Raw genomic sequence first — 115,343 nt, 5'->3', positions numbered from 1 at the left:
CCAATTCAAGATATCCACGTTTTTACGCTGCTGATCCAATGGATGCTACAGAATTTTCAAATTTCGAATACGGAGAAATTACTGAAGAGAATCAGTATACGGAAGAAGAGGACTTTAACATGTTCGTCAATTTTGAAATTCCTGTTGACTTGTTCGGGTACGAAGACGGAATAATCAAGTTTGGTGCAAGGGGTAGGTTTAAAACAAAATTAAGGGATAATGACTTTTTTGAGTTTGACCTAGAAGACACTTATGGAACCTTGGCAAGTGTGCCTTTAAAAGACTATACTGATCCAGATTTTTATGCAGGCAGCCAATATGCGATAGGTTCTTTTGCTAGCGAAGAATGGTTAGGTGCTTTAGATTTGGAGGATGGCGAATCTGTGCCCGATGAATTTTTGAGAGCTAATTTTAACGTAGAAGAGAATGTTTACGCTGGGTATGCAATGACCAACCAAAAATTATCGGATAAATTGGGTCTTTTGGTAGGTTTAAGATTAGAGAATACCAATGTTACCGCTACCGGAAACCAAATAGAAGATGAAGAGAATGTAATAGGTGAAATTACCCAAGAAAGTAATTATACCAATATAATGCCTGGTGTTCATTTAAAATATGACATAAACGATAGAACTATTTTGCGTTTTGCTTGGACCAATACTTTGGCAAGACCAAATTATGAAGATATTGTACCGTCATTGGACATAGTTTCTGGAGATGAGGAGATATTTGTTGGAAATCCGGAGTTGGAAGCTACCACATCTATGAACTTTGATGTTATGGGTGAGCATTATTTTGAAAGTGTAGGTTTATTGTCTGCAGGTGTATTTTATAAGGATATAGATAAGTTTATATATACTTTTCAGCAAGAGGCTGCTGATGATAGTTTTGGCGTAGGCACAGAAGGTTTTGAGGTGTATCAACCATTAAATGGAGACGGAGCCTCTGTAACTGGTTTTGAAATGGCTTTTCAACGTCAGTTAGACTTTTTGCCTGGCTTTGCCAAAAACTTTAGTCTTTATATCAATTACACTTACTTGTCTTCTAGTGCAGATGGTATAAGAAATGAAGATGGTGATGAACGTGAAGATATAGACTTGCCTAATACGGCTCCTAATATGTTCAATGCTTCTTTAGCTTATGCAGATAAGCGATTCTCATCAAGGCTATCGGCTAATTTTTCAGATAGTTATATAGATGAAATTGGAGGCAATGATTTTGAGGATAGATATTATGACACACAATTGTTTGTAGATTTTAATGCATCATATCAAATAAACACAAACCTAAGTCTGTATACTTCAATCAATAATATAACCAATCAGCCATTAAGATATTTTCAAGGGGTTAAGGATAGAACAATGCAAGCGGAGTTTTATGGTCAAAGAATAACTTTTGGCTTAAAATATGATCTATTCAATAAATAGTAGCGCTTTAAAATAAAAGAATATCAAGATGAAAAAAATACCCTTTTTACTAGTGTTACTCATACTATTCGTTTCATGTAATCAAAGTAAATTACCCAAAATAGCGCCAGATGTTATTACAGAATTTACTTTAAACGATACAGATGACCCTGCTATTTGGATAAATCCAAATAATCCAAAAGAGAGTATAGTTTTTGGTACTGATAAGGAAACCAACGGCGCTATTTATGCCTTTGATTTAAATGGTAAAATTATAGAAGATAAAACCATTAGAAATATTAAACGACCAAACAATGTAGATATTGAATATGGTTTTCAACTCAACGATTCTACCAAAACCGATATTTTGGTGTTTACAGAGCGTGAAAAGCAACAGATCAGAATGTTTTCTGTACCAGATATGAAGCCTTTAGATGGTGGGGGTTTTAAGGTTTTTGAAGATGAAGAATTAGAAGAGAATAAATTGCCAATGGGAGTTAGCTTGTATAAGTCTCCTAAAGATGCGAGGGTATATGCTATTGTAGGTAGAAAAACCGGTCCGGCAGATGGTTATCTGTACCAGTATGCTCTAAATGCTGATAGTTTAGGAATAACCTCTAATTATGTTAGAAAATTTGGCAAGTTTAGCGGCGTAAAGGAAATTGAGGCTATTGCTATAGATGATGAAAATGGGTATGTTTATTTCTCTGATGAAGGTGTCTGCATAAAAAAATACTATGCCGAACCAAGTATGGGAAGTGAAGAAATATCTTGTTTTGGAGGAGAATACTTTAGTGAAGATATTGAAGGTATAGCCATTGCAAGTTACACTGATGGGCATGGTTATTTAATAGTGTCCAATCAGCAAAAGGGGGAGTTTAATATTTTTGATAGAGAAACCAATACCTATATTAAAGCTGTGAATCTCTCTACCACCGAAACAGATGGTTGTGAAGCCGTTACAATGCCATTGAACGATACGTTCAAAAAAGGACTTTTCGTAGCCATGAACGACGAAAAGAATTTTTATTTTTTCGATTTGGGTAAATTGGGGTTACAATAACTTCTCCCCAATTTCAAACCAAGTATTTACACGTTCAAAACCGGTGGTGTTTACATTGTGTGGAGATGTAAATTGTAGGCTTCTACCTTCAAAAGTTTCTAGGTTAAAACTTCTGTCGTCTATGAGAACATCTCCTTTGAGAATGTGTTTGTGTCCACAAAGAATGCGATTTTGCCAAGGAATAAAAGGAAAGTGTTCGTCTAACCATTCACTTTTTTCTTCTAATGAATTCGGAAATTGCATAGCTGCAGATGCTATATATACCTCGTGTTTATCGGCTAATCGTGCAAGTATTTCTTGACTGCCGGCTATTGGTTTCAAATTTCTGAAAAATCCTCTTCTAGTGGCATGTTTTCGAACACTGTCCTGGTGTGCTTCTGGTACCATACGCCATACTTCTGATCCTTTACATGTGTCTGAAGTAAGCTCACCTTTAAATTCTGTATTGTAGATTTCTATATGGGCGCCATAGGTATCGGCTATGACCTCGTCCATATCAACAAATATGATCATTATGCTATATTTTAAGCGAAGTACGCGAAAATGCCGATAATAGAAAAGAGTTAACTAAAAAGTATCGGTAAATGGGCATAATCTTTACCAAAATATAAGATTGATTTAAAACTTAATGGATAACTTTAAGAAAACATTTCAATTAAATATCTATATGGAAAGTAAAAAACTACCTAATTCTGCATTCATTTATGTGTTATCCGTTCTTAGCTGTATCATCTGTTGTCTTGGAGGTTTTGGTATTATACCGGCAATTATTTCTTACTATTTAGCTTTAAAATCTGAAGGAGTCTATAAAATGAATCCTGAGGCCTACGACAATTATGCAACCGTAAAAAAAGGTAAGATAATTGCAGTTATAGGTATTGTTTTAAATGTTATAATAATTGGTATTGCTATTTGGACGTTAAGTACAATTGGCTGGGACGCTTGGTCAGATGAATTTGTGCGTAAATGGAATGTAGGTATGGAAAGTGGAATGGCGAATTAAAATACAGGTGTACATGTATAACGAATAATCTTCCTTATAATGGATACCGTTAATAATTATATTTTATCAGTGTAAGTTCTTGAGAGTTAGTAATTATTTTGCAAATCTAATTCTAAACAATTTATATCATGAAAAAATCAATTATCTGTGTTGCAATGGCAAGTACCTTATTATTCTCTAGTTGCTTGGGTTCATTTAGTGCTTTTAATAATTTAAAAGACTGGAACCAAGGTGTTTCTGATAGTAAGTTTGTAAACAACTTGGTATTTTGGGGCTTGAACATAATTCCTGTTTATGGTTTATTCTTTTTAGGAGATGCCATTATCTTCAACGTAATAGAATTTTGGAGCGGTTCTAATCCAATTGCTATGGAAGAAGGAGAGTCAGAGACTCAAATGGTAGAAAGAGACGGTAACACTTTTGAAATGACCGCTACTAAGAACAGAATGCAAGTAACCGTCGTTGATGGTCCTAAAAAAGGAAAGAAAATTGATTTAGTTTATAAGCCAGGTGATAAATCATGGAATGCCGTAAGACCTAATGGTGAAATTATAAAATTGTCATCTTTTGAAGAAGGTTTTTATATTGTTTATATGCCAAACGGAAAAGAGGTTAAGATTAATCCGATAAGCTCTAAAGAAGAAGGTTTGGCTCAAATTAAAGAGCAAACAGATTGTTATTACTTAGAAGGTATGTTGGCAGAAAATAACTAATCTAAAGAAAGTATAAAGCATAAAAAAAGTCCTGATGAAAATCAGGACTTTTTTAGTTTCTAAAACCAATGTTTTAGTATCTGTAGTATTCAGGTTTGAAAGGACCTTCTACCGTTACACCAATGTAATCGGCTTGGTAATCTTTCAACTCTGTAAGCTCAGCTCCTAAACGAGATAAGTGAAGTTTTGCAACCTTCTCATCTAAATGCTTAGGTAGCATGTATACATCATTCTCATAGTTGGCACTGTTTTTCCAAAGCTCTATTTGAGCTAATGTTTGGTTTGTAAAAGAATTACTCATTACAAAACTAGGGTGCCCAGTTGCACAACCTAAGTTAACCAATCTACCTTCTGCCAAAATGATTAAATCTTTACCGTTGATAGTATATTTATCAACCTGTGGCTTAATTTCATCTTTGGTACTACCATGATTTTTGTTCAACCATGCCATGTCGATCTCATTATCAAAATGACCAATGTTACAAACAATGGCTTTATCCTTTAGGGCTTCAAAATGTTCAGCTCTAATAATATCTTTATTTCCGGTTGTAGTGATTACGATATCTGCATTACCAATAACCGTTTCCAGTTTCTTAACTTCAAATCCGTCCATACAAGCCTGTAATGCACAAATTGGGTCAATTTCGGTAACGGTAACGATAGAGCCAGCACCTTTAAAAGAAGCTGCAGTACCTTTACCAACATCACCGTAACCGGCAACAACTACACGCTTTCCTGCAAGCATAGTATCTGTTGCTCTACGTATAGCATCAACAGCACTTTCGCGACATCCGTATTTGTTATCGAATTTAGATTTAGTAACAGAATCGTTAACGTTTATAGCTGGCATAGGTAAAGTTCCTTTCTTTACACGCTCGTATAAACGGTGAACACCTGTTGTTGTTTCTTCAGAAAGACCTTTGATTTCTCCGGCCATTTCTGGGTATTTATCCAAAACCATATTTGTTAGGTCACCACCATCATCCAAAATCATGTTCAATGGTTTTCTGTCCTCACCAAAGAATAAAGTTTGTTCAATACACCAATCAAACTCCTCTTCGTTCATTCCTTTCCAAGCATAAACAGGTACGCCTGCTGCGGCAATAGCTGCTGCTGCTTGATCTTGAGTGGAAAATATGTTACATGAACTCCAAGTAACATCTGCGCCAAGAGCGGTCAATGTTTCTATAAGTACAGCAGTTTGTATTGTCATATGAAGACAACCTGCAATACGGGCACCTTTTAAAGGTTGCTCATCTTTGTACTCTTCTCTTAAAGCCATTAAGCCTGGCATTTCAGCTTCTGCTAATTCAATTTCTTTTCTTCCCCAATCAGCAAGGGAAATATCCTTAACCTTATAAGGCACATACGGAATAGTTTTCGTGCTCATATCTTTATTATTTTATACTTTCGTTTTCTGTGTACAGCAATTTTTAATTCGTGCAAAGGTACGAATAACACTAAGAATCCCATGCCGCTTTACAAAACTATAACAGTAAATGAAGAAACCTCCTTAGCAATTTGGAAGGTTGAAGAGACAGAAGAAAACCTTTGGACGGGTATTGAGCTCACGCCCTATTGTCAAAATCGATTTGACGGAATGAAATCTGAACTTCATCGTAAGGCATTTTTGAGTATTAGGCATTTGCTTGCTACCTATGGTTATACCGATGCCGATTTAATCTATGATGAAAATGGGAAACCCCATTTAAAAGACTGTAATTTTATATCTATTACACACTCACATAATTTTACGGGTATTATCATAAGTAAAACCGAACATGTAGGTATAGATATTGAAATGCAGCGTGATAAAATTTTAAGAATAGCACATAAGTTTACACCTTTTGAAGAGTATAAGACACTTGCGAATACTGCCGCTGTAGTTAGAAAATTGACTATTGTATGGGGTGCCAAAGAATCACTTTATAAAATTTATGGCCACAGGGGAGTAAGTTTTTTGCACCATATAAATGTTCAAGATTTTAAATTTGATGCCAATAATACAACGGCACAAATTATTTTTCAAGGAAATTTATCCAGTTATAAAATACGATTTCTAGAGTTTGAGCAGTTTACTTGTGTATATGCTACAAGAGATAAAGAATAGAATAAATTAAAGACAGCATACTTTATATGGATATATCAGTTGAATTAACCTTTTCGCCTTTGCAAGACGATTTTGAGCAGCACATTATAAATTTTATAAAAAAACTGCGTGACTGTGGTTTAACTGTATTGGAGAACCCGCTAAGTACACAAGTATTTGGTTCGTATGATGAAGTAATGAACGTATTGAATACTGAAATTAAAACAGCATTTGAGCTAATGGATCGCGGACTTTTGTTCATGAAAATAGTTAAATCTGATAGAAGCGACTATGAGCCCCATTTTTGATTATCTCTTTGGTCAATATTCAGATTATGATTCTTTAGATATTATCCTGGAGATCGTAGCGGTCATTTTTGGACTGTTATCGGTATGGTTTTCCAAACAAAACAAAATTTTAGTGTACCCTACAGGGCTGATAAGTACTTCAATATTTGTCTATCTCTTATTAAAATGGGGTTTATTGGGCGATATGATGATCAATGCTTACTATTTTATAATGAGTTTGTATGGTTGGTATATTTGGACAAGAAAAGTAGATGCAGAACATTACACGCCAATTACCAGAGTAACCAAAAAGGAAAATAGTACCTCGGTTATCATTTTTATAAGTACCATCATCTTTGTTTTTACCGTGTATCAAGTTTTTGATAAATGGAATAGTTGGACTGCTTATGTTGATACCATAACAACAGCTATATTTTTTGTGGGTATGTGGTTGATGGCCAAGAGGAAAGTAGAAAATTGGATATATTGGATCATTGGAGATTTAATATCTATTCCATTATATTTTTATAAAGGATTTACGTTTACTAGTTTTCAATATCTCATTTTTACAATATTGGCCTTTTACGGGTATAATGCATGGAAGAAAAATATAAGCAAGAACCTTCAGATGTCTTAAAAGTGGTCCTTTTTGGTCCAGAATCTACAGGTAAGACAACCTTATCAGAACAGTTGGCAAGGCATTACCATACCGTTTGGGTACCAGAGTATGCAAGAGATTATCTTCAAGATAAATGGAACAATGAGCGTAAAACTTGCGAACCTCATGATCTGTTACCTATTGCCGAAGGACAAATGCGCTTAGAAAATAAGTTGTCTAAAAAGGCTACGGATATTCTCATTTGCGATACGGATCTGTTGGAAACCAAAGTATATTCAGAAGCATATTATATTGGGGAATGCGATCCTGTACTAGAAAAATATGCGCTTGAGAATTCTTATGATCTTTATTTACTGACTTATATAGATATTCCTTGGGAAGCTGATGATTTAAGGGATAAGCCTAATGAAAGAGAACAAATGTTCAATTATTTTAAAGATACTTTAGAAAAATACGGCAAAAAATTTATTACCTTGAAGGGGAACAAAAAACAACGTTTAGAAAAAGCCATTAACCATATAGATACCTTATTAGATAAATGATTGAACTTACAAATAAAGATTTAAAACAATTAGAGCAAAAGGGAATTTCTAAAGAGCAAATGTTGAGTCACATCAACACCTTTAAAGAAGGTATACCTTTTGTAAAATTAGAGAATGCCGCCGTAATAGGTAATGGTATTCTTAAATTTTCTGATGCAGAAGAGCAAGAGCTCATTGCATTTTATGATTCAAAATTAAAAGACTTAGATATATTAAAGTTTGTGCCGGCTTCTGGTGCGGCATCAAGAATGTTTAAAGCATTATTTAGTTTTTTAGGTGCTTATAATCCTGCTGAGGAAACTCTAGACGCATATTTGACAAGAACTAATGATAAAGATATTAAGAAGTTCTCTGAAGGATTAGAGCGTTTTCCGTTTTATCAGAAAGTTATGGATAGATTGAATTTAAAATCTGATGCTCAAGGAGAAAAGGTTTTTAGTTTTATCTCTGAACTTTTGGGCGAGAATGCACTGAACTATGGTTTTTATCCGAAGGGATTATTGCCATTTCATAAGTACGAATCTTCTGCAGCAACACCATTTGAAGAACATTTAAAGGAAGGTGCATTATATGCAGGTTCTAACGGAAAAGCAAATTTACATTTTACAATCTCTGAGCAGCATGAAGAAATGTTTGGGGAAGAATTTAAAGCCTCTGGACCAAAAGTTTCTGCTGACACTGGTATAACTTATAATGTAGATTATTCATTTCAAAAACCTTCTACAGATACCTTGGCCGTAGATATGGACAATAATCCATTTAGAAATGAAGATGGCTCTGTGTTATTTAGACCAGGAGGTCATGGTGCATTGATTCAGAATTTAAATGAACAGGACGCCGATGTTATCTTTATTAAGAATATAGATAACGTTGCCGTAATGAAAGATGCCAAGGCAGTTGCGGATAGTAAAAAGGTTTTGGCAGGTGTTCTTTTAAAAGAGCAGGAAATAGCTTTTGAATATGCTGCGTTGCTATATAAGGGGAATATAGATGATACACAGATTGAAGAAATCAGAAACTTTTTGGTTACAAACTTGAATGTTCGTTTCTCAGATGATTTTGATACCAAATCCAACAGTGAAAAAGTAGCTGTACTAAAAGATAAAATCAACAGACCTATTCGTATTTGCGGTATGGTTAAGAATGAAGGTGAGCCAGGTGGTGGTCCGTTTTGGGTAACTAATGGTAAGGGGGAAGTTTCTTTACAAATTATAGAGTCTGCCCAAATAGATATGGATAATTCACAACAAGCGGATCTTCTTAAAAATTCTACACATTTTAATCCGGTAGATTTGGTATGTGCTGTTCGTAATTATAAAGGTGAGAAATATGACCTATTAAAGTTTGTTGATGAAAAGCAAGGTTTTATTACAGGTAAAACTAAAGATGGTAAAGAATTAAAAGCTCTTGAGCTACCTGGCTTGTGGAATGGTGCAATGGCTTTTTGGAATACCATTTTTGTAGAAGTGCCCTTAGTGACCTTTAATCCTGTAAAAAGTGTAGTAGATCTTTTAAAAGATTCACATCAGGCTTAAATCATAATATAGAGTATCGTATAAAAAAGTGTGTAGTTTCTACACACTTTTTTTTATTTACGCACATTTTTACCCAATAGTCTCTGAACGATTATTTAGTTTAAATAACTGATATTCAATTATATGTAATTAAACAAGATGTTGTATTTCGTGTTGGCACAATTATTCTAATATATCTTTCAAGAATGTTTAATTTAAATATAAGAAAGATGAAAAAAATAGTATTTGCCACAGCTTTAGCCATAGGTAGTTTAACGATAGGTACTGCCGCAACTCCAATTATATTTCACGATGGTATAATGGAAGATGTTTTTTTACAAGATTATACAGAAGTAGCTGCCTCTGATTTACCAACGCCAATTGTAAATGCTTTAGCAACAGATTATGAAGGTGCAATGTTGAATAAAGCGTACGTTGATGATGAAAATAATTACAAATTAGAAATTACTTCACAAGATGGTGCTTCTTCAGTGCTTTATGCAGATGCAGAAGGTAACTGGTTAGAAATGTAAGGATTAGAAGTTTGAGTTAGTTGTTTGTAAAAAGCTGCCTAGGCAGCTTTTTTATGTTTAAAATTTTAAAATTTCATTAATGGATAATCCATATGTAAGATTACTCCGTAAGTATTTTAGGATTTAGAGTTATTAACGATTAAAATATTAAGCATGAAAAATTACGCAATACTAGTATTCTTAACTTTTGGAATTATGTTTAACGCAACAGCAAAAACTAGTTCAGATATAGTTAAAACAGAAGTTGTAATCAATGCGGCAGATGAATACGTAAAAATAAAGTCAAGCGAATTAACACCTCCTGTGATCGAAGAGATATTAAAGCAGTACCCAACCTCTAAACTTGGTGGCGCTTTTAAAAATGATAAAGGAGAATTCAAATTAATCATGGTACTTAAAAGCGGTACAAGAAAGACCGTATATATAGATCAGCATGGTAATTGGATCACTAAAAGATAGTCTGTTTTTACAGACAGAAATAAAAAAACTGCTAAAAGCGGTTTTTTTTTTATTTAAAATGTGACCTATCAGAAAATGTTGTGTCTAAATAAGTGAAGCAAGTTATGAAACAATGGTCACATTAGTATTTATTTTAGTCTTAAGCACAGTTTTGATTTTTTCATTAGGGGTCATATCAAAATTATGTTTGGAGAAGTAAATAAGAAAAATATCACTTTCGCGTAAACACTAACCGTTAACTATGAAAGTGCCACCAGATAATTGTATTTGAAATAATCCCCCAGATTAGCATTGCCAATTTTAGTTGTTGTTGAATTGATTGAGGTGTTGATTTTAAAGTTTTAAGACAAAAGTTTGATAGGTGGTTTGAGGGGGGCTGCAATTTGCAGCTCCTTTTTTTGCCTTTAATATAATGCAAAGTTCGCTTTTTGGTGATAAACGAATTGAGTAAAAATTACACAGTAGTTAGTGTTAGGTACAATTTTACCCAGTTGCTTAAATGACATTGAATATTTAAACGACTGATAATCAAGTGTGTTGTTGTCTAATATTTTTATGGCATTCTTTTTTCTTTGTTAGTAGTATTGATATGTATTATTAACTTAAATATAAAAAAGATGAAGACTTTATTTTTATTAGGAGCAATGACAATAGGAGGTTTTGCAATGAATGCACAAGAAGCTTTAATTTCTGAAAATGGAATACAGCATAACCAAATAGATGAAATTTCAATTGTGGCAGAAGATTTTAAAGAAATCTCTGTTGCAGAAGTACCACAAGCAGTAACAGATGCAGTATCAAAAAATTTTCCAACGGCAAATTTAGATAAGGCATACACAAATGAAAAGAAACAATATAAGCTAGTATTATCTCTTGAAGATGGCACACAAGGTACGGTGTATGCAGATGAAGAAGGTAATTGGATAGATATGTAATTATAGAGAAACTTGTTTGTTCAAGTTGGTTTGGTCAGGAAAGGATAGCTAAAGGCTATTCTTTCCTTTTTTTATGCCTTTTTTTAAATGTTTGCATTAAAGCTTTATGATAATTTTAAAATACAAGTAGTCGGCATATGGTATTTTTACGTAGATACTAAGAACACCATACTGACTATGACTAAAATATTAATCATTGAAGATGATACTTCATTTGCTCAAATGCTTCAAAAGTTTTTGGCTAGAAATAGTTATGATGTAGTATTAAGTCATACTGGGTTAGAAGGTGAAAAACAGCTAAAAGAACAAAATTTTAATTTGGTAATAACCGATTTGCGTCTGCCGGATTATGATGGCATTAAATTGATGTCTGAATTAAAAGGAAAGATTCCGGTAATAGTTATGACCGGTTATGCAGAAGTGTCTACGGCTGTAAAGGCTATGAAGATGGGTGCATATGATTATATTTCCAAACCATTTACGCCTGACCAAATGTTGACGGTTATTGATGGGGCATTGAATTCAAAACCTGCAGTTGTAAAAGAGACTTCCAAAGAAGAACCTGAAAACTCTAAGGCTAAAGTAGCTAACAAAGAGAGTGAAGCTAGTTCAAAGGAATTGATTCTTACAAGTGATGCAACTCAAAAATTAGAAGAACATATTGTCTTAGTCGCACCTACGGATATGTCAGTTTTGATCATAGGAGAAAGTGGTACAGGTAAAGAGGTTACTGCAAAAGCCATTCATCAAAAAAGTACAAGAAATAAAAAGCCATTTATAGCGCTTGATTGTGGGGCAATACCTAAAGAATTAGCGGCAAGTGAGTTTTTTGGACATTTAAAAGGAAGTTTTACCGGTGCAGTTGCTGATAAAATAGGGAGTTTTGAAGCTGCTAATGGCGGAACATTGTTTTTAGATGAGGTAGGTAATCTTTCCTATGAGAATCAAATTCAGTTGTTAAGAGCCTTACAAGAGCGAAAAATTAAAAGAATAGGTAGTAATACTGAAATACAGGTTGATGTTAGAATATTATCAGCTACCAATGAAGATTTAAAATCTGCGGTTGAGAACGGTACTTTTCGTGAAGATCTGTATCATAGATTAAATGAATTTTCTTTGCAAATTCCCGCTTTAAAAAACAGACATGGAGATTTGTCGGTATTAGCTTCTCATTTTCTAAAAAAGTTCAATGAAAAGTTGAACAAACAAATAGTTGATTTTTCTGATGAGGTTTGGGATATTTTCAATGCGTATCATTGGCCTGGTAATATTCGCGAATTACAGAATGTAATTCAGCGTGCAGTATTGTTATCAACTACAGATAAAGTAGAAGCAAAGGTTTTACCGTCAGAATTAATGAGTCCGGTTTTAGAAACCGTAGCACTAGGAGGTCTTTCAAAAGCAGAATTTGAAAAAGAACAAATTGTAAACGCTTTAAAACGTACTAATTACAACAAATCCAAGGCAGCTAAATTACTTCAGGTAACTCGAAAAACGCTATACAATAGAATCAACCATTATGATTTGGATCTGTAGCTGTTTGCTGTGAAAGTACATCAACTAAAATTTCAATCTCACGCTGCACTTCTTGAAATTTTTTCTTTAATTTTTGACTGCTAATTTCATTACTCTTTAATACTTCAAAAGTTTCTAAAACGGGAATAGCATTATGCACTTCTAATTGACGAAACATGGGCAGCATTTTATGTGCTGTTTTGTTTAGTAGCTCAAAATTATTATCGGCAACGGAAGTTCGTAATTGAAGGAGGTTTTCGGTGGTGTCTTTTTTAAAAATCAGCAATACCTCAACAATAGCATTTTGGTCATCACCTAAAAACATTTTTATATTAGTTAGGCTAAATGGCTTGTCATTGCTTTCTTTATTTAAAATAACAGTACTACTTGGGGTTTTGGTGTTATTGTTAAATAATGTATTTAGTTTTTGTAATAAGTCGGTCTTTGAAAACGGCTTGCGTAAGAGGCTAGTAAATCTTTTTTCGGTGAAATGTTGTAATGATAGGTCTTGTCTTCCTGTCATTGCCAAGATGGGTTGTTTTTTATAATTTTTGAATGCTCCAGATTTTAATTTGTCTACAATTTCATAGCCTGTAACGGTAGGCATTTCTATATCGGTCAAAACCACATCAAAGTTGAAATCTTCTTCAGATGTAAAAGCATTAAAATCTGAAAATAGTCGGGCTTCAATTCCTGTAGATTTTAGCATTTCGCCAATAAGTTTTAAGAAAGAAGTATCATCATCGAATACAATAATTTTTAAATCTTCTAATGCTATAATTGATTGATTTTCATCTTCCAAATCTTCTCCCAATTCAATAGGTATTTCAAGCGTGAACGTACTGCCTTTATTTATTTCGCTTTCTAACAAGATGGAACCTTCTAGTAATTCAGTGAGTTTTTTGGTAATGGTAAGTCCTAATCCGTATCCACCATATTTCTTATCGGTATCGTTCTCAGCTTGTGTAAATTCTTTGAAAATCAGTTCTTGTTTCTCTTTAGAAATCCCTATTCCCGTATCTTCTATTTGTAGTTTAAGAGTTTTATTGTTTAATATAGTTCCGGTCAATGTGATAGTACCTTTATCTGTGAATTTATAAGCATTTCCTAAAAGATTCGAAATAATTTGTCGTAAACGAAAAGCATCGGAAATAATAGGATGTTTTAAAGAATCATCTAAATTAAAAACCATTTCAATATTCTTGTTTTGATATTGAGAAGCAATATTTTTAGAGCTTTCTTGTATTAATTTATCAATCCTAAAAGTAGAATGCTTAGCAACCATTTTTCCGGCTTCTAACTGGGAGAAATCCAGTAAGTCATTTACAAGGTTATTGACATAGGTAGTAGCAGATTTAATATGGGTTATATGTTCTTTGTGGTTCTTACTGTTATCGCTTTCTTCTATAATATTGGCATAGCCGCTTATGGTGTTTAATGGAGTGCGTAAGTCATGACTTACGGTAGCGATCAATTGTTCTCTACTTTTTAAGAGCGATTCTGAATATGCCTTTTCCTTTTCAAGTTTTTCTCTGTAAATATTCGCTTTCCAAAAATCTCTATTAAGAATAAATGTAAAAATTCCCACTACAAGAAAGCCAAGAATTGCGGCGATAACGGCTAGGCGAATACTTCGTTTAAGCAGCGATTCTTTTTTTATGGAAGTTGCTAGACTGTTCATAATAATCTCTTGCTCAAAAGAAGAAAGTATGTTGCGCAATTGCTGCGATAGCTCAACATCTGTTCTGTTGATGGTTGTTTCTCTAATGGCTAAAGAATTTTCATTTATTGTGTTTTCTTGTTGAACATCTTTTAAAAGGTTTTTAGATACCTGAAGAACACTGTCCATTGTTTGTGCATTTTGCTGTGGATCTCCATCTGCGGGTACATTTGCGTTTAAATAATCGGCAACTTTTTTTATGGCACTTTGTGCTTTAGGTGAAAGCTCGTCCAAGTTTGGGGCTAAACCTTCCGGTTTAATAATACCCAAAGATTCTTCAAGCTTGTCAAATTCTTTAAGTGCAGAGTTTATAGCGGTGCCTGTTTGGTCTTTAAGTCTAATAGAACGTAAGGCATTAATATTGGTCACCTTTTTGGTTAGTAAAGAGCTAAGGCTATCTAGAAGCATGCGTTGATGATTGCTTTCCGTAAGTGTTTTTAATTCTTCAATATTGGTGTAGAGAGAGTCTATTTTATTCTCATAAGCGGTAAAATTGATTTTGCTTTTGGTTTGCAAGGCAAGCTTTGAAAGACTTTCCGCTTCATATAATTGCGCAAGAAAAGAGTTGGTTTTTAGCAGTTTATTGTCTTTTTCCGTTGTTTGTTCAGTTGCTATATACTCTTTTACTTCATTGTAGATATAATAAGAGGCAATGACCCCTAGAATAATTAGGAGTAGATAACTAATAGTAATCTTAAGGGTGAATCTATTTTTTTTTGAATTCATAAAGTTTCGTTGCTGGTAGTATAAATACGTTAAAACTGCAAGAAGAAGTTCTAAAATGATGTTAATTAAACAAGTTGTTATTTTTTTAAATTTCTTTATGACAGTTTAAATAACTGCATTACATTTGCCGCATCTCAAAGGGGTGCCTAGTTCTAGTTTTAGAACAAAGCTGAGATTATACCCAAAGAACCTGGGCAGGTAATGCTGCCAAGGGAAAGTCTAAAAAATTTAAAATAATTTTTTAGAATAAGATGTAGTATGTTTTTTTTGTTCATATGAAGTCTTTTGGAAATCGAGCTTAGTTGCTCAAAAATCAATTTTAACATCAGAATAATAGCCCCTTTTATTCGTAATTATTTTACGAATGAAACTATCTATTTTCACAATTGCGGCGTTTTTTGCGCTGAGTATGGGTGTCTGTGCCCAAGAACAGGAAACCGACTCTTTAGAGGGTCAAAAAGTAGTGTTGGACGAAGTGTTCGTTTCGGCAATTAGGGTAACCAAGCAATCTCCGGTTACATTTTCAAATCTTACAAAAGAGGATATCAAACCAAGAAATTTGGGTCAAGATATTCCGGTTTTAATGAATTTTTTACCATCTGTTGTAACCACTACGGATGCAGGTGCGGGTGTAGGTTATACAGGTATTAGAGTAAGAGGTAGCGATGCTACGCGTGTAAATGTTACCATTAACGGTATACCTTATAACGATGCGGAATCTCAAGGTACATTTTGGGTAAACATGCCAGATTTTGCTTCTTCAACAGAGAGTCTGCAATTACAACGTGGTGTAGGTACATCTACTAACGGTGCAGGTGCTTTTGGAGCGAGTTTAAATGTGTTAACTGACGGATTCTCGCAAGATGCATACGGACAAATATCAACTTCAATTGGTAGTTACAGCACCTTAAGAAATAACTTGAAATTCAGTACAGGACTCTTAAATGACCATGTTGAAATTTCAGGTAGATTGTCTAAAATAAAATCTGACGGATATATTGATAGAGCCCGTTCAGACTTAGAATCTTATTTTTTACAAGCTGCGTATAAAGATGATAATACTTTGATTAAAGCATTAATGTTTGGTGGTCATGAGGTTACGTATCAAGCTTGGTATGGTATAGATCGCCAAACTTTGGAAACGGATAGAACTTTTAATCCTTCAGGTATTTATACAGATCTAGATGGAAATACCCAATTTCATGATAATGAGGTAGATAATTATAAGCAGGATCATGCGCAGCTGTTATGGAATGAGCAAATTTCTGATTTTTGGAGTACCAACATTGCTTTGCATTATACAAGAGGTAGAGGCTATTTTGAGCAATATATAGATGAAAGTGCAGATGTTGAAGGAGGTGATTTTAACAGTGAGAACGATGATTTTGCTACCTATGGTTTTGAGCCTTTAATAGTTGATGGTAACGAAGTAAATACCACAGACCTCATTAGAAGACGTTGGTTGGACAATGATTTCTACGGTACCGTTTTTTCCGCAAACTATAAGAAAGACAAGCTAGACTTAATAATGGGTGGTGGCTTCAATAAGTATGAAGGTGACCATTTTGGCGAAGTAATTTGGGCTAGATATGCTAGCAATAGTAGTTATAAAGACCGCTACTATGATGATAGTTCAACTAAAACAGATTTTAATTTGTATGCAAAAGCAAATTATCAATTAACAGATCAGTGGTCGTTATATGGAGATTTGCAATATAGAACAGTTGGGTACAAGGCTAATGGAGATGAAACAGGTTTGGTTGATGATACATTTAATTTTTTCAACCCAAAAGCAGGGGTGACTTTTGATTTAAATGCCAATAACAATTTCTATTTGTCCTATGCGGTAGCTAATAGAGAGCCAAATAGAAATGACTATGAAAGTGGGAATCCTAAGCCAGAAAAATTAAATGATTTTGAATTAGGGTGGAGATACGTATCTACTAAAGTACAGGTAAAGACCAATCTTTATTACATGAAATATAAGGATCAATTAGTGGTAACAGGGGAATTAAATGATGTTGGTGCACCATTAAGAGAGAATGTTGGTGATAGTTACAGATTTGGTTTAGAGGTTGATGCGAATGTTAGATTGGGAGATAAATTTAGTATAAGACCTAATATTGCTATCAGCGATAATAAGAACAAAGATTTCTTTATTGATAGAGATGGACTATTGCAAGGTTTAGGAGATACTAATATTGCATATTCACCAAATTTGGTAGCAGGTAATATTCTTAGTTATATGCCTTGTAAAGCACTGAGTCTTTCACTGTATTCAAAATTTGTTGGCGAGCAATATTTAAGTAATACAGACACAGAAGCATCAAAATTGGATTCTTATTTTACGAACGATTTTAATATTACTTATGAAATAAAAATGAATAATGTATTAAAGTCTATTGTATTTTCTGGGTTGGTAAATAACATTCTAAACGAGAAATATGTGTCTAACGGGTATACCTATTTAGACAGTTGGTCTACCCCAGGTAATACTTTTGAAGTCCAAGGTTATTATCCGCAAGCGGGTACTAACTTTTTATTGGGAGCAACGATTAATTTTTAAGAATTAAAGCTGAGGTAATCTGTTACAAATTTGTCTTAAATATTTGCTTAAAAAGTACGGTGCGTAAAAGAATAATCTAAATTAGAACCCTAATATACAGGGTTGTGGAGCGTAATATTCCGGTTTTTGGTAGTAGATTAAGAAATAACATTGTAACGGTGCCAGAAGTAATCTCACAATGCTCGGGTATTCGTGTATTTGGGCAATCTATAAAGTCATTTCTGTTTAGTACAGATGTGGCAATTATTAGAAATACAAATGCCAATGCGATTATAGCGGTATACCCGTTTACGCCACAGCCGGTAATTTCTAATGCATTGATTTTGGCTGCCGATAAGCCTATTTTTTGTGGTGTCGGCGGCGGATTAACAACCGGTGTGCGATCGTTAGAATTAGCGATACATGCAGAATTTCAAGGGGCTTTAGGGGTGGTTTTAAACAAACCTACCCCTAATAGCCTTATTACTATGCTTAAAGAAAAGATTGATATACCGGTAACCATTACTGTGGTTTCCGAAAAAGATGATTTCAAGGGTAGATTAGCTGCAGGGGTTGATATCTTCAATGTATCGGGAGCAGGTAAAACAGCTGAAATCATTAAAAGGATTAGAGATTTAGATGAGAAAGTTGCAATTATTGCAACAGGCGGTAAGACCGAAGAAACAATAGTACAGGCAATTGATGCAGGGGCAAATGCAATATCATACACTCCACCAAGTACAGGCGAATTATTTAAAGAGATAATGGATAAATATCGTGCTGAAGAATAATATTTAGTTAGAGATAATAACGCTGCCTCCACTAAAAGTAGCGCGGTACTCTAGCATGTCATAATAGCGGTTTTCATCATCGGGTCTATTTAATAATTGACCTGTAAATAAGCTATACTCATAACCTTCACATGAACAGGTGGCAACTTGTCCACTAAAAGACATGGTAGAGCAATCATTAGGGGCGTGATTTGGGCAACTACCTTCAAAAGCCCTAAATTGATCAAAGCCAGAGTTGATTACAAAAACTCCTCTAGTACCAGCAAGATCACTATTAATATAAACCACACTGCCAGTGTTTGTAAGAGGACTGTAGGTAGGTAAGTTTAAATTTGCTTCAAAGCGAAAACCTATTTCCTGTAAAAACGGATTTCTATTTGTGCCGTCATTGCTACAAGCAGTAATAATCAACAGAATTACAATGCTTAATCTCTTCATCATGCTTTAATTTAGTTTTAAAAAACTTAAGCAAATGTGCGTAAAAATTATGTATATTTGTGTTAAATCCTCTCTTAAAAAGCCGAAATAACAGGCATTTGCAGAGGATTTGTCTATTTATAAAACGAGGAAGTTATGAGTAATATATCATACTATACTGTCGAGGGGTTAAAAAAGCTCAAGGCAGAACTAAATCATTTACGAGATGTTGAGCGCCCAAAAGCGTCTCAAGCAATTGCTGAAGCAAGAGATAAAGGAGATTTGTCAGAAAACGCTGAATATGATGCTGCGAAAGAAGCACAGGGACTCTTGGAAATGAAAATTTCCAAGATGGAAAATACGGTAGCTAACGCACGAATTATTGACGAGTCTCAATTAGATACATCTAAAGTTTTGGTGCTTTCTACTGTAAAGTTGAAAAATCAGAATAATGGCATGGAAATGAGCTATAAATTGGTAGCGGAAAGTGAGGCGGATTTAAAAACTGGAAAAATATCTGTAAGCTCGCCAATTGGCAAAGGTCTTTTGGGTAAGAAAGTGGGAGATACTGCTGAAATTACCGTTCCTAGCGGAGCTATAAAATTTGAAATTCTTGAAATTACAAGAGCTTAAATTTTTTAAATAACTATATTTAATCCTATCCTTTTTAAAAGGGTAGGATTTTTTTATTACCATTAAATACAAATTACTATGCCAACTATTTTTACGAAGATTATCAATGGTGAAATTCCGTGCTTTAAAGTAGCTGAAGATGACAAGTTTTTGGCTTTTTTAGATATTAATCCCAATGCAAAAGGGCATACATTGTGTATACCTAAAAAAGAGGTTGATAAAATTTTAGATTTAGATGAAGAAACCTATTTGGGCCTGATGTCTTTTTCTAGAAAAGTAGGGAAAGCGTTAGAGGAAACAGTTGATTGCAAGCGTGTGGGTATGTCTGTTATTGGTTTGGAAGTACCCCATGTACATGTTCATTTAATTCCGTTGAATGAAATGAAAGATGCTACTTTTCAGCATAAGGTAAAATTGAGTAATGAAGAACTTAGTGATCTAGCTAAAGCAATAGGTTCTAAAGTTGAATAGCTCCAGAAATATATAAATAAACTGCACCGGCCACCAATGCTATAAGAATTAAGATTAAGCTATAGAACAGCAATGTAGGCTTAGATGATTTTTTGGTTGGTATTGCAGTTTTTTGATAGTAATTGAACATGCGTTCAATATCATCTGTCCAAGTAATAGGGTAAATAGTAGAGTGGCAGGTATTGCAAACTAATTTATTGCTTAGTTCTCCTGTAATTTTATGAAAAAAACTACCGTAGGTATGCTTTTGATAAAAAGTTAAATTTAAATCTTGATTAAAACACTCAGGACAGTTATTCGTCAGTTTAGCTTCCTTAATAACTTCTAATTTTTCCTTCGCCATAATTAGTGAACCACTTTTAAAGAAATTTGCATTATAGTACCTTCTTTGCCAGATGATAACACCTTTATTTTGCCATCGTGATATTCTTCCACTATGCGCTTAACCAAAGAAAGTCCTAGGCCCCAACCTCTTTTTTTAGAAGTAAAGCCAGGTGTAAAGATACTATTATAGTTGCTTTTAGAAATACCGTGTCCCGTATCCGCAATTAAAATGTTGACATATTTGTTGTCTTGAACTATCTCAATTGCAATACTGCCTTTGCCTCTCATGGCATCAATTCCGTTTTTAACCAAGTTTTCTATCGTCCAATTGTATAAAGAACTGTTTAACATAACCGGTAGGTAATCTACCTTTGTGCTGAAAGAAAAGTGAATAAGTTTAGAGCTTCTTCGTTTTAAGTAATCGAAGGCATCTCGGGTTTCTTTTACAATATCGCTTTCTTCAAGTTTTGGTAATGAACCAATTTTAGAAAAGCGCTCGGTAATGGTCTCTAATCGATCAATATCCTTTTCAATTTCTTTGGTAATGCTAGGGTTGATAGCTTCAGATTTTAGTAGTTCGTTCCATCCTAAAAGAGAAGAAAGCGGAGTGCCAATCTGGTGCGCAGTTTCTTTGGCCATCCCAGCCCATAATTTATTCTGTTCAGAGGCTTTATTGGTTTTGAACAAGAAATAGATAACTGCAGCGAATAGAAAAATGATAAGAAGTAGGGCAATAGGATAATACTTCAGTTTAGTTAAAACATCAGAATTCCCGTAGTATAAAGTTGCCAAATGTTCTCCTTGTTGATCAATGGATATAGGTATGTTTTCGTTTTTGAATTTCCTAAGTTGATTTTGTATAAAAACGGAGTCTTGAGATTTGTTAGGCGGAAAATTATTTACCCTGATCGATTTATCTTTATTGATAAGAATCATTGGGGTAGAGGTATTGTTTTGAAAAACCTTTAAATGTAAACTGCCAAGGTCTACAGTTTCAGAAGATTGTAGAAACTCTGATTGGGCCGTAGCCCAGATTTCCATTTTAAGGCGTTCTTCTTCTTTAAATTGTTTAAAAAAGCTATTGGTATTCCATAAGATTAGACTCACAACTACGAAGGAGCCTATCAATAGAAAAATGTTGGAAATTTTGTTTTTAGGAATAAAGTTCATCCAATAGTTATCTAATACTAAAGATAACCCTAATTGTGAATAATTGTTGTGTTGTATTCGTTGTACCCTGTTTTATTAGAGCATCATTTTATGTATTTTTGGACTCTATTGTAAAAAGAGTTCAAGATGGAAATAGAAGGTAAAGTAAAATTGATAGGAGAAACCCAAACTTTTGGGTCTAATGGCTTTAGAAAAAGAGAATTGGTTGTTACTACAGATGAGCAGTATCCACAACATATAATGATAGAGTTTGTTCAAGATAAATGTGATTTATTGAACAACTACGGTGTAGGTCAAGATGTAAAAGTAAGCATTAACCTAAGAGGTAGAGAGTGGACAAATCCTCAAGGTCAAGTAAAGTATTTTAACTCTATTCAAGGATGGCGTATAGAAGGAGCATCTCAGGGAGCAGCAGCGGGTATGCCGCCAGTTGCACCAATGGAAGCTTTTGAGCCTGCAGATAATTTAAATGAAGAGGATCATGATGATCTTCCTTTCTAAGGATTGTAAAAGACGTTGTGTCTTTATAATAGTAAACTTGTTTAGCTTTAAAAAGTTAAACAAGTTTTTTTGTTTTAGGAGCTTTATTTATTTTGAACGATAATTTAAAAGCCTTGGCTAGTCATGTATTTTTTGACCGATGAACTTATTTTTCCACCAGTAGATAGTGCCAATGTAGAAGGCTTGTTGGCAGTTGGCGGCGATCTCTCTCCAGAACGATTATTATTGGCATACCAAAGTGGAATTTTCCCATGGTTTGATAATGATGCTATCATTCTATGGTGGAGTCCTGATCCTAGAATGATTTTATATCCCGATCAAATAAGAATCTCAAAAAGTATGCGTAAAGTTATTCGTAACAAACAGTTTCGATTAACAAAAAATATGTGTTTTAGAGAAGTGTTAGAGTATTGTTCGTCTGTACCACGTGAAGGTCAAGATGGTACTTGGATTACTGATGATATGAAAAATGCATATATAGCACTACATGAAAAAGGTATTGCAAAATCATATGAGGTTTGGGAAGATGATGCTTTGGTTGGGGGGTTATATGGGGTTGATATAGGTGATGTATTCTGTGGTGAAAGTATGTTCAGCTTAACTTCTAATGCATCAAAATTTGCATTCATCAAACTAGCCGAAGAATTACAGGCTAAAGATTATAAGGTTATAGATTGCCAATTACATACTGATCATCTAGAAAGTATGGGTGCGCAAGAAATACCAAGAAGAGAGTTCATGAGGTTTTTAAATTGAGATAACCAAACTGTTTAGAAAAAGGAAAACATGTGCTGTACTTTCTGTATAATTTTCTATTCTAAACTGAACCCCTAATTGCGCTTTTAGGTGTTTTGAAATAGACCAACCAATTTCTGAGGTCAGTCGTTGATCGTACATGGGTTTAATGCTTTTACCTATACTTAACAAAGATTCTGTAGTAGCGACCAAATAGGGTTCGCCAATATCCATTTTTAAACCTTTTAATGGAATATCTATGGCAAAACGATATCTAAAACGATGCACAAAGTTAGAAGGTTGAATGCGTTGCTCAATTCTAAATCTATTACCAAAACGAGCACTATTGGTTTTTTTAGTGATGTTAAATTGTTGGGTAAGCCTAAGTTCATTTTCTTTCTCACTTTCAAATGCCTCTCTAAATCGATATTGAACACCAAAACCTATGCTCTTATATGGGTCGATAGTCAAAGAAGAAAAATGAGCAATTTCTATTTGCCGTATGGTTAGCTGAGCCTTATTGTTATGGTACGTATAATTTCTGTTCGACAACGAAAAGTTCTGTTTAAGCAATGGGGTTAATTTATAGTTTAGGGCTACTTCAGGTTCCCAATACGCTATTGTATTATTTTGCGATCGAGCGTAAGAAACACATAATAATAGTAATACTATGATAAACCGAACTCTAATACAGTACGTGATCATAATTTGGAGGAAGAGAAGTTCTTATTTTTTTAAAATTTCCATTGGCATCAAATAAAATTTCATAATCCAAATAACCCTCGTCTTTTTTGCCTACAACCACAATTTCATAGTTGTTAGATGGTAGCATAAGATTTTGAAATGCATTTTTAAAAATGTCTTCTGCATTCTCTTTATTTGAAGGATATTGCTGTTGAAGCCTTTTAATTTTGTATTTAGTAAAATTATTGTTCAAATATTCAACTATCTTGGCATAGGTATCATTGGGTATATCTGTGGGTTTTATAAGTATCTCTATATCTTCTAATGAGCCTTCTTCATTAAATTCTATACTATACCAAAGCTTGTCTTTTTTAAGTTTAGCTTCATAACTTATTTTAGTGCTATCGGTTTCTTTGTAGAATTTTATTCGCTTAAAGTTTGTTACGTTCTCATTAATGTTCGTGATTGCTTGAGCCGGAAATTGAGACTTTAGAATACGATGTTCTCTTTCGTATTTATATTGAGAACGACCTAGCTGAAAACAGAATAGAAAAGCAGCAATAGTTATTTTAATGAGAATATTTTTCATGTTAGTTGTAATTGGTTTATGCTATACTTGATTATATCTAAAACAATCTATTTGATGATCGTTCACCATACCTGTAGCCTGCATGAATGCATAAATAATCGTGCTACCTACAAATTTGAATCCGCGTTTTTTTAGGTCTTTACTAATGTCGTCAGAAATTGAAGTGTTGGCAGGTGCCTCTTTGTAATTGATTACTTTATTGGTAATAGGTTCATAGTTTACAAATTCCCAAATATAGCTGCTAAAGCTGCCAAACTCTTTTTGAATTTCCATGAAAGCAATAGCATTGGTAACCGTAGCACGAACCTTAAGTTTATTTCTAATAATACCTTTGTCTTGCAGTAAAGCTAGAATTTTAGATTCGGGATATTTTGCAATCTTCTTATAATTGAAATGATCAAAAGCTACTCTAAAATGTTCCCGTCTTTTTAAAATGGTAATCCAGCTAAGACCTGCTTGAAATGTTTCCAATACCAAGAACTCAAATAATAGTTCATCATCTTTTACGGGAACTCCCCATTCGTGATCATGATAAGCTTCATATAGCGTATCACCTTTGCACCAGCCACATCTAACAGGTTCCATAATAACTATGTTTAGTGGCAAAAGTATTGAAAATGGAAAGAATTATAGTAGGGTATTAGTTAAATGAAAGCTCGTTTTTTGTCAATTTGATAAAACTAACATGTTAAAATTAAACTAATCATTAAACTTTCTTTATTAAATGTTAAACTATCGAATTATAATAGTATTACTATTATTTTTGCTGATTAGTATAAATTAGTGAGTTATGGATCAGTTGATGCAAAGTGTGCAAATCAAGATTAATGAAAAACTATTTTTAAAGAACCCTGAGTCTTCTGAATTAGGAAAGAAAATTGTAGAGATTAGTATTCAGATGATCAATGAAATGGGTTTTGAAAAATTCACATTTAAAAAATTAGGAGTCCAGATTGGATCCAATGAAAGTTCAATCTATCGGTATTTTGAGAATAAACATAAGCTGTTGGTTTATCTCACATCTTGGTTTTGGGGGTGGATGGAATATCAACTGGTTTTTGCCACATACGGAATCCAAAATCCGAAGGAGAAATTATTGAAATCAATCTTGATCATTACCAGAGAGATAAAAGAAGATTCGGCATTCTCGCATATCAATGAAGTGTCATTAAATAAGATAGTTATTAACGAGTATTCAAAATCTTATTTGACCAAGGAAGTAGATACTGAAAATAAAGAAGGTTTTTATATTATTTACAAGAGATTGGTAGGCAGGTTGGCAGACATGATTTCAGAGGTAGATGAGAGTTATGAATATCCATTAAGTTTGGCAAGTACCATACTTGAAAACGGTTTACACCAACATTATTTAAAAGAACATTTTCCGACACTTACAGATTGTAACAAAAAGGTTACACCTACACAATATTTAACCCATCTTGTGTTCAATACATTAAAACAAAATTTAGATGAATAAAAATATACTAACCGCCTGGCAACGTTTTCTTGGGCTTTTAAAATTAGACAAGAAAGACATATTTCAGGTATTCTACTACGCCATATTTGCGGGTGTTGTTAACCTTTCCTTGCCTTTAGGTATCCAAGCAATCATCAATTTAATGCAAGGTGCGCAAATAAGCTCATCTTGGGTGGTTTTGGTAATTGGGGTAACTGTAGGTGTGGCTTTTGTAGGTATTCTGCAATTAATGCAAATAAGAATTATAGAAAATGTACAGCAAAAGATATTTACACGGGCATCGTTCGAATTTGCATATCGTTTCCCTAAGATAAAAATGAGCGAACTTCATAATTACTACCCGCCAGAATTGGCAAATCGTTTTTTTGATACGTTGACCATTCAGAAATCGTTATCAAAGGTTTTAATAGATTTTCCTGCTGCGTTATTACAGATTATTTTTGGCTTATTGCTGTTATCTTTTTATCATCCATTTTTTATTGTGTATGGTATGCTGTTACTTCTATTAATATATGTGGTTTTTAAGTTTACGGCACAACGAGGCTTAGATACCAGTTTAGATGAGTCAAAGAGCAAGTATAAAGTAGCGCATTGGTTACAAGAGATAGCACGTTCTATTGTTAGTTTTAAATTATCTGGTAAAACTTCTCATGCTTTAGATAAGAATGACACCTTGGTGGTTGAGTATTTGAATGCACGAGAAAGTCATTTTAGGGTTATTGTGTTACAATTCATTCAAATGATAGGTTTTAAGGTTTTGGTAACTGCGGGGCTTCTGCTAATTGGTGGGCTACTGGTATTGAACCAAGAAATGAATATAGGGCAGTTTGTAGCTGCGGAAATCATTATACTTTTAGTAATCAACTCTGTAGAAAAATTGATAACAGGCTTAGAGACCTTTTATGATTTGTTGACTTCATTAGAAAAAATGGGTCAGGTCGTAGATAAAGGGCTAGAAACACAAGAAGGCGAAAAGCCATTTTTAGAAAATCAGTCATTTACTGTAGAGTTAAGCAATATATCTTATAGTGTACCCGATCCAAAAAGAGAGATAATTTCAAATCTAAGTTTAAACATTTCGCCAACATGCACCATTCTTTTAAGAGGAAATAGTGGCTCTGGTAAGAATACGTTATTACGACTTATTGCAGGAATTATTGAACCAGATAGTGGCGGAGTTTATGTAAACGGAGTCTCTTTAAAAGGGATGAATTTAAATTATTATCGTTCGCACCTGGGTCAATCGTTACCAGAAGAATCACCTTTTGAGGGTACTATTCTACATAACATCACTTTCGGGGATACAGAAACTACAAATGAGCAAGTGTACTGGGCGTTGGACAAAGTGGGACTTACGGATTTTGTTAAGAAACAACCAGACGGACTTAATACCGTGTTATACCCAGAAGGAAAGCAGATTCCATATACAGTTTCTAAAAAAATAGTGTTGGCGAGAAGTATAGTTCGTAAACCTAAATTACTAATTCTAAAAGACCCCCTTGATCAATTTAATAGTGAAGAAGCAGATAGGATCTTAAACTTTTTAAGTGATGCATCTAACGGTTGGGCATTACTTGTTGTAAGTGAAAACGATAAGTGGATTAAAAAATGTTCTCGAATTATTACGATGGATAAAGGACAGATTATTAACGAAATCTCAGGAAAAGATGCTTAATATATCTCATAATAAATTAAACCAAAAAGTGTCGATTGAGCGATTTAAATCTGTTCAAAAAGTAAATCACCAAAGGCATTACAAGCATTTTAATCGGTTTTTATTTGCATTTGCTGTAGTAGGTGTAATCGTGTTGTTCTTGCCTTGGACACAAACGATAAACGCCCGAGGGTTTTTAACTACCCTAACACCAGGTCAAAGACCGCAAACTATTCAATCTCAAATACCGGGTAGAATAGAGGAGTGGTATGTACAGGAGGGAGACTATGTAAAAAAGGGAGATACAATACTCTTTATATCTGAAGTAAAGTCTGAGTATTTTGATCCAGATCTTGTTGAAAGAACAGGGCAGCAATTAAAATCAAAATCATCTTCTGTTACGTCTTATGAGGATAAGGTAAAATCTTTAGATAATCAGGTAGGGGCATTATTCAATGAAAGGCGGTTAAAACTAGAGCAAGCCAAGAATAAATTGATGCAAGCGAAACTAAAGGCACAAAGTGATAGTATTGATTTTGAAGCGGCAAAGACGAACATACAAATTGCAGAACGCCAATATGAACGTACGGCTCAGTTACAAAGCGAAGGTTTAAAGGCGGTAACTGATGTTGAGGCAAAACGTTTAAAGCTTCAGGAAACTCAAGCAAAATTGCTCTCTCAAGAAAATAAATTGTTGGCGGCCAAGAACGAGATCATCAATGCAGAAGTAGAGATTAATAGAGTACAGGCTTCTTATACCGATAAAATTTCAAAAGCGCAGAGCGATAAGTTTACGGCGATGTCTAATCAATTTGATTCTGAGGCTCAGGTAAGTAAACTGGAGAACGATTATACAAATTATCAAATGCGAAGCGAGCTTCGTTATATCCGTGCACCGCAGAATGGCTATATCAATAAAGTGCTAACTGCAGGTATTGGAGAGACCTTTAAAGAAGGTACGCCGTTAGTAGGTATTATGCCGGCAGAATATGATATGGCAGTAGAAACTTTTGTAAATCCTATAGACTTACCTTTAATTCATTTAGGTGAAACGGTTAGAATTCAGTTCGATGGTTGGCCGGCAATTGTATTTAGCGGATGGCCAAATGCATCTTACGGAACATATGCGGGTAAGGTCGTAGCAATCGAAACTTTTATAAATCCTAATGGGAAGTATCGAATACTATTGTCTCCCGATAAAGATGATCAGGCATGGCCAGAAGCCCTGCGTGTAGGTTCTGGGGCAAATACCATTGCATTGTTAGAAGATGTGCCTATTTGGTATGAACTATGGCGTCAGCTCAACGGATTCCCTGCCAATTATTATCAGCCAGAAGGCGCTCAAGATAAACCTGTAAAAAAATAGCGATGAAGAGAATTATTGTCTTTTTATATCTAATTACGGGCTTATTTTCAAATGCTCAGACCCCAGATTCTATACAACTGAATTTTAGGGAGTATTTGGGTTATGTAAAAAAGTATCACCCTATAGCCAAACAGGCAGAGATGGTCATGAATGTTGGTCAGGCAAATCTTATGAAAGCGCGTGGTGGTTTTGATCCAAAGATAGCTGTGGATTATTCAACCAAAGAATTTAAAGGTTCAGAATATTATGACCTCTTAAACTCTACCTTTAAAATACCAACTTGGTACGGTATAGAGTTGAAAGGAGAATTTGAGCAATATTCTGGTGAATATTTAAATGCCGAAAGAAATGTGCCAGATGATGGCTTGTATAGTGCCGGAGTTGCGCTGTCATTAGGTCGTGGTTCTTGGATCAACGAACGTATGGCTACCGTAAAGAAGGCGAAATTTTTCAGGGAGCAATCTAAGGCAGATAGGGATTTATTGGTGAATCAGATTTTGTTCGATGCTTCATTGGCGTATTTCAATTGGTTACAGGCATATAGAAATAGTCTATTGTTCAATGATTTTTTGTTGAATGCTAAAGTCAGGTTGAAAGGTGTTAACCGTAGCGCGCAAGCAGGTGAAATAGCTGCCATAGATACTGTAGAAGCTAAGATTGCAGTACAGAATAGAGCGTTAGAACGTGAGCAGGCAAATGTAACTTTACGAAATGCCAGGTTAGAACTTTCTAATTACCTGTGGATGGGTGAAAACATACCAATGGAGCTACAACCGCAAGTTGTACCAGATACATCTTTAGATGCTGAAATTGATCAAGCATTAGAAATTCTAGGAAAACCGTTGGATAGTTTTGTGTTAGAAAATCATCCGAAGTTAAAATCGTTAGGTTATAAAATTGATGGTTTAATAGTAGATAAGCGTTTAAAAACAAATAAATTATTGCCAAGAATAGATGTAGAATATAAGTTCATAACTGATGAGCCAGAGTACTTGAATTCATTTGAAACACAGAATTATAAAGCTGGCTTAAATTTTGAACTTCCGCTATTTCTTAGAAAAGAGCGTGGAGATTTAAAATTGGCGAAATTGAAATTAAAAGACGCACAGTTCGAGCTTGATAATGCCGAGGTACAGATTCAAAATAAGATAACTGCCATTTATAATGAGTTAGATTCCTTTCAGGGTCAGAATGTTCTTATAGATGATATTGTGTCTAGTTATGAGGCTTTATTGGCTGCTGAAGAGCGAAAATTCAGTTTTGGTGAAAGTTCACTTTTTCTAATAAACTCTAGAGAAAGTAAGTTGATAGACGCCGTATTGAAACAAAACCAAGTAGAGAATAAATACTTTACGGCAAAAGCTAAGCTGTTCAATAGCTTGGCGGTAAATCCTGAGAATTTGTAAGCATTGTACTTTTATTACTACTAAACCGTTCGATTATAGATGTTAAAATAGGAAACGCATGGAATTAGTTATAGAAGATTTAATAAAAAAGGGATTAGAGACCAGCTTTAGTTATGCGGAATACAGGGCGCTGGTTGCAGACCTAGCTGAAAAGGGAGAAGCAACTGGTCCTGCACAGTCAGAAGCATTAACGCAATACACGCAGTTGAACAATAGCCGTATGCGCAGATGGGACAAAACCTTAAAGTTTAGTAACGAGGCGGTGGCTAAAATTAAATCGGTCAACAAGAAAATTTCATGGGTAGTATTGTCTGAAAGCTGGTGTGGAGATGCTTCACCTGCATTACCGGTAATGAATAAGATAACAGAAATTAATCCGAATATATCCTTATCTATTATTCTACGTGATGAGAATTTAGAGATCATGGATCAGTTTTTAACCAACGGAGGAAGATCTATTCCTAAATTAATAGCGGTTGAAGAAGGTAATGGTGCTGTAGTTGCAACTTGGGGACCACGATCGGCAAAAGCTACAAATATGGTGGTTGATTATAAAACAGAACATGGTAAGTTAACTCCAGAGTTTAAGCAGGATCTTCAAATGTTTTATAATAAGGATAAGGGTCAAAGTATTTTAGAAGACTTGCTGAAATCATTTGATAATCAAGAATAGAAATCCAATGGTTTCTTTCTTGTATTATTAGATTACTTTCCTTGAAATAAATAGGTAATTGTGCCTTTTTGAGCGTCTTTTGTAGAAGAATTAAATCTTGCTTTTAAAGCGTATTTGATGGCGTTGTCAACAAGGCATCCGTTAGAAGTACCTGAGCTTTTAGCATTATAATCGGCTTCGGTAACATAGCCTAAAGCATTTACCTCAATATTGATGACCACTTTACCGCCTTCTATACAAGTGTATATTGGCGGTGGTAATTTATAATTGTTTCGGTCTACCAAAGAATAAGAAACAGAAGTTCTTCTTGCGGCCAGGTTGTTTGTAAATTCTTTTTTTTGGGCTTCCTTTTCACCTAAAAGTTGTTTTTTCTCTTCTCGTTTTTTGGCTAAAGCTTTTACTCTTTCAGAATAAGCGTTATCAGAAATCATTTGTTCTGTTAGGTCGCCATCACTCATTTCGTTACGCTCCGCCATTAACTCCTCTAAAGTCTGCAGTGGTTCTGGATTGCCGTAACTAGGTTTAGCGGTTTCGTTAAAGGCCAAGTGACTTTTAATAGGGTCTATTTCTTCTTGTTCTTCTAATGGTTCTTCCTCTTTTAGGATTTCTTCTAGAACCTCAGGGTCCATAACCATTTCTACAACATAATCTTCTTTAGATTCTTCTTGCCCCCCAAACTGAATATTATACAATACCAACACTACAATAGACATGCTAAAGACAGTGGCAAGTAATGATAATTGTTTTCTGTTCAGATTCATGGGTATATAACCTTAATAATACCAAAATATTTTAGAAGATCGACAAATGGTAATCAATTGTTTGTTACCTGTTTTCTTCTGTGCCTAACAAGATATTGGCATAAGCCAAAGGGTCTTGAGCATTATCTACGTTAAAATCACCTATTTTGGTTCTTCTCAATGCTGTTAAATGGGCTCCGGAATTCAATGCTTTTCCAAAATCATGAGCCATAGACCTTATGTAAGTTCCTTTGCTGCATGCAATTCTAAAGTGAACATTCAATCCGTCAATATCGGTAATTTCAAAAGCGCTTACATTTACTTTACGCTTTGGTATATCTACTGTTTTTCCTTCTCTTGCCAATTCATATAAACGCTTGCCATCTTTTTTAAGTGCTGAAAATACAGGTGGCGCTTGTTCTATATCACCAATAAATTCATTGGTAGTTGCTTTTATAAGCTCAGATGTAATATGTTCTGTACTAAAAGTCTCGTTTATTTCGGTTTCAAGATCATATGAAGAAGTAGTTGCACCTAAAGTGAAAACACCTGTATATTCTTTTTCCTGACCTTGATATTCAGTAATTTTTTTAGTGAATTTACCGGTACAAATAATTAGAAGTCCTGTTGCTAACGGATCTAAAGTACCCGCGTGCCCTATTTTAAACTTCTTTAAGCTGAATTTTTTTCTAATAGCCCATTTCAATTTATTAACCGCTTGAAAAGAGGACCATTCTAGTGGTTTATCGATCAATAATACCTGACCGTTCAAATAGTCTTCTTTGGTCAAATCTTCCATGAATTTGGGTGTTTATTTTGTATTACGGATTAGTAAAACCGTAAATAACGGCAATTAATCCTACCACAAGGCAGTAAATGGCAAAGTAAGATAGCTTGCTTTTGCGAACCAATTTAATCATCCAAGTACAAGCGGCAAGACCGGCAACAAAGGCGGCAATAAAACCAGCTCCCATGGCTACATTATTTTCTCCGTCAAAAGTTAAATCTCCGCTCATAAGGTCCTTGGCAATTTTACCAAAGATCAATGGTACTACCATTAAAAATGAAAATCTCGCGGCTTTAGATTTGTCTACACCTAAAAGAACAGAAGTAGAAATGGTAGCTCCACTACGTGAAATACCAGGTAGCATAGCAATCGCTTGAGAGATACCTACAATAAAGGCATTACCAAAACTTACTTTCTTATCCGTGTCTTTAGCTTTATCGGCAAAATATAAAAGTACTGCCGTGATGATTAGCATAAAGCCTACAAATCTAATATTTCCACCAAAAAAGGCTTCTAACTGTTCTTCAAAAAACAAACCTACGAATACGGCCGGTAACATGGAGATGATGATTTTAGCGGAAAACTGACTTTCTTCGTTCCATTTAAATTGAAACAAGCCGCTTAAAATTTCCCAAATATCTTTTCTGAAAACTACTATAGTACTCAATGCGGTTGCAAAGTGTAGTACTACGGTAAATAATAAACTTTCTTCTTGAACAGAGTTATCTCCTAAAATGGCTTTACCCAATTCTAAATGCCCACTTGATGAAACAGGTAAAAACTCGGTTAATCCTTGAATAATACCGAGAATAATTGCGTCTAAAGTATCCAATTAATCTTTCTTTTTGTGTGGGTTTAATAAAATGGCATAAATTTCTATGCCTAAGCCAATAAGTACTAAAGTTGGTGCAAGTCTTATTCTTCTAAAATTATAGATTTCAGGGTTAAAAACGTTGGGGTCGTCACTACCTCCACCGCTCATTAAAATAAAACCTATTGCAATACAGGCAAGACCAATAAACATGAACATGTAATTTTTCTTCTGAAAAATGAATTCTTGTTTAGAATGCTGTTCCACTTTGTTGTTTTTACTCATGCCGCAAATTTAATAATATAATTCGTCCGTTCTAAGGTTTAGGAAGCGTTGAGTCGCAAAATAGGTGCTAATGAACGAAATAAGTATGCCCAATAGAAAAACGCTAACAAATAAAATAACTAAAATATAGGGCTCGTCAAATAAACCTAAATCTTGAAAATTAGTATTTACATAATACACGACACCACCAATTGCCAATAAAGCAATTGCGGCTCCGATCATGCCTAGTTTAATATTTTGCCATATAAACGGCCTTCTAATGAAGGTTTTCGTTGCCCCTACCATTTGCATGGTTTTAATGATAAATCTTTTTGAATAAATAGATAAACGAATAGAGCTGTTGATCAATAATACCGCAATAAAGGTAAATATGGCACTGGCAACCAAAATCCAGAAACCAATTTGTTCCACGCTCTTGGCAACCATGCTCACTAAAACTCGGTCATAGCTTACTTCGTCTACAAAACTCTTTTCTGAAAGGGTATCGGCAATTTCTTCAACTTTCTCTGCGGTAACGAAATCTGCATTTAATTTTACGTCGATGGAGTTTTTCAGCGGATTATACCCTAAATAATCAACAAAATCCTCGCCAATATCCTCACTATGCTGTTTTGCTGCCTCTTCTTTAGATACGTATGTAGAAGATTTGGTGTATTCAGACATTGCCAGGGTTTTTTGAAGCTGTTCAACTTCAATTTCCTTGGTGTTTTCTTTTAAAAAGACAGAAATGGTGATTTGTTCTTTAGAACGATCTGCCATTTTTTTGGTGTTCAGGACCAGTAATCCTAAAATGCCCAGTAGAAATAAGACTAATGCAATACTTAGCACCACTGAAAAATAAGAGGAGATGAGTTTGCGTCTTTGATAATTTTCGAAGGAGTTCGCCATAATACTTAAAAGTGCAGTAAAAATAGCAAAGTATTGTTAAATGGAACTTAAAAAAATAAAGCCTTAACGTTTTAGGCTAAAGTGTCCTTTAAATTGAGTGGTATCTGCCTCAATTAGATACCAATAATCATCTTCTGGCATTCGTTCACCTTGAAAAGTGCCGTCCCAAGATGTAGCATTTGTATTTCCAAATTTGATGAGCTTGCCATAGCGGTCAAAAATCGAAATCGTTATGGTACTGAAAACCTCTAATCCGTCAGGTTCAAAAAGGTCATTGACAGTATCTCCGTTAGGTGTAAAGAATTTTTGAATGACCAGATGGTAAAAATCCTCCGTTACAACACCGCAATCTGTACTGTCCTGAACGTAAATGGTGTAAAATCCGCCTTCTACAGCTTCAAAAATAGGATTGGTTTGAAATGAGATTCCATCTAAAGAATATTCAAAATTTCCACTGTTGGCAGTAGAAACTACTATTGATGGTCCGTCAGATACTATTTTATCAATTCTAGGTAAATCTATTTGTTCAACTGTAATGGTTCGTGTGGCCGAGCATCCATTGGTGTTGGTTACAATGACTTCGTATTCGCCAGCTTCAGTAACGTCTATCATTTGGGTGGTAGCGCCTGTAGACCATTGGTAGGTAGCATTCTCAACATCGGCATCTAGAGTGATAAAAGAATCTTCGCAAAGAAAAACATTAGAGTCACCAGGTATGATCGGTAATGGATTAACGGTTAGCGTAACCGCTGTTCTTGTGGTAGATGCACATTCAATTTCTGTTGAATTAGCTTCTGCGTAATAGGTGCCGGCAGTGCCAGTTTCTAAGTTTCGGTCATCAGATAAAATTAAATTTCCGCCAGTAGCGGCATCGTACCAATTTATGGAATATGAATTTAGTGTATTAACGGATAGCGTACCTAATTCTCCTTCACAAATGGTTACATCTCCGTTACTTGCAGGTGCAGCGGGAATAGGTAGAACGGTAATGTCAAAAACATCGGATACCACGTTGCATAAATCATTGTTTACATTGACAATATCCTCTGCAATTTTTGTTCTAAAATAGGTAGTTGTGGTAACTGCCGGGGTATTTAAAATCGCACTATTTTCACCAGCGATGTCTACCCAGGTTTGTTGATCCGTACTTTGCTGCCATTGGTAGGCATGAGAACTGAATACAGAAGAATCTGGTGTTGCGGTCAATGTTCTTGAAACACTGCCTTGATCTTCGCAAACTACCAAACTAGCTTCATCTGCTGCGGTAGCGATGGTGACATTGTCACCGCAAGATCGAAATAGAATATCGTCAATGGCTACATCATTTCCACATCCTCCATTACTATTATTTCTCATCTTCAAAATAACCGATGTTTGTCCCGGTTCGGTTTTAAAAACCAAAGCATATTGTTCCCATTCTAAAGTACCGGTGCCGGGTATGCTGCCAGTGTCCCCTTGCGCAAGTAAATTGCTGTCTGTTTCATCCCATATTTGAAAGCGAACATTTACAGGTATGCTATTACCCTCGCAGCTTCCAGCGGGTTGTAGGTTAATAAGCCATGATGAAAATTCATAGGTGGTGTTTTCGCACAAGCCTGTAACTTGACGTTGATAAAATTGACCTGCCGTAAAACTGGCGTTGACAATAAAAAGTTTTCCGTTGCTATCGCCAGGGGTGTGGTCTTGAATGGAAAGCCAGTCAAAATAGTTTGTGGTACTAGATATGGTGTAATCGCCATCATTTGGTGTGCCAGTAGTAAATTGATATGAAGTAGTGCCTGCAGGTAATTCCGGTCCATCGGTAGTGCCGGATCCAAAATCTTCCGTAAAAATGGGGTCGCCAGAATTGCCACCACAAAAACCAAGCTGCGCTTGCAGTGTAGCAATACTACAGCAGGTCAGTACTAACGTGAGTAAAAAAAGTTTGGGGCTCCTCATATTCGAAGGTTAAAGATATACTTTTTAAAACGATGGGTAGTTATAGTATAGCCTTGATAGTGTTACAATGCTAAGAATGGTATTTTTACGAAGATGTGAACCTAAATCTGTTATATGTTGAATTTATTGGATTTAAAGATATCCAGACCCGGACTTTGGTTTCCTACCATTTGGATTTATTTAGTTCCTTTGGCAAATGCGGTGGATTTTTGGTTGAATGTTAATTTTTGGCTCGGACTTTTCTTTGTCACTTTTCCTTTAAATTATTTGGTCTACGGTCTCAATGATTATAATGATATAGATGCTGATGCGGTAAACGCTAGAAAAGGAAATTTTCTATTTGGTGCAAAGGCTTCAAGATCGCAACTAAAAGGAGTACTTACTAAAATTACAATTCTCACATTCATATTTGTAGTTGCCTTCACTTTTATATCCGGCTTTAAAATGTTCTTACTTCTGCTGTTTATGGTAGTCGTAAATATCCTTTATAATTTTAAACCGTTCAGAATAAAGGAACGACCTCCTTTTGAAATACTAATTCAGGTAGGGTATGTAGTAACCGTATTCTTTTCAACAGAACTAAATGATTTAGAAACGCTACCATGGCAAACATTGGTGTATTTGTCTTTGTTTGCATTTCAAGCACACATTGCGGGCGAAATAATGGATATAGAGCCAGATTTAGCTTCGGGCAAGCGAACAACTGCTACTTTAATAGGGCGTAACAACTCAAAACTACTAATGCTCTTGATATTGGTATGCGAATCTGTTTTGGTCTGGTATTGGTTTAAAGATGTAGTGTTGGCATCATTTCTAGGTCTTTTTTCTGCATTTATGGTATTAGATATTTTTGTGATATTCAAGGGTAGGGCTTATACGTTGCCAGAAATGAAATTGTTTGGTTATCTCATAAACTTATCTGCATTGGCATCTATGCTTTGGGTACTCTATAGTGGTAAATTATTGATGGTTTGACCCAAAAAGTATCAATGATGTTATTCTTTCGCTTTTAGCAGAATAAACCTATTTTTGCGACTTACAGAAAAGAAGTAAATATCATGCAATACAATTTCAACGAAATTGAAGCCAAATGGCAAAAATACTGGGCAGAAAACCAAACATTTAAAGCGGAGAACGATTCTGAAAAAGAAAAATTCTATGTGTTGGATATGTTTCCTTATCCTTCTGGTGCGGGTCTGCATGTTGGGCATCCGTTAGGTTATATTGCAAGTGATATTTATGCGAGATATAAGAGGCATAAAGGCTTCAATGTATTGCATCCACAAGGGTATGATTCTTTTGGTTTGCCTGCAGAGCAGTATGCTATTCAGACAGGTCAGCATCCTGCGGTAACTACGGCGGCAAATATTAAAACGTACAGAAGGCAGTTAGATCAATTAGGTTTTTCTTTTGATTGGAGCAGGGAAGTAAGAACTTCTAGTCCCGAATATTACAAGTGGACACAGTGGATATTCATACAAATATTCAATTCTTGGTATAATAAAGATACCGATAAAGCTGAAGATATAGAAACCTTGATTTCTAAATTTTCTACGGATGGTAATGCTAACGTAAATGCAGTATGTGATGATGATATTGAGGCATTTACAGCTGATGATTGGACTGCTTTTTCTGATGTTAAAAAACAAGAAATACTATTACAATATAGATTAACGTATTTGGCGGATACCGAAGTTAACTGGTGCCCTGCACTAGGTACGGTATTGGCAAATGACGAAATCGTAAACGGAGTATCAGAGCGTGGTGGTCACCCGGTTATTCGTAAAAAAATGACCCAGTGGAGTATGCGTATTTCAGCATATGCACAACGTTTGTTAGATGGTTTAAATAAGATAGATTGGCCACAACCGTTAAAAGATTCACAGACCAATTGGATTGGAAGAAGTCAAGGAGCTTCGGCTATTTTCAATGTTAAGGAACATGAAGAGAAAATAGAAGTTTTCACAACTCGCCCTGATACCATTTTCGGAGTGTCTTTTATGACCTTGGCGCCAGAGCACGAATTAGTAGGTAAAATAACTACACCAGATCAGAAAGCTGAGGTGGAGGCATATATAGAGGCAACTGCAAAGCGTTCTGAGCGTGATCGTATGGCAGACGTAAAAACCATATCGGGTGCTTTTACAGGAGCTTATGCTGAGCATCCGTTTACCAAAGAACCTATTCCTATTTGGATTGGTGATTACGTATTGGCTGGTTACGGTACGGGAGCTGTGATGTCCGTTCCATGTGGAGATCAACGCGATTATGATTTTGCCAAGCATTTCAATATTGATATTCCTAATGTATTTGAAGGTGTGGATATTTCAGAAGAAGCATTTGCCGATAAGGAGAAGACTGTTATTACTAATTCTGATTTCTTGAACGGATTACCATATAAGAAAGCAATGAAACTGGCTATCTATGAGTTGGAGAAAATTGGGCATGGAGAAGGAAAAATAAACTATCGTTTGCGCGATGCTGTTTTTAGTCGCCAAAGATATTGGGGAGAACCTTTCCCGGTATATTATGTAGATGGTATGCCACAGATGATTGCAAAAGAGCATTTACCAATTGAGTTGCCAGAGGTTGAAAAATATTTACCTACTGAAACCGGTGAACCACCTTTGGGCAATGCTGAGGTTTGGGCATGGGATACAGTTGCAAATAAAGTTGTCAATAATAGCGAGATAAATAATACCACAGTATTTCCGCTAGAGTTGAATACCATGCCAGGTTGGGCAGGTAGTTCGCAGTATTTCAATAGATACATGGATCCACATAATAATGAAGAGATATTCTCTGAAAAAGCGATTAACTACTGGCAAGATGTAGATTTGTATATAGGTGGTAGCGAACACGCAACAGGTCACTTATTGTATTCTCGTTTCTGGCAAAAGTTCATGTTTGATAAAGGTTTGGTGCCTAAAGATGAATTTGCTAAAAAGCTTATTAATCAAGGGATGATTACGGGGACTAGTGCATTTGTTTACAGAGATGAAGATGGAAAAACACTGGTATCTAAAGGTTTGGTTGATGGTAGAAATGTAACACCGATTCATGCAGATGTATCATTGGTAAATGCATCGGACGAGTTGGATATTGAAGGATTTAAAAAGTGGAGGGATGAATTTGCGGATGCGAAATTTATCACTGAAGATGATGGAACATTTAAAGTAGGCCGCGAAGTCGAAAAAATGTCCAAATCCAAATACAATGTAGTAAATCCAGATGCTATTTGTGAAGAATATGGTGCAGACAGTCTGCGTTTGTATGAAATGTTCTTAGGTCCGTTAGAGCAATCAAAACCTTGGAACACGGCAGGTATAACGGGAGCACATGGTTTCTTGAAGAAACTGTGGAAATTGTACACGCCCTTTTTAGATGAAACAGCGGTCGCTGAGCGTAGCCGAAGCGAGGAGGAGCCATCTAAAGAATCATGGAAGACATTACATAAGACCATTAAAAAGGTAGAAGAAGATATTGAGAATTTTAGTTTCAATACATCTGTATCTACATTTATGATTTGTGTAAACGAGCTTTCATCACAAAAATGTGTCAGCAGAAAAGTGTTGGAGCCTTTAGCAATATTGGTGTCTCCGTACGCACCGCACATTGCAGAAGAGTTGTGGAGTAAATTGGGTCATACAGATTCTATTGCAACAGCACCTTTTCCAAAATTTGAAGAAAAGTATATTAAGGAAAGTGATAAGGAATATCCTATTTCCTTTAACGGTAAAATGAAATTTACCATGCAACTATCTTTAGATTTAAGTAAAGATGAAATAGAAGCGGCAGTAATGGCGCACGAAAAAACCCAACAGCAATTAGCAGGGCGTACACCTAAAAAGGTAATTGTAGTGCCAGGTAAAATTGTCAATATCGTAGGGTAGATATTAGAATATAAGTAAAGTAAAGAGGCGATGAAAATCGCCTCTTTTAATATTGTAAAATTAGCAGTGATAGAAAATCATAAAATATGAACAGTATTGAAATATTAGGTTTAGTAGCTGCTACCTTTACCACAGGGGCATTTGTGCCACAAGTTTATAAAACCTGGAAAGAGAAATCTACCAAAGACATTTCTTTGACGATGTACACTATTTTGTTGATGGGAGCTATAATGTGGGCAATCTACGGATTTTCATTGAAGAGTTTACCAATCATTATAGCTAATCTGGCTACGGCATTTCTCCTTTTGATCATGATTATTTTAAAAATTAAACATAAATAGAGATGCACCCCTAAAAAACAAGGGTGTAGGTGTTGTAAATTCACATTTTAAACAATCAACCCCTACGTTTTATCGATTTAATGTTTGATATATGCATAATTAGTTTCAATTTTGCAGTGTAACATAAAATGATAAATCATGATTGTTGGTATTCCAAAAGAAATCAAAAACAATGAAAGCAGGGTAGGTATGACGCCAGCCGGAGTTTTCGAATTGGTAAAAAACAACCACAAAGTGTATGTCCAGTCAGATGCTGGTGAAGGCAGTGGTTTTTTTAATCAAGATTATCAACAGGCAGGTGCTATAATACTAGATACAATTGGTCAGGTATACGCCATGAGCGAAATGATCGTAAAAGTAAAAGAGCCTATTGCTGAAGAATATGATTTAATTCAACAAGGGCAAATATTGTTCACATACTTTCATTTTGCATCAAGCGAAGCCCTAACAAAGGCAATGATAAAGCAGAAGGCAATTTGTATAGCTTACGAAACCGTAGAAGATGAAGAAGGTACGTTGCCACTTTTAACGCCAATGTCTGAAGTTGCAGGTAGAATGGCAATACAACAAGGTGCTAAATATTTAGAAAAACCAGTAAAAGGGCGTGGTGTATTATTAGGTGGGGTACCAGGTGTAGCTCCGGGTAAGGTTTTGGTCTTAGGTGCTGGTGTAGTTGGTATACAAGCTGCTAAAATGGCAGCAGGTCTTGGTGCTCACGTAACTATCTTAGATGTTAATATGAAACGTTTGCGTTATGCAAATGATGTTATGCCGCCTCATGTGGTGACTGAATTTTCAAATGAGTTTAATATAAGAAGACTTATAAAAACACATGATCTAATCATTGGTGGTGTGTTGTTGAAAGGAGCAAAAGCTCCAAATTTGATTACAAGAGACATGTTGAAAGAAATGAGACCTGGAACGGTAATCGTTGATGTAGCCGTGGATCAAGGCGGATGTGTAGAAACAACCAAGCCTACCACGCATGAAGACCCTATTTATATTATAGATGATGTTGTGCACTATTCGGTAGCGAATATGCCGGGTGCGGTACCTTACACGTCTACAATGGCCTTGACCAATGTAACCTTGCCGTATGCCTTGAAATTGGCAAATTTAGGTTGGGAAGCTGCTTGTGAAAATGACGCGGCTTTAAAGAAAGGATTGAATATCGTAGAAGGAAATGTAGTATATCAAGAAATTATTGAAGCCTTTGGTTGGGAAGAGATAGTTGCTTAGCTAGTACATTTTGTCAGTAAAATATGCCTCGCCATATCCGAAAGGAATTTGGCGGGGTTTTTGCTTTTATATTAATAGATTCTTAAAAAAGTGGGAATCTTTAGTATATTTAATCGATTTAAAAATTGAAATGTTATGATGGGATATTATATACTGATTGGGGCAATAGCTTTGGTCAGCTGGTTAGTTAGTAGTAAGTTGAAGAGTAAGTTCAAGCATTATTCTAAGGTGCATTTGCAAAATGGAATGAGTGGTGCGGAGATAGCTGAAAAGATGTTGGCGGATCATGGTATTAGAGATGTAAAAGTGGTTTCTACGCCTGGTATGCTTACGGATCACTATAACCCTGCTAACAAAACGGTAAATTTAAGTGAAGGAGTATACAATCAAAGAAATGCAGCTGCCGCGGCAGTTTCTGCGCACGAAGTTGGGCACGCTGTACAACATGCAGAAGCTTACGAGTGGTTGGGTATGCGATCTAAATTGGTACCTATAGTAAGTGTAACATCTGGGATGGCGCAATGGGTAGTCTTTGGAGGTTTGGCTTTAGGTGCCGCTGCAGGTTTAGGCTTCGGTTATTGGGTTGCTGTTGCTGGTTTAGTAATGATGGGTATGGCAACCTTGTTCAGTTTTATAACCCTACCAGTAGAGTATGACGCCAGTAATAGGGCATTGGCATGGTTAAAAAACAAAAATATAGTGACACCAGAAGAATATAAAGGCTCTGAAGATGCATTGAAATGGGCTGCACGTACGTATTTAGTTGCTGCAATTGGTTCTTTGGCAACTTTGGTATACTGGGGACTTCAAGTTTTTGGTGGTAGAGATTAATACCAAAAAGTATATGTAAAAAAGGGAGCTAAATTTATTTAGCTCCCTTTTTTATTTAAGCGGTATAAACCGCTTCCTTTAAAATATTTCTCTTATTTAATACGCTCATCAATTAACTTGATAGCAATACCTTCTCTACCCATAAGTTCGAAAAGATCTAAAATGTCTCTCATTGATTTTTCTTCTTCAAGTTGTTCTTTTACGAACCATTGTAAGAAATTCTCAACAGCATAATCTTCTGTTTTCTTAGCTAAAGAAATTATTTTATTGATGGACTTAGTTACTTCTATTTCTTGTTCTAGAGCAGTTTCAAAAACTTCCTCTAAAGAAGAGAAGTCATGATTTATATTAGATATTTCTGGAGAAATAGCATTACCACCGCAGTCATTGATGAATTTAAAAATTTTCATCATGTGCTCACGCTCTTCGTTAGCTTGTCTATAGAATAACTCTGCACTGCCTGAATATGAATTTTGATCACACCAAGATGCCATAGCTAAATAAGATGAAGAGGCTTTACCTTCCATTTGTATTTGGTCATTAAGGGCATCTAAAGAAGTGACCTTAATACTCATATTTAATCTTGCGATATCTTTCATTTCTTTACTAATTTGTAGTAAAAGTAGTAACTATATGGTAGAATAGAGAATATGCGCCTTAATTTGAATTTGATTTAAGACTAATTATAAATAAGGAAGGGTAGCTAGGCAATGGTATTCACAAGTTGGTCGACATCAAAGCTAAGAAAGCCGTATTCGACCAAAGATTTTAAATCCAATAATTCCACCGTATTTAGAACAAAAAGATGCTCTTTATTACAAAGCATTAATACTTCAAATCCGTGCTTGTTTAAATCAGAATCAAAATGGTCTTCAATAGAGATGTTACGTACTTTAGTTCGCAGGGCAAGAAATTGGCAAAAAGATAATTTAATGGTCTTTTGATCCATGTCCAAGTAATGACATTTCTCTTTGTCAGATTGATATAGCGTATAAAATTTTGAGCGAAAAACCACTTTCATGGGTCAAATCTAATGCTTATTTAGATTAAATCAAAATATTAAATAGTGATTTGCCTGTCAATTTGTTGGGCTAAAGAAATGAAGGTTTCTGTTCTTGAAACACCTTCTATAGCTTGTATTTCTTTATTAAGTACTTGCATTAAATGTTCGTTATCTCTACAAAGTACTTTAATGAGAATAGACCAATTACCAGTGGTATAATGACATTCCAGTACTTCTGGTATTTTTTCAAGGAGCTTTACGGCTTTTGGGTTGCTCATGGCTTTGTCTAAATAAATACCAATATACGCCATGGTAGTATAACCCAATGATTTAGGATTGATTATAAATTTAGATCCAGATAAAAGTCCTGATGCTTCTAGTTTTCTTAAACGTTGATGTATAGCTGCGCCAGATATTCCAATACTTCTTGCAATTTCAAGTACTGGTTTACGGGCATCTTCCATTAAAAACCGTAATATTTTTTTATCGATTCCGTCAATTTTAGCCAAAGAAGTAGGTGTTTTCATGTTTTCTCAAATCAATTACCTCAATTGTAAAGGGTCGAGGTATACTAATTAATTTATTATTTCAAGGCAAGCCTTGGGTAATTGAACCCATAATGAGGGTTTAAAACATAAATGTACTTATTTGGTTTTAAAATGATAGTTAAAAAGTGTTAGTTGACTACAGAATTTGGATTATAACCTAAATATGGTATGTCATATTCCATGAAGTTGACTCCGTAATCCTCAAGTTCCTCCAATATAGGTTCGTACACTTCTTTAGTAATAGGTATCTGTACACCTGGTGTAGTTATATCGCCATTCAATATTTTTAAAGCTGCCATGGCTACTGGTAAACCCACAGTTTTTGCCATTGCCGTAAACGTTTGGTTTTCGCCAGTAACTACAAGTTTAGAATCTATTTGTTTCTTTTCTCCGTTTAATTCATAACCAAATTTATGATACATAACGATCATATCTTTTTCTTCTGGTTGAAGTGTCCAACTATCTTCTAATATTTTCTGAAGAGCTTGAGCAGGTGTGGCATTGGGTATTCCAATGATTTTATTGTTGTCAAAAAGATTTAGTTCTATTAATTTATCCCAACGGATATCATCTTGATCCAATTTTAGATAATGTCTAAGTTTTAATTCCACGGAATCTGTTGGTGAGTAAGGAAGGAATAGATTAATGAATTCGCGATAACTCATGTTTTCAGAGTTTTCGATGGTATAGGTATCATCAGTAGCTCCTAATTGAATGAACATATTCCATGCTTTGGAAAAGCCGACACGACGCATAGTACCTCTGTAAATAGTTAGTGCATCTTGTAATTTATAAGCCTCTCTGTAATTTAACGAATCGCGATTTGCATATCCTTCAAAACGACCATAGCCTTCAATTTCAAAAAATTCCGTACGCCTAAATAATCGGTGGTAAGGTATGTATTTATAAGTGCCCTCTTGAATGAACTTGGCAGTTCCACCTTGCCCTGCAAGAACTACGTTTCTAGGATTCCAGGTAAACTTATAGTTCCAAAGGTTATTGTCATGTTCCGGGGCCACCAAACCACCACAGAAAGATTCAAATAATATTATTTTACCACCTTTATCTCTTATGCGGTCAATCACTTGCATAGCGCTCATATGGTCTACACCGGGATCTAAGCCAATTTCATTCATAAAAACTAATCCCGCTTCTTTTACCTTTTCATTAAGAGAGAGTAGTTCTGGGCTAACGTAAGATGCTGTAACCAAATGCTTTTTAAGATGAACACAATCTTCTGCAACCTTTATATGAAAACGAGCGGGGAGCATAGAAATAACGACGTCTGAATTTTCTATGGCTTTTTGCCTTGCCGTATCTTCAAATATATCAAGAGCAACAACGTTGCAATGCGAATGGTCGGCAATCGATGATGGAATTGCAGCAGGGTTAATGTCGCCAATGGTGATTTCTAATTTTTCAGCTTCCGCTTTTCCTAAAAGATAATCTAACAGATAAGAGGTAGATTTACCTGCGCCTATAACAAGAATTTTTCGCATCATACGATTTCAGTATTTTTGATTGGTAACGATTTACTAAGGTATCAAATTGTTACATTTATAAGAAAAGTTATTATAAAAGTTATGAAAAAAACAATTTTAGGTACTGCGTGTCTATTTGGAATGTTGGCAGTTGTTCTTGGTGCTTTTGGTGCACACGGGTTAAAAAATTTGGTGGATGCACAATCTGTAGCCACTTTTGAGACGGGAGTTAGGTATCAAATGTACCATGCCTTTTTCTTGTTTGTACTTGGGTTGTTGCCTTTGGAATATGTAAAGTCTAAAAAGACCATTTATATATGTACGGTAATTGGTATCGTTTTATTTTCTTTTTCTATTTATCTGCTGTCGTTAAATTCATTGGTAGCTTTTGATTTTAAGGTTATCGGCATCATTACACCTATCGGGGGTTTGTTTTTAATTGCGGCTTGGGCACTTATGGGCTATGGTGTAATGAAATCAAAATTTGTAAAATAGCTGGTGAATACGTCGTTTGAGTGACTAAATAGCTTATTTTCAACATATCAATGGTATTTTTATGACTAAAACAAAATTACTAGGACTAGTCTTGGGTCCTCTTTCTTTTATGTTGATTCTTTCCTTTTTTCATCCAGAAGGACTTTCCGCACAGGCAAATGCAGTCTTGGCATCTACCATTTGGATTGCCATTTGGTGGATTACAGAAGCAATACCAATTGCTGTAACGGCATTGTTGCCATTGGTGCTATTTCCGCTTTCTGGCGGATTGGATTTGTCATCTACCTCAAGTTCTTTCGGTCATAAATATGTATTTCTCTATATGGGCGGGTTCATCATTGCCATTGCCATAGAAAAATGGAATCTCCATAGAAGAATAGCCTTGAATATTATCAACCTCATAGGTTCAGATGTTAGAAAGATTATTCTGGGCTTCATGTTGGCAACTGCTTTTTTATCCATGTGGATTTCCAATACGGCTACTTCGGTAATGATGCTGCCTATCGGTTTGGCGATTATAAAACAGTTACAAGATAACCCAGATACGGTAGAAGATGAAAATAAGACCTTTGGTAAGGCGCTAATGTTGGCAATAGCTTACAGTGCTTCTATAGGCGGTGTGGCTACGCTTATAGGTACACCGCCAAACCTAGTTTTGGCAGGTGTGGTTTTAGATACTTATGGTTATGAAATTACTTTTATGCAATGGTTTGCCTTTGGTTTGCCCATTTCAATTATTCTGATTTTCATTTGTTGGAAGTATTTGACACAGTATGCTTTTAGCTTTAAGCAGAAATCCTTTCCAGGAGGTAAGGAAGAGATCAAACGTTTACTATCCAATCTTGGTAAAATTTCATATGAAGAGAAGGTAGTGGCTTTTGTATTTGCTTTGACTGCATTCTGTTGGATCACGCGCTCGTTTTTATTGCAAAAGATCTTACCAGGCTTAGATGATACTATCATAGCCATATTTTTTTCAATTGTATTATTCTTGATTCCTTCAAAGAAGAAAGGAGAGCAACTCATTAATTGGGAAGTAGCCGTAAAAATGCCGTGGGGTATCATTCTTTTGTTCGGTGGCGGTATGGCATTGGCAAAAGGATTTGAAGTTAGCGGATTGGCGGTATGGATCGGTAGTCAAATGACATCGTTATCTGGGTTACCTATAATAATTCTGATTTTAGTATTGATAGCAGCGGTGAATTTTCTAACTGAAATTACGTCCAATCTGGCAACTACGGCAATGTTGTTACCAGTATTAGCCCCTATGGCGTTAACAATAGATGTGCATCCGTTTGTATTAATGGTGGGTGCTGCGGTTGCGGCATCGTGTGCTTTTATGTTACCGGTTGCTACACCTCCAAATGCAGTGGTTTTTGGTTCAGGTTATCTGAGAATTCCAGATATGGTTGGCAAAGGATTCTTTATGAATATTATTTCTATCATTATATTGACCTTTTTCGTATATTTTGTACTCCCAGAGTTGTGGGAAATTTCAATAAATAGTTTCCCCCAAAAATTCAAATAAATGAAGCTATTACTAATTCCTGATAAATTTGATGGTTCTTTAACAAGTGAATCATTTACTAATGCCTTTGTTGATGGTATGAAGAAAGCGGGTGTGCCTTTTTCTTCCCGTTTTATTAAAGCAACAGATGGCGGAGAAGGTTTCTTGAAAGTTATTTCCAATTATAAACCATGTATTTCGGTTGAGGTAATAAGTGAGAATCCGTTAAGAGAACCCATAAGATCCTATTACTTATATAACAAAGAGGATAATTCGGCTTACATAGAGCTCGCCAATGCATCGGGTGTTGATTTATTGCCTTTTGATGAACGTAACCCTATGTTGACCACTACGTATGGTACCGGTATTGAAATTAAAGATGCTGTTGAAAAAGGGGTAAAGCATATTTATATAGGGCTTGGCGCAAGTGCTACCAATGATGGTGGTATTGGCATTGCGCATGCTTTAGGTTTTGATTTTTTAAATGAAAATGGAGTACTGTTGCCTCCTATTGGTTCAAGTTTACAATTAATAAGGTCTATTGATGATTCACGTGTGTCTGATAAACTAAAGCAAGTGAAGTTTTATACGGTTCATGATGTAATCAATCCGTTGTTTGGTGAAAATGGAGCAGCTTATGTATATGCAAAATACAAAGGCGCAACAGATGAGGTAATAGCAGAATTGAATAAGGGTTTAATAAGATTGAATAGGGTAGTTTCAGATAAGTATAACGTATTTCTAAATAATGTACCTGGTGCTGGTGCCGCAGGAGGTGCCGCTTTTGGGTTGAAAACTTTTTTAAATGCGGAATTCTTGAGTGCTATGGACTTTATTTTAGGATTGTCTGGCTTAAGGGAAATTTTAGATAAGGAGAATTTTGATTATATAATTACCGGTGAAGGCAAAATTGATGCGCAAAATTTGAATAGTAAATTATTACAAGGCGTTATAGGTTTGGGTAAAGAATATAATATTCCTGTAATTGCCATATGCGGAATGTTAGAAATCTCAAAGGACCAGTTAAAAGAAATAGGTGTTTTTGATGTTTTTGATATTCAAGACGAGTATAAAGATTTGGAGTATAATATGAAGCACGCAGCCCTGCTTTTAACTGCAAAAACAGCTGAATATTTCTCTAAAAAGTAAAAATTGGGTGTCAAAAAAATACCTCTTTTTTTATTTATTTCTTAAAATTTTAAGTCCTAAATAGTAATAATGTATTTAAAACGCGTTATCTCCTTATAATATGTATTAAAAGGAATAAAGTGTCTGCGAATATTTTTTGTTTATAGCGATTCTTTGATTGAATTCGTATTTCGACGAGAAATGGCGCTAATTGAGCTCTGAAAATCAGTGGTTCAGCTTTTATTTTTTTAGTTTTACACGAACAAATTTTCTAAAGCATGAAAAGCTCAACGACAAATGCGCATACCATATCCCTAAAAAACTATGGGATTACACACGCCAATTTTCATTATCAGGAAACACCGGAAAATCTCCAAAAAGCCACTCTAGAAATGGATATGGGAGTTGAAACCAGCAACGGTACACTTGCTGTGAATACTGGTGAATTTACAGGTAGATCCCCTAAAGATAGATATATTGTCAAGGACGATATAACAAAAGATAAAATTTGGTGGGGAGATATCAATATTCCATTTGAAAAGGAAAAGTTTGATGCCTTATATACTAAGGTGATTAGTTATTTAAACGAAAAAGAACTTTTTGTTAGGGATAGTTACGCTTGTGCAGACGAAGATTATAAGTTAAATATACGTGTGATCAATGAGTATCCTTGGTCGAATATGTTTGCCTATAATATGTTTTTACGTCCTACAGAAGCAGAATTAGAGGATTTTACGCCAGAGTGGACTGTAATAAACGCACCTGGTTTTATGGCAGATACAGAATTAGATGGAACAAGGCAACATAATTTTGCAATCTTGAATTTCACTGATAAAATTGCATTGATTGGTGGAACAGGATATACAGGGGAAATCAAAAAAGGTATTTTCTCTGCCTTAAACTTTATTCTGCCAGTTTATAAGGAAACATTGCCAATGCACTGTTCGTCAAATGTTGGCGAAGATGGAGATACTGCAATCTTTTTTGGATTATCTGGAACAGGGAAAACAACGTTATCAACAGATCCCAATAGAAAATTAATAGGTGATGATGAGCATGGTTGGACAAGTAGAAATACCGTTTTCAATTTTGAAGGGGGTTGCTACGCAAAGGTGATTAACTTATCTGAAGAACAAGAGCCTGAAATTTATGGAGCTATCAAACCAGGTGCAATACTTGAAAATGTAGTGCTAGATGATAAGGGCAATGTTGATTTTGCCGATACTTCAATTACACAGAATACAAGGGTTAGTTATCCAATTCATCATATAGATAACATTCAGCAACCATCTATTGGTAAGAATGTAAAGAATATTTTCTTTTTAACTGCAGATGCTTTTGGTGTACTGCCTCCAATATCTAAGCTTACTCCTAGTCAGGCTGCATATCACTTTATTTCTGGTTACACAGCTAAAGTTGCGGGTACAGAAGCAGGTGTTGTAGAGCCTGTACCATCATTTTCAGCTTGTTTTGGCGCACCTTTTATGCCATTACACCCAACAAAGTATGCTGAAATGTTGAGCAAGAAAATGAAAGAATCTGGTGTAGATGTTTGGCTTGTGAATACAGGTTGGACAGGCGGACCTTATGGAGTTGGAACTAGAATGAAATTAAAGTATACTAGAGCTATGATATCTGCCGCATTAAACGGTGATCTTGGCTTGTATTCATATGATAAGTACCATATTCACTCTGTATTCGGTGTAGCACAACCTAGAGAGTGCCCTGGTGTACCAACTTCTGTATTGAGTCCAAGAGCAACTTGGAACGACGATGAGAAATATTATAAAACTGCATTTAAATTGACAAATGCCTTCAGGGAAAACTTCAAAAAATTTGAAAGTTACGCCAGTGAAGAAATAAGAAGAGGCGGACCACAGCGGTACGCATTATAAAACAATAAAAAAGCCTTGCAATGCAAGGCTTTTTTTATATCAAATATTTTAAGGGTTCTATTTGTTTACACTTATTATGTACTTCTGTAACGCCATGGTCATAGAAGGTGTTTCAGGTGTTGGTGCTTTAATGTCTATACGTAAACCGGCATCGGTTGCAGCATCTACTGTAGAGTTACCGAATACGGCAATTCTAGTTTCCTTTTGATCGAAATCTGGAAAATTCTGTAATAAAGACTCAATTCCGGACGGACTAAAGAATACTAAAATGTCATAGTATACATTACGTAAATCAGAAAGATCGCTAATAACAGTTTTGTAAAAAATAGCTCTTTTCCAATTAATGCTTAGAGAATCTAAAGTATCGGGAACGTCTTGTTTAAGTACATCTGAAGAAGGAAGTAAGAATTTTTCATCCTTATATTTCTTAATCAATGGCACTAAATCCGTGAATAATCTTTTTCCTACGTAAATCTTACGTTTTCTATAGACCACGTATTTTTGAAGGTAATAGGCTACCGCTTCAGATTGGCAGAAGTATTTCATGGAATCTGGCACCTTAAAACGCATTTCGTCTGCAATTCTAAAGAAATGATCTACTGCGTTTCTACTTGTTAAGATAATAGCAGTAAAATCATTCAGATCTATCTTTTGCTGACGCACGGTTTTTGCGTCAACTCCTTCTACATGTATGAACGGTCTAAAATCAACCTTTACTTTCTCTTTGTCTATAAGCTTGGAATAGGGGGAGTTTTCCATTTTCGGCTCAGGTTGCGAGACCAAAATCGTTTTTACTTTCATATGCTGCACTATTTTAGAAAGCTTCCCATAATAACTAAGGGTGCAATTTCGAGTGCGCAAAGGTACAAAATAAAATAGAAAAAATAGCTGCTTATGAATTTTTGGTAATTCCTGAGGACTGTTACCCAACCAATTATATTGATTGTAAAAAATAGAATTAGTGCAATAATAATTACGATTTGCGAGTCAATAAAAACATATGCTAAAAACACATTAGCAATGAAAAGAACAATGCCCGCGTAATTAAGGTAGGTTAGTTTCTTAAAAATCAACTCATTAAAGGTGTTGTAGGAATTAAATATGAATCCGTTGAACAACTGCGCCATTGTTTTCGCGGTTATAAATAGGAAAACACCTGCAAGTAATAATGGAAAAATGTAAGGGTTTTTAGCTTCAGTAGGATTTAGGTATGAACGCCAAATAAAAAAAATAAATAAGGTTAAATTGACAATTTGAAACACGCTCATTAGAAAATGAAACCAATTAAACAGCTTTTCTTTCTTCGAATGTATAGTAATATACTTGTTGTTAAAAGGAAGGATGATGAAGTTTAAAAAACGTGGGTAATAAATACTTTTGGCTATTAACGGAAACAACAAGCTTACCATGAGTGTTATGGTGATCCAATCGTTTTGCTCAAAAGTTCTTGCAATAGGTTCCATTATTTAATGTGAATTGCTTTTCCATTTAGACCGTATAAAAGATCGTTCTCAGAAATTACCACTCTAAAGTAACCAATGTTTTCCTTTTTTGTTTTAGGCAATTGAAATATAAAATTAGTGGTGTCTTGTTGTTTTAAGGCTGTAATTCCGGTTTGTATAGATTCTGGAGTCATTTGCAGGGTTTCTACAGGGCTTTTGTAGTCATCCATATATGTTATTGCAAATTTCAGCTTTTTAAGGTCTATATCCTTTTGATACGGGTTGTATATTTTTAAATCTATTCTTTCTTCAGAATTTAAAGCAAAAGGGATGTCCTCAACAATACAGTCTAGTTTTCGGTAAGACTGAAAGTTGTCAATATATTTGCCTTTGTACAAACCACCATCTTCTCTAGTGTAAGTAAAAGTAGGGTTATTTAAATATTTGGAAACATAAGCTACACCTTTGCCGCGAACTTGCTCCTCAGAATCATCAATTGAATACTGGTTTTTTCGATACATGAAATTATTCAAAGAAAAGGTCGGTGTAGCATCGGTGTAAAAAGAATACATTGGTGCATTTCTGTAGGAGTTTTCAAATACCACAGGTATATCGCCAACCTCCTCTTCAATAGCCTTTGCCCATTCTTTATTACCATGACTTTCGTAATAGAAGTTAAAAAGTAGAGGTTGGTATGCAAGTCCCATTCTTAAATAAATAATTAGAACAGTATTGATAAGTCCTAGTCTATAAATCCAAGTTAAGGCTTGCTTGTTTTGTAGCATGTAGTTGAATGTGATAATCACCAATGGAATGCAAACGATAATAATCCATTGTGTTTGAACCCTTCTGTTAAAACTAGAAACGAAAAAGAAAATCAGTACACCGTAAGTAAGATAGATAAGCGCCTTGTTGAAGAGGTCGTTTCCTTTCGTTTTAAACAACGCTTTATATATAAACGGAAAAGTCAGACCAAAAATAGCTACCAAATTCACGAAGAAGCCTAAGGTGTATTTTTCAAATCGGTATGCGCCGTTGGGGCGTTCATATAAATGATATTTAATAGATACAAAGTCGTTCTCGTACAACCAATAAAAATGCGGGGCATAACAGCATAACGCAATAATAACGGCAAGCCAGGCATATTTGTTCGTAGTAAGTTTAAGGTTGGATAATAAGACAAAAAATATGACCAGCACTGCATGGTATTTACTATACATCAATGCGGCCATGAATATGCCTAAAAGTATAGCTAGGCCTGCGGTTGGCTTTTTTATAAAATGTTTGTAAGTAAGCAAAAAACAACTAGTAAAAAATAATAGCGGTGTGTCTGGTAAGGTGAAAAAACCATAGGCGTTAAGCAGGGTCATTGAAAAGACCAACACAAAGAAATGTTTTATGTAGTCGTTCTTCTTAGGGTTGTCTATCAATAACCAAAGGAGAATAATATTTATGGCAGATAGCACGCAGCTCATAAAACGCACACCCAGTTCGCCATTAAAAAAGAAGCTGCTTATTTTCACTAAAACCGCCACCATTGGTGGGTGGTCAAAATAGCCCCAAGCCATGTTCTGGCTGTAGTACCAGTAATAGGCCTCGTCAAAAATGAGTTGCGTAAAACTAGATTGAATAAGATTTAAAATGAATATGGCAGCTAAAAAAAAGTAAAACTGCTTTGGAATTTTAGTCAACATTTGCATAGGTTACTAAATGGCAAAATTACAAATTTAAGGTTAGGTAACTAGTGTAAAAATATCATAAAGGTATTGTTGCCCATTTTAATAAGAATTTTAAAACCTTACTTTTGTCAAAACACCTATAAATAACATATGTCCAGTAGTATCGTAATCATACCTACATATAACGAGATTGAGAATGTAGAGGCTATAATTAGGGCGGTATTTGATTTGCAGAAAGAATTTCATGTACTCATAGTAGATGACAATTCGCCAGATAAAACAGGGGACTGTGTTCGTGGACTTCAAGAAGAGTTCAAGGGTAAATTATTTTTAGAGACCAGATTGGAAAAATCAGGATTAGGTACAGCATATATTCATGGTTTTAAATGGGCAATAGCCAAAGGTTATGACTATATATGCGAGATGGATGCCGATTTTTCACATACCCCGTCAGATTTATTGCGATTGCAAAAAGCCTGTGAAAATGGAGCTGATTTGGCAATTGGTTCTAGATATAAAAAAGGGGTGAATGTAGTTAACTGGCCACTGCATAGGGTATTGTTGTCTTACGGTGCATCCATATATGTAAAGCTCATTACCGGTATGCGCGTAGATGATCCTACCGCTGGTTTTGTATGTTACAAAAGACAGGTGTTAGAAGCTATAGATTTAGATTCGGTTCGTTTTGTAGGCTATGCATTTCAAATAGAAATGAAGTTTAGGGCGTATTTAAAGCATTTTAAAATAGAAGAGGTTTCTATTATTTTTAGAGATCGTGTATTGGGAAAGTCTAAAATGAGTTCATCTATTGTTAGTGAGGCTATTTGGGGTGTGTTTGTAATGAAAATGAGAAGTCTATTTTTAAAAAATAAGTTTTAGTTATGGGTAAAATTTTATTGAAAAACGGAATAATTGTTAATGAGGGAGTAGCACAAGAAAGTGATATTCTCATTATAGATGACCTAATAGCGAAAATAGAAAAAGACATATCTGATCCAGATGCTGAAGTAATTGATGTCTCTGGGAAACATATATTCCCGGGTGTTATAGATGATCAAGTACATTTTAGGGAGCCGGGCCTTACCCATAAAGGAACAATTGCAACAGAAAGTAGGGCGGCACTTGCAGGTGGTATTACCACCTTTATGGAGCAACCCAATACAACGCCACAAACGACCACAATAGAAAAATTAGAAGAGAAATTCGCAACTGCAGCGAATTCTGCATTTGCCAATTATTCTTTTTTATTTGGTGGTACCAATGATAATCTTGAGGAATTAAAGAAACTTGATAAAAATGCCTGTTCAGGTATTAAATTGTTTTTAGGTTCATCTACAGGTAATATGTTGGTAGATGATGAGAAAGTTATAGAGAGTATTTTTAGCAATACTGAAATGGTCATCTCTGCACACTGTGAAGATGAAACTACCATTCGTAAAAACATGGAAAAGTATAAGGCAGAGTATGGTGATGATATTCCTGTTGCAATGCACCCTATTATTAGAAGCGAAGAGGCATGTTATCTTTCTTCATCAAGGGCAATTGCTTTAGCTAAAAAAACAGGTGCAAGGTTACATGTGTTTCATTTATCCACAGGAAAAGAAACCGATCTGTTCCGTAATGATATTCCTTTGGAACAAAAGAAAATTACTGCAGAGGTATGTATACATCACCTTTGGTTTTCTGATGCCGACTATGCAAATAAAGGAACGTTGATAAAATGGAACCCAGCCGTGAAAACAGCCAAGGATAGAGATATGTTATGGGGTGCGCTGTTAGACGATAGAATAGATGTAATAGCTACTGATCACGCCCCGCATTTATTGGAGGAAAAAAATAATGTGTATACAAAAGCACCTTCAGGAGGACCATTAGTGCAACATGCATTAAATGCGATGTTGGAAAAGGTTAAAGAAGGGAAAATTACCCTTGAGAAAATGGTACAGAAAATGTGTCATAATCCGGCAATACTATTTCAAATTAAAAAGCGCGGATATATTCGTGAGGGCTATTATGCGGATTTAGTAGTAGCGGATTTAAATAGCCCTTGGACAGTTACCAAAGAAAATATCGCGTATAAATGTAAATGGTCTCCTTTTGAAGATACTACGTTTACATCTAAGATTGTGCATACTTTTATAAACGGACATTTAGGGTACAGTAACGGACAGTTTTCTGAAAAGCGCAATGCAAAAAGGCTAACATTTAATAGACCATGAAGCAATTATTCCTTTTAACGGTAGTACTATTATTGGTTTCGTCTTGTGTTGAAGAATTAATAGAAAAGCCCGATAATTTAATACCGGAAGATAAAATGGTATTGATTATTAAAGAAATGGCTATTGTTAATGCCGCAAAAGCTACCAATCTAAGTAAGTTACGTGAAAACGGAGTAGAACCAACGTCTTTCATATTTGCGAAATTTGAAATTGATAGTGCACAGTTTGTAGATAGTGACAGGTACTATGCATCAAAACCTTTACGATATGAGAATATGTACAAAAAGGTGGAGTCTGATCTTGAAGATCAACGTCTAAAACTGGAGGCTGAGAAAAAAGTCAGGGACAGTTTAAGTGTTGCGGAGAAATCTAAAAAGGATATCGATATTAAAAAGAAAGATTCCGTATTGTCTAACGTTCAGAAATAAATAGTTTGGAGTAAAATTTTATTTGATCATCCAAACTTTCAAACTCCATGTCCAAAGCGTTCTTGATTTTTTCATTGTTGAATACTGTTGGGTGTTTTAGTCCGTGAATTGTATTTTTAGTAATAGTTCTAGGGTTTCCCGTTAGTATATTTCTAATTTTATCTGCAATCTTACCAATTTTTAATTGCCAAAATTTCAATGCTTTTGTAGGTGGTTTTTTGTCCATTGCCAAAGCTATCTTTTCTAATATTTGTTTATAGGTCAAGTTTTCGGCTACCAGAATAAATCGTTCATTATAAATATCAGAATTCATAAGTGCGATCATAATATTGGTGACATCGTTTATGGTTATAAATCCTGATCCGCCAGGTGGGTAATATTTATAACCTTTTGCGGCGGTTTTAAAAAATGAGCCACTACCGCTATTCCAAAACCCTGGTCCAAGAATTACACCGGGATTTACAATTACCACGTTCAAATTTTCTTGTGCACCACGCCAAACTTCCATTTCGGCAAGATGTTTTGTTATTGCATACGGGTTGGTGTTTTGGTGTGTCCATTCGGTTTCTTCGTTTGCTTTTTCTCCGTTTAAAGTTCTTCCTATGGAGCCAATAGTACTTACATGGCACAATTTATTTACACCGTTTGCAATGCAGATATTTACAATATTGGCAGTTCCTTCACGGTTAATACGTTCCAACTTTTTAAAATCAGACGGGTTAAAGGAAATGTAAGCGGCGCAATGGTACACATGTGTAATACCTTTGATGGCATTTTCTAAAGATGGGATATCTAAAATATCACCATGTACCCAATCAATTTTATTGAAAAGAGCGGTAGCGTTATCAGAATAATAAGAAAAGATTTTCTGTACCTGAGCTAACTTGTCTTTAGTTCTGTATAAGGCGTAAACTTTATCATGATCCATTGATAATTTCAGTAGCAAATGCGACCCCACCAACCCTGTGCCTCCTGTAACTAATATCATATTTCAAATTTAGGGAATACAAGTGGATAAATTCATGCTTTAATCTGCTGTGTACTGGCAAGAATTCCATTTATATTTGCAATTCAATTAAAATTCAGGAAGAGATGACAAATTTTGTCAAGGAGTTACAATGGCGTGGAATGTTGCATGATGCAATGCCAGGAACAGAAGAACATTTATTAGAAGGAATGCAGTCTGCATATGTGGGTATTGATCCAACGGCAGATTCTTTACATATAGGTCACTTGGTAGGGGTAATGATGCTTCGTCATTTTCAATTGGCAGGGCACAAACCGTATGCTTTAATAGGTGGTGCTACGGGTATGATCGGTGATCCTTCTGGCAAATCTGCAGAACGTAATTTGCTTGATGAGAAAACACTTCGTCATAATCAGAATGCTTTAAAAGAACAATTATCTAGATTTTTAGATTTTTCTGGAAATGAGGATAATGCTGCAGTTTTGGTCAATAATTATGACTGGATGAAAGACTTCTCTTTCCTAGAGTTTATAAGAGATGTAGGTAAGCATATTACGGTAAACTACATGATGTCTAAAGACTCTGTAAAAAAACGCCTTTCTTCAGAAGCAAAAGAAGGTATGTCATTTACTGAATTTACCTACCAATTGGTTCAAGGGTATGATTTTCTTCACTTGTACAGAGAACATAATTGTAGCCTTCAAATGGGGGGTAGTGATCAGTGGGGTAATATTACCACGGGTACAGAATTAATTAGAAGAATAGCCGGCGGTAAAGGGTATGCACTTACGTGCCCGTTAATTACCAAGGCAGATGGCACTAAATTCGGAAAAACAGAAGGTGGTAACGTTTGGTTGGATGCAGAAAGAACATCGCCATATAAATTTTACCAATATTGGTTGAATACATCAGATGATGATGCAAACAAATACATCAAGATTTTTACCTTTTTAGGTCAGCAAGAAATTGAAGATTTAATAAAAGAACATACAGAAGCTCCGCACTTAAGATTATTACAAAAGAGATTGGCAGACGAGATTACGGTGATGGTACACTCGCAAGAAGATTTGGACAACGCGGTAAAAGCTAGTCAAATTCTGTTCGGTAAGTCTACAGCGTCTGATTTAAAAGGATTGAATGAAAAAACATTCTTAGAAATTTTTGATGGTGTACCACAAGCAGAACTTTCAAAATCAGAATTATCAGACGGTCTAGATATGATCGGTGCACTGGCAGCTAAAACTAACTTTTTGGGTTCTAATGGCGAAGCAAGAAGAGAATTGAAGCAAAACTCCATTTCAGTAAATAAAGAAAAAGTAAAAGATGACTTTTTAATTACCACAGCAGATTTGATCAATGACAAGTTTGTGCTGTTGCAAAGAGGTAAGAAAAACTATTTCGTATTGGTATTTAACTAAATCATTTTTTGAAGACTAGACTTTTTATGAAATTTAAACTTTTAGGGGTACTGTTCTTATTGTGTGTTTCTTGTAGCGATGATGATAGGGTGATAGATGATTTGGCTTTGGAAGGCGATTGGATTCTTTCAAATGTTATATGTTATTGTAGCTTTAAGGAAGATGTAGATTTTTCTTTGACTACGATTAATTTTGATTCAAGCAGAGCCATGGTTACAGTTTCTAATGAAAGTGAATACATTTTTTTTAGGGAAAATGGAGCGCATTTTTATGGCGGACAAGCCAATAGAATCAATTTTTCTGATGGAGCTGTGTACTTTTTTGAAACTAGAGGAGAGCAACTTACGCTTACTTTTGAAGACAACCCTGATATTGCCGATGATGAGGTAACCTATGTTTTTACTCGAGAAGATTAATTCACTTCAAAAATAGTAGCGTTTTTTCAATATTTCTTATAGAATAGCGTTTGTTAGCATAAACCCCTACGTTATGTTTAAGAAGAGTATTTTTATTATCTGTTTGTTTGCTTTAATTACTTCATGTGATAAGTTAGATGAATTGACAAAGTTTGATATGGAATATAGCCAGCGTGCTACCATACCTTCTTCTGCGGGTATTGATTTACCTTTTGATGTTTTTACTCCAGAGATGGAGACGAATTCAGAATCAACTTTTGAAGTTAACGATACTAGAAAGGACCTTATAGAGGAGATTAAGTTGACCGAATTGGAAATGGTCATTATATCGCCCGATGGTGCTGATTTTAGCTTTTTAAATTCGATAGAAGTATATATTTCTGCCGATGGATTAGAAGAAATTAAAATTGCCTATTTGGAAGAGGTGCCAAATGATGCTGGTAGTGTCATTACTTTAGATACCTCAGATACAGATTTAAAGGAGTACATAAAGAGCGATGAATTCAGTTTACGATTGAATACCGTTACCGATGAATTGATAAGTACAGACCATGAGTTAGAAGTAAATTCTACCTTTTTCGTGGATGCCAAAATATTAGGACTTTAATTTAATAATGCCTTAACGCAACTATTCTGTGAGTTGGGTATCTTGTAACTAGTTAAAACTCTTGTTACTATGAAAAGATATTCTGCACTGCTTCTATTTTTGGTGTTTCTTGCCTCTTGTGCAGAAGATGATGACTTTGGGCTAGAGTCTACACAATTTGTGTTCTCAGATCAAAAATGGGAGTTGGTTCAAATGTCAGGAAGTTTTCAAAATTCAGAAACTTCGGGAGAAGAAATGGATTGGCAAGAATATTATATTTTTTCGCCGGAAGGTACTTTTATAAAATCTAGAACTGTTGATGAAGAAGTTACTGAGGCTACAGGTACCTTTGAGGTTGTAGAATATGATAATGACCTCAATCATTACTTAGAACTTACGTACCAAACCGGAAATGAATTGGTAGGTAATTGTACAGGAGATGATAAAGAGCTATTAATATACAGAAATTCTACTATGATTTCTAGCCTATGGGTGGCTTGCGATGGACCAGGCTTGGATTATTCGCTTTCAAAGAATTAAAGCACCATTAAATTACAACCTCTAATATCAGAATTATCGAATCTGCCGATAATTTCAAAAGTGCCGTTTTGGTTTATCTTACCTAAATCTTGAGTGGCAATAAAAGAACAAGAATTGATATTTGCTAAATCTATTACGTTGATTCCGCCAGATTTACCATTTTTTAAATAGGTGAGTGGATCTTCGGTATCACGTACTAAAATCTTCATCCAGGCAGGGTAATTGAACACTCCATCACCTTTAGAGTAGGCTTGCGAAAGTAGCTCGGTCATTCCATATTCAGAATGTATTTTAGAAACCCCAAATCCCGTTGATAATAACTCGTGCAGTTCTTGGCGTACAATTTCTTTTCTTCGCCCTTTCATACCACCGGTTTCCATAATAATGGTGTTTTGTAAAGACATCTGGTATTGCTCAGAAAATTCCAGTAATGCAAATGAAACACCAATAATCAATATTTTGGTATTGGTTTTTTGAAGCTCAAGAAGTAACTGGTGCAACTGTTCATATTCATTTAAAAAGAAGCCGCTTTTAGGGTGATTCGATTTTTTGATCAAGTCATCTGCCATATAGATCAATGAAGATCCCGTTCGTTCTAAATACGAAGGTAAAAGGGCAAGAACACAATAGTCCTTAATATCTCCATAGAAATGATTAAAAGCCTTTAAATAACTCTGTTCGTAGAGACTGAGGTCCGTAACAAAGTGTTTACTGGTTTCACTGCCTGTAGTGCCGCTACTGGTAAAGGTTATTTCTGGTGTATTGTTGGTGCTGAGAACATTTTTAGATTTAAAGAATTCTATAGGTAAAAAAGGAATCTGTTCTAAGGTATTTACTGTATTTGGGTTTACGTTTAAATAGGTGCAAAAATTATGGTAGACTACGTTATTGTCATATTGGAATTTGAATATACGGAGTGCTTGGGTTAGAAAATCCCCATCTGTTTGTATATCAAAAATAGCATTGTGCTTCATGTTCCGTACCAATTCTGGCAAAGGTACTGAACCAAATTATTTTTATTGTTTTAAGCAGAAAATATGTAGGTTATTTATTTTACTACCAGCTTACGTGTAATAGATTTATCGTTTTCGGTCACTTGAACAACATAAACACCAGGTGATAATCTAGAAATGTTCATAGCCTTTGTAGATAATTTTTCGGTTAAGACAAGCTCACCGAATACATCGTAAACTCTAACCTCTTTAAGATTGTTGTTTTGTGTTGTTACATAAACAACATCTGCTATTGCAGGGTTTGGGTACAATTTAAAACCGACAATTTCATCGTTACGTAGGTTGTTGATATCTATGGTGTCTTGGGCATATAGGCCAACCGAGACTACCATAAATAGCATAAAGTAGATTTTCTTCATTTTGTATTGATTTGGGATCAACACTTCAAAGATAGAAACAAGAGTAACTAGAACACGGAAAATGTTGTGAAAGCTAAATTTATGTAGGTCAATGAAATACGCGAAGTATTTCGTCGTAAAAACGTGTAGTTAACCGATAGTGGTTAATTGAAAATGAGAGAAGGAAAACGTATAACTAGGCTACTTTACAATTAACTTACGTGTACACATCTTGTTTTTTTCAAGAACACGTAATACGTAAACACCGGCATCTAAATCAGAAAGATTTAATTCTTTACCTAAAATCGTTGTCTTTAATAACAACGTACCAAATACATCGTAGATGAAAATTTCTTTAGGTGCGTTAATATTTGTGGAGATATAAACTTTACCTGTAGTAACTGGATTTGGATACATACTAAAACCATCAATATCTCCATTGCTTTGGGTACTTTGTCCATAGCTGAAAGAAATAATAAAAAAGAAGATGATTAGGTAAAGGTGCTTCATATATAGCTGGTTACAAATGCTATGCCACAAATATAGGAATTTAACACTCTCTTGTGTTTTTGTAGGAGTGGATATTGTGAAAAGATCGATGAAATGCAAAAAGATCGATGAAATGCACAGTTTATGACGTCAACTACCAATTTTATTGGGGTTTTAAGTTGCGTGTAGTCTTTGATTGTAAGAAATATTATAAACAAAAAAGCCCGCAAATTGCGGGCTTTTTATTAAAAAAATAAGTTTAGAATTAATCTTGAAGATTAAAATAATCGACCAGCTCATCAAAATCTCTATAATCTAAAGTATCTGTCGGGATATCTCTAATTTTGGAAATATTTAAGCCAATAATCGTTAGGTTTTTAAGTTCGAAACTTGAACCAAAATCATTGGTTCCGTCAGCATTTTCAATATAAATGGTATAGTCTAATTCTTCAAGGTCGCTGCCTCCTTCGTAGGAAATGCGGTAGTCCCTTTCTAGATCTATATAAGCCAAAGGTTTCATTTCATTTAAATTGGGATCTTTAAAAAACAAAGATATGGAGTGAATTTCGTCAAAATCGATTTCAAGATCTAAGTCTTTTAGGCTCAATGTAAATTGTAAGGAATCTTTTATGATTTGAGTTCCAAAAGGAATTAGAAAGGCATCATCATTAGATATCGGTGTTAATATTTCATCAGATGTTGACTCGTCTATATTTTCTTCTTTTGAGCAAGACGCTAAAAAGACCATAATAAAACTAGCTAAAAAGAAGGTGCATTTTTTCATCATATACATATTAAGATACTTACTAAAATTAAGATATTATCCCACATCTATTTTAAGTTAGATGTTATCAAATAGTTATCGGTTTTAAGAATAAAAAAAGCCCGCAATTTGCGGGCTTTTGGATATTGAATTTTAAAGATTTTAGAACTGGTAGCTATATCCTAAAGAAATAGCTTGTCCTGGATATCTAGAAGAATATATTTGGTCTTGAGCACCAAAAGATTGGTAAACACTCTCAATATCATCATTGATAATGTTTTCAAACTTTAAGGTTATTTTGCTAGAGTTTTCTTTACCGAATTCTTTACTTAAGTTCATTTTTAAGTTGTGGAAAGGTAGCGTGTAAACATCTGGTATATCGCCATTACCTACAATCTCTAAAGTTTTACCTTGAACATTGTAAACGATACCACCTTGCCAGCCATTGTCATTATTTGAGTAGTCAAATCCAACGTTTAAAAGTAAAGGAGACTGCCCTTGTAATTGTCTAGTGTCATCTAATGTTTCACCTGTTCTTAAGTTATCTATTCTTGCAGCTTCTTCATCTTCACTATATGTTTGCTGAGATTCAATAACAGATATATTAGCATTGAAATTGAAATTTTCCCATCCAGGAATAAAGCCCATATTTCTTCTATATTCCAATTCAGCACCAAATACCTTGGCATCACCTAAGTTTAAGGGAATAAATTGCCCTCTGGCTTCTCTAATGAATGTAAGTTCAATAGGATCATCAAAAGTTTTGGCAAAACCACTGATCGCAAAGAAATTCGTTCCTTCACCATAAGCTTCAAATCTTATATCATAGTTATTAATATAAGTTGGTTGAATATCGATATTACCAATAAAGAACGTACTTGATACAGGATCAAAAATCTGTGCGTTAGATGCCTCTTTAAAAGAAGGTCTAGCTGTAGTACTAGAAAACGAAGCTCTTATTTTCTTATTTGCTTCTTCGTTTAGTTCGTAGATAAAGTTGGCAGAAGGGAAGAAATCTGCTTTGTCTAAAATTGTTTGATTGTCAAATACTTCACCATCTTGGTTTTCACCTGAGTAACGTAGGTCAAACTTTTCAAATCTTACACCAACAATTGCGTTGAACCTGTCAGATAGTTTAAATTCATCGCCAACATAACCTGCGCCAACGGTAATTTGAGAGTTGAAAGAATCAGAAATATTAGAATCACGTCTTACATAAGTACCTTCTCTTGTTTCTGGATCATAAATATTTTCAGGAGCTAAAACTAAATCTGCATTACCTTCAAAATTTAAACTATAGTTACCTGCTTGTGATTGTATAGGTGTAGAGAACTGATTAACAACAAAGTCTCTTTCTTTAATAGTAAACGCACCACCAAATTTAAGTTTTGCATCTCTACCAAATAATTGATGCTTTCTTGTAAGATCTAATTTACTGGCTACGTTGTATTCTTCTAAGTCTCTCCAAATTCTACTAGGGTCTCCAGATTCACTAGGGGAAATAGTAAAGTTTCCAGTTTCTGGCTCAAATCTAAAAGGAGTCGTTCTCAAATCTTTATCATAGATTTTAGAGAATGTTGGCGAAACTTTCCAAGAAACTTTCCAAGAAGCATCTTCGTTCGTGTGTTCACCATTTAATAAAATGTTGGTAATAGAACGTTGTGTATACGTTAATACATCTTTGAAAATAGTGTTAGAGTTTACATTAAAATTATCTTGTCTAATGTATGAGGCACCAGATTCTCCATTTTGTATATGTAATACATTCAACTTGTATTTAGACTGAAGGCTTTTTAATGAAATACCTGCAAGCCCACTAATAAGTACGTTGTTGACACCGATATTACCAGATTGTGTTCTATCATCGGTTAGCTCAAGAACAGATTTGTCTTGGTCTTGTTTTCTAAATACTTGTCCGCTAACAGCATCTTCGTAGAAATCAGTACTGTTTTTATATGTAAGAGAGGCTAAGTAACCTATTTTTTTAGTTCCATCTTCATTAAGGTCATATTGGTTACCAGCTGTAAAACCAATATTAAAATCTGCACCACTTTGATTTTCTAGTGCTTTTAGATTTGGTTCCAATAATCTAGTTAAGGCAGCGGATCTATTGCCGTCTACAACAGGTAAAGGAGTTTCTATATTTTGTGGTATTGCTAAATCTCTTTGACCATTATCAAAACCTAATGCATCTGTTGGACTACCATCATATTTAAGGTAATTGTCCTTAAAATGCATACTAGAATTGTAACCTAGGCCAGCAGAGAAACTGTATTCAGCTCTTGATGGGAAATCTTTAGTAACAATATCGACTACACCACCGGTAAAATCTGCAGGTTGATCTGCGGTTGCAGATTTAACAACAATAATATTGTCAAGAATATTCGTAGGGAAAATATCTAATTGCAAAGTGTTTCTGTCTGGATCAAGACCAGGTACATCTACACCATTTAAAATGGATTTAGTGTAACGGTCACCTAAACCACGAACGTAAACAAATTTACCTCCTTGTACAGATACACCAGGTACCGATTTAATAGCACTGGCAATATCACTAGCACCAGATTTTTTAATGCTTTGTATAGATAAACCATCTAATAATGCTACTGAATTCTTTTGTAGATTTAAGACAGAAGCTTCTGTGTTTTTACTAACTGTGGTAGTAACCACAACTTCGTCTAGCGCATTAGCAAGCGGATTTAAAGTAATGTCTATTATTTGCTCTGCGCCAGGGGCAACGACAACTTCTGCTACTTCTTTTGTTTCGTATCCTAAGTACGAAAAAGTAACGGTATACGTGCCAGGTTCAACGTCTAGAACATATTTTCCATCAAAATCCGATGTGGTTCCTTTTGTTGTGCCTTTGATAAGAATATTTGCAAAAGGAAGAACGTCATTAAATTCACCATCGTTTACCGTTCCTGAAATAATACCTTCTTGTGCAAAGATGGTTTGAGTAGAAAAGGCGATGAGTAAAATGAATAATAACTTAAGTTTCATAATCAATTAATTGAAATTATTAAAAAAGAAATAAATTGCCCGCCTATAGATTAGTCTAAGACGAGCAATTATTATGTGTAACTATTATTTGTATTTATAATTAGAAACCTAAGCTAGCTTTAGTGTTAGAATAAGTCCAAGAAAATGCAGATGTCTCAGCACCAACAGTTCCTTCAGTTACTGCAGATGAGAACGTTGCTGCATCAGCTTCAAAAGTTGTACTGTCTGTAGTATCATTAAATACTTCAGAAGAAGCAGTAACACCTTCTGGTAATACAATTTCCCAGTTGGTAAATACCAATGAACCTGCAGTGTAGTTAGCGGCAACACCTTCGTTGTCTAATTCAATGTCAGAAAGTTGTAAGTCAGTACCTACTCCTGTGAAATTAGTAACTAATATATTGTTGGTAGTACCTTGTGCGTTTGAACGGAAATCAGCGATTTCACCATTCTCAACATTATCAGCTAAACCAATTAAAGTAGCGTTTGTTAAAGTAAAGCTGCCTTGTAAAGAACCTTCTGGTCCGTCAATTTCCAAAGCATGGTCAGAAATTCCACCCTGTACAACAACTGCATTGTCGATAGTACCAGAGTAAGCTTGATCAATATCAAGAGCATCATCACCTTGTGCCCATACGAATAAGTTAGTAGCGTTTACGCTTCCACCAAAGAATTCAACACCATCGTCAACATTACCAACAACTTCAATGTTGTCAACAGTTGTTCCAGTACCAACAGCACCTAAAGTAAGACCATTAATTTCGTTTCCTTCACCAATTAAAGCACCACCATGACGTATAGAGATGTATTGTAAAGTACCAGAATCATCAGCAGCATCAGAGCCACCATATAAACCTTTGTCACCATCAGTATCTGTAGGAACTCCTTCAATTTGAGCAGATTCAGCATCACCATCAAAAGACGCAGGTGCGTTACCTAATACAATTAAACCGCCCCAAAGACCACGATCGTTTTGGTCAAGGTTAGTACCGGCAGTTTCTCCTAATTCAATGTTATCAGCAGAAGAAGTAAAGATAATTGGAGCATCAGCAGTACCTGCAGCTTCGATTTTACTTCCTCTTGTTACTATCAATACAGAAGCATTAACACCTGATCCAGCGTTTGCTTTTATAATTGTGCCAGGTTCAATAGTAAGTGTAGCACCTTCGGTAACGAATACCCTACCGTCTAAAGTAACAATCTTATCAGCAGCCCAAGTAACATCAGTAATGATGTCTTCAGAAACTGTGATTGAAGTTTCGACTTCAGTTTCAGTTGTAACTGTATCAACAACGATAACTTCTTTTTCAATTTCGACAACTGTTTCTTTTTCACAAGATGCTGCAGCGATAATTGCAGTTACTGTAGCAAGTGACCAAATAATTTTTTTCATCTTTTCTTTTTAAACTTATTAATTTAACTAGGTTGGTAATTGTGTTCTTAATACTTGCAACTTTATTGCATGGCAAAGAAAGAAAAGGGTTGTAATGTTCGGGTTAGGTACATGTTAAACATTTATTTTGTTAATGTTATGTAAACGTTACTACATTAAATCAATGTTAACTGGCTTTGCAGTAATAGTATTATCTTTACTTTTGAGCCAATCAATCTAATTTGAAAACCATGAAAAAGAAGGACATTAGAATACTTTTAGTTGATGATGAACCAGACATACTAGAGATAGTGGCCTATAATTTATCTGCAGAAGGATATGATGTATACACAGCTAAGAATGGTGCCGATGGTGTTGCCAAGGCAAAAAAGAAATTGCCACATCTTATCATATTGGATGTAATGATGCCGGAGATGGATGGTATCGAAGCTTGTGAGATCCTAAGAAGAACTCCTGGTATGGAGAATACCATTATAACCTTCTTAACAGCTAGAGGGGAAGATTATTCTCAAGTAGCAGGTTTTGATGCCGGTGCAGATGATTACATTACCAAACCTATTAAACCGAAAGTATTGGTAAGCAAGGTAAATGCGCTATTAAGACGCATGAAGAACGAAGAAAACGCTCAAGAAGATATTACCAAAGTAGGCGATATCATTATTAATAGGGAAGAATATAAGATTGTCAAAAAAGGTAAAGAGATCATTTTACCAAGAAAAGAGTTTGAGCTTCTTGCTTTATTAACTTCTAAACCTAGTAAAGTGTTTAAAAGAGAAGTCATTCTTGATAAAGTTTGGGGTAATGAAGTTGTAGTTGGTGGCCGTACTATAGATGTGCACATTAGAAAACTTCGCGAAAAAATAGGTGAAGATCATTTTAAGACCGTAAAGGGAGTAGGATATAAGTTTGTACTCTAAATGGCCGCTAAAGTTCGTTCAAGAAAGTCATATCGTTTTGCATTTCGTTCATCGCTTTATATTGTAATAATCGGCATAGCTGTGCTGGCATTGTTACAATGGCGATTTAGTACTATAAATTGGGCTATTTTATTATTTGCGGCGTTGTTCTTTTTTATCATTTCTTTTATCACCTTACAATTAAGAATTGAAAAGTTTATCTACAAGCGTATTAAGAAAATTTATGATGATGTAGAGTTGTTGGAATCTAGTACCATACTCTCGTACCCGGTTACTACAGATATGCGAACGCTTACTGCGGAAATTGAAAAATTTGCCAAGGATAAGAAAATTGAAATAGACACCTTAAAGATTCGTGAAGAGTACCGAAAAGACTTTTTAGGTAATGTTTCCCATGAGTTAAAGACCCCATTGTTTACCGTTCAAGGGTATATAGAAACCTTGTTGGATGGTGCCATGGAGGATAAGAATATTCGTAAAAAGTATCTTACCCGTGCCAACAAAGCGGTAGATCGTCTTATTTATATTGTAAAAGATTTAGATTTGATTACAAAACTAGAGGTTGGTGATCTTAATCTAGATAAAGGTTCGTTTGATATTGTAGAGCTCATACAAAGTGTGTTCGATCTTTTGGAGATGAAAGCGGCAAAGAAGAACATCACCCTTACTTTCGATATGGAATATGTTGACCCCATATTCGTTTATGCCGATAAAGAAAAAATTCAGCAAGTACTCACTAATTTATTGGTGAACTCCATCAAATATGGTAATGACAATGGTACAACCGAAGTAAGTGTAGAAGATTTAGTAAAAAATAAGGTAATTGTTAGGGTTACCGATAATGGTGAAGGCATACCGGCCGTTCATATTCCTAGACTTTTTGAACGTTTTTATAGGGTAGATCAAAGCGGTAGCCGCCGTGAAGGAGGCTCAGGTTTAGGTCTTGCCATTGTAAAACATGTGATTGAAGCGCACGGAGAAAAAATCTACGTAGAAAGTGCGGTAGAGGTAGGATCGGAGTTTTCTTTTACCCTTGAGAAAAGTATTGTTCAAATAGAGGAAGTACAATAATCGCTACCCCTCTCTTTTTTCTTAGATTTGCCGCAGTTTAGATGTAATTATTGTGGGAAGTAAGAATAAATTAAAAAGATTTCAGGAAAACGAGACGTTTTCAAACGTAATTCAACCAACAAGAGATGAAGTGGTAGGCGGTTTTCCGTTAAAAGGAAAGTGGAATACCCATTTCAAAAATGACAACCCTATTGTATTGGAATTGGGTTGTGGTAAAGGGGAGTATACCGTTGGCTTGGCAAAGAAATTTCCGAACAAGAATTTTATTGGTATCGATATCAAAGGAGCCCGTTTTTGGAAAGGTGCTAAAGAAGCCATTGAAGAAGATTTGCCTAATGTTTGTTTTATACGAACGCAAATAGAATTGGTTGATCATCTTTTTGAAAAAGAAGAAGTATCTGAAATTTGGATCACCTTCCCAGATCCACAGATAAAATATAAACGTACCAAGCACCGTATGACCAATGCGGTATTTTTGGAGCGCTACAAACAAGTGCTAAAGCCAGAAGGTACCGTGAATCTTAAAACAGATAGTGAGTTCATGCATGGGTATACTTTGGGCTTATTGCACGGCCTTGGATTAGAGGTACTTTATGCCAACCATGATGTGTATAAAAATGAAGGCAGCCCTAAAGAAGTCTTGGAAATACAGACTTTCTATGAAAATCAGTATCTTGAAAAGGGAAAACCTATTACGTTCATTAGGTTCAAGGTAAACTGATTCAATGCAACAATTGCCAACCTTATTTGTATTTACCTTTGGTGCAGCCTTTTTTGCATCATTACCACCGGGTCTACTTAATTTAAACGCTGCCAAAACCAGTGTTGAAAAGGGTAAGGCAAACGGAATAATATTTGGGTTGGGGGTAGCATTGGCCGTAATGCTACAGACGTACATTGCAGTACGGATTGCAAAACTGATTTCAAGAAACCAACATGTAATAGAAGTATTGCTGCAATTGGCACTAGGTATCTTTTTTGTGCTGGCTATTGTCTTCTTTATAAAGGGTAGAAAGCAAGAGAATAAGCCGCTAATACTTACCGAAACTAAAAAAAGAAACAGTTTTTCTAAAGGGGTGTTCTTGGCACTTATCAATCTTTTGGCAATACCTTATTATAGCGGATTAAATACGGTTTTCCATTCTCAAGGGTTTATGACCTTTAAAATCATAGATGAGGTTTTGTTTATACTGGCAGCGGGTAGTGGTACTTTTTTGGCCATGTACTTATATGTGATTTATTTTAATAAGTGGGAACATAAAACAACGTCGTTCTCTAAGAACAGTAATTTTATTTTAAGCGGATTAATGGTGTTGTTATTTGTAATTACCGCTTTTAGATTGTTTAATTAAACGGATATAGCTGATGAAACCTGAAAATGAGAATTTCTTTGAAAGAGTATATCAGGTGGCACGATTAATACCTGAGGGGCGGGTGACATCCTATGGTGCAATAGCCAAATATTTAGGTGCGGCACGTAGCGCAAGAATGGTAGGCTGGGCAATGAACGCATCGCACAATATGGATGATATTCCAGCGCATAGAGTAGTCAATAAAGCCGGATTACTTACCGGTAAGCATCATTTTGACGGTACCAACCTCATGCAACAACTTTTAGAGTCTGAGGGAGTAATCATAAAAGAACTTCAAATTGTAAACCTTGAAAAATACTTCTGGGATCCTTTTACGGAACTTAAAGCAGAATTGTAATTATTGAAAGGTCAATGTGAATGTAGTGGTATCGGTTGACACTACCCGAATAGATCCACCATGCATTCGCATAATTTGCTTGCTTAAACTAAGTCCGATTCCCGTTCCTGTGTTTTTTGTAGTGAAAAAGGGCACAAAAACTTCATCTAATAATTCCGGTGAAATTCCAGGACCGTTATCGGTAACCGTAATAAATTTTTTGTGGTTGACATCTACGCCCGCAGTTATTACTATTTTACCTGCATCATGACCTTCCAATGCTTGTTGCGCATTTTTTCCCAAGTTTAGTAATATTTGAGTGAGCTGTTTTTCATCAATATAAAGTTCCAAATCTTGTGGCTCTGAAGAAACTTCAAGAACAATTTCATGTGCATTGGTATATTCTTGTAATAGTAAGCGTACCCTTTCTAAAATCTTGCTAGCCGGTATTAATTCTCGATCAGGTTCAGGTACACTTAAAAATGTGCGGTAAGACTGTACAAAACTCATTAAATCATTTCCTTGTTCTTTAATAACCTCTAAACCTTTTGCGGAATTTTTTATTTGAAGTTCGCCAAATTCTTCGGGCGTAGAAAGCACATTCCCTTTCTTAAAGTATTTTAAGATAGATTCAGAGATAGAAGTTATCGGCGTAATGGTATTCATGATTTCATGGGTTAAAACACGTATTAGTTTTACCCAAGAATCGGTTTCTTTATCATCCAGTTCTTTTTGAATATCATGGACAATAACCAATAATAACTGCTTGCCTTCAATAGCAATTGGTGTACACTTTAAAGTCAATTCTTTTTTACCTCGCTCATTTCCTAAAGAATATAGCGTGCTTTCAAAAGGCTCTAAAGATTCAAATAGACTATAGAGATTAGGGTCTATTTGTTTTAATTGCTTAACATGATTTAAAGGCCTGTAATTTAATAAGTTTTGTACCGTAGGGTTGGCGTAAAGAATATGACCTTTATCGTTTACAGTGAATATCCCAATATCAGCTTGTCTAAGTATTTCTTGATAATACTGCTCTTGTGCCTGTTTTTTAAGATGAATATCTTGAATCATGTTATTCAGCATATTCAAGCTTTGGTTGAGTTCTTCAATAGATTTTACACTCAGTTTTTCAGGAAAACGTAAAGTAAAATCTTCATTTTTTATGGCATCAAAAAAATAAGCGATTTTTCTGTTGGTCTGGTTTACGTAGTGTATGAGTCCGTATGTTTGTCCTATAAAAACCAATGCTAAAATTCCACCAAGAAGATAATGTTCTTTAGCAAATAAAAATGCGGTTAACAAGGCGCAAACTGCAATTAAAATAATCCTGAAAACAAGTTGGTAGTATATACTTTTGCTAACCATTATTTGCCAGATTTTTTAAGTTTATTATAAAGTGTTTGTCTAGAAATGCCTAATTGATCCGCGGCGGCACTATAATTACCTTCATGGTCATTCAGCGCTTTGTTGATCATTACCAACTCCATTTCTTCCAAGGTTTTTGGTCCACCTTCTATACTAACCGTTGTTTTAGTATCCAAAAGAAAATCAGTTGGTTTCAAAACATTTCCTTCCGATAAAATAACGGCACGCTCCATAGTATGTAATAGTTCTCTAACATTGCCTGGCCAAGGGTATGTCATTAATTTCTCTTGCGCGGTCTGGTTTATTTTTAAACTAGGTTTGCCGTACTTACTAGCGAATTTTTTCAAGAAGAAATCTGAAAGCACTAGTACATCGTTATCTCTATCTCGCAATGCTGGTACTTGTACTTGTATGGTATTTATTCGGTATAAAAGATCTTCACGAAACAATCCGTCAGCCACCATTTGGTCTAGATTGCAATTGGTAGCGCAAACCAATCTTATATCTACTGGTACAGGTTTGTTGGAGCCCACACGCACAACGACTCTGTTCTGAATAACAGATAATAATTTTGCCTGCATTTGTAACGATAGGTTTCCTATTTCATCTAAGAAAAGTGTACCGCCATTAGCAGCTTCAAACTTACCGGCGCGATCATCTTTAGCATCGGTAAAGGAACCTTTTACATGACCAAAAAGTTCACTTTCAAATAAATTCTCTGATATAGACCCCATATCTACCGAAATAAAAACCTCGTTATTTCTAGCGGATGATTTATGAAGCTCTCGGGCGATGAGTTCTTTACCCGTTCCATTTTCTCCGGTAACTAAAATATTGACATCTGTCTTGGCAACTTTCTGTACCAGGTTTAAAACACTGTTCAATGCTTTAGAATTCCCGATAATGTAATTTGAATTCTGATTTATGACTTGCTTAAGATTACTCTCTTTCTGTTTTAAATGCTGTACCTCTTTTTGAGACTTTCTAAGCTCATAGGCAGATTTTACGGTAGTTAATAGTCGCTCATTGTTCCAAGGTTTCAATACAAAATCGGTAGCTCCTTCTTTAATGGCTTCAACGGCAAGTTCAACGGCACCATAAGCTGTCATCATAATGACCGATATATGTGAAGCTTTCTTTTTTATCTCTCGTAACCAGTATAATCCTTCGTTACCAGTGTTAACTCCCGCAGAAAAGTTCATATCCAATAAAATGATATCAATTTCCTTTAGGTTTGGGAAAGAGGTAAGCAGGTTGGGGTTTGATATGGTTTGAACACTTTTATATTCAAACTGTAATAATATCTCTAAAGCGCTCAATACACTTTTGGTATCATCTACTACAAGTATTTTAGCATCTATCATGGCAACAATCTATTAACTGATTTAAATCTACACATAGCAATTTGTATTTTCATAGCAGTGTAAAAATATTTGACATTATCTGTACAACATTTTTACACTGGTAAAATATGTATAATTTTTATTCACATTTAAGTAATTGATAATCAATAAATTAAAATTATGGCACGCATATAGTGTAGAGAATGGCATACCAATAAAGAAATGAATCAAAAATTTAAAATAACGACACTTTTACTGCTCTCTATTTGGAGTTCTATAATGGCTCAAGATAGTTGGACATTAGATGAATGTGTTGCCTATGCATTGGAGCATAATTTGCAGTTGAACGACTTTAAATTTACCAACCAATCTAATAGAGAAACGTACAGACAATCGGTTCGTAATTTACTACCATCTGTAAATGCATCTTCTAGTTACCTAATTAGTTATGGTAGAGCAGAGGATCCTAATACGGGTACATTTGTAAATCAAGATTTTTACTCGAACAACTATTCTTTAGAATCGTCTATAGATTTATTTCAGGGTTTCCAGAAAATCAATTCAATAAAAGCGTCAAAGTTGTTGTTCAAGGCAACCGAAGAGGAAGTATTACAGCAAAAATATTTGTTGGCATTTAGGGTGATGCAAGCCTTTTATGATATTCAGTTTTTTGAAGGATTGGTAGCTATATCAAATGAACAGTTGACCGTTTCTCAATCTAATTACAACCTAGTAGAAAGGCAAGTGGAACTAGGGTTGAAAGCTGGAGCGGATTTATATGAGGCGGAATCTTTATTATTGACCGATAAATTGAATGTTACGCAAAGCAACAATCAGTTGGCTACGGCAAAATTGACTTTGATTCAAGAAATGAATTTGGAGGATACGTCAGAAATAAACATTCAAAAAGATTTTGAAGACTTAACATTGGATTCTGATACCGATGAAATGAAATCTGATTCGGTTTATACCGAAGCACGTGGTTTTCTACCGATGATAAAAGCACAGGAATTAAGAGCTAAAGCAGCCAAAAAACAAGTGGCGGTTTCAAGAGGAGCTTTATATCCTTCACTATCTTTCTTTGCGGGCATTGGCACCGGATATTTTGAAACCACAAGAGATACAATGGGCAATACGCTACCATTTAGACAACAGTTTAGAGATAATACATCGCAATATATTGGTGTAAATTTAAGCGTGCCAATTAGCAACGGCTGGTCTGCGAGATCAAGGGTGAAACAATCTAAAATAGAAAAGTTACGTGCAGAGAATAATTTAAAGACACAAGAACAAGAACTGTTTCAAGCGATACAACTATTGGTTCAAGATTATAACTCTTTACTGGTAGAATTGGTACAGAGCAACCAAAAGGTAGAAGCGCAAAACCTGGCATTTACAATAGCTCAAAAGCGATATGAAAAAGGACTCATAAATGCTTTGGAACTTTTTACCGCCAAGAATTTATTCGCCAGTGCACAGAATGAAAATTTACAAGTTAAACTCCGTTCAGAAATCAATAAAAGCACATTAGATTTTTATCGAGGATTACCGGTATTCAATATTACAGCCCCCTAACCCCAAAGGGGGAACCAATAAAGCAAAACGTCTTTGCGAGGTACGAAGCAAACTGCCGAACATAGAATAAGCTTTTTTTAAAAAGAATTAAAGTTTTAACAACGAAGAACGAGCAACCAACAACGAACAAAAGATTACGATGGATATAAAATTAGAAAAGAAAAAAGGATTAAAAACAAAACACTACGGCTACATTGCACTTGGCGTATTGCTGCTATTTGTTGGCTACCAACTGTTATTTGCCAATTCTGTATCAACCTTTAGAACAGAAAAAGATAAGTTGTCTATTGCTTCGGTTTCCGCCGGTAAATTTGATGATTATATTACTATTAACGGTAGTGTTGCGCCAATAGCCACCATTTATATGGATGCCTACGAAGGTGGTCGTGTAAGCGAAAAATTGATTGAAGAAGGAGCTATGGTAAAGAAAGGCGATATCATCTTGAAGTTGGAAAACATGAATTTGTACGAGCAGATTTTAGCAAGTGAAAGTAACTTGGCATTAAAGCAAAACGATTTACGTTCTACCAAATTAAATTTCGATTCTAGGCAAGTAGAAGGTAGAAGATCATTAGCTACCGTGAGTACAGACTTACAACGTTTAAAAAGAAATTATGAGCAGAACAAAGCCTTGTTCGATGATGAATTAATTTCTAGGGAAGCATTTCAATTATCTAAAGAGAACTATGAGTTGTCGCAAAAACAGCATGAAATTGTAAAGCTACAGACCGAGCAAGATGATGAATTAAGAGAAACATCATTAAGAGGTTTAGATACAGATTTAGCACGTATGCAGAAAACATTGGGTATGGTGTACCAGAGGTTGGATCACTTAAATGTACGTGCCCCTGCGGATGGTCAATTAGGATTTTTAGACGCAGAAATTGGACAGAGCATTTCACAAGGTCAGCGAATAGGACAGATAAATGTTCTTACTGATTATAAAATCGAAGCGGAAATAGATGAGCACTATATTGATAGGGTTAAAAGAGATTTGGTTGCGGTTTTAGAGCGTAACGGTACCGAATTTCCATTGCGATTGCGAAAAGTATATCCTGAGGTAAGAAACGGTAGGTTTAAAGTAGATTTAGTGTTTACCGATAACAAACCAGAAACCATTCGCTCAGGTCAGAGTTACAATATTAAATTACAATTAGGTGAATCTAACGATGCACTTTTATTACCAAAAGGAAGCTTCTTTCAAAGCACTGGTGGACAATGGATTTTTGTTGTGAATGCTGATGGCGGAGAAGCAATAAAAAGAAATATTAGAATAGGAAAGCAGAATTCTAGATACTATGAAGTATTGGAAGGCTTGGAACCTGGAGAAAAAGTAATTACAAGTAACTATGATAATTTCGGAGAAGCCGAGAGAATAGTATTAAAATAAACAAAACTGTCACATTTGGGGAAACTCAGTGTCATTATAACAATCAAAATAACAGGAACATGATAACTATTACCAACCTTAAAAAAAGTTTTAGAACAGAAGAAGTAGAAACTTTGGCATTGAACAGTGTCAACCTAAAAGTAGAAGATGGAGAATTTGTTGCCATTATGGGACCGTCTGGTTGTGGTAAGTCTACATTGTTGAATATCATTGGTATGTTAGACAACCCTACTGATGGCAGCTATAATTTTGCCGGGAATGAAGTAGGCGGACTAAAAGAAAGCGAACGTACCCAATTAAGAAAAGGTAATCTAGGCTTCGTATTCCAAAGCTTTAATTTGATAGATGAACTTACTGTTTTTGAAAATGTAGAGCTACCGCTGATTTACTTAAAAATGGGCAAAGCAGAGCGTAAAGAAAAAGTAATGAAAGTATTGGAGCGTATGAAAATAGCACATAGAGAAAAGCATTTTCCGCAGCAATTATCGGGTGGTCAGCAGCAACGTGTAGCTATTTCTAGGGCAGTAGTAACCAATCCTAAATTAATACTGGCAGATGAGCCAACCGGTAATCTAGATTCCAAAAACGGAATAGAGGTAATGAACCTATTAACAGAATTAAACCAAGAGGGAACCACCATAGTTATGGTAACACACTCTGACAGAGATTCGCATTATGCACATAGAGTGGTAAACCTATTTGACGGTCAAATAGTAACTGAAAGTCAGAACAGGGCAATCGGAGCCATGATGTAGAGCCCCCATGCCCCCGAAGGGGGTTATTAGGAGTTTATTCATCAATCAATTATTGGCTATGTTCATTGAACAGAGCCGAAGTGAAGACAACTAATCAGCCAAAAAACCAAACCTATCCCTTAATCACGGATAATAGAGTATCATCAATCAATCAATCACCAAACCAATCCCCCTCCCCTGTACTGAGCGAAGCCGAAGTGTCGGAGGGGTTAGGGGAGGGAAAATCAAAAAATCATGTTTAGAAACCATCTTAAAATTGCTTGGAGAAGTTTAAAGAAAGATAAGCTCTTTGCCGCTATAAAAATTGGCGGTTTCGCTGTTGGTATAGCAGCATGTCTTTTAATAGCATTGTTCATTCGCAATGAGGTGGGTTATGATCAACACTACGCCAATAAGGGTCAAATGTACCGTGTAGTTCTAGAAGGTATGTATAAAGGTGAGGTAATGAAAAGCACACACTTTCAATTACCTTTTGCAGATGCCTTGCAAAGCGATTTTCCTGAAATTATAAAAGCAGGAAAAGTTAATACAACAGGAATATTTGGAGCAGGTAAACGTGGTATTAGATTAGCTGGTGAGAAACAAAATAACCTAGAAGACGGATTCTTACTTGCGGACCAAGAAGCATTTGAGATTTTAGAAGTTCAGCTCGAACAAGGTAATGCCAACACTGCATTGGCAAATCCGAAGAGCATTGTTATTTCAGAATCTAAAGCAGCAAAATATTTTAAAGATGGAACGATTATAGGCGAAACAATCATTTTAGACAATGATGCTACAAAGCCATATACCGTTACCGGTGTTATGAAAGATGCACCTAAAAACTCGCATTTAGCATACGATTTTTTAATTCCCATTGAGGATACCAATGCAAGTTGGACCAATCAAAACTACTTCACTTATATTCTAGTAGACCCAAATACAGATGTTCAGCAACTAGAGAAAAAAATGGTTTCTATTGTTGAAGACTACATCATTCCCGCGCAAAGAGAAAGAGGGCGTGCACCAGATTTTATTGATGTGCTAAGAACCATGGAATATAAATTGCAGCCGATAACAGATATTCATCTGTATTCAGATATTAAAATGGCAGATGGTCTAAAGCATGGCGATATCAGATTCGTTTGGCTATTTGCGGCTATTGCAGGTTTCGTATTACTGTTGGCAGTAATCAATTTTATAAATCTTTCTACTGCAAAATCAGCAAATAGAGCAAAAGAAGTGGGACTTAGAAAAACTATAGGTGCTTACAAAAGCAATTTGGTAGTACAGTTCATGACCGAATCAATAATGTTCAGTTTTGTCTCTTTTATTTTAGGGGTTTTATTGGCTTGGGCATTATTGCCGTCATTCAATTCTATCGCATCAAAAACAATTGAAATGCCGTGGTCAGTGTGGTGGTTCATGCCTATTATATTAGTTTCTGCACTGTTGGTGGGGTCTTTGGCAGGACTTTATCCTGCATTTTATTTATCAGCTTTTAAACCAGTAAACGTTCTAAAAGGAAGTTTAAGCATAGGTAGTAAAAGCGGAAAACTAAGAAGCGGACTCGTTATTTTTCAATTTTCTACATCTGTAATTCTGATTATAGCCACATTGATTATTTACCAACAAATGGATTTTATACTTCAAAAAGAATTGGGCTATGATAAAGAACAAGTGGTCATTCTAGAAGGAACAGGAGTTTTAGGAAATAGCGCAGAGAATTTTAAAGTACAATTACTACAATTACCACAAGTAAAATCGGCAACGATATCTAATTATTTACCAGTAGATGGTGGTAGTAGAAACGGCAATACCTTTAGAAGAGAAGATGAAGGTAATGAAGGCAGAGGCATACCTGCCCAAATTTGGAGAGTAGATTACGACTACATAAAAACACTGGGTATTACTCTAAAAACAGGTAGAGATTTCTCCAAGCAGTTTGCTTCAGACTCTTTGAATTCCATCATTATAAATGCTAATATGGAAAGAGAGCTAGGCTTGGATAATGCCGTTGGAAAAGAGATTAATAACAACGGACAACTATTTACTGTAATAGGGGTGGTTGATGATTTTCATTTTAAATCTCTAAAAGAAGATATTTCTTCATTGTCTTTAGTAATTGGTAAAGATTTGGGGTCCATATCGTTGAAGTTGGAAAAAGGAAATGTTAATCAGGCATTGGCATCTATCGAATCTGTATGGAATAAAAACATACCCAATCAGTCTATAAATTATAGCTTTTTAGACCAAGAGTTTAGTCGTATGCATGACGATGTAGAGCGTATGGGTAAGATATTCAACAGCTTTGCACTGTTCGCTATATTGGTAGCATGTTTAGGGTTGTTTGCACTCTCTGCCTTTATGGTAGAACAACGTAAAAAAGAGATCAGTATTCGGTTGGTTTTAGGCGCACCATTTAAAAGTATATACCAATTACTGACCTTAGATTTTATGAAGCTTATTTTGGTATCCATCATTATTGCAATCCCTATTGGTTGGTTCATTATGAGCCGTTGGTTACAAGATTTCGCCTATCACATTACCATCGGTTGGGGCATATTTCTAGCTGCAGGTTTAATAGCATTAACCATTGCAATACTGACCATAAGTTATCAATCTGTTGGTGCAGCATTAATACAACCTTTGAAAAGTTTACGAAAAGAATAAATATCCCATCCCCAGCCCTTCCCGAAGGGAAGGGAGTTATAATAATCACCAAACCATTCCCTCTCCTTTGGAGGGGGCTAGGGGGAGTAAAAAACGAGAACTATGTTTAAGAACTATATAAAAATCGCTTGGAGAAACCTTTGGAAGAATAAAGGGTATAGCCTACTCAATATTTTTGGTTTGGCAATTGGCATTACCTGTGCTGCCATGATTTTGCTTTGGGTAGAAGATGAGGTTGGTTATGATGTTAATTTTGAGAAGCAAGATGTGGTATATTATGTACCCACCAATCAACAATACGAAGGAGAATGGCGAACGTTTTTTCAGGCTACTCCCGGTCCGTTAGCAGAGGTTTTAAAAGAAGAGGTGCCAGGTATAGTTGGGTCAGCAAGAACAAAAGGTGAAGATTTTTTATTTCAAGTAGGAGAAACTTCTATCAATAAATTTGGGCGATTTGCAGACCCAGATTTTTTAAGCATGTTCAGTCTCTCATTTGTAGAAGGTAATTTAGAAACCGCTTTTAATGACGTAGATGCCATTGTCATCTCACAAGAGACGGCTAGCCAGTTATTTGGTGAGAATACTTCTGCAATTAATAAAGTAATTAAAATAAATAACGAAACAAGTTATACTGTTTCAGGAGTTTATGAAGATTTACCACACAATGTAACCTACAGTTTTGATTGGGTTGTCCCTTTTGAGCGCTTTGCAAAGGATAATGAATGGGTAAAAGAATATGGAGCCAATTTTTCAGACACTTTTGTAGAGCTTTCTCCAGAAGCAAATTTTGATGTTGTCAATAGTAAAGTGAAAGCCATACTTCCTATGAAAACGGAAGATGACGAAACCATAGCATTTTTGTTTTCTATGAAAGACTGGCATTTAAGGTCAGTCTTTGAAGGAGGCAAAAATATAGGAGGGCAAATCACGTATGTAAGATTGTTTAGTCTTATTGCCATAATCATATTATTGATTGCCTGCATCAATTTTATGAACTTGGCAACTGCTAGAAGTGAAAAAAGAGCAAATGAAGTCGGAGTACGAAAAGTATTGGGGTCGGGTAGAAAAGGATTGATTTCTCAGTTTATGGCAGAGGCGATAATAACTGCCGCTTTATCTGCCGTATTGAGTATTCTGTTATTAAAATTACTGGTGCCACAATTTAATATGATGATAGATAAACAACTAGACTTTAGTTTGTTCAATACTACTCATATTTTAACCTTGGTCGGCATAGCACTAGTTTGTGGTATTGTTGCAGGCTGGTATCCGGCATTCTACTTGTCTTCTTTTAAACCTGTAGATGTGTTGAAAGGAGCACGCAAAACAAAAGGGAGCGCAACATTTATTAGAAAAGGATTAGTAGCTACACAATTTGTAGTTTCCATCGTATTTATCATTTGTACCATTATCGTCTACCAACAAGTACAATATGTAAAAGGGCGCGATTTGGGTTACAATAAAGAGAACCTAGTGAAGATTCCCGTAACCGGAGATATTATTAAAAACTTCAAACCTATTGAAGAAAATATGAAGTCTTCAGGAATGATTGAAAGTATCGGACTCATTAATTCTGATATTTTATCCGGAGGAAATAATACATCAGGATTAAGTTGGCAAGGCGGTGTAGATACTGAAGACGTTTTGGTTTCTGTACGTGATATTACAGCAGATTTTTTCAACACTGCTGGATTGGAGATAATTGAAGGTAGGGGATTCAGTAATAATCCCGCTCAAGACAGTGTCAATATAATTGTAAGTGAATCTTTCGCAAAATTAATGGGTAGCGGCAGTCCTGTAGGTAAAACCATAGAAGATGATTACCCTGTTATTGGCGTGGTAAAAGATTATGTCTATGGTGATATGTATGGCTCCAGTGACCCGGTCATATTTTTTAATGACCCAAGCCAAGCTCGTTTTATGTATGTAAAGACGAAGTCTGGCGTAGCAACAACAGCAGCATTGGCAAGTATGGAAATGTCGTTGAAAAAGTTTAACCCTGCATTTCCTTTTGAGTATGAATTTGTAGATGACACTTATGATGCAAAGTTTAAAAGTGAAAAGCTGATAGGTAATCTTTCTCAGGTTTTTGCATTGCTTGCCATACTAATTTCTTGTTTAGGGTTGTTCGGCTTATCAGCTTTTACGGCAGACCAACGTAGAAAAGAAATAGGAGTACGTAAAGTATTAGGCTCTAGCATTACAGGAATAGTAGGCTTGTTGTCTAAAGATTTTATGCGCTTGGTGTTCATGGCAATAATCATCGCCATACCCATTGCATGGTTACTGATGCAAAACTGGTTAGAAGGTTATGCATATCGTGTAACTATTAATGCTTGGGCATTTGTTATAGCTGGTGCGGTATCCATAGTAATAGCTTTATTGACTATCAGTTTTCAAGCGATCAAAGCAGCGAGGGTAAATCCTGTAAGGAGTTTACGGTCAGAGTAACTAGTTTGTGGACTACTCGTACGTAGTCGAGTGGTCAGTTGTATTAGTCTGCGTACAGTCATCAATCAAAAAAAATAAAATTATGTTTAAAAACAATTTTAAAATAGCTTTTAGAAATGCATTTAGATATAAGAGCAATAGCATCATCAATATATCTGGATTGGCAATTGGGTTGACCTGTGTTATTTTGATAGCCCTTTTTGTAACCGACGAATTAAGTTACGACCAATTTTTTAATGATGCCGACCAAGTGTATCGTGTCAATTTAAATGGTAAAATGGGCGATGATGAGTTTTATGCCGGGTACACTCCTCCGCCCGCTGGTGAAACATTAGTAGCCAATTTCCCTGAAATCGAAAGTTATACTCGTATTTATAGACCTGGCGTAGATGTTTTGGAATATGCTAACGGTGACGAAAAACAAACCTTCAATGAAGAAAATGTATATGCGGTAGACGCCAATTTTTTAGAGGTGTTAAGTTACCCAATGTTACAGGGTGATTCAAAAAACAGTCTGCAAGAAAAGAATAGTGTAGTTGTCACCAAAAGTATTGCGAAGAAATATTTTGGAGATGTTGATCCGTTGGGTAAAATTCTTTTCTATGGTAATGAAAGGAAACCATTGAAAGTTACTGGGGTATTAGAGGACATGAGCAATCTACATGCATCTGTAAAATTTGATATGTTAGTGCCTGTCTCTAATTTTGAAAGTGTAAAACGATTTAACTGGAGTTGGGTATGGTTACAGGTGGCTACTTATGTGAAATTGACTGAAAAAGCCGCATCGAATCCAGCGGCAATTGCTCATTTAGAATCACAGTTTCCAGAATTGATAAGAGTACATGCAGCAAATGCTTTCGACAGAATAGGTCAACCTTATGAGGAGTTTTTGGAAAACGGAAACAAATGGGATTTACACCTACAGTCCCTAACCGATATTCATTTACATTCAGGAGAAATAGAATCGGTTATCTCAGAGCAGAATAGTATTAAAAACTTATACGTTTTTGCGGTCATTGCGTTTTTTATTATTGTATTGGCTTCCGTTAATTTTGTCAATTTAGCTACGGCGCAAGCGGCTAAAAGAAGTAAAGAAATTGGCATACGAAAAGTATTGGGTTCTCCTCGAATTCAACTTATAAAACAGTTTCTAGCAGAAGCCATTTTTTATACCGTAGTATCCACAATTTTGGCTGTACTATTGGTTTGGGTATTATTGCCTTCTTTTAACCAATTAGCAGGTAAAACAATTTCTTTCCATTCCATTTTTGAAAATGGTATCTGGGTATTTATTATAGCACTTAGTTTACTTACTGCTTTTTTGGCAGGCATCTACCCGGCATTTTATTTGACTTCGTTCAAAGCGGTAAATGTCTTAAAAGGTATATCTAAAGTATCTAACAGTAAAGATAGTTTCATTAGAAACGGCTTAGTGGTTTTTCAGTTTACCGTGGCTATAATTATGATTATTGCCACCAGTATTGTGTATTTGCAATTGAATTACACCCAAAATCGTGATTTAGGCTACGATAAGGAAAATTTATTGGTACTTCAGAATACTGAAAAATTAAACAGTAGTGAAGAAAGTTTTAGATCAGAGCTAGAAACTTTATCTGAGGTGAAGAGTGCAAGTATTTCTTCAGGCATGCTTACCAGAAATAGCTTTGGTGACTTTTACTTTCCAGAAGCATTAAATTCAGACAATAATATAGCAAAGGATATTATACTACAATCTTACTTGGTTGACGAACATTTTATATCAACATTAGATTTAAAGTTGATAGAAGGTAGAGGATTTGATACCAATTTTAACGATTCTTTGTCGGTTGTTCTCAATGAAGCCGCTGCTAAGCAAATAGGTTGGGAAAACCCAATAGGGAGCATGATTCAGTATCCAGGTGGTAGAATGGAATCTTACAAAGTAGTAGGTGTTTTAAAAGATTTTAATTTGGAATCGCTACATAGTCACATAACACCATTTGCATTATTCTCTAATACATCTGGCAGTTATGATACGGGCGTATCCTATATCACCTTAAAAGTAAAATCAGATAATATTGGTGGGTTGATGTCTGCCATTGAGAAAAAATGGAATGTCTACCAACCTACGGTGCCTTTTGAATATTCTTTTCTAGATGATGATTTAAACGCTGCTTACCTATCGGACCAAAGGCAAGCGAATTTGTTTGGTGTGTTTTCTTTCTTAACCATATTTATTGCCTGTATCGGTTTATTGGGTCTAATTGCCTTTACCGCCCAACAAAAAACAAAAGAAATCGGAATTAGAAAGGTTTTGGGGGCAAGCATGATTGAAATTGTACAAATGCTCGCTCGCGAATTTGTAACTGTAATTATAATTGCCATGTTGATTGCCACACCCGTAGCTTGGTATTTTATGGATAAATGGCTGCAAGGTTTTGCATATAAAATTGATATTCCTTGGTGGGTGTTTCTAGTATCCGGTGGTATGGCTTTAGTCATTGCAATGATCACAATGGGGTTTCAAGCAATAAAAGCCGCTATTGTAAACCCGGTAAAAAGCTTACGAACAGAGTAAAATCCCATCCCCAACCCTTCCCTAAGGGAAGAGAGTAAATAATAATCACCAAGCCATTCCCCCTCCTTTGGAGGGGTTAGGGGGAGGAAAAAAACGAGAACCATGTTTAAAAACTATTTAAAAATCGCCTGGAGAAGCTTAAAAAAGCAAGCCTTTTTTACTTTTCTAAATACATTCGGACTAGCCATTGGTATGGCAGGAGCATTAATTATATCGTTATATATCTACGACGAGCTTAGTTATGATAAAATGTTTGCCAATGCAGATAGGATTTATCGTATAGATGCAGATATAAAATTTGGTGGAGCTGAAATGAAGGCAGGTGAAGCTGCTGCACCAATGGCAGAAACCTTAAAAAGGGACTATCCGCAGGTAGAAGCTTCAGTGCGTTTTAGAACCATAGGTAGTGCTTATGTAAAGAAAGTTGGGGGAAACAGAAGTGCCAAAGAAAACCATATAGCCTTCGCCGATTCTACAATGTTCGATTTTTTCGGAATAGAGTTACTCGCAGGTAATGCTAAAACGGCATTGACCGGCACCAACTCGTTAGTCTTGACCAAAAGTGCAGCAGAGAAACATTTTGGTGATACAGATGTTATTGGTCAAAATTTACTGTTGGACAATACCGATACATACACGGTAACCGGTGTCATTGAAGATATGCCCAAAAATTCCTATTTCAATGACTATAGTGTGTTTTTGGCAATGGCAGGCAACGTGGCATCTAGGGAAGATAATTGGGGCGGCAATAACTATTTTACATTTATAAAGCTAATACCGGGTGCCAAGGTTGAAGATTTTCAAGAGCCCTTGCAAGAGATGTTAGAAAGGTATATGTTACCATGGTCACAAAAGTATTTTCCGGGGATGACGGCAGAGTCTTTTGCGGCATCTGGTAATTACATTCGGTACCATACCATGCCCTTGACCGATATTCATTTGTATTCTGATAGAGATACGGAAATGAATGCAACGAGCAGTATTCAAAATATTTATATTCTTTCCTTCATAGCATTGTTCTTGATTATTTTGGCAAGCGTTAATTTTATGAATTTATCTACGGCACATTCGTTAAAGAGAGCCAAAGAAGTTGGAGTTAGAAAGACCTTAGGGTCCAATAAAATGAATCTGGTTTTTCAGTTTTTAACCGAATCAGGTTTAATAGCATTTGTGTCTTTGTTAGCGGCACTAATCATTTCAATGATAGCATTGCCTTTTTTCAATAGCTTCACAGGTAAATCAATTGCTATTCCGTTTACTCAGCCCTTATTCTGGTTGGCGTTATTGGGGGCAACCTTTTTACTTGGATTATTCTCAGGCAGTTATCCTGCATTTTTCATGTCAAGATTTACTGCTGTTAAAAGTTTAAAAGGTAGTAGTGCAGAAAGTGTAGGTAATGGTAGGGTGCGTAATGCTTTGGTCATATTTCAATTTTCAATTTCGGTATTTCTGATTGTAAGCACTTTGGTAGTATTTCAACAATTAAATTATATACAGAACAAAGATTTGGGCTTTTCCAAAGATCGGGTGCTTTTAATTAACGAAATAGGGGCGCTAGGATCTAAGACCAAAGCTTTTAAAGAGCAAATTGCTGCCATGGGTTTTGTGGAAAGCGCTACGTTGAGTGATTACTATCCAACGCCATCTTGGAGGTCAAATAGTTCGTTCTTTGAAGAAGGTGCAAGAAATCAAGAATATGCCATTCAAATGCAAGAATGGAAAGTAGATTCAGATTACTTAAAAACGATGGAAATGGAAATAGTTGCTGGGCGAGATTTTAATCCGCAATATGCATCAGATTCTACGGCTATGATCATAAATGAAGCTACGTTGCCTATTATAAATGTCACCGCAGAAGAAGCTTTGGGTATGCGCATATCTGAAGAAATAGAACTAGAAAATCCTACCTACTATACCATAATCGGTGTGGTCAAAGACTTTCATTTTACATCTTTGCGTAATAATATTGATGCTCTAGGAATACAACTTAATTCTAATGCCGAGAATATGGCGGTAAGAATGAGCGGAGGAAACTTTGTAGATAATATTTCAGCAATAGAAAGTACATGGAACACCATGGCACCCGGGCAACCTTTCGATTATCGCTTTATGGACGAAGCCTTTAATACCACTTATGAAGCGGAACAAAAACTGAGTCAGATATTTTTCATTTTTACTATGCTGTCCATTTTTATTGCTTGTTTAGGACTATTTGGATTAGCTGCCTTTAATGCCGAAAAACGAACAAAAGAAATCGGTGTTAGAAAAGTGTTGGGAGCTACTGTAAGTCAAATTTCTTACCGGCTTACGGTAGACTTCTTAAAATTGGTTGGTGTAGCTATTCTCATTTCTTTGCCCCTAGGTTGGTTCGCCATGAACAAGTGGTTAGAAGATTTCTCATACCGTATAGAAATCGGTATCGGCATTTTTGCTTTGGCAGCAGTATTGGCAATTGTAGTTGCAATTGTAACGGTAAGTTACCAAAGTATAAAGGCGGCAATTGTAAATCCGGTAAAGAGTTTACGATCGGAGTAGTACATGACAATGGTGTAACATTCTCATTTTTAAGTGGTCTTTGTAAATATATTGTACATCAGTTGTCTAATTATTTTACACACTAAAATTTACTTACATTTTAAGGTGTTGATAATTAGATATTTAATATAGTGGCACGGAATTAGTTTCATGTTTTGTATCATCAATCAATCAATGTTTAGCATCAACTAATCATCAATCAAAAAACGAACTATCATGTTTAAAAACTATCTAAAAATAGCCTGGCGAAATCTTCTAAAGAATAAAGGATACACGTTTATAAATGTCGGAGGGCTCGCTTTAGGAATGGCGGTTACCTTAATCATAGGACTTTGGATTCAAGATGAGCTATCGTATAATAGCTATTTTAAGAACAAAGAGCGTATTGCCCAAGTTTTTCAATCGCAAACCTTTAATGGCAAAACAGGAACCTGGTCTGCCATACCAAGACCTTTGGAGAAAGCCTTAAGAGATGGTTATGGTGATAATTTTAAGCATTTGGTCATGTGTTCTTGGACCAATGATCATTACTTAAAATATGGTGAAAAGAGTATATCTAGACCTGGTAATTACATGCAACAGAATGGACCTGAACTTTTTGGTCTAGAAATTATTAAGGGAGAACAAGATGCGCTACGGGAAATCAACTCCATTATGTTATCGGCATCAACGGCAGAGGCACTGTTCGGTAATGAAAATCCTATAAATAAAACGGTCACCGTAAGTAATGAGCATAAGTTGAATGTAAGTGCGGTGTATAGTGATATACCTGTAAATAATTCTTTCAACGACACCGATTATATCATTCCTTGGGAGAAGTATTTGGCAGTCAACGAATGGATTCGTAACGCAGAGGATTCTTGGGGGAACAACTCCTTCCAAATGTTCGTGGAGTTGGCAGATAACACTACCATTGAACAAGTAACGGATAGAATAAAAAATGTAAAAAAAGATTTAAACGAAGATACGGCTCAGTTTAATCCGCAGATCTTTTTGTTCCCAATGAAAGATTGGTATTTACGTAGCAGTTTTGAAAATGGCAAACAAGAAGGTGGACGCATAAAGTACGTGTGGTTATTTGGTGTCATTGGAGCTTTTGTTTTACTGTTGGCTTGCATCAATTTCATGAATTTGAGTACGGCTCGTTCAGAGAAAAGGGGCAAGGAAGTAGGTATACGTAAATCTATTGGTTCTCAAAGAGGGCAATTGATCTATCAATTTTTAAGTGAATCGTTTCTCGTTGTTCTGTTTGCATTTGTAGTAGCTATGGTATTGGTGTTACTTTCTTTAAACGGATTTAATGAGCTATCTAGAAAAGAAATATCCTATCCGTGGGATAATGGTATGTTTTGGTTAGTGTCATTGCTATTTATAGTGTTCACTTCCTTGTTGGCAGGTAGCTACCCGGCTTTGTACCTATCATCTTTTAAACCGGTAGATGTGCTTAAGGGTACCTTCAAAACCGGAAAATATGCAGGGTTGCCAAGAAAGATATTGGTTGTAGTACAGTTTACGGTCTCGGTAGCTTTTATCATAGGAACGGTAATTGTTATGCAACAAATCAATTTTGCAAAAAATAGACCTGTTGGGTATGATAAGGAAGGATTGATCCAAATACCGACTTTCAGTCAAGATTTTGTGGGCAAGTATGATTTAATGCGAGCTGAATTTATAGGGTCGGGAGCAGTAGTGGAAATGTCGACTTCTAGTAGTCCCACTACCCAAATTTGGTCGAACAGAAGTGGTTTTACATGGGAAGGCAAACCGGAAGGATTTCAAGAAGATTTAGCTTGGACAGAAGTCTCACCTGAGTACGCTAAATCATTAAATATTAAAATTTTAGAGGGGCGTGATTTTTCAAGGGATTTTGCTTCGGATTCCTTAGGGGTGTTGATCAATGAAACGGCAAAGAAATATTTGGGTATGGAGAATCCTGTAGGGCAGTTGTTAAGAGACGATGACGAAGAAGACCCCAATCCGCCATTAAAAATAATTGGTGTAGTGCAAGATATGATTACCCAGTCTCCTTATGAACCGGTAAAGCAAGGAGTGTATGTGTATGATAGGCATGATAATGCCAGTTATTACAACATGCGATTAAATCCAAACCAAAGCGCTACTCAGAATATTACAACCATAGAAAGTGTATTCAAGGAACATTTTCCAGAAATACCATTTGAGTATGATTTTATAGATGGGGAATATGGAGAAAAATTTGCTTCTGAAGAACGTATAGGAACCCTTTCTGGGGTATTCACGGCACTGGCAATTCTAATTAGTTGTTTAGGATTATTTGGGTTGACCTCATTTGTTGCGGAGCAACGTAAGAAAGAAATAGGAGTGCGCAAAGTGCTAGGGGCATCTATCTTCAATGTATGGAACATGCTTTCCAAAGACTTTTTAAAACTAGTGGTGATCTCTTGTTTTATTGCCGTACCTATAGCTTATTTCATTATGAATGGTTGGTTACAGGAATATCCGTATAGGGTAGTGCTTAAATGGTGGATTTTTGCCATTGCCATGCTTGGGGCTATGTTGGTGACTATTGCTACCGTTAGCTTTCAAGCTATTAAAGCTGCAAGGGCAAACCCCGTAAAGAGTTTAAGAACAGAATAATTTGAAAAAATGTTAAGAAATCATCTAAAACTATCCTTAAGGAATCTATGGAAAAATAGAATGCTCTCCTCATTAAATCTATTGGGGTTAAGTATTGGTATTGGTGGTGTGCTAACGCTTATGTTTTCGGTATATGCTTATTATATAGCAGATGATATGATACCGGACCAAGACCAGATTTTTTATCTAAAGACACATTTGGCAGACGGTAATGATTACAATGAAGCGGTATATCCATTACTTGATAAGATAAAAAGCACTTCGCCAGAAGTGATTGCGGGTACACATTTACATGGTTGGGGTAATATTTGGTTAGAGGTAGGAGATAATGAATTTCAGAAAACAACTACATATGCCGATCCTGAATTTTTTGATGTTTTCGCGCTGCCTTTAAAATATGGCAACCAAAGTACTGCGCTAAATGAAAAGTATTCAGTTGTTCTGACGTACAAGGTAAGTAAGCAATTGTTTGGGGAAGAAAATCCCGTGGGGAAGAGTTTAATTGCGGCAGACACTTTGAACTTAACAATTACAGGGGTATTAGAACCAATAAGTCCTTACTCTTCTTTTCGGTTAGATGTTTTAATGCCCAACACGATCTTAAAGGATAATGTAGGTTTTAAAAATCAGGATAATTGGGATGACAGTTTTTCACCGGTATTTATGAAGCTACGTCCAGATGCTGATATTCTAGAATTTGAGAAGCGTGTAGGTCAACTGGTAAGGGAAAATTATGAAGACCCTTCAGTAATTTCACGAATGGAGGTAATACCACATGCTGAGGTCCGTATTGATTCTATACCCGTAGTAGAAATTATAATTGCAGGAAATATAGCTACATCTTTTTTTGTGCTCCTTCTGGTACTTGTAAACTTACTGAACTTGAATACCTCTACTATGTACCGTAGAACTAAGGATATTGCAGTACGTAAAATATTAGGTGGTAGTGGAAAAGGAGTGATTACGCAGTTTTGCTTAGAAAACGGAATTTTGGTAATACTATCCATATTAATTTCTGGCGGATTGTTCTTTGGCTTCTTACTACCCAAAATGAATGATATTTTTGGAGCTGATTTTGGGGAGATTAATTTTAGTTTGGCAAATGATTACCTTGTAATATTGGATGCTGTTTTATTAGGTGTTGTAGTAACGTTGATAGTTGGTATTTTACCAACGTTACGGTTTATTTCCTTGCCGGTTTCTCAAGGGGTAAAAGGTAAGTTAGATAGTGCTAAGGGAAGTTTTATTTTACGAAATACATTTATCATTTTTCAGTTTGCCATAGCCATTCTTTTTATCTGTGTGGCTGTTATTTTAAACAGTCAGATTAGTTTTATGAAAAAGGCTGATTTAGGTTTTGAAAGAGAACATGTAATAGTGGGTAATATTGACCTTGATTTTAAAGATATAGATGCTGCTAAGTCTAGCTTTAAAGCGCTTTTAAATGCCTTAGAGGCAAATCCGTATGTAACCAATGTAGCTACAAGTCAAGCCATACCGTCAGATTACTACTTTAACTACACCCGATTTTATGATGCAAATACGGATACCGATGTGCGTCTTCGTCGTTCTTTTGCCGGTGCGGGTTATTTAAGTACACTTAAGATTCCGCTAGTAACAGGTAGGGATTTTAATAGGGAAATGGATAATGGTGATGAAAAACCTGTAATCATAAATCGTAGTGCCATGGCCGCTTTTGGTTGGACTACTATAGAAGGGAAGCGTTTAAAATATAAAAATGACGATTTCATTGGTAATCCTGTGGTTGGTGTCATGGAAGACTTTCATTATCAAGACTTACAAAATGCTGTTGAACCTTTGGTTCATTATTATCGAAACGAGGACGAATTAGAGAAGCATCGTTACCTGTCAGTTAAAGTAGTTGACGGTAAAGAAAAAGAGGTTAGGGATATGATTGCTTTAGCATTCTCTAAAATAGATTCTAGAAAAAATTATGTACAAAGTAACCTTGGTGAAAAAGTAAGCGGACAATACCGTTTAATGGACGGTATGTTGAAAACCGTAAATGTGGTAGCGTTACTTACCATATTTATTTCATGTCTAGGTATGTTCGGTCTAATCTCCTTTATGGCAAAAAGAAGAATAAAAGAGATAGGTATTCGTAAAGTTTTAGGGGCAAGTGTATTGAAAATTGTAGTGTTACTTTCAAAGGATTATATGATTTTAGTAGGCATTGCAACTATTGTAGCATTTCCCGTTGCGTGGTATATGATGAATGCTTGGTTGGGCGGTTTTGCATACAGTATATCAATTCAATGGTGGATGTTTGCCCTATCGGGCTGTATTGCATTATGCATAACCGCATTTACTTTAGGTATGCAAGCCATTAAAGCTGCAAGGGCAAACCCGGTAAAGAGTCTAAGAACGGAGTAATATAAAAGTCATCAATCAATCAAAATAAAAATCAAATCATGTTTAAGAATTATATAAAAGTCGCTTATCGAAACTTATTGAAAAATAAGGTGTTCACTGCAGCAAATATTGTGGGATTGACCTTGGCATTTGCAGTTGCACTATTATTGACGATGACAGCGTTGTTCGAGTTGTCATATGACCAATTTCATGAAAATAAAGATTCGGTCTATCAAGTCTATTACACGAATCAAATTCCAAAAGGTTCAGATATTTCTACCGCTAATCCGGTGCCTTTTGCTCCTGCTTTAAAAGAAGAGGTGCCAGGTGTACAACAAATATCAAGGGCATTGAGTGAAAATGCGCTTGTGTCGTATGGCGATAACGATTTTAATTTAGATGCAGAATTTGTAGATGCCGACTATTTTTCAATTTTTAGTTTCCCTACACTTTTGGGGGATACTAATAAACCAATGCCTGATCAAAACTCGGTATCCCTTACAGAAAAAGCTTCTAAAAAGCTATTTGGCACTACCGATGGTGTTGGGAAAACCGTAAGAATTCTAATAGGCAAAGAAGAAAAACCCTTTACGGTTTCCAGTATTTTAAAAAACATACCAGATAATAGTAGTGTCAGTTTTGATATTGCTATTCCATTTGAAAGCCATTGGGATTATAAAGAATATACAGATGATTGGGATTCTCAAAATCACCCAGTATACCTTCAATTGGCTGACGGGGTTTCTAAATCTCAGTTTGAAGAAAGTACGGTAGCGTTTACTCTTTTGCACAAAGAAGAGCAAATGAATAATATGAAGCGTGATGGGGCACAGCCAGATGTAAACGGTAATTACAGTCAACTTAATTTATTGCCTTATACAGATAAACGTTTCGCAAATTTTAATTCTGGCGTACTGCAAATAAAAAGAACATTTCCTTATATGATTTTAGGCATCGCCTTTTTGATCATTTTTATTGCCTGTGCCAATTTTGTGAACATGAACATTGCCTTGGGTGAAAAACGCCTTAAGGAAATTGGTATGAGAAAAACCCTTGGTGCCGTAAAAGGACAGCTTTTTGGTCAATTTTGGTTAGAGAGTTTAATGGTGTTCGCCATTGCGATAGTTTTGGCACTAATACTCTCTAATTTATTAATTGGTCCCTATAAAACACTCTTTAATACAGATGCTACTTTTCAGAATTTAATGACGCCTGTTATTTTGGGTAGCTTTTTATTGGGGATTTTAATAGTAACCTTGTTTACAGGTGGTTACCCGGCATTACTTTTAAGTAAGCTAAACACACTAAAAGCTCTGAAAGGCAAATGGGAATTGGGAAAAAACGGAGTACGCAATGCGTTGATAGTAGTACAGTTTGTAATTGCGATTGTATTGATAACAGGAACCTTGGTTTTTCAAGGGCAATTGCAGTTTATGCGCAATAAAAATCTTGGATTTAATAAAGAACAAGTGGTTTCTATACCATTAAACGGAAAGAAAGACAGTTACCGCGTAATAGAACTTATGAGAAATGAGCTTCGCGGAAATAACAATATTTTAAGCGTAACAGGATCTGATAACAACTTGGGGAGAGGTAGAGATGGCAGCATGTCTATTAGTAAGTTTGGTTTTGAACATGAAGGCAGAATAGTAAATAGTAATGTGCTCAATGTAGATTATGATTATGCAAAGACATTGGATATTCAATTGTTAGAAGGGCGAATGTTCAGTAAGGATTACAGTGCAGATAGTTTAAGTATGGTAATCAATGAGGCTATGGTGAAAGAGCTGAATGAAGAAGATAATCCCTTAGCTACAAGAATATATTTCGATGAAGATTCTGTAGCTTATAATGTCATTGGTGTATTAAAAGATTATAATCATCAAGATATTAGTAAAAGCATAGAGCCGCTTACTTTTTTTCTCGACAAAAATTATGATTTGTATTATGCCTACATAAAAGTTGCACCTGCAGATATGGCAAGTTCTTTTGATGCTATTAAAAATGCCTGGCAGAAAGTAGAGCCGAATGCAGAATTTTTAGGTTCGTTTATAGATGAAAATATAGATAGAACCTTTAAAAAAGAGAAGTCTATGGCTACAATTATTACCGCTGGTTCTATTTTAGGTATTGTATTGAGTTGTATCGGTTTGTTTGCCATGTCGTTATTAGTTGTTGCACAACGAACAAAAGAAATTGGCGTACGCAAGGTAATTGGTGCAAGTACATCATCAATAACCATATTATTGACCAAAGACTTTTTAAAGTTGGTAGGCATAGCGTTCATTATAGGTGCGCCAATAGCTTGGTTCGCTTTAGATAAATGGTTGCAAGATTATGCATTTAGGGTACCGTTAAGTATCTGGTTTTTTGTTGGTGCAGGATTGTTAGCTGCCCTAATTGCGCTTTTGACAGTAGGTGCCAGAACCATGAAAGCTGCAGCGGCAAACCCTGTAAAGAGTTTAAGAACGGAATAATTTCTAATCAACAACCACTAATACACTATTTCACTAACCAACTAATTCACTATAAAAAGATGTTATTACAATTAAGGAATATTTTCAAATGGGTTCAGCAGGGCGGTCAACGTATTTTCTTGCTGAAGGATATTAATCTTGAAGTTCAAGAAGGGGAATTTATATCGATCATGGGTCCGTCGGGATCAGGGAAATCTACATTGCTTAATGTGATTGGTATGCTAGATACGTTTGATGAAGGAGAGTATGATTTTTTGAACGAATCGGTTCATTCTTTAAAAGAGAAGTATCGTTCTAACTTGTATAAAGAGTATATCGGTTTTGTTTTTCAATCATACCATTTATTAGATGATTTAACGGTAGAAGAAAACCTAGAAATGCCTCTATTATATAAGAAGGTGAAAGGTTCAGAACGTAAAGCATTAGTAGCCGATATGTTGGATAGATTCAATATTGTAGGTAAAAAAGATTTGTTTCCCACACAGTTGAGTGGAGGACAGCAGCAATTGGTTGGTGTGGCGCGTGCACTCATTGCAAATCCTAAACTGATATTGGCAGATGAACCAACGGGGAATTTAAACTCTCAGCAAAGCGAAGAAATCATGCAGCTTTTTAAGAAATTGAACGAAGAAGATGGGGTGACCATCATACAAGTAACACATTCCGAGAAGAATGCAGCATACGGTTCAAGGATCATCAACCTTCTAGACGGAAGAAAGATTTAGTCTTGAAATGATGATTTATCCTAACTTTTTAAATATATAGGATAAATCATCAAATAATAATCTATATCTAAAATGTCACTTCGAGCGCAGTCGAGAACTTATATGTTTTAAGGAAATTTTCAAGAAATTTTTATTAATAAAAGTATTCTGACTTAACTTAAAATTACATATTCCAAAAACCAACAACCAACAACCAACAACCAACAACCTGCCACTAATCCGTATACCCTTCAGGATGCATTTCGTCAAATTCGGTTTGGTCTTGAAAAGCTTTAGCTAATAAAAGAATACTTGCTTCATCATATAAATTAGAGACTAGAGTAATACTTGTTGGGTGTTTTTTTTCATCCAATCCAGTAGGGATTGAAATTGCCGGGTGACCGGTTAGATTCGTTGTAATCGATAACCTATTCCCAGAGCTTGGAGAAATAAGAACATCGTAATCTTTCATGATAGCCTGCATTTTTTCAATGAGCACTTGTCGTTGTCTGTTTGCTTGTATGTATTCCACCGCAGGAATAAAGCGTGCTTGACGTAAAGAATTTGCTCTAGAACGTTGAGTTTGCTCTACCATTTTATCCACTTCTTCAGCACGAACCATATCGTCGAAAAATGCTCCCGCTTCTGCTCTTAGTATGACATCAAAACTGTTGTAGGGAATGTCTTTTGGTAATTCCACTTCGTTAAGTGTAAGTCCCATTTCTTTAAAAGTTGCAATTGCCTTATCCAGATTCACTTTACTATCCGAAGAATCTTTTTCTATGTCACTTTTTAAATAGGCTATTTTAAGCGATTTATAATCTTTAGTAGGGTCAAATCCGTCAGGGTAATCCGTAGTCATTCCGTCTTTAGGGTCTTTTCCTGCAATAACACTATATACAATTGCGCAGTCTTCTGCACTTCTTGCCATTGGTCCTACTTTATCCATAGACCAACTTAAGCTCATAACGCCATGTCTACTAACCCTACCATATGTTGGGCGTAAACCTGTAATTCCATTTCTTGTACTAGGTGATAAAATAGAGCCCAATGTTTCGGTACCTAATGCATAAGGAACCAAACCTGCAGAAGTTGCCGATCCAGAACCTGCTGATGATCCAGAAGCACCTTGGGTTGTATCCCACGGGTTTTTAGTTTTTCCATCAAACCAAACATCACCACGAGCTAGAGAACCTGACACCAATTTTGCCACTAGCACTCCGCCAGCATCTTGTAATTTTTGAACCACACTAGCGGTCATATCAATTTGTTGATTGCGGTAAGGTTCAGCACCCCATGTAGTTTTGTAGCCTTCCACTGCCATTAGGTCTTTTACACCGTAAGGAATACCATGAAGAATTCCGCGATAATTACCTGCAGCCAGTTCGGCATCCATTTTTTTAGCATGTTCCAACGCCATTTCTTCTGTTATGGTAATGGTACATTCTAAAATAGGATTGTATTTCTTTAATCGACCAATAAAGAACTCTGTCAATTCTAGCGAACTTATTTTTCTGTTTTTGATGAGCGATGCCAGTTGAGGTATGGAATAAAAAGCAAGGTCCGCCTTTTTAGAAGGAAGCGCTATATTCTCTGGTATTTCCCATTCCGGGAATCCGTTTTGTGGTTTTGGCTCAAAATTCATAGGTAGCGGGTCAAACCGAACCGCAGGTACTACATCGTAGTCTAGAGTATATTTTCGTAGGGAATCAAACCCTTTTTTATTCCGCTGTAAATAGGGGTATAATGTGTCAATGTATTGTTTGCCAAAATCTAAACCTATGAGTTTCTGTGATCGTTTTACATCTTTTTTAGAGAATTCATTTTTAGAGCTAGTACAAGATGTAATGATTAATGAAGTAAGTAGACTAAAAAATAGAAACAGGGGTAATCTTTTTGTAGGTTGGTACATGTTAGTTGGTTTTAAGAGGATTCTAAAGTACGTCTTTTAGAAAGTTTATGATATTTGATAAATCATAAAAAAATGTGAATTGAATTTCTGATAAAAAGAGTTTCTATTTATAATGGCATATTCATTTTCAATACGCTAGCTTCCTAATCTAACAACTAAGGATTATCTTTGTAACCTACTTGCTAATAGGCGGGTTTTGAATGAATTTTAAAATGAAGATAGATAAAAAGGATGTTTTAAAGGCGTTGGAGCATATTACCGTTCCTGGAGAAGGCCAAAACATGGTAGAAAGTGGTGCAGTGACCAATATTCAAATTTTTGGTGATGAGGTAGAGGTTGATATAACTATTGCCAACCCAAGTTTACAAGCACGTAAGAAAACCGAAGTGGAGATTTTAAAAATCATCCATAAAGAGGTGTATGAAAAGGCTAAAATCAAAATAAATATTAAGGTTGATGCTCCTGCAGCCAAACCGAAAACAAATGAGATAAAAGGAAAACCTATTCCTGGTATTACCAATATTATCGCTGTTGCCTCAGGTAAAGGTGGTGTAGGTAAGTCTACGGTAACTGCTAATCTAGCGGTGACTTTAGCTAAAATGGGTTTTAAAGTAGGGCTTTTAGATGCCGATATTTACGGGCCGTCAATGCCTATTATGTTTGATGTTGCCAATGAAAAACCATTAGCGGTCAATGTAGAGGGCAAGTCTAAAATGAAGCCTGTAGAGAGTTATGGTGTGAAATTATTGTCCATCGGATTCTTTACACAGCGTGATCAGGCAGTAATTTGGAGAGGGCCTATGGCGTCAAAAGCATTGAACCAAATGATTTTTGATGCACATTGGGGCGAGTTGGATTTTATGTTGATCGATTTACCACCGGGTACTGGAGATATTCATTTAAGTATCATGCAGTCATTGCCTATTACGGGTGCTGTAGTTGTGAGTACACCACAAGAGATTGCACTGGCAGATGCTAGAAAAGGAGTAGCCATGTTTCAACAAGATTCTATAAATGTACCTGTTTTAGGTATTATTGAGAATATGGCATACTTTACACCGGCAGAATTACCTGATAATAAATATCATATTTTTGGTAAGAACGGAGCTAAGAATCTAGCAGAAGATTTAAATGTGCCTTTCCTTGGTGAAATGCCTTTGGTACAAAGTATACGTGAAGCTGGTGATGTTGGTAGACCAGCGGCACTACAAACAGCAACACTTGTTGAAAAGGCATTTGAAGAATTGACAAAAGAGGTGGTAAGTGAAGTGGTTTCTAGAAACAAAACAATGCCACCGACCGAAGCAATAAAAATTACGACAATGGCGGGTTGTTCGCCGGTTAACAAAAAATAGATATGACTGCAACAGAGCTTAAAGTAAATGTGGAAAAAGCATTGGAAGAAATTAGACCTTTCTTACAGAGCGATGGTGGAGATATTAGTCTTATTTCTATTGAAGATGAATCTGTAACAGTGCGTTTAGAAGGTGCATGTGTTGGTTGTAGTGTCAATCAAATGACATTAAAAAGTGGGGTAGAGATGACGATTAAAAAATACGCTCCACAGATTCAAAATGTAATTAATATAGAAGGTTAAATCTTGATAATTGTCATGATATTTAAAACAATAGATTGATAATTTTGAGTGCAATTACAAACAGTTTCAGTAATGATTAAAACCGATATATTAATAATTGGCGCGGGACCAACAGGGCTTTTTGCCGTTTTTGAAGCCGGACTCCTAAAACTTAAATGTCACCTAATAGATGCCTTGCCACAAGCTGGTGGGCAGTGTTCAGAGATTTACCCTAAAAAGCCTATTTATGATATTCCTGGTTTTCCAGAGGTATTGGCGGGCGATTTGGTAGATAATTTAATGGAACAGATTAAGTCTTTTCAGCCAGGTTTTACCTTAGGCGAGCGTGCCGAGACTATTAAAAAATTAGATGATGGTTCTTTTGTTGTAACTACAAATAAGGGGGCGGAACACCATGCGCCAGTTGTTGCCATAGCTGGCGGATTGGGAAGTTTTGAACCAAGAAAACCATTGTTGGACAATTTGACAAAATTTGAAGATAACGGTGTTGCTTACATGATCAAAGACCCAGAAGTATATCGCGATAAAAAAGTGGTTATAGCAGGCGGTGGAGATTCAGCGCTAGATTGGAGTATCTTCTTGGCAGATGTAGCATCGCAAGTGACATTGGTACATAGAAGAAATGAGTTTAGAGGAGCTTTAGATTCGGTTGAAAAGGTTCAGGAATTAAAAGATCAAGGAAAACTTAATCTAATTACTCCGGCAGAAATTATTGCCTTAAATGGTGATGATAAATTAGAGTCGGTACTTATCAGGAAAATCTCTGATGCTAAAGAAGAACAAGTTTTAGAGGTCGATAATTTTATTCCTTTATTTGGACTCTCTCCAAAATTAGGTCCAATTGGCGATTGGGGATTGGAGATTGAAAAAAATGCTATAAAAGTTGACACGTTCGACTACCAAACAAACATACCTGGTATTTATGCCATAGGCGATGTAAATACATATCCTGGTAAGTTGAAACTGATCCTTTGTGGTTTTCACGAAGCAACGTTAATGTGCCAAAGTGCCTTTCAAAAAATTCATCCAGATAAAAAGTATGTCATGAAATACACTACTGTAGGTGGTGTAAGTGGTTTTGATGGAACTAAAAAGGAAGCGCCAAAAGCAGTAGTGAAAGCAATTGATTAAAGTAGTGAATTAGTTTGATAGTGAAATAGTAGAATGACCATACAGCGTTTTGAAGATATGCAGGTGTGGTAAAAATCACAAGATTTAGCAGTTTTAATTACTAAAAAATCTTTAAACTTGAAGCATCAAATTTTTATAAGAAAAACGGTTGAGTTAATTGAAAAGTCATTTGAAATTTCCGGAAAACTTTACGTACTAATTCAATGTTCAAACTAAACTAGTTCACTAAAACCTAACTACTAAATACTATTAATGACCGATATCAAAATAAAAATAACCGACCGCGAAGGAGTGTTACACGAAATAGACGCTCCTACAGATATGAATATGAATCTAATGGAGGTTGTTCGTTCTTATGAACTTGCCCCAGAAGGTACAATAGGCATTTGTGGCGGTATGGCTATGTGTGCATCTTGTCAATGTTATGTATTATCAGATACGGAACTTCCAGAAATGGGAGATGATGAAGAAGCAATGCTGTCTGAAGCTTTCAATGTAAAAGATAATTCACGCCTTGGCTGTCAATTACATATCACCGAAGATATGGACGGACTAGAAGTTGAGCTAGCCCCGGAAGAGCTTTAAAACTTCATTGCGAGAAAACGAGATGCAATCGAGATTGACAAAGCAATTTGTTTGATTGATTTCAAAAGCTCGTAATAGACTTGTGTTGGAAAATAAATTTTTATTTTCCAACAGCCAACAGCCAACAGCCAACAGCCAACAGCCAACAGCCAACAGCCAACAGCCAACAGCCAACAGCCAACAGCCAACAGCCAACAGCCAACAGCCAACAGCCAACAGCCAACAGCCAACAGCCAACAGCCAACTTATATCCTCGCCTGGTAAGTAAACAAGTTATGGTATCTACCTTCTTTTGCAATCAGTTCTTCGTGAGTACCTTGCTCTGCAATACGTCCGTTTTCAATAACTAAAATTTGATTCGCTTTTCTAATAGTACTTAGACGGTGAGCGATAACAAAAGTGGTTCTTCCCTTTGTTAGTTCAGCCAAACTTTTTTGAATTAAGGCTTCACTTTCAGTATCAAGATTAGAGGTAGCCTCATCTAAAATTAATATTCGTGGGTTAGCCAATACTGCTCTGGCAATAGCAATACGTTGTCGTTGACCTCCAGATAATTTTACGCCACGTTCCCCAATAACAGTAAGTAATCCATCTTCAAATCTATCGGTAAACTCATCAACATAAGCTGCTTTAATAGCGGCTTGTAATTCCTCTTCAGAAGCGTCTGGTCTAGGGAAAAGTATATTTTCTCGAATAGTGCCTTCAAAAAGAAAATCGTCTTGCAATACCACACCTAAGTATTTTCTAAAACTAGTAAGGTCAACTTTTGATAAATCTGTACCGTCTATAGTAATCTCTCCGGAATCAGGATTCAAGAAACTTGCTGCCAAACCTGCGATTGTAGATTTACCAGAGCCAGAACTTCCAACTAAAGCAATAACATCTCCAGATTTGGCTTCAAAACTGATGTTGTGCAATACATCTTTGTCTTCTTCATAGGCGAATGATACATCCTTGAAAACCATATCACCTTTAATGTTAGAAAGTGTAATGGTTCTATCCTTTTCATCAGATTCAGAAACCTTGTTCATTAACTCTTCGGTACGGTCTAAACCCGCTAAAGCTTCAGTCAATTGGCTTCCTATATTACTCATTTGTACAATTGGTGCTACCATAAGGGCGAGAAGAAAAGTGAACTCAAAATACTCGCCGGTAGTCAATTCGCCTTGCATCATTTTGTAACCTCCAAAGCCCATCATAATTCCGGTAGTTGCCAGTCCTAATAAGAAAGTAGAAGCGCTGGTCATAAATGCGGTAGCAGTCAAACTCTTTTTTACATTTTGGTATAATCGGTCTACACCTTCTTCAAAAACTTTACTTTCTTGACCTTCAGCGTTAAATCCTTTTATGACACGAATTCCGCCAAGCGTTTCTGTTAATCTGCCTTTAACTTCGGCATTAATCTTCCCACGTTCCCTAAAAACAGGTCTAATAATTTTAAATGCCTTTAGAGCGATGAATGCAAAAAGTATTAAGGGGACAAAGGTTAGAAGTGTCATGGTAGGGCTAATTCTTAGTAACAGCACAAGAGACACTACAGCCGTAATGGTACCACCAACAAGTTGCACAAGTCCGGTACCAATTAAGTTTCTAACTCCTTCAACATCACTCATGATTCTGGAAACTAAAGAACCGGATTTTGTATTGTCAAAAAAGCGAATAGGTAGAGAAAGTACCTGTTTTTGTACCTGTGCTCGAAGTTCGGAAATCATGTATTGCGCCTGAATACTAAGAACTTTGGTTAGTAAAAATGACATTACCGCTTGTACCAAAAATGCAAAAATCACCACTGCAACCAATATTTTTAAGAGGTCGTAATTCTTATTAGGTATGATGTCATCTAAGAAGTACCGTAGAGATACCGGCGCAACAAAACTTGCAGCTTTACTGATTACAATAAGCAATAAGCCCAGCAAAACCAATTTTCTACGAGGCCAAATGATAGTTTTGAATGCGGTTAGAATACTTACTTTTTTTTCTGCCATAGGGGTTTACTCTTACTCATTACTGGTTAAAATACTATTGTACGGTTCAGCGCAGTCGAGACCGACCTGTCAACGTTCTGCAAGTTACTTCAATTCTAAAGTTTTACCGAATCTAGAATAGGTTTTGATATTGGCTATGAGTATCGATAAAGGTTTTTATATTTGAGTATCCTGATTAACTGCCAATGCTTAAAAAAATCATTTTTCTTTTTTTATTAGTTACGTTTTATGCGAATGCACAAGAGCAGTACTATGATTTGCGTGATTTTGTAACGGATAGTGCGGGTGTTTTTACTTCAAGTCAAGTTGTAGAATTAAATCAGCGGTTAGTTGATTTTGAAAAAAGCACAACTAATCAATTGGTCATTGTTACTATAGAAGAATTAGGTTTTAATACGATTGAAACGTATGCAAATGGTCTGTTCAACCAAAATGGTATTGGTCAAAAAGGAAAAGATAATGGGTTGCTGATTTTATTTTCTAAAAATGATAGGGAAGTAAGAATTGAAGTAGGCTATGGCTTAGAACCCTATATTACAGACGCCGTTGCGTCAAGAATTATTAGAAATACGATGATTCCTAATTTTAAAGAAGAGGCGTATTTTACGGGTATTAATGAGGCTAGTAATCAACTCATAGAATTTCTTAATAATCCAGAAGCACTTGACGAGTTTAAACTAGAGATTGCAGAAGAAGATTCTAAAGAGAAGTTATATACGAATATATTTCTTGGTATATTTTTCTCCATATTTACTGGGGTTGGTAGCTTTTTCTTTCTTAAAAGCTATGTCAATGTTATTGAGGTTTTTAGAGGGGTGTTCATGGGTAAATTAGGGGTGTTGCCTGGGGTGTTTATGCTTTTGGCAGGATCCTTTTCAAGTGTTTTCGGTTTGGTGTTTGCAATTGTTCCTCTAATTATAGGCTACAGTATTTATATGTCCCATTCCCAGGCTGCAGCTTTTATTTTTGATGAACCCAGTCTTTTACTGTGGTTACTTCTTCCTTTTTTCGGTATTGCCGCAATAATAGCATTTATAAAACTTAAGATTTCTGGTAAAGAAGATTTGAGCATTTCTTGGATCAAAAATGATAAATCTTATTACAGAAAAACATTCTCGTCTTCAGGTACACATTCTTTCAGTTCGGGCAGTAGTTCATCAAGCGGTGGTGGCTCTTTTTCAGGTGGCGGAGGAAGTTCTGGCGGTGGTGGATCAAGCGGAAGTTGGTAAAATTCAAGTACTTTTATAATCCTCAAGAATTTATTAAATCATTGTTCATGAACAGAATTATTTATTTGCTAGTATTTGTATTGGTTTTATCGTGTAAGACAGATAAGCCAGAGAAGGGTGAAATAGAAAAGTGGGAAGCCCAAGCTGCGAATGTTGAAATCATACGAGACGATTTTGGAGTACCTCATATTTATGGTAAGACAGATGCCGATGCCGTTTTTGGTTTGTTATATGCCCAATGCGAAGATGATTTTAATCGCGTAGAACAAAACTATATTTGGGCAACAGGTAGGTTGGCAGAAGTAGATGGTGAAGAAGCGTTGTATAGTGATTTACGTGCGAAGCTATTTATGACAGAAGAAGAGGCTAAAGCAAATTATGAAAAAAGTCCCGCTTGGTTGAAAGAATTATGTGATGCATTTGCTGACGGTATCAATTACTATTTATACACTCACCCTAAAGTAAAACCAAGATTATTGACTCATTTTGAACCATGGATGCCCATGTACTTTAGTGAAGGTTCAATTGGTGGAGATATTGAGCGTATTTCAACAAAAAAGATTGCTGCTTTTTATGAAAGTGATATGGAATTGCCGAAAATGGAGGCGATAAAGCTGAAAAAAGAAAAAGAAGTAGAAGAACCACAAGGATCTAACGGTATAGCTATTTCAGGTACATTGACCCAATCTGGTAATCCGTTGTTATTGATAAATCCGCATACCTCATTTTACTTTAGGGGAGAAGTTCATGTAGTTTCTGAGGAAGGATTAAATGCTTATGGAGCGGTAACTTGGGGTCAGTTTTTCGTATATCAAGGTTTTAATGAAAAAACCGGATGGATGCATACATCGACCTATACAGATGTCATGGATGAATTCAAGGAGACAATAGTTAAGAACGATGATAATTTATTCTATCAATACGGAGAAGAATTACGATCCGTACAATCATCTGAGATAGTGTTGAAATATTTGGACGGAAAAAAGTTGAAAGAGAAAAAATACCCGGCATATAGAACCCACCACGGACCAATAACACACGTTGCCGAAGGGCAATGGACGGCATCTGCCATGATGTGGGAACCGGTAAAAGCATTAGAGCAATCATTCATCCGCACAAAGCAAAATGGTTATAAAGGTTTTAGGGAAATGATGGATATCCGTACCAATTCCAGCAACAATACAGTGTATGCAGATGCGGAAGGAAACATCGCTTATTTTCATGGTAATTACGTTCCAAAACGAGATGTTCAATTTGATTATACAGAACCGGTTGATGGTAGTAATCCTAAAACAGATTGGCAAGGTTTGCATACGGTAGATGAAAATATCTTAGTTCTCAACCCGGAAAATGGATGGATACAAAACTGTAATTCTACACCTTATACATCAGCTTTAGAATTTAGCCCTATGAAGGAAGACTACCCAAATTACATGTCTAAAGACCAAGAGAATTTTAGAGGGGTACATGCAATAGAATTATTAACGGATAGAAAAGGATATACCGTAGATAGCTTAATTCAATTAGCGCATGACCCATATTTACCAGCTTTCAAAGCGTTGATACCTGGTTTAGTGAAAACCTATTATTCTAATGACGACCAAAATCCGAAGTTAAGAGAACCAATTAAGATTCTCGAAGATTGGGATTATACCACTGGCGAAGATCAAGTAGCTATGACTTTGGCACATTTTTATGGTACAGCTATGGGTAAAAGAGCAAAACACCCAGAAAATATCAGTGATATGGAACGCATGACCTATTTCGGTACCCATACAGAAGAATCGTTGAAAATTTTTGAAGAAGTAATAGATCAATTAACAGCTGATTTTGTTACTTGGAACATACCTTGGGGAGAGGTCAATAGATATCAAAGAATTACGGGGGATATCATTCAAAAATTCGATGATTCTAAGCCTAGCATCCCAATTGGTTTTGCTTCAGGAAGGTGGGGAGCTTTGGCTGCATATGGAGCACGTTATACAACAGAAGGGGCAAAAAAAATATATGGTACAAGAGGTAATAGTTTTGTGGCAGTCGTAGAATTTGGTGATAGCGTAAAAGCTAAAAGTATGTTAGCTGGCGGGCAAAGTGGAGATCCATCTTCTCCACATTTTGATGATCAAATTATTAGATATAAAAATGTAGATTGGAAAGAAGTACCTTATTACCGCGAAGATGTTTTGAAAAGAGCGGAGGAGACCTATGTTCCGGGTAAGAGGTAAATTAATAAAGAAGATATACTATGGGCTTATTGAACAAAATATTAGGTAACGCTAGCGAAGTTTCTACAGAGCAATTATTACAAAAATATGGAAGATTACTTGTTGAAGGTGAACAAATAGAACTGGGCTTTTCTTTACTGCGAGATGTTTTTATGTTTACTGATAAACGATTAATATTGATAGATATACAGGGCATTACAGGGAGTAAAGTGGAATACAAGTCTTTACCTTATAAAAATATCTCAAGATTTTCTTTAGAGACTTCAGGAACTTTTGATTTGGATGCCGAATTAAAAATCTGGATATCAAGTGAAAATGTACCTAGTGTAAGTAAAAAATTCAATAAGAGTATTGATGTTTATGAAGTACAGCGCTATTTGGCAAATAAGGTTATGTAAAACTATTACATAGATTCTTTCGTAACGATTAAAGTCGCCTTAGAACCTGCGGATAGTAACCATTTGTTAGAATAGATTAATTCACCTTTGTCATTGTAAACATCTACCTGTGCGGTATTTGGTGCTGAAGAACCATGGTTGAGTGCCTCGAAGTCCAAACGGTTAAAACCGTCTTGTAAGTCAACATTAATTCCTTTAAAAGCACCTGTTAATAGTAGGTTTTGTTCAACAACCATATCGTTCATGTATATTTTTACACGATCGCCATCTACATATTCATGATCTCTACAAACAATACCTATGAATTTCCCGCTACTCTTTACATCACCTAAATATTGATCGGCAAAATACTGACCAGAACCACCTAATCGCTCACCGGGACCAATTCTTGGGTCAATTTTCATGCCTGCCCCTGCTTGTACCAATTCTTCATCACGTAGCATTTTTACAGGGTTAGGAGCGGTCATATCAACATTGGGCTGTTCTTTAATTAAATTAGGCATATTAAGAACAGATCCTTTATTTGGAGTACCACTAGAATTAATAGGGTTTACCTTATCGATCTTTAGCGGTTTTGAAGTAGGCAGATCTGTTTGCGCAGAAACCTGTGCCGCAGAAAAGCAGAAAAATATAATAAAAAGAAAAAAAAGGTTTCTCATCTAATCTTTAATATGATGAAATAAAGATAACAAATACCCTGCCATGGGTACTTAAGGCTTCGTTAAAAAACTGTCGATTGAACTATAATTCGTTGAAATGATTGTTCTGACGGACTTAATCAGAATCTTCGTCTTGTTTTTGTTCAGTTTTAATAAAATTGCCGTTGATCATTTTTTCTTCTTCATATATAACATTTGATATGCCTACCATAAATGCAGCAATGAGAAGTATTAGCTTTCTTTTTAACCAAAGAAAGGCTTTATTTATTTTTTTGAAATACATAATAGTGATGATAAATGGTGAATACTAGTTATCATATGTGTACGCTTGGTACACATTAAAATAGCTGAAGTAGCTATTTTCTATTATGTAGTTCTTTGGTGTTTAGAAGTGATTTTTTTAGTAAGAAATACGGCGTTGTCAATGGTTGATTGGTAGACTAAGAGGTTGTCATTTTGAATGCTAATTGCTTGTTTAGTGCTAATGCCGTAATTTTTAGATAAAACGATAAAAGCAATATAAACGTTGGCAATAGAAGAGATAAATACAGTACTGTTAATTTCATACGTCGCAGCATTGTTTTCTAAATGTTGGACATGTTGAGAGGGAGTGTATAAAGAAATTTGAAATTCAGCACGCGTAGTATGCCTATAATTAAGATTACAGTGCTGTACTGTAAGTCCGATTAAAAGACATAGAGATACTACATATGTAAAAATCTTCTTCATTAAACTATTTTAAATTTCGTCTTAAAAAGTCAATGAAATTACCGTTCATAATTTTTTCAATATCCGATTGCGCATAACCTCGATTTTCTAACAGTCCGGTCATTTTCTGTAAATCAGCAATAGTATCCACATCTGCTGGACCTTGTTCTTTTCCAAAGCCGCCATCAAGGTCAGAGCCTATACCCACATGATTCGCATTACCCGCTAATTGGCAAATATGATCTATATTATCTAGTATCTGCTGTAGACTTACGTTTGCAGTTTGCGGAGTAGAAACACCTCTTTCCCAAGTTGGTGTCATCATCCAAGCATCTAGAACAACGCCAATAACACCTTGTCTAGCAATAATTTCCTTTAATTGCTCATCGGTAAATTGTCTGTGATGATTAACTAATGCCCTGCAATTATTATGGCTAGCCCAAAGTGGTCCGTCATAATTTACCATAGTTTCCCAAAAACTAAGATCGCATAAATGGGTAACATCTAGTATAATACCTAGTCGTTCAATTTCTTTAAGAAGTTCTCTTCCTTTAGTTCCGATTCCGCCTACTGAATTTGTGCCGTGAGCATAAGTACCCGGACCATAATGTGCCGGACCAATAGCTCTTAAGCCTGAATCATACGCTTTTTGTAGGTATGAAATATCTACGATAGAATCTGCACCTTCAAGACTAAGTAAGTAACCAATAGGCTTCTTTTCTTTGTCCGTTTGCCAAAGAGCTAAATGAGCATCAAGTTGGGTTTTGTTGGTAATCTGAATCATTTCACCAGTATCTTCCATGCTTTTGTACCACGCTAATTGCCCTTGCGTATGTGCCCATGCTTGTTGGGGCGATTTCCAACCTGGTAGGGCATTGTCTTTATGTACATAACGAGCAATTTGTGTCGCCATACAGAGTCCGACTTTCCCTTTTCTCATCGCTTCTAAAGAAACGGTATTATTGCCACGACCAGGTTTGTCGGTTAAACCTTGTTCACTTTTTCTTATTTCTTCAATAGACCAAGTAAGATCGCGATTCCAGTCCATGGCATTCATAGAAAGGTCTAAGTGGGCATCGACTATAAACATGCTTAAATAGTAGATTTTTGAGTTCTGGCAGTTACGGGCCAGTAATCGATAACGGTATTTTCTTTTATAATCGTTAAGGTGTCGTATTTCGCCACAGTAGGGCAAATATGTTTGGGAATGGCATAGTGAACATCACCTACTTCAGGTATTGTTAGGTCGTCATATTCGACTACCAAATGCTCTTCTGACTGACTTATTTGTTTACTGTGTTTTAAGTCTAAAAATTCTATTCGTGGAAAAGGCATTTCAGGAGCAACCGATTTATGACCAAGATCAAAACATAGAATACCAGTAGTTGGTTTACTAATTATTCTTGTAAACAATACTGCAGCTGGCAAAAAGCCCATTTCCGGAAATTGGTTTCCGTAACCAGAATCCCAAAGAAGTGTTGTTCCGGGGCTGGCATCAACATCTTGGCGTTTACAGTGAAAAGGAAACGTTGGCGAACCGCCAGCTACAATTTTTGGGCTAGGTATGTTTTTATCTTCAATACTTTTCTTTAAGTCGATTACTGCTTTGAAAGCTGTATTACATTCTTGCTCTCGTATTACGGGATTTGAATTACGAAGATGACCGTCATAAACATGTAAACCTTCAGCAATTAAAAATTCATTTTCATGTAATTGAGTGTACAATTCTAAAGCATCTTGGTCAGGAATGATTCCCGTTCTATTCATACCATTATTAATATCTATCCAAAGCGGAATTTTAATGTGATGAGATTTTGCAAGTTCACTAAGAATTTTAAGTGTTTTAGAATTATCTACAAGGGTAGAAAATTTTGTTTTCGGGTATTCTTTGATTAATTCAATAAAACGCTGTGCATTAGCACCAACGGGTTGCATGGCTAATAATACGTCAACAGCATTACAGTCGCCAAGTAGTTCAGCTTCAGCAATAGTAGCGCATTTGAATTTTTGTATTCCCTTTGCCATTTGCATGTTGATGATATTGGCATTTTTATAAGTTTTTACATGCGGACGTAGCCGATTTACATCACCAATCATAGAAATCATTAGGTCGATATTTTGCTGAACTCTATCTGGATAAACCAATAAAGAAGGAGAAATAACTCCGGCTGTTTCGTCTATAGAATACCAATTTTTGTTTGCCATAATTGTTAATGATGTAGTTCAAAATGAGCTTCAATTTCAACAGGAATTCCGCCGGGTAAAATCATACCAACGGCACTACGAACACCAACACCATTATCAGGTCCAAAAATATCTGCCATGAGTTCACTGAAACCATTGATGACCAAAGGTTGTTGACCAAAATCGGGAGTAGAATTCACCATCCCTAAGGTTTTTATAATTCTTTTAATTTTATCAATATCGCCAAAATGAGTTTGTATTGTAGAAAGCATGGTCAATGCAACTTGTCTTGCAGCAACTTTAGCCTCTTCCATAGTCATATCATGACCGGCTCTGCCGACAATCAATGAACCGTCATTTTGCATAGGACCCTGACCAGAAATATATAGAAAATGGTCAACGACTAAAACAGGTTTGTATAAACCTGCAGGAGGTGGAGCAGTGGGTAAAATCAATCCCAGTTCCTTGATTCTTTCAGATGGCTTCATTTGTATTTATTTATATAAAAGTATTGATTACAAGAACACCTATCAATCCCATAACGCCAACAGTTGTTTCCATGACGGTCCAACTTTTTAAAGTGTCTTTAACCGATAGATTAAAGTACTCTTTAAATAACCAGAATCCGCTATCGTTAACATGAGATAACATTAAACTACCTGATCCAATTGCCAAGACCATCAATTCAGGACTAACACCCGTGCCTTGAACAAGAGGCAGAACAATACCGGCAGCGGTTAAACCTGCGACTGTTGCCGAACCTACACAGACTCGAATTATTGTAGCGATCAACCAAGCTAATATTAAAGGTGAAATAGAAGATTGTTCTAAAATACCGCCAATATATTCGCTTACACCACTATCTATTAATACCTGTTTTAATGCGCCAGAGCCAGCAATAATAAGAAGTACCATGGTTATACCTGTAATTGCACTACCAACAGAGTCCATGACCTCTTTCATACTTTTTCCTTGACCTAAACCTAAAGTGTAGATAGCAACTAAAACGGCAATAAGCATTGCAATAGCTGGGTTGCCCATAAAAACTAAAATCTTGGTAAGAAAGAAATCCGCAGGGAGTAAAAGTTGTGCCAATGCAGCAACTGCAATTAGAATAACAGGCAAAAGTGCACTTATAATGCTATTCCCCATACTTGGCATTTCATCTTCTTTTAAAACTACAGGGTTTAGAAATTCTTTAAGCGGTGTTGCGTTAATACCTTTTAAGGTTCTTGAAAGTAATGGTCCGGCAACGATTATTGCGGGTATGGCAACGATGATTCCGTATAACAGTGTTTTTCCAATATCAGCGTTAAACATAGATGCAAGTGCTGTTGGTGCCGGGTGCGGAGGTAAATAACCATGTGTTACCGATAAGGAGGCCAGCATTGGTAAGCCTACATATAAAAGGGGTAGGCCAGTTGCAGCGGCGATAGTGAAAACTAGAGGGACTAAAATGACAAAACCTACGGAGTAAAACATGGGTATACCCACAATGAAACCTGTCAATACTACAGCCCATTGAATATTCTTTTTTCCGAATTTATCTACTAATTGAGTGGTGATTTTTTGTGCGGCGCCACTATCTGCAACCAATTTGCCTAGCATAGCACCGAGACCTAAAATGATAACAAGAAATCCTAAAATATTACCGATGCCTTTCTGAATGGAGTCCACCACGCTAATGGGTTCCATACCTTCAGCAATACCAACGAATAAAGATACGATGATAAAGGTGATAAAAGCATTGAGTTTAAATTTGGCAATGAGAATAAATAGGAGAAGAATTCCTAGAATAACAATGAATAAAGGCATATTTGAATCGAGTTAGTTTAGTTGATTCTCTAAATATACCATAAAAAAAAAGCTCATCAGATTTTATCTAAATACGATGAGCGTAATCTTTAAAATTCTATAATTTATCTGTCATTTCCGGTGAAATAGCTTTGTAAACTAATCCAGCTAAAATTGCTCCTACGATCGGTGCTAGCCAGAATAACCAAAGTTGATCTAAAGCCCAATCTCCAACAAAAAGAGCTTGGCTTGTACTACGTGCAGGGTTTACTGATGTATTGGTTACGGGAATACTGATCAAATGTATTAAGGTAAGACAAAGTCCGATTGCCAAGCCTGCAAATCCTCTTGGTGCTTTTGTGTAGGTAGAACCTAAAATAACAAATAAGAAAATGAAGGTCATTACTACCTCAATAATTAACGCAGAAGTCATACCGTATCCGCCTGGTGAATGCTCACCATAACCGTTAGAAGCAAAGCCGCCTAAAACAAAATCTGATTTTCCTGAAGCTATGAGAAAGAGTATGGCTGCACCTGCAATTCCGCCCATTACTTGTGCAATGATATATGAAAATACGTCTTTACCTTCAAAGCGTCCGCCAATCCAAACACCAATGGTTACGGCAGGATTTAAATGGCAGCCGGAAATATGACCTATGGCATAAGCCATAGTAACGACGGTTAAACCAAAGGCCAAAGAAACGCCAACAAAGCCAATACCCATTTCTGGAAAACCTGCGGCGAGTACGGCACTACCGCAACCACCTAATACTAACCATAATGTGCCGATAAATTCTGCAATAAATTTTTTCATTTTAATAAGGTTTAATTGATTGTATTAGTTTAGAAACCAAAACCTTATAGAAGTCACAATATTTTAAATATATTTTTAAGAATTTATTTATAAAATAGATTTTTTGTAGATATATTATTATAAAAAAACCTTATTTCGTATGATTATTTAAATTATCGATTGAAAAATCAAAAATGAGATGAAGAGTGCTATTGGGTAAATAATTATTCTATATAATCTTCCAACTTCTGTGGTCCTTCTAATAAAATACGAACCACTCTCAAGGTGCCATCATCAGTAGTGTTTATTTGCCACTTTATTAATGAAATACATCCTTTTTCAATTTCAATACCGGTAATGCTTCTTGGGTGAACACAGCTACCATCATTAAAAAGAGGAATATCACCAGGCTCAGGAAAGCGTGGTCTATGAGTGTGGCCTACAACGGTAATTTTTAAGTTGTTTTTTAGAATCCACTTTTTTGTGCGGCGCTCTACTTTTATGAGTTCCGTATAGTTTCGGGCAGGCGATGTTGGATCGGCAATGCCCCAAACTTGTAGCGGTTTCCATAGAATTCTTACTAAAAATCTACCTACACGCCAAAACCTATAATTCCACCAATCTGCCTGGTGACCGTGGGTAAGGAAAACTTCTTGTTGCGTTTCTTTATGTTTTAAAATAAGAGCTTCATGGTATTTGATACCTTCAAAAAGAGATTTGTCTTTGTCGTCTATAGGCTCAAAATAGCTCGATAGATGTTTCTTGACATAGGCTTCATCTTTGTAGACCATATCATGATTTCCCCAAATCATGTGCAATCTTTGCTCTAAATGAAATTGCTTTAAAAGCTTGAATACATTTTTATGGGCCTCAAAAATAGACTCGAAATGTATGTTCTCCCAGAGTTCGTCGCCATCACCAAGTTCACAGTAGTCAAATCCTTGTGAGTGGTAGAATTGTAAAGCATGATAATAGATGTTTCTATTGTTAGCGAAATCATCGGCAAAACTGTTGTCTCCCCTGTGGCAATCGCTGAAAAGTATGAATTTAGAAGCGTCATCAAACGGAATAACTTTAGCGTTTTTGTAAGCTCTAGTAAGTCTACTATCCGATGACATGGGTTATTTTTCGTTAAATATCCGAAAATCCAGTCAACCATAGGGCTTAGAGCCATAAAAAAACTTAGCATATTTTGTAACTTTACAAACAATTAGCAGACTAACTAAACCATGGGAAAGCTCGAGAGAAAGATAATGCCGGTTAAGCACCTCATAAGTTTTGAAAAACTTCTAGAGAAGTATGATGAACATATAAAAGGTGATGATCCTTTTTTGGCAGCTACCGCTGAACGTATTTTATCTATTGAAAAAGGCTTTCCTGAATTACGAGATGGTTTTTCGGACTTTACTTTATTAGAGAAAAATAAAGATATTATAAAGCGTATTCTGCAAGACACGTTTACAGAAGCTTTAAGTGGTAATGAGATAAAGGTAGCCACGTTACCTTATCAAGATATGATCATAAAGTCTTCTAAGCGTTTTCAAAAAATAATAGAAGAGGCAGGTAGGAATTTTGAACCAGAGTTGAGAAACGTAGGTGATGATATGGATTATATCATGAGCTGTGTAGTGGTTTTAAACTTCTACTATGGTTATCATTTAGATTTTAGTCGCCCATATTTCTACGATATTCCAGATGCCAATGGTGTAATGCGCCATTACCGCATTATGTACAATGCAGATTTCATTGATATTATCCCTACCGATAAAGCAAAGAAAGTTACCCAAGAAGATGTAGATGAGCTTTTAGCGAATCCTAATGATGCGTCTCTTTGGATGGAAAAAATTCCTCCTGAAAGTTTTATCATCAAAGGTTTTGTAATTGCCAATTTGTTCGATGTTACGATGGAGCAGGCAATTTCGAATATTAAAACGAAATTGATTTCCAAGGATACCATACAGCCTACCAATTTCATGCATGACCTGCAGGAAACGTTTAAGTCCTTTTTTAGATTACCAAATATCAAAGTTGGTTTTGCTTCTTTTGATGCTAAAAAGAACGAGTTTGAAGCGGTTGCAGGTATGGGATTCGATAGTTTTCTTTTAGGGGGGCAGCACCACATGAACTGTAAAAGTGCACTATGTGAAGATTCTTATGATAAGCTGATAGATCACAATTCATATTTTACTATTACTGATATGGATCGTAAAGTAGAGCAGTCAGGTAATATGAATCCGTACAAAGGACTAAAGGAGCAGGGTATACAGAGTGCTATATTTGCGCCAATAGCTTATGAGGATAATCTATTGGGGGTTTTGGAAATTGTATCTGAAAAGAAGGGTGTGCTTAACGGTGTAAATGCCCAAAAATTAGATGATGTATTACCATTTATTGTATCTGCCGTAGTTCGTGCAAAAAATGAAGAGACTAATAGAATAGATGCTATAATTCAAAATGAATGTACATCTGTTCATTCATCCGTATATTGGAAGTTTCAAGAAGAGGCAAAAAAATTCATGTTAGATGAAGCAGAGGGTAGATCTCCGTCATTTAAAGAAATCGTTTTTAAAGAAGTTTATCCTTTATTTGGTCAAATTGATATAAAAGAC

105 protein-coding genes (2 of these 105 cut by a window edge) are annotated in these 115,343 nt (G+C 35.7%); 64 read left to right on the top strand and 41 right to left on the bottom strand.

The genetic code is table 11. From position 1 onward, the window contains the following. Positions 1 to 1,427 carry the end of a TonB-dependent receptor gene (locus P177_RS18330; RefSeq protein WP_084684774.1) on the top strand. It extends 1,435 nt beyond the left edge of the window, so 1,427 of the gene's 2,862 nt are visible here — the last part of the coding sequence; its start codon lies beyond the left edge, outside the window; it ends in the stop codon at positions 1,425 to 1,427. A 28-nt stretch (positions 1,428 to 1,455) separates the two neighbouring features. Continuing rightward, positions 1,456 to 2,469, top strand: a complete 1,014-nt coding sequence (locus P177_RS18325; RefSeq protein WP_036157139.1) for a phytase — start codon at positions 1,456 to 1,458, stop codon at positions 2,467 to 2,469. Here P177_RS18325 and P177_RS18320 read toward each other — a convergent pair. Beyond that, positions 2,461 to 2,982: a 5' nucleotidase, NT5C type gene (locus tag P177_RS18320; protein WP_036157137.1), complete on the bottom strand. Its 522-nt coding sequence runs from the start codon at positions 2,980 to 2,982 to the stop codon at positions 2,461 to 2,463. The two genes, P177_RS18325 and P177_RS18320, sit on opposite strands and share 9 nt — an antisense overlap. Before the next feature lie 115 nt (positions 2,983 to 3,097). Between P177_RS18320 and P177_RS18315 the strand changes: the two genes are divergently transcribed. Further along, on the top strand, positions 3,098 to 3,472 hold the full coding sequence (locus P177_RS18315) for a CCC motif membrane protein (protein WP_051941911.1): 375 nt from the start codon (positions 3,098 to 3,100) through the stop codon (positions 3,470 to 3,472). Between the two features lie 128 nt (positions 3,473 to 3,600). Next, positions 3,601 to 4,185: a DUF3332 domain-containing protein gene (locus P177_RS18310; protein ID WP_036157135.1), complete on the top strand. Its 585-nt coding sequence runs from the start codon at positions 3,601 to 3,603 to the stop codon at positions 4,183 to 4,185. Positions 4,186 to 4,258: 73 nt separating this feature from the next. On the opposite strand, the gene ahcY is transcribed toward P177_RS18310, so the two are convergent. Continuing rightward, positions 4,259 to 5,575 (bottom strand): adenosylhomocysteinase, encoded by a 1,317-nt coding sequence (gene ahcY, locus P177_RS18305; protein WP_036157133.1) that lies wholly within the window; start codon positions 5,573 to 5,575, stop codon positions 4,259 to 4,261. A gap of 81 nt (positions 5,576 to 5,656) precedes the next feature. Between ahcY and P177_RS18300 the strand changes: the two genes are divergently transcribed. The 9 genes from P177_RS18300 (at position 5,657) to P177_RS18260 (ending at position 12,699) form a co-directional block, all read left to right on the top strand. Next, a complete protein-coding gene (locus P177_RS18300; protein WP_036157131.1) occupies positions 5,657 to 6,295 on the top strand; it encodes a 4'-phosphopantetheinyl transferase family protein in 639 nt (212 codons plus the stop codon). Positions 6,296 to 6,321: 26 nt separating this feature from the next. After that, positions 6,322 to 6,582 (top strand): hypothetical protein, encoded by a 261-nt coding sequence (locus P177_RS18295; RefSeq protein WP_036157129.1) that lies wholly within the window; start codon positions 6,322 to 6,324, stop codon positions 6,580 to 6,582. Then, the gene (pnuC, locus tag P177_RS18290; RefSeq protein WP_036157126.1) at positions 6,566 to 7,198 is read left to right on the top strand and encodes a nicotinamide riboside transporter PnuC; all 633 of its coding nucleotides are present in this window, start codon (positions 6,566 to 6,568) and stop codon (positions 7,196 to 7,198) included. Before P177_RS18295 ends, pnuC begins: the two co-directional genes overlap by 17 nt. Beyond that, the gene (locus P177_RS18285) at positions 7,159 to 7,722 is read left to right on the top strand and encodes an AAA family ATPase (RefSeq protein WP_036157124.1); all 564 of its coding nucleotides are present in this window, start codon (positions 7,159 to 7,161) and stop codon (positions 7,720 to 7,722) included. Before pnuC ends, P177_RS18285 begins: the two co-directional genes overlap by 40 nt. Beyond that, complete coding sequence (locus P177_RS18280) at positions 7,719 to 9,257, top strand: DUF4301 family protein (protein WP_036157123.1); 1,539 nt, start codon at positions 7,719 to 7,721, stop codon at positions 9,255 to 9,257. Before P177_RS18285 ends, P177_RS18280 begins: the two co-directional genes overlap by 4 nt. Positions 9,258 to 9,466: 209 nt before the next feature. After that, on the top strand, positions 9,467 to 9,769 hold the full coding sequence (locus tag P177_RS18275; protein WP_036158781.1) for a hypothetical protein: 303 nt from the start codon (positions 9,467 to 9,469) through the stop codon (positions 9,767 to 9,769). A 153-nt stretch (positions 9,770 to 9,922) separates the two neighbouring features. Then, entirely contained in the window at positions 9,923 to 10,228 is a 306-nt protein-coding gene (locus P177_RS18270; RefSeq protein ID WP_036157121.1) for a hypothetical protein, read from the top strand. A 617-nt stretch (positions 10,229 to 10,845) separates the two neighbouring features. Continuing rightward, positions 10,846 to 11,163, top strand: a complete 318-nt coding sequence (locus P177_RS18265) for a hypothetical protein (protein ID WP_036157119.1) — start codon at positions 10,846 to 10,848, stop codon at positions 11,161 to 11,163. 177 nt (positions 11,164 to 11,340) lie between these two features. Then, positions 11,341 to 12,699 (top strand): sigma-54-dependent transcriptional regulator, encoded by a 1,359-nt coding sequence (locus tag P177_RS18260; protein ID WP_036158779.1) that lies wholly within the window; start codon positions 11,341 to 11,343, stop codon positions 12,697 to 12,699. Here P177_RS18260 and P177_RS18255 read toward each other — a convergent pair. After that, entirely contained in the window at positions 12,674 to 15,124 is a 2,451-nt protein-coding gene (locus P177_RS18255) for an ATP-binding response regulator (RefSeq protein ID WP_036157117.1), read from the bottom strand. The genes P177_RS18260 and P177_RS18255 overlap by 26 nt on opposite strands. A 364-nt stretch (positions 15,125 to 15,488) precedes the next feature. Between P177_RS18255 and P177_RS18250 the strand changes: the two genes are divergently transcribed. Together P177_RS18250 and P177_RS18245 are read left to right on the top strand one after the other, a co-directional pair. Then, positions 15,489 to 17,690 carry a TonB-dependent receptor gene (locus P177_RS18250; protein ID WP_036157115.1) on the top strand — a complete coding sequence of 734 codons (2,202 nt, stop codon included), beginning with the start codon at positions 15,489 to 15,491 and terminating at the stop codon, positions 17,688 to 17,690. 104 nt (positions 17,691 to 17,794) lie between these two features. Next, positions 17,795 to 18,460 carry a beta/alpha barrel domain-containing protein gene (locus tag P177_RS18245; RefSeq protein ID WP_157486610.1) on the top strand — a complete coding sequence of 222 codons (666 nt, stop codon included), beginning with the start codon at positions 17,795 to 17,797 and terminating at the stop codon, positions 18,458 to 18,460. 3 nt (positions 18,461 to 18,463) lie between these two features. Here the strand turns inward: P177_RS18245 and P177_RS18240 are convergent, their stop codons facing one another. Further along, on the bottom strand, positions 18,464 to 18,901 hold the full coding sequence (locus P177_RS18240; RefSeq protein ID WP_245233064.1) for a Rieske (2Fe-2S) protein: 438 nt from the start codon (positions 18,899 to 18,901) through the stop codon (positions 18,464 to 18,466). Between the two features lie 132 nt (positions 18,902 to 19,033). On the opposite strand from P177_RS18240, the gene greA reads away from it, so the two are divergent. Next, the gene (greA, locus tag P177_RS18235) at positions 19,034 to 19,510 is read left to right on the top strand and encodes a transcription elongation factor GreA (RefSeq protein WP_036157110.1); all 477 of its coding nucleotides are present in this window, start codon (positions 19,034 to 19,036) and stop codon (positions 19,508 to 19,510) included. A gap of 78 nt (positions 19,511 to 19,588) precedes the next feature. Next, entirely contained in the window at positions 19,589 to 19,981 is a 393-nt protein-coding gene (locus P177_RS18230; protein WP_036157108.1) for an HIT family protein, read from the top strand. Here P177_RS18230 and P177_RS18225 read toward each other — a convergent pair. Further along, the gene (locus P177_RS18225) at positions 19,968 to 20,324 is read right to left on the bottom strand and encodes a hypothetical protein (protein ID WP_036157106.1); all 357 of its coding nucleotides are present in this window, start codon (positions 20,322 to 20,324) and stop codon (positions 19,968 to 19,970) included. The two genes, P177_RS18230 and P177_RS18225, sit on opposite strands and share 14 nt — an antisense overlap. A gap of 2 nt (positions 20,325 to 20,326) precedes the next feature. Then, positions 20,327 to 21,475: a sensor histidine kinase gene (locus tag P177_RS18220; RefSeq protein WP_036157105.1), complete on the bottom strand. Its 1,149-nt coding sequence runs from the start codon at positions 21,473 to 21,475 to the stop codon at positions 20,327 to 20,329. 126 nt (positions 21,476 to 21,601) lie between these two features. Here P177_RS18220 and P177_RS18215 point away from each other — a divergent pair, with 126 nt between their 5' ends. After that, positions 21,602 to 21,976, top strand: a complete 375-nt coding sequence (locus P177_RS18215; RefSeq protein ID WP_036157103.1) for a DUF3127 domain-containing protein — start codon at positions 21,602 to 21,604, stop codon at positions 21,974 to 21,976. 123 nt (positions 21,977 to 22,099) lie between these two features. Beyond that, on the top strand, positions 22,100 to 22,732 hold the full coding sequence (aat, locus tag P177_RS18210) for a leucyl/phenylalanyl-tRNA--protein transferase (protein ID WP_036157101.1): 633 nt from the start codon (positions 22,100 to 22,102) through the stop codon (positions 22,730 to 22,732). Here the strand turns inward: aat and P177_RS18205 are convergent. From P177_RS18205 to P177_RS18195, 3 genes are read right to left on the bottom strand one after another with little or no spacing between them, the layout of a single operon-like run. Then, positions 22,724 to 23,416 carry a DUF2490 domain-containing protein gene (locus tag P177_RS18205; protein WP_036157099.1) on the bottom strand — a complete coding sequence of 231 codons (693 nt, stop codon included), beginning with the start codon at positions 23,414 to 23,416 and terminating at the stop codon, positions 22,724 to 22,726. The two genes, aat and P177_RS18205, sit on opposite strands and share 9 nt — an antisense overlap. Further along, entirely contained in the window at positions 23,397 to 23,984 is a 588-nt protein-coding gene (locus tag P177_RS18200) for a hypothetical protein (RefSeq protein ID WP_036157098.1), read from the bottom strand. The genes P177_RS18205 and P177_RS18200 overlap by 20 nt, the downstream gene beginning before the upstream one ends. 21 nt (positions 23,985 to 24,005) lie before the next feature. Beyond that, positions 24,006 to 24,569 (bottom strand): DNA-3-methyladenine glycosylase I, encoded by a 564-nt coding sequence (locus P177_RS18195; RefSeq protein WP_036157096.1) that lies wholly within the window; start codon positions 24,567 to 24,569, stop codon positions 24,006 to 24,008. A gap of 205 nt (positions 24,570 to 24,774) precedes the next feature. Here P177_RS18195 and P177_RS18190 point away from each other — a divergent pair, with 205 nt between their 5' ends. From P177_RS18190 to P177_RS18170, 5 genes are read left to right on the top strand one after another with little or no spacing between them, the layout of a single operon-like run. Then, a complete protein-coding gene (locus P177_RS18190) occupies positions 24,775 to 25,461 on the top strand; it encodes a TetR/AcrR family transcriptional regulator (RefSeq protein ID WP_036157093.1) in 687 nt (228 codons plus the stop codon). Continuing rightward, the gene (locus P177_RS18185) at positions 25,454 to 27,136 is read left to right on the top strand and encodes a peptidase domain-containing ABC transporter (RefSeq protein ID WP_036157092.1); all 1,683 of its coding nucleotides are present in this window, start codon (positions 25,454 to 25,456) and stop codon (positions 27,134 to 27,136) included. Before P177_RS18190 ends, P177_RS18185 begins: the two co-directional genes overlap by 8 nt. Beyond that, the gene (locus P177_RS18180) at positions 27,129 to 28,481 is read left to right on the top strand and encodes an HlyD family secretion protein (RefSeq protein ID WP_036157090.1); all 1,353 of its coding nucleotides are present in this window, start codon (positions 27,129 to 27,131) and stop codon (positions 28,479 to 28,481) included. The genes P177_RS18185 and P177_RS18180 overlap by 8 nt, the downstream gene beginning before the upstream one ends. Before the next feature lie 2 nt (positions 28,482 to 28,483). Beyond that, a complete protein-coding gene (locus P177_RS18175) occupies positions 28,484 to 29,887 on the top strand; it encodes a TolC family protein (RefSeq protein ID WP_036157088.1) in 1,404 nt (467 codons plus the stop codon). 58 nt (positions 29,888 to 29,945) lie between these two features. Next, complete coding sequence (locus P177_RS18170; RefSeq protein ID WP_036157085.1) at positions 29,946 to 30,560, top strand: thioredoxin family protein; 615 nt, start codon at positions 29,946 to 29,948, stop codon at positions 30,558 to 30,560. A 32-nt stretch (positions 30,561 to 30,592) separates the two neighbouring features. Here P177_RS18170 and P177_RS18165 read toward each other — a convergent pair whose 3' ends face one another. The 6 genes from P177_RS18165 to P177_RS18140 form a co-directional block, all read right to left on the bottom strand. Continuing rightward, on the bottom strand, positions 30,593 to 31,321 hold the full coding sequence (locus P177_RS18165; protein WP_036157083.1) for an energy transducer TonB: 729 nt from the start codon (positions 31,319 to 31,321) through the stop codon (positions 30,593 to 30,595). 64 nt (positions 31,322 to 31,385) lie between these two features. Continuing rightward, entirely contained in the window at positions 31,386 to 32,099 is a 714-nt protein-coding gene (truB, locus tag P177_RS18160; protein ID WP_036157081.1) for a tRNA pseudouridine(55) synthase TruB, read from the bottom strand. A 22-nt stretch (positions 32,100 to 32,121) separates the two neighbouring features. Continuing rightward, positions 32,122 to 32,919, bottom strand: a complete 798-nt coding sequence (locus tag P177_RS18155) for an undecaprenyl-diphosphate phosphatase (RefSeq protein ID WP_036157079.1) — start codon at positions 32,917 to 32,919, stop codon at positions 32,122 to 32,124. Continuing rightward, a complete protein-coding gene (locus P177_RS18150; RefSeq protein ID WP_036157077.1) occupies positions 32,920 to 33,183 on the bottom strand; it encodes a DUF3098 domain-containing protein in 264 nt (87 codons plus the stop codon). A 9-nt stretch (positions 33,184 to 33,192) separates the two neighbouring features. Next, the gene (locus P177_RS18145; protein WP_036157076.1) at positions 33,193 to 34,071 is read right to left on the bottom strand and encodes a cell division protein FtsX; all 879 of its coding nucleotides are present in this window, start codon (positions 34,069 to 34,071) and stop codon (positions 33,193 to 33,195) included. A 63-nt stretch (positions 34,072 to 34,134) separates the two neighbouring features. Next, positions 34,135 to 36,009, bottom strand: a complete 1,875-nt coding sequence (locus P177_RS18140) for a T9SS type B sorting domain-containing protein (RefSeq protein WP_036157074.1) — start codon at positions 36,007 to 36,009, stop codon at positions 34,135 to 34,137. 114 nt (positions 36,010 to 36,123) lie between these two features. On the opposite strand from P177_RS18140, the gene P177_RS18135 reads away from it, so the two are divergent. The 5 genes from P177_RS18135 to P177_RS18115 all read left to right on the top strand — a co-directional run bounded on the left by P177_RS18135 (position 36,124) and on the right by P177_RS18115 (position 42,313). Further along, positions 36,124 to 36,984 carry a UbiA family prenyltransferase gene (locus tag P177_RS18135; protein ID WP_036157072.1) on the top strand — a complete coding sequence of 287 codons (861 nt, stop codon included), beginning with the start codon at positions 36,124 to 36,126 and terminating at the stop codon, positions 36,982 to 36,984. 83 nt (positions 36,985 to 37,067) lie between these two features. Then, positions 37,068 to 39,902, top strand: a complete 2,835-nt coding sequence (gene leuS, locus P177_RS18130) for a leucine--tRNA ligase (protein WP_036157070.1) — start codon at positions 37,068 to 37,070, stop codon at positions 39,900 to 39,902. Between the two features lie 86 nt (positions 39,903 to 39,988). Beyond that, complete coding sequence (locus P177_RS18125) at positions 39,989 to 40,243, top strand: SemiSWEET family sugar transporter (protein ID WP_036157068.1); 255 nt, start codon at positions 39,989 to 39,991, stop codon at positions 40,241 to 40,243. Positions 40,244 to 40,381: 138 nt separating this feature from the next. Further along, positions 40,382 to 41,482 (top strand): alanine dehydrogenase, encoded by a 1,101-nt coding sequence (ald, locus tag P177_RS18120; RefSeq protein ID WP_036157066.1) that lies wholly within the window; start codon positions 40,382 to 40,384, stop codon positions 41,480 to 41,482. Between the two features lie 135 nt (positions 41,483 to 41,617). Beyond that, the gene (locus P177_RS18115; protein ID WP_036157064.1) at positions 41,618 to 42,313 is read left to right on the top strand and encodes a zinc metallopeptidase; all 696 of its coding nucleotides are present in this window, start codon (positions 41,618 to 41,620) and stop codon (positions 42,311 to 42,313) included. A gap of 92 nt (positions 42,314 to 42,405) precedes the next feature. On the opposite strand, the gene P177_RS18110 is transcribed toward P177_RS18115, so the two are convergent. The 4 genes from P177_RS18110 to P177_RS18095 form a co-directional block, all read right to left on the bottom strand. Further along, a complete protein-coding gene (locus P177_RS18110) occupies positions 42,406 to 42,912 on the bottom strand; it encodes a ferritin (protein WP_036157062.1) in 507 nt (168 codons plus the stop codon). Between the two features lie 104 nt (positions 42,913 to 43,016). Next, positions 43,017 to 43,334 carry a hypothetical protein gene (locus tag P177_RS18105; RefSeq protein WP_036157061.1) on the bottom strand — a complete coding sequence of 106 codons (318 nt, stop codon included), beginning with the start codon at positions 43,332 to 43,334 and terminating at the stop codon, positions 43,017 to 43,019. 38 nt (positions 43,335 to 43,372) lie between these two features. Then, positions 43,373 to 43,843 (bottom strand): Lrp/AsnC ligand binding domain-containing protein, encoded by a 471-nt coding sequence (locus P177_RS18100; RefSeq protein ID WP_036157059.1) that lies wholly within the window; start codon positions 43,841 to 43,843, stop codon positions 43,373 to 43,375. Positions 43,844 to 43,992: 149 nt separating this feature from the next. After that, on the bottom strand, positions 43,993 to 45,366 hold the full coding sequence (locus P177_RS18095; RefSeq protein WP_036157056.1) for a saccharopine dehydrogenase family protein: 1,374 nt from the start codon (positions 45,364 to 45,366) through the stop codon (positions 43,993 to 43,995). 81 nt (positions 45,367 to 45,447) lie between these two features. Here P177_RS18095 and P177_RS18090 point away from each other — a divergent pair, with 81 nt between their 5' ends. The 4 genes from P177_RS18090 to pckA all read left to right on the top strand — a co-directional run bounded on the left by P177_RS18090 (position 45,448) and on the right by pckA (position 50,370). Next, positions 45,448 to 45,840: a DUF423 domain-containing protein gene (locus P177_RS18090; protein WP_036158776.1), complete on the top strand. Its 393-nt coding sequence runs from the start codon at positions 45,448 to 45,450 to the stop codon at positions 45,838 to 45,840. 61 nt (positions 45,841 to 45,901) lie between these two features. Next, the gene (locus P177_RS18085; protein WP_036157054.1) at positions 45,902 to 47,368 is read left to right on the top strand and encodes an SLC13 family permease; all 1,467 of its coding nucleotides are present in this window, start codon (positions 45,902 to 45,904) and stop codon (positions 47,366 to 47,368) included. Beyond that, the gene (locus tag P177_RS18080; protein WP_036157051.1) at positions 47,369 to 48,496 is read left to right on the top strand and encodes a glycerate kinase; all 1,128 of its coding nucleotides are present in this window, start codon (positions 47,369 to 47,371) and stop codon (positions 48,494 to 48,496) included. A 257-nt stretch (positions 48,497 to 48,753) separates the two neighbouring features. Then, positions 48,754 to 50,370 (top strand): phosphoenolpyruvate carboxykinase (ATP), encoded by a 1,617-nt coding sequence (pckA, locus tag P177_RS18075; protein ID WP_036157050.1) that lies wholly within the window; start codon positions 48,754 to 48,756, stop codon positions 50,368 to 50,370. Positions 50,371 to 50,427: 57 nt separating this feature from the next. Here the strand turns inward: pckA and P177_RS18070 are convergent, their stop codons facing one another. From P177_RS18070 to P177_RS18060, 3 genes are read right to left on the bottom strand one after another with little or no spacing between them, the layout of a single operon-like run. Continuing rightward, a complete protein-coding gene (locus P177_RS18070; RefSeq protein ID WP_036158773.1) occupies positions 50,428 to 51,171 on the bottom strand; it encodes a uroporphyrinogen-III synthase in 744 nt (247 codons plus the stop codon). Positions 51,172 to 51,179: 8 nt separating this feature from the next. Continuing rightward, positions 51,180 to 51,779 carry a DUF4271 domain-containing protein gene (locus P177_RS18065; protein ID WP_245233087.1) on the bottom strand — a complete coding sequence of 200 codons (600 nt, stop codon included), beginning with the start codon at positions 51,777 to 51,779 and terminating at the stop codon, positions 51,180 to 51,182. A gap of 53 nt (positions 51,780 to 51,832) precedes the next feature. Next, positions 51,833 to 53,506 carry an ArnT family glycosyltransferase gene (locus P177_RS18060; RefSeq protein ID WP_036158770.1) on the bottom strand — a complete coding sequence of 558 codons (1,674 nt, stop codon included), beginning with the start codon at positions 53,504 to 53,506 and terminating at the stop codon, positions 51,833 to 51,835. Positions 53,507 to 53,641: 135 nt separating this feature from the next. Between P177_RS18060 and P177_RS18055 the strand changes: the two genes are divergently transcribed. The 3 genes from P177_RS18055 to P177_RS18045 are packed head-to-tail and all read left to right on the top strand — an operon-like array spanning position 53,642 to position 56,138. After that, the gene (locus P177_RS18055; RefSeq protein WP_036157046.1) at positions 53,642 to 54,370 is read left to right on the top strand and encodes a polyprenol monophosphomannose synthase; all 729 of its coding nucleotides are present in this window, start codon (positions 53,642 to 53,644) and stop codon (positions 54,368 to 54,370) included. A 2-nt stretch (positions 54,371 to 54,372) separates the two neighbouring features. After that, positions 54,373 to 55,710 (top strand): dihydroorotase, encoded by a 1,338-nt coding sequence (locus P177_RS18050; protein ID WP_036157045.1) that lies wholly within the window; start codon positions 54,373 to 54,375, stop codon positions 55,708 to 55,710. Further along, positions 55,707 to 56,138 (top strand): DUF4296 domain-containing protein, encoded by a 432-nt coding sequence (locus tag P177_RS18045; RefSeq protein WP_036157043.1) that lies wholly within the window; start codon positions 55,707 to 55,709, stop codon positions 56,136 to 56,138. The genes P177_RS18050 and P177_RS18045 overlap by 4 nt, the downstream gene beginning before the upstream one ends. Here the strand turns inward: P177_RS18045 and P177_RS18040 are convergent. After that, positions 56,122 to 57,126 (bottom strand): SDR family oxidoreductase, encoded by a 1,005-nt coding sequence (locus P177_RS18040; protein WP_036157041.1) that lies wholly within the window; start codon positions 57,124 to 57,126, stop codon positions 56,122 to 56,124. The genes P177_RS18045 and P177_RS18040 overlap by 17 nt on opposite strands. Before the next feature lie 104 nt (positions 57,127 to 57,230). Between P177_RS18040 and tyrS the strand changes: the two genes are divergently transcribed. The 4 genes from tyrS (at position 57,231) to P177_RS18020 (ending at position 60,065) form a co-directional block, all read left to right on the top strand. Beyond that, positions 57,231 to 58,523 carry a tyrosine--tRNA ligase gene (gene tyrS, locus P177_RS18035; protein ID WP_036157039.1) on the top strand — a complete coding sequence of 431 codons (1,293 nt, stop codon included), beginning with the start codon at positions 57,231 to 57,233 and terminating at the stop codon, positions 58,521 to 58,523. A 26-nt stretch (positions 58,524 to 58,549) separates the two neighbouring features. Then, complete coding sequence (locus P177_RS18030; protein ID WP_036157037.1) at positions 58,550 to 58,939, top strand: hypothetical protein; 390 nt, start codon at positions 58,550 to 58,552, stop codon at positions 58,937 to 58,939. A gap of 73 nt (positions 58,940 to 59,012) precedes the next feature. Further along, the gene (locus P177_RS18025) at positions 59,013 to 59,546 is read left to right on the top strand and encodes a hypothetical protein (RefSeq protein WP_036157035.1); all 534 of its coding nucleotides are present in this window, start codon (positions 59,013 to 59,015) and stop codon (positions 59,544 to 59,546) included. A 69-nt stretch (positions 59,547 to 59,615) separates the two neighbouring features. Next, a complete protein-coding gene (locus P177_RS18020) occupies positions 59,616 to 60,065 on the top strand; it encodes a hypothetical protein (protein ID WP_036157033.1) in 450 nt (149 codons plus the stop codon). Here the strand turns inward: P177_RS18020 and P177_RS18015 are convergent. The 6 genes from P177_RS18015 to P177_RS17990 form a co-directional block, all read right to left on the bottom strand. Beyond that, positions 60,062 to 61,039 carry a LuxE/PaaK family acyltransferase gene (locus P177_RS18015; protein WP_036157031.1) on the bottom strand — a complete coding sequence of 326 codons (978 nt, stop codon included), beginning with the start codon at positions 61,037 to 61,039 and terminating at the stop codon, positions 60,062 to 60,064. The genes P177_RS18020 and P177_RS18015 overlap by 4 nt on opposite strands. A gap of 74 nt (positions 61,040 to 61,113) precedes the next feature. Beyond that, entirely contained in the window at positions 61,114 to 61,437 is a 324-nt protein-coding gene (locus P177_RS18010) for a T9SS type A sorting domain-containing protein (protein ID WP_036157029.1), read from the bottom strand. Positions 61,438 to 61,617: 180 nt separating this feature from the next. After that, positions 61,618 to 61,926, bottom strand: a complete 309-nt coding sequence (locus tag P177_RS18005) for a T9SS type A sorting domain-containing protein (protein WP_036157027.1) — start codon at positions 61,924 to 61,926, stop codon at positions 61,618 to 61,620. 244 nt (positions 61,927 to 62,170) lie between these two features. After that, a complete protein-coding gene (locus P177_RS18000; RefSeq protein ID WP_167333128.1) occupies positions 62,171 to 62,692 on the bottom strand; it encodes a hypothetical protein in 522 nt (173 codons plus the stop codon). Positions 62,693 to 62,830: 138 nt separating this feature from the next. After that, entirely contained in the window at positions 62,831 to 65,668 is a 2,838-nt protein-coding gene (locus P177_RS17995; protein WP_036157023.1) for a TonB-dependent receptor, read from the bottom strand. Between the two features lie 100 nt (positions 65,669 to 65,768). Beyond that, positions 65,769 to 67,061: a hypothetical protein gene (locus P177_RS17990; protein ID WP_036157020.1), complete on the bottom strand. Its 1,293-nt coding sequence runs from the start codon at positions 67,059 to 67,061 to the stop codon at positions 65,769 to 65,771. A gap of 230 nt (positions 67,062 to 67,291) precedes the next feature. Between P177_RS17990 and P177_RS17985 the strand changes: the two genes are divergently transcribed. Genes P177_RS17985 through P177_RS17965 form a run of 5 tightly spaced genes read left to right on the top strand, consistent with a single transcriptional unit; the run spans position 67,292 to position 70,759 of the window. Next, complete coding sequence (locus P177_RS17985) at positions 67,292 to 67,978, top strand: response regulator transcription factor (RefSeq protein ID WP_036157018.1); 687 nt, start codon at positions 67,292 to 67,294, stop codon at positions 67,976 to 67,978. Further along, positions 67,979 to 69,049, top strand: a complete 1,071-nt coding sequence (locus tag P177_RS17980; protein WP_036157016.1) for a sensor histidine kinase — start codon at positions 67,979 to 67,981, stop codon at positions 69,047 to 69,049. It begins immediately after the preceding gene. A 52-nt stretch (positions 69,050 to 69,101) separates the two neighbouring features. Continuing rightward, positions 69,102 to 69,770, top strand: a complete 669-nt coding sequence (trmB, locus tag P177_RS17975) for a tRNA (guanosine(46)-N7)-methyltransferase TrmB (RefSeq protein ID WP_036157015.1) — start codon at positions 69,102 to 69,104, stop codon at positions 69,768 to 69,770. Positions 69,771 to 69,774: 4 nt separating this feature from the next. Continuing rightward, positions 69,775 to 70,401 (top strand): LysE family transporter, encoded by a 627-nt coding sequence (locus tag P177_RS17970; RefSeq protein WP_036157013.1) that lies wholly within the window; start codon positions 69,775 to 69,777, stop codon positions 70,399 to 70,401. A 13-nt stretch (positions 70,402 to 70,414) separates the two neighbouring features. Next, positions 70,415 to 70,759 (top strand): MGMT family protein, encoded by a 345-nt coding sequence (locus tag P177_RS17965; protein ID WP_036157011.1) that lies wholly within the window; start codon positions 70,415 to 70,417, stop codon positions 70,757 to 70,759. On the opposite strand, the gene P177_RS17960 is transcribed toward P177_RS17965, so the two are convergent. After that, on the bottom strand, positions 70,760 to 72,106 hold the full coding sequence (locus tag P177_RS17960; RefSeq protein WP_036157009.1) for a sensor histidine kinase: 1,347 nt from the start codon (positions 72,104 to 72,106) through the stop codon (positions 70,760 to 70,762). It lies immediately after the preceding gene. After that, positions 72,106 to 73,470: a sigma-54-dependent transcriptional regulator gene (locus P177_RS17955; protein WP_036157007.1), complete on the bottom strand. Its 1,365-nt coding sequence runs from the start codon at positions 73,468 to 73,470 to the stop codon at positions 72,106 to 72,108. Before P177_RS17955 ends, P177_RS17960 begins: the two co-directional genes overlap by 1 nt. A 201-nt stretch (positions 73,471 to 73,671) precedes the next feature. On the opposite strand from P177_RS17955, the gene P177_RS17950 reads away from it, so the two are divergent. From P177_RS17950 to P177_RS17900, 11 genes are all read left to right on the top strand, one after another. Next, positions 73,672 to 75,024: a TolC family protein gene (locus tag P177_RS17950; protein ID WP_036157005.1), complete on the top strand. Its 1,353-nt coding sequence runs from the start codon at positions 73,672 to 73,674 to the stop codon at positions 75,022 to 75,024. Positions 75,025 to 75,163: 139 nt separating this feature from the next. Next, positions 75,164 to 76,414 carry an efflux RND transporter periplasmic adaptor subunit gene (locus P177_RS17945; RefSeq protein WP_036157003.1) on the top strand — a complete coding sequence of 417 codons (1,251 nt, stop codon included), beginning with the start codon at positions 75,164 to 75,166 and terminating at the stop codon, positions 76,412 to 76,414. Between the two features lie 59 nt (positions 76,415 to 76,473). Next, entirely contained in the window at positions 76,474 to 77,169 is a 696-nt protein-coding gene (locus P177_RS17940) for an ABC transporter ATP-binding protein (RefSeq protein WP_036157001.1), read from the top strand. Between the two features lie 234 nt (positions 77,170 to 77,403). After that, the gene (locus P177_RS17935; protein ID WP_036156999.1) at positions 77,404 to 79,821 is read left to right on the top strand and encodes an ABC transporter permease; all 2,418 of its coding nucleotides are present in this window, start codon (positions 77,404 to 77,406) and stop codon (positions 79,819 to 79,821) included. 102 nt (positions 79,822 to 79,923) lie between these two features. Further along, positions 79,924 to 82,272, top strand: a complete 2,349-nt coding sequence (locus P177_RS17930; protein ID WP_036156997.1) for an ABC transporter permease — start codon at positions 79,924 to 79,926, stop codon at positions 82,270 to 82,272. Positions 82,273 to 82,354: 82 nt separating this feature from the next. Beyond that, complete coding sequence (locus P177_RS17925) at positions 82,355 to 84,829, top strand: ABC transporter permease (RefSeq protein WP_036156995.1); 2,475 nt, start codon at positions 82,355 to 82,357, stop codon at positions 84,827 to 84,829. A 102-nt stretch (positions 84,830 to 84,931) separates the two neighbouring features. Further along, positions 84,932 to 87,364, top strand: a complete 2,433-nt coding sequence (locus P177_RS17920) for an ABC transporter permease (RefSeq protein WP_036156993.1) — start codon at positions 84,932 to 84,934, stop codon at positions 87,362 to 87,364. A gap of 216 nt (positions 87,365 to 87,580) precedes the next feature. Next, on the top strand, positions 87,581 to 89,980 hold the full coding sequence (locus P177_RS17915) for an ABC transporter permease (RefSeq protein WP_036156991.1): 2,400 nt from the start codon (positions 87,581 to 87,583) through the stop codon (positions 89,978 to 89,980). A gap of 9 nt (positions 89,981 to 89,989) precedes the next feature. Continuing rightward, on the top strand, positions 89,990 to 92,374 hold the full coding sequence (locus P177_RS17910; protein ID WP_036156989.1) for an ABC transporter permease: 2,385 nt from the start codon (positions 89,990 to 89,992) through the stop codon (positions 92,372 to 92,374). A 38-nt stretch (positions 92,375 to 92,412) separates the two neighbouring features. After that, positions 92,413 to 94,830, top strand: coding sequence for an FtsX-like permease family protein (locus P177_RS17905; RefSeq protein WP_036156987.1), 2,418 nt, complete (start codon positions 92,413 to 92,415; stop codon positions 94,828 to 94,830). A 59-nt stretch (positions 94,831 to 94,889) separates the two neighbouring features. Next, entirely contained in the window at positions 94,890 to 95,555 is a 666-nt protein-coding gene (locus P177_RS17900; protein ID WP_036156985.1) for an ABC transporter ATP-binding protein, read from the top strand. A 214-nt stretch (positions 95,556 to 95,769) separates the two neighbouring features. Here P177_RS17900 and P177_RS17895 read toward each other — a convergent pair whose 3' ends face one another. After that, complete coding sequence (locus P177_RS17895) at positions 95,770 to 97,446, bottom strand: amidase (protein WP_036156983.1); 1,677 nt, start codon at positions 97,444 to 97,446, stop codon at positions 95,770 to 95,772. A 212-nt stretch (positions 97,447 to 97,658) separates the two neighbouring features. Here P177_RS17895 and P177_RS17890 point away from each other — a divergent pair, with 212 nt between their 5' ends. The 4 genes from P177_RS17890 (at position 97,659) to P177_RS17875 (ending at position 100,759) form a co-directional block, all read left to right on the top strand. After that, positions 97,659 to 98,801 (top strand): Mrp/NBP35 family ATP-binding protein, encoded by a 1,143-nt coding sequence (locus P177_RS17890; protein ID WP_036158767.1) that lies wholly within the window; start codon positions 97,659 to 97,661, stop codon positions 98,799 to 98,801. 2 nt (positions 98,802 to 98,803) lie between these two features. After that, positions 98,804 to 99,043, top strand: coding sequence for a NifU family protein (locus P177_RS17885; RefSeq protein ID WP_036156981.1), 240 nt, complete (start codon positions 98,804 to 98,806; stop codon positions 99,041 to 99,043). Positions 99,044 to 99,115: 72 nt separating this feature from the next. Further along, positions 99,116 to 100,174, top strand: a complete 1,059-nt coding sequence (locus P177_RS17880) for an NAD(P)/FAD-dependent oxidoreductase (RefSeq protein ID WP_036156979.1) — start codon at positions 99,116 to 99,118, stop codon at positions 100,172 to 100,174. 252 nt (positions 100,175 to 100,426) lie between these two features. Then, positions 100,427 to 100,759 (top strand): 2Fe-2S iron-sulfur cluster-binding family protein, encoded by a 333-nt coding sequence (locus P177_RS17875; RefSeq protein WP_036156977.1) that lies wholly within the window; start codon positions 100,427 to 100,429, stop codon positions 100,757 to 100,759. A gap of 245 nt (positions 100,760 to 101,004) precedes the next feature. Here the strand turns inward: P177_RS17875 and P177_RS17865 are convergent, their stop codons facing one another. After that, positions 101,005 to 102,744 (bottom strand): ABC transporter ATP-binding protein, encoded by a 1,740-nt coding sequence (locus P177_RS17865; protein ID WP_036156976.1) that lies wholly within the window; start codon positions 102,742 to 102,744, stop codon positions 101,005 to 101,007. Between the two features lie 185 nt (positions 102,745 to 102,929). Here P177_RS17865 and P177_RS17860 point away from each other — a divergent pair, with 185 nt between their 5' ends. From P177_RS17860 to P177_RS17850, 3 genes are read left to right on the top strand one after another with little or no spacing between them, the layout of a single operon-like run. Beyond that, positions 102,930 to 103,973 (top strand): TPM domain-containing protein, encoded by a 1,044-nt coding sequence (locus P177_RS17860; RefSeq protein WP_036156974.1) that lies wholly within the window; start codon positions 102,930 to 102,932, stop codon positions 103,971 to 103,973. A 47-nt stretch (positions 103,974 to 104,020) separates the two neighbouring features. Beyond that, on the top strand, positions 104,021 to 106,198 hold the full coding sequence (locus P177_RS17855) for an acylase (RefSeq protein WP_036156972.1): 2,178 nt from the start codon (positions 104,021 to 104,023) through the stop codon (positions 106,196 to 106,198). Between the two features lie 20 nt (positions 106,199 to 106,218). Then, complete coding sequence (locus P177_RS17850) at positions 106,219 to 106,596, top strand: PH domain-containing protein (RefSeq protein WP_036156970.1); 378 nt, start codon at positions 106,219 to 106,221, stop codon at positions 106,594 to 106,596. Between the two features lie 5 nt (positions 106,597 to 106,601). Here P177_RS17850 and P177_RS17845 read toward each other — a convergent pair whose 3' ends face one another. From P177_RS17845 to P177_RS17810, 8 genes are all read right to left on the bottom strand, one after another. Continuing rightward, positions 106,602 to 107,255 (bottom strand): hypothetical protein, encoded by a 654-nt coding sequence (locus P177_RS17845; protein ID WP_036156968.1) that lies wholly within the window; start codon positions 107,253 to 107,255, stop codon positions 106,602 to 106,604. A 366-nt stretch (positions 107,256 to 107,621) separates the two neighbouring features. Then, complete coding sequence (locus P177_RS17840; protein ID WP_036156967.1) at positions 107,622 to 107,984, bottom strand: hypothetical protein; 363 nt, start codon at positions 107,982 to 107,984, stop codon at positions 107,622 to 107,624. A gap of 4 nt (positions 107,985 to 107,988) precedes the next feature. Further along, positions 107,989 to 109,053: a dipeptidase gene (locus P177_RS17835; RefSeq protein WP_036156965.1), complete on the bottom strand. Its 1,065-nt coding sequence runs from the start codon at positions 109,051 to 109,053 to the stop codon at positions 107,989 to 107,991. Between the two features lie 2 nt (positions 109,054 to 109,055). Beyond that, on the bottom strand, positions 109,056 to 110,168 hold the full coding sequence (locus P177_RS17830) for a D-TA family PLP-dependent enzyme (RefSeq protein WP_036156963.1): 1,113 nt from the start codon (positions 110,166 to 110,168) through the stop codon (positions 109,056 to 109,058). A gap of 5 nt (positions 110,169 to 110,173) precedes the next feature. Beyond that, entirely contained in the window at positions 110,174 to 110,635 is a 462-nt protein-coding gene (locus P177_RS17825) for a RidA family protein (RefSeq protein WP_084684729.1), read from the bottom strand. A gap of 10 nt (positions 110,636 to 110,645) precedes the next feature. After that, a complete protein-coding gene (locus P177_RS17820; protein WP_036156959.1) occupies positions 110,646 to 111,962 on the bottom strand; it encodes a gluconate:H+ symporter in 1,317 nt (438 codons plus the stop codon). Between the two features lie 97 nt (positions 111,963 to 112,059). Continuing rightward, positions 112,060 to 112,755, bottom strand: coding sequence for an aquaporin Z (gene aqpZ / locus P177_RS17815; RefSeq protein WP_036156957.1), 696 nt, complete (start codon positions 112,753 to 112,755; stop codon positions 112,060 to 112,062). Between the two features lie 203 nt (positions 112,756 to 112,958). Continuing rightward, positions 112,959 to 113,852, bottom strand: coding sequence for a metallophosphoesterase (locus tag P177_RS17810; RefSeq protein ID WP_036156955.1), 894 nt, complete (start codon positions 113,850 to 113,852; stop codon positions 112,959 to 112,961). A gap of 111 nt (positions 113,853 to 113,963) precedes the next feature. Between P177_RS17810 and P177_RS17805 the strand changes: the two genes are divergently transcribed. Continuing rightward, positions 113,964 to 115,343, top strand: the 5' portion of a protein-coding gene (locus tag P177_RS17805; RefSeq protein WP_036156953.1) for a hypothetical protein. The gene runs 993 nt beyond the window's last position; the window shows 1,380 of its 2,373 coding nt (coding positions 1–1,380); its start codon is at positions 113,964 to 113,966; its stop codon lies beyond the right edge, outside the window.

The organism is Maribacter forsetii DSM 18668, assembly GCF_000744105.1.
Lineage (GTDB): Bacteria > Bacteroidota > Bacteroidia > Flavobacteriales > Flavobacteriaceae > Maribacter > Maribacter forsetii.
Note: the sequence above shows the minus strand (reverse complement) of the source record. Positions and strands in the feature narration are given on the sequence as shown.

What these genes read in the sequence shown, in the direction of transcription:
- P177_RS18125 (WP_036157068.1), top strand. Translation starts at nt 39,989, where the DNA reads ATGAACAGTATTGAAATATTAGGTTTAGTAGCTGCTACCTTTACCACA.
- P177_RS17810 (WP_036156955.1), bottom strand. Translation starts at nt 113,852, where the DNA reads ATGTCATCGGATAGTAGACTTACTAGAGCTTACAAAAACGCTAAAGTT.
- P177_RS17910 (WP_036156989.1), top strand. Translation starts at nt 89,990, where the DNA reads ATGTTAAGAAATCATCTAAAACTATCCTTAAGGAATCTATGGAAAAAT.
- P177_RS18230 (WP_036157108.1), top strand. Translation starts at nt 19,589, where the DNA reads ATGCCAACTATTTTTACGAAGATTATCAATGGTGAAATTCCGTGCTTT.
- P177_RS17875 (WP_036156977.1), top strand. Translation starts at nt 100,427, where the DNA reads ATGACCGATATCAAAATAAAAATAACCGACCGCGAAGGAGTGTTACAC.
- P177_RS18150 (WP_036157077.1), bottom strand. Translation starts at nt 33,183, where the DNA reads ATGAGTAAAAACAACAAAGTGGAACAGCATTCTAAACAAGAATTCATT.
- P177_RS18165 (WP_036157083.1), bottom strand. Translation starts at nt 31,321, where the DNA reads ATGAATCTGAACAGAAAACAATTATCATTACTTGCCACTGTCTTTAGC.
- P177_RS17825 (WP_084684729.1), bottom strand. Translation starts at nt 110,635, where the DNA reads ATGAAGCCATCTGAAAGAATCAAGGAACTGGGATTGATTTTACCCACT.
- P177_RS18170 (WP_036157085.1), top strand. Translation starts at nt 29,946, where the DNA reads ATGGAATTAGTTATAGAAGATTTAATAAAAAAGGGATTAGAGACCAGC.
- truB (WP_036157081.1), bottom strand. Translation starts at nt 32,099, where the DNA reads ATGGAAGATTTGACCAAAGAAGACTATTTGAACGGTCAGGTATTATTG.
- P177_RS18015 (WP_036157031.1), bottom strand. Translation starts at nt 61,039, where the DNA reads ATGAAGCACAATGCTATTTTTGATATACAAACAGATGGGGATTTTCTA.
- P177_RS17955 (WP_036157007.1), bottom strand. Translation starts at nt 73,470, where the DNA reads ATGATAGATGCTAAAATACTTGTAGTAGATGATACCAAAAGTGTATTG.
- P177_RS17960 (WP_036157009.1), bottom strand. Translation starts at nt 72,106, where the DNA reads ATGGTTAGCAAAAGTATATACTACCAACTTGTTTTCAGGATTATTTTA.
- P177_RS17915 (WP_036156991.1), top strand. Translation starts at nt 87,581, where the DNA reads ATGTTTAAAAACTATCTAAAAATAGCCTGGCGAAATCTTCTAAAGAAT.
- P177_RS17830 (WP_036156963.1), bottom strand. Translation starts at nt 110,168, where the DNA reads ATGGCAAACAAAAATTGGTATTCTATAGACGAAACAGCCGGAGTTATT.
- P177_RS17855 (WP_036156972.1), top strand. Translation starts at nt 104,021, where the DNA reads ATGAACAGAATTATTTATTTGCTAGTATTTGTATTGGTTTTATCGTGT.
- P177_RS17940 (WP_036157001.1), top strand. Translation starts at nt 76,474, where the DNA reads ATGATAACTATTACCAACCTTAAAAAAAGTTTTAGAACAGAAGAAGTA.
- P177_RS18085 (WP_036157054.1), top strand. Translation starts at nt 45,902, where the DNA reads ATGACTAAAACAAAATTACTAGGACTAGTCTTGGGTCCTCTTTCTTTT.
- P177_RS18010 (WP_036157029.1), bottom strand. Translation starts at nt 61,437, where the DNA reads ATGAAGAAAATCTACTTTATGCTATTTATGGTAGTCTCGGTTGGCCTA.
- P177_RS17995 (WP_036157023.1), bottom strand. Translation starts at nt 65,668, where the DNA reads ATGAAACTTAAGTTATTATTCATTTTACTCATCGCCTTTTCTACTCAA.
- P177_RS18145 (WP_036157076.1), bottom strand. Translation starts at nt 34,071, where the DNA reads ATGGCGAACTCCTTCGAAAATTATCAAAGACGCAAACTCATCTCCTCT.
- P177_RS17905 (WP_036156987.1), top strand. Translation starts at nt 92,413, where the DNA reads ATGTTTAAGAATTATATAAAAGTCGCTTATCGAAACTTATTGAAAAAT.
- greA (WP_036157110.1), top strand. Translation starts at nt 19,034, where the DNA reads ATGAGTAATATATCATACTATACTGTCGAGGGGTTAAAAAAGCTCAAG.
- P177_RS17945 (WP_036157003.1), top strand. Translation starts at nt 75,164, where the DNA reads ATGGATATAAAATTAGAAAAGAAAAAAGGATTAAAAACAAAACACTAC.
- P177_RS18190 (WP_036157093.1), top strand. Translation starts at nt 24,775, where the DNA reads ATGGATCAGTTGATGCAAAGTGTGCAAATCAAGATTAATGAAAAACTA.
- P177_RS18285 (WP_036157124.1), top strand. Translation starts at nt 7,159, where the DNA reads ATGGAAGAAAAATATAAGCAAGAACCTTCAGATGTCTTAAAAGTGGTC.
- P177_RS17990 (WP_036157020.1), bottom strand. Translation starts at nt 67,061, where the DNA reads ATGAAAAAAATTATTTGGTCACTTGCTACAGTAACTGCAATTATCGCT.
- P177_RS18180 (WP_036157090.1), top strand. Translation starts at nt 27,129, where the DNA reads ATGCTTAATATATCTCATAATAAATTAAACCAAAAAGTGTCGATTGAG.
- P177_RS18005 (WP_036157027.1), bottom strand. Translation starts at nt 61,926, where the DNA reads ATGAAGCACCTTTACCTAATCATCTTCTTTTTTATTATTTCTTTCAGC.
- P177_RS18195 (WP_036157096.1), bottom strand. Translation starts at nt 24,569, where the DNA reads ATGGAACCTGTTAGATGTGGCTGGTGCAAAGGTGATACGCTATATGAA.
- leuS (WP_036157070.1), top strand. Translation starts at nt 37,068, where the DNA reads ATGCAATACAATTTCAACGAAATTGAAGCCAAATGGCAAAAATACTGG.
- P177_RS17980 (WP_036157016.1), top strand. Translation starts at nt 67,979, where the DNA reads ATGGCCGCTAAAGTTCGTTCAAGAAAGTCATATCGTTTTGCATTTCGT.
- P177_RS18000 (WP_167333128.1), bottom strand. Translation starts at nt 62,692, where the DNA reads ATGATGAAAAAATGCACCTTCTTTTTAGCTAGTTTTATTATGGTCTTT.
- P177_RS18265 (WP_036157119.1), top strand. Translation starts at nt 10,846, where the DNA reads ATGAAGACTTTATTTTTATTAGGAGCAATGACAATAGGAGGTTTTGCA.
- P177_RS18225 (WP_036157106.1), bottom strand. Translation starts at nt 20,324, where the DNA reads ATGGCGAAGGAAAAATTAGAAGTTATTAAGGAAGCTAAACTGACGAAT.
- P177_RS18275 (WP_036158781.1), top strand. Translation starts at nt 9,467, where the DNA reads ATGAAAAAAATAGTATTTGCCACAGCTTTAGCCATAGGTAGTTTAACG.
- P177_RS17985 (WP_036157018.1), top strand. Translation starts at nt 67,292, where the DNA reads ATGAAAAAGAAGGACATTAGAATACTTTTAGTTGATGATGAACCAGAC.
- pnuC (WP_036157126.1), top strand. Translation starts at nt 6,566, where the DNA reads ATGAGCCCCATTTTTGATTATCTCTTTGGTCAATATTCAGATTATGAT.
- P177_RS17865 (WP_036156976.1), bottom strand. Translation starts at nt 102,744, where the DNA reads ATGGCAGAAAAAAAAGTAAGTATTCTAACCGCATTCAAAACTATCATT.
- P177_RS17820 (WP_036156959.1), bottom strand. Translation starts at nt 111,962, where the DNA reads ATGCCTTTATTCATTGTTATTCTAGGAATTCTTCTCCTATTTATTCTC.
- P177_RS17850 (WP_036156970.1), top strand. Translation starts at nt 106,219, where the DNA reads ATGGGCTTATTGAACAAAATATTAGGTAACGCTAGCGAAGTTTCTACA.
- P177_RS17860 (WP_036156974.1), top strand. Translation starts at nt 102,930, where the DNA reads ATGCTTAAAAAAATCATTTTTCTTTTTTTATTAGTTACGTTTTATGCG.
- P177_RS18060 (WP_036158770.1), bottom strand. Translation starts at nt 53,506, where the DNA reads ATGTTGACTAAAATTCCAAAGCAGTTTTACTTTTTTTTAGCTGCCATA.
- P177_RS17895 (WP_036156983.1), bottom strand. Translation starts at nt 97,446, where the DNA reads ATGTACCAACCTACAAAAAGATTACCCCTGTTTCTATTTTTTAGTCTA.
- P177_RS18100 (WP_036157059.1), bottom strand. Translation starts at nt 43,843, where the DNA reads ATGAAAACACCTACTTCTTTGGCTAAAATTGACGGAATCGATAAAAAA.
- P177_RS18310 (WP_036157135.1), top strand. Translation starts at nt 3,601, where the DNA reads ATGAAAAAATCAATTATCTGTGTTGCAATGGCAAGTACCTTATTATTC.
- P177_RS18215 (WP_036157103.1), top strand. Translation starts at nt 21,602, where the DNA reads ATGGAAATAGAAGGTAAAGTAAAATTGATAGGAGAAACCCAAACTTTT.
- P177_RS18280 (WP_036157123.1), top strand. Translation starts at nt 7,719, where the DNA reads ATGATTGAACTTACAAATAAAGATTTAAAACAATTAGAGCAAAAGGGA.
- P177_RS18020 (WP_036157033.1), top strand. Translation starts at nt 59,616, where the DNA reads ATGAAAAGATATTCTGCACTGCTTCTATTTTTGGTGTTTCTTGCCTCT.
- P177_RS17935 (WP_036156999.1), top strand. Translation starts at nt 77,404, where the DNA reads ATGTTTAGAAACCATCTTAAAATTGCTTGGAGAAGTTTAAAGAAAGAT.
- P177_RS18205 (WP_036157099.1), bottom strand. Translation starts at nt 23,416, where the DNA reads ATGATCACGTACTGTATTAGAGTTCGGTTTATCATAGTATTACTATTA.
- P177_RS17970 (WP_036157013.1), top strand. Translation starts at nt 69,775, where the DNA reads ATGCAACAATTGCCAACCTTATTTGTATTTACCTTTGGTGCAGCCTTT.
- tyrS (WP_036157039.1), top strand. Translation starts at nt 57,231, where the DNA reads ATGACAAATTTTGTCAAGGAGTTACAATGGCGTGGAATGTTGCATGAT.
- P177_RS17845 (WP_036156968.1), bottom strand. Translation starts at nt 107,255, where the DNA reads ATGAGAAACCTTTTTTTTCTTTTTATTATATTTTTCTGCTTTTCTGCG.
- P177_RS18045 (WP_036157043.1), top strand. Translation starts at nt 55,707, where the DNA reads ATGAAGCAATTATTCCTTTTAACGGTAGTACTATTATTGGTTTCGTCT.
- aat (WP_036157101.1), top strand. Translation starts at nt 22,100, where the DNA reads ATGTATTTTTTGACCGATGAACTTATTTTTCCACCAGTAGATAGTGCC.
- P177_RS17925 (WP_036156995.1), top strand. Translation starts at nt 82,355, where the DNA reads ATGTTTAAAAACAATTTTAAAATAGCTTTTAGAAATGCATTTAGATAT.
- P177_RS18065 (WP_245233087.1), bottom strand. Translation starts at nt 51,779, where the DNA reads ATGGTAAGCTTGTTGTTTCCGTTAATAGCCAAAAGTATTTATTACCCA.
- P177_RS17920 (WP_036156993.1), top strand. Translation starts at nt 84,932, where the DNA reads ATGTTTAAAAACTATTTAAAAATCGCCTGGAGAAGCTTAAAAAAGCAA.
- P177_RS17930 (WP_036156997.1), top strand. Translation starts at nt 79,924, where the DNA reads ATGTTTAAGAACTATATAAAAATCGCTTGGAGAAACCTTTGGAAGAAT.
- P177_RS18115 (WP_036157064.1), top strand. Translation starts at nt 41,618, where the DNA reads ATGATGGGATATTATATACTGATTGGGGCAATAGCTTTGGTCAGCTGG.
- P177_RS18080 (WP_036157051.1), top strand. Translation starts at nt 47,369, where the DNA reads ATGAAGCTATTACTAATTCCTGATAAATTTGATGGTTCTTTAACAAGT.
- P177_RS18040 (WP_036157041.1), bottom strand. Translation starts at nt 57,126, where the DNA reads ATGATATTAGTTACAGGAGGCACAGGGTTGGTGGGGTCGCATTTGCTA.
- P177_RS18185 (WP_036157092.1), top strand. Translation starts at nt 25,454, where the DNA reads ATGAATAAAAATATACTAACCGCCTGGCAACGTTTTCTTGGGCTTTTA.
- aqpZ (WP_036156957.1), bottom strand. Translation starts at nt 112,755, where the DNA reads ATGAAAAAATTTATTGCAGAATTTATCGGCACATTATGGTTAGTATTA.
- P177_RS17900 (WP_036156985.1), top strand. Translation starts at nt 94,890, where the DNA reads ATGTTATTACAATTAAGGAATATTTTCAAATGGGTTCAGCAGGGCGGT.
- P177_RS17965 (WP_036157011.1), top strand. Translation starts at nt 70,415, where the DNA reads ATGAAACCTGAAAATGAGAATTTCTTTGAAAGAGTATATCAGGTGGCA.
- P177_RS18320 (WP_036157137.1), bottom strand. Translation starts at nt 2,982, where the DNA reads ATGATCATATTTGTTGATATGGACGAGGTCATAGCCGATACCTATGGC.
- P177_RS18110 (WP_036157062.1), bottom strand. Translation starts at nt 42,912, where the DNA reads ATGAAAGATATCGCAAGATTAAATATGAGTATTAAGGTCACTTCTTTA.
- P177_RS18240 (WP_245233064.1), bottom strand. Translation starts at nt 18,901, where the DNA reads ATGATGAAGAGATTAAGCATTGTAATTCTGTTGATTATTACTGCTTGT.
- P177_RS17840 (WP_036156967.1), bottom strand. Translation starts at nt 107,984, where the DNA reads ATGAAGAAGATTTTTACATATGTAGTATCTCTATGTCTTTTAATCGGA.
- P177_RS18295 (WP_036157129.1), top strand. Translation starts at nt 6,322, where the DNA reads ATGGATATATCAGTTGAATTAACCTTTTCGCCTTTGCAAGACGATTTT.
- P177_RS18055 (WP_036157046.1), top strand. Translation starts at nt 53,642, where the DNA reads ATGTCCAGTAGTATCGTAATCATACCTACATATAACGAGATTGAGAAT.
- pckA (WP_036157050.1), top strand. Translation starts at nt 48,754, where the DNA reads ATGAAAAGCTCAACGACAAATGCGCATACCATATCCCTAAAAAACTAT.
- P177_RS18095 (WP_036157056.1), bottom strand. Translation starts at nt 45,366, where the DNA reads ATGATGCGAAAAATTCTTGTTATAGGCGCAGGTAAATCTACCTCTTAT.
- P177_RS17880 (WP_036156979.1), top strand. Translation starts at nt 99,116, where the DNA reads ATGATTAAAACCGATATATTAATAATTGGCGCGGGACCAACAGGGCTT.
- P177_RS18140 (WP_036157074.1), bottom strand. Translation starts at nt 36,009, where the DNA reads ATGAGGAGCCCCAAACTTTTTTTACTCACGTTAGTACTGACCTGCTGT.
- ahcY (WP_036157133.1), bottom strand. Translation starts at nt 5,575, where the DNA reads ATGAGCACGAAAACTATTCCGTATGTGCCTTATAAGGTTAAGGATATT.
- P177_RS18300 (WP_036157131.1), top strand. Translation starts at nt 5,657, where the DNA reads ATGCCGCTTTACAAAACTATAACAGTAAATGAAGAAACCTCCTTAGCA.
- P177_RS18315 (WP_051941911.1), top strand. Translation starts at nt 3,098, where the DNA reads ATGGATAACTTTAAGAAAACATTTCAATTAAATATCTATATGGAAAGT.
- P177_RS17950 (WP_036157005.1), top strand. Translation starts at nt 73,672, where the DNA reads ATGAATCAAAAATTTAAAATAACGACACTTTTACTGCTCTCTATTTGG.
- P177_RS18090 (WP_036158776.1), top strand. Translation starts at nt 45,448, where the DNA reads ATGAAAAAAACAATTTTAGGTACTGCGTGTCTATTTGGAATGTTGGCA.
- P177_RS17885 (WP_036156981.1), top strand. Translation starts at nt 98,804, where the DNA reads ATGACTGCAACAGAGCTTAAAGTAAATGTGGAAAAAGCATTGGAAGAA.
- P177_RS18050 (WP_036157045.1), top strand. Translation starts at nt 54,373, where the DNA reads ATGGGTAAAATTTTATTGAAAAACGGAATAATTGTTAATGAGGGAGTA.
- P177_RS18325 (WP_036157139.1), top strand. Translation starts at nt 1,456, where the DNA reads ATGAAAAAAATACCCTTTTTACTAGTGTTACTCATACTATTCGTTTCA.
- P177_RS18250 (WP_036157115.1), top strand. Translation starts at nt 15,489, where the DNA reads ATGAAACTATCTATTTTCACAATTGCGGCGTTTTTTGCGCTGAGTATG.
- P177_RS18270 (WP_036157121.1), top strand. Translation starts at nt 9,923, where the DNA reads ATGAAAAATTACGCAATACTAGTATTCTTAACTTTTGGAATTATGTTT.
- P177_RS18025 (WP_036157035.1), top strand. Translation starts at nt 59,013, where the DNA reads ATGTTTAAGAAGAGTATTTTTATTATCTGTTTGTTTGCTTTAATTACT.
- P177_RS18260 (WP_036158779.1), top strand. Translation starts at nt 11,341, where the DNA reads ATGACTAAAATATTAATCATTGAAGATGATACTTCATTTGCTCAAATG.
- P177_RS18070 (WP_036158773.1), bottom strand. Translation starts at nt 51,171, where the DNA reads ATGAAAGTAAAAACGATTTTGGTCTCGCAACCTGAGCCGAAAATGGAA.
- P177_RS18220 (WP_036157105.1), bottom strand. Translation starts at nt 21,475, where the DNA reads ATGAACTTTATTCCTAAAAACAAAATTTCCAACATTTTTCTATTGATA.
- P177_RS18030 (WP_036157037.1), top strand. Translation starts at nt 58,550, where the DNA reads ATGAAATTTAAACTTTTAGGGGTACTGTTCTTATTGTGTGTTTCTTGT.
- P177_RS18105 (WP_036157061.1), bottom strand. Translation starts at nt 43,334, where the DNA reads ATGAAAGTGGTTTTTCGCTCAAAATTTTATACGCTATATCAATCTGAC.
- P177_RS18135 (WP_036157072.1), top strand. Translation starts at nt 36,124, where the DNA reads ATGTTGAATTTATTGGATTTAAAGATATCCAGACCCGGACTTTGGTTT.
- P177_RS18175 (WP_036157088.1), top strand. Translation starts at nt 28,484, where the DNA reads ATGAAGAGAATTATTGTCTTTTTATATCTAATTACGGGCTTATTTTCA.
- P177_RS18255 (WP_036157117.1), bottom strand. Translation starts at nt 15,124, where the DNA reads ATGAATTCAAAAAAAAATAGATTCACCCTTAAGATTACTATTAGTTAT.
- P177_RS17835 (WP_036156965.1), bottom strand. Translation starts at nt 109,053, where the DNA reads ATGTTTATAGTCGATGCCCACTTAGACCTTTCTATGAATGCCATGGAC.
- P177_RS17890 (WP_036158767.1), top strand. Translation starts at nt 97,659, where the DNA reads ATGAAGATAGATAAAAAGGATGTTTTAAAGGCGTTGGAGCATATTACC.
- ald (WP_036157066.1), top strand. Translation starts at nt 40,382, where the DNA reads ATGATTGTTGGTATTCCAAAAGAAATCAAAAACAATGAAAGCAGGGTA.
- P177_RS18200 (WP_036157098.1), bottom strand. Translation starts at nt 23,984, where the DNA reads ATGAAAAATATTCTCATTAAAATAACTATTGCTGCTTTTCTATTCTGT.